Source organism: Streptomyces sp. NPDC037421, from assembly GCF_055602105.1.
The window spans coordinates 62,531-177,633 of the sequence record NZ_JBVJWV010000001.1 but is presented as its reverse complement, the minus strand read 5'-3'; the positions used below and the strand labels follow the sequence as shown (position 1 = coordinate 177,633).

General features: G+C 74.8%; 94 protein-coding genes and 2 pseudogenes (1 of these 96 cut by a window edge). 39 read left to right on the top strand and 57 right to left on the bottom strand.

All coding sequences use genetic code 11. The annotated features are described in order from the left end of the window. The 3 genes from ACZ7IF_RS00765 to ACZ7IF_RS00755 form a co-directional block, all read right to left on the bottom strand. A protein-coding gene (locus tag ACZ7IF_RS00765; RefSeq protein WP_470960988.1) for an alpha/beta hydrolase crosses the window boundary here: on the bottom strand, positions 1-276 show its 5' end (the start). 1,344 nt of this gene lie to the left of the window's left edge; 276 of the gene's 1,620 nt are visible here — the first part of the coding sequence; it begins with the start codon at positions 274-276; its stop codon lies beyond the left edge, outside the window. A 114-nt stretch (positions 277-390) separates the two neighbouring features. Beyond that, positions 391-945 carry a heme-binding beta-barrel domain-containing protein gene (locus ACZ7IF_RS00760; RefSeq protein WP_470962262.1) on the bottom strand — a complete coding sequence of 185 codons (555 nt, stop codon included), beginning with the start codon at positions 943-945 and terminating at the stop codon, positions 391-393. 102 nt (positions 946-1,047) lie between these two features. Then, entirely contained in the window at positions 1,048-1,719 is a 672-nt protein-coding gene (locus ACZ7IF_RS00755; protein WP_470960986.1) for a hypothetical protein, read from the bottom strand. Between the two features lie 193 nt (positions 1,720-1,912). On the opposite strand from ACZ7IF_RS00755, the gene ACZ7IF_RS00750 reads away from it, so the two are divergent. The 3 genes from ACZ7IF_RS00750 to ACZ7IF_RS00740 all read left to right on the top strand — a co-directional run bounded on the left by ACZ7IF_RS00750 (position 1,913) and on the right by ACZ7IF_RS00740 (position 4,069). After that, positions 1,913-2,464 (top strand): hypothetical protein, encoded by a 552-nt coding sequence (locus ACZ7IF_RS00750; RefSeq protein WP_470960984.1) that lies wholly within the window; start codon positions 1,913-1,915, stop codon positions 2,462-2,464. A gap of 82 nt (positions 2,465-2,546) precedes the next feature. Then, positions 2,547-3,161, top strand: coding sequence for a TetR/AcrR family transcriptional regulator (locus ACZ7IF_RS00745; protein WP_470960983.1), 615 nt, complete (start codon positions 2,547-2,549; stop codon positions 3,159-3,161). Beyond that, positions 3,158-4,069 (top strand): SDR family oxidoreductase, encoded by a 912-nt coding sequence (locus ACZ7IF_RS00740; RefSeq protein WP_470960981.1) that lies wholly within the window; start codon positions 3,158-3,160, stop codon positions 4,067-4,069. The genes ACZ7IF_RS00745 and ACZ7IF_RS00740 overlap by 4 nt, the downstream gene beginning before the upstream one ends. Before the next feature lie 22 nt (positions 4,070-4,091). Here ACZ7IF_RS00740 and ACZ7IF_RS00735 read toward each other — a convergent pair whose 3' ends face one another. After that, positions 4,092-4,658 (bottom strand): YbaK/EbsC family protein, encoded by a 567-nt coding sequence (locus ACZ7IF_RS00735; protein WP_470960979.1) that lies wholly within the window; start codon positions 4,656-4,658, stop codon positions 4,092-4,094. 103 nt (positions 4,659-4,761) lie between these two features. On the opposite strand from ACZ7IF_RS00735, the gene ACZ7IF_RS00730 reads away from it, so the two are divergent. Then, positions 4,762-5,811: a cation diffusion facilitator family transporter gene (locus tag ACZ7IF_RS00730; RefSeq protein ID WP_470960978.1), complete on the top strand. Its 1,050-nt coding sequence runs from the start codon at positions 4,762-4,764 to the stop codon at positions 5,809-5,811. A gap of 101 nt (positions 5,812-5,912) precedes the next feature. Here the strand turns inward: ACZ7IF_RS00730 and ACZ7IF_RS00725 are convergent, their stop codons facing one another. After that, on the bottom strand, positions 5,913-6,815 hold the full coding sequence (locus ACZ7IF_RS00725; protein WP_470960976.1) for an alpha/beta fold hydrolase: 903 nt from the start codon (positions 6,813-6,815) through the stop codon (positions 5,913-5,915). A 99-nt stretch (positions 6,816-6,914) separates the two neighbouring features. On the opposite strand from ACZ7IF_RS00725, the pseudogene ACZ7IF_RS00720 reads away from it, so the two are divergent. Together ACZ7IF_RS00720 and ACZ7IF_RS00715 are read left to right on the top strand one after the other, a co-directional pair. Further along, positions 6,915-7,367 (top strand): annotated as a pseudogene (locus ACZ7IF_RS00720) (MFS transporter); the annotation flags it as partial. After that, positions 7,319-7,468: an MFS transporter small subunit gene (locus tag ACZ7IF_RS00715; RefSeq protein ID WP_470960974.1), complete on the top strand. Its 150-nt coding sequence runs from the start codon at positions 7,319-7,321 to the stop codon at positions 7,466-7,468. The pseudogene ACZ7IF_RS00720 and the gene ACZ7IF_RS00715, both read left to right, overlap by 49 nt. Before the next feature lie 19 nt (positions 7,469-7,487). Here the strand turns inward: ACZ7IF_RS00715 and ACZ7IF_RS00710 are convergent, their stop codons facing one another. Further along, positions 7,488-8,354: an ArsR/SmtB family transcription factor gene (locus ACZ7IF_RS00710; RefSeq protein ID WP_470960972.1), complete on the bottom strand. Its 867-nt coding sequence runs from the start codon at positions 8,352-8,354 to the stop codon at positions 7,488-7,490. 82 nt (positions 8,355-8,436) lie between these two features. Here ACZ7IF_RS00710 and ACZ7IF_RS00705 point away from each other — a divergent pair, with 82 nt between their 5' ends. Genes ACZ7IF_RS00705 through ACZ7IF_RS00695 form a run of 3 tightly spaced genes read left to right on the top strand, consistent with a single transcriptional unit; the run spans position 8,437 to position 11,128 of the window. Beyond that, entirely contained in the window at positions 8,437-9,681 is a 1,245-nt protein-coding gene (locus ACZ7IF_RS00705; protein ID WP_470960970.1) for an MFS transporter, read from the top strand. 10 nt (positions 9,682-9,691) lie between these two features. Beyond that, positions 9,692-10,564 carry a PhzF family phenazine biosynthesis protein gene (locus tag ACZ7IF_RS00700; RefSeq protein ID WP_470960968.1) on the top strand — a complete coding sequence of 291 codons (873 nt, stop codon included), beginning with the start codon at positions 9,692-9,694 and terminating at the stop codon, positions 10,562-10,564. A gap of 39 nt (positions 10,565-10,603) precedes the next feature. Continuing rightward, on the top strand, positions 10,604-11,128 hold the full coding sequence (locus tag ACZ7IF_RS00695; protein ID WP_470960966.1) for a hypothetical protein: 525 nt from the start codon (positions 10,604-10,606) through the stop codon (positions 11,126-11,128). 18 nt (positions 11,129-11,146) lie between these two features. Here the strand turns inward: ACZ7IF_RS00695 and ACZ7IF_RS00690 are convergent, their stop codons facing one another. Further along, entirely contained in the window at positions 11,147-11,599 is a 453-nt protein-coding gene (locus tag ACZ7IF_RS00690) for a MarR family winged helix-turn-helix transcriptional regulator (protein ID WP_470960964.1), read from the bottom strand. Positions 11,600-11,686: 87 nt separating this feature from the next. Between ACZ7IF_RS00690 and ACZ7IF_RS00685 the strand changes: the two genes are divergently transcribed. Further along, positions 11,687-12,541: an SDR family NAD(P)-dependent oxidoreductase gene (locus ACZ7IF_RS00685; RefSeq protein WP_470960962.1), complete on the top strand. Its 855-nt coding sequence runs from the start codon at positions 11,687-11,689 to the stop codon at positions 12,539-12,541. A gap of 20 nt (positions 12,542-12,561) precedes the next feature. Here ACZ7IF_RS00685 and ACZ7IF_RS00680 read toward each other — a convergent pair whose 3' ends face one another. Further along, positions 12,562-13,671 carry a mechanosensitive ion channel family protein gene (locus ACZ7IF_RS00680; protein ID WP_470960960.1) on the bottom strand — a complete coding sequence of 370 codons (1,110 nt, stop codon included), beginning with the start codon at positions 13,669-13,671 and terminating at the stop codon, positions 12,562-12,564. 420 nt (positions 13,672-14,091) lie between these two features. On the opposite strand from ACZ7IF_RS00680, the gene ACZ7IF_RS00675 reads away from it, so the two are divergent. Beyond that, positions 14,092-14,967: a hypothetical protein gene (locus ACZ7IF_RS00675; RefSeq protein WP_470960958.1), complete on the top strand. Its 876-nt coding sequence runs from the start codon at positions 14,092-14,094 to the stop codon at positions 14,965-14,967. A gap of 84 nt (positions 14,968-15,051) precedes the next feature. Here ACZ7IF_RS00675 and ACZ7IF_RS00670 read toward each other — a convergent pair whose 3' ends face one another. Next, the gene (locus ACZ7IF_RS00670; RefSeq protein WP_470960956.1) at positions 15,052-15,795 is read right to left on the bottom strand and encodes a polysaccharide deacetylase family protein; all 744 of its coding nucleotides are present in this window, start codon (positions 15,793-15,795) and stop codon (positions 15,052-15,054) included. 308 nt (positions 15,796-16,103) lie between these two features. Between ACZ7IF_RS00670 and ACZ7IF_RS00665 the strand changes: the two genes are divergently transcribed. Beyond that, positions 16,104-16,736 (top strand): NADPH-dependent FMN reductase, encoded by a 633-nt coding sequence (locus ACZ7IF_RS00665; RefSeq protein ID WP_470962259.1) that lies wholly within the window; start codon positions 16,104-16,106, stop codon positions 16,734-16,736. A 36-nt stretch (positions 16,737-16,772) separates the two neighbouring features. On the opposite strand, the gene ACZ7IF_RS00660 is transcribed toward ACZ7IF_RS00665, so the two are convergent. Next, positions 16,773-17,204 (bottom strand): VOC family protein, encoded by a 432-nt coding sequence (locus ACZ7IF_RS00660; protein ID WP_470960954.1) that lies wholly within the window; start codon positions 17,202-17,204, stop codon positions 16,773-16,775. A 437-nt stretch (positions 17,205-17,641) separates the two neighbouring features. Here ACZ7IF_RS00660 and ACZ7IF_RS00655 point away from each other — a divergent pair, with 437 nt between their 5' ends. Continuing rightward, positions 17,642-18,220, top strand: a complete 579-nt coding sequence (locus ACZ7IF_RS00655; RefSeq protein WP_241253482.1) for an RNA polymerase sigma factor — start codon at positions 17,642-17,644, stop codon at positions 18,218-18,220. A gap of 869 nt (positions 18,221-19,089) precedes the next feature. Continuing rightward, positions 19,090-19,857: pseudogene (locus ACZ7IF_RS00650) on the top strand (IclR family transcriptional regulator); the annotation flags it as partial. 235 nt (positions 19,858-20,092) lie between these two features. On the opposite strand, the gene ACZ7IF_RS00645 reads toward ACZ7IF_RS00650, so the two are convergent. Next, entirely contained in the window at positions 20,093-21,511 is a 1,419-nt protein-coding gene (locus ACZ7IF_RS00645; RefSeq protein ID WP_470960952.1) for an MFS transporter, read from the bottom strand. Between the two features lie 141 nt (positions 21,512-21,652). Between ACZ7IF_RS00645 and ACZ7IF_RS00640 the strand changes: the two genes are divergently transcribed. Further along, positions 21,653-22,474: a helix-turn-helix transcriptional regulator gene (locus ACZ7IF_RS00640; RefSeq protein WP_470962256.1), complete on the top strand. Its 822-nt coding sequence runs from the start codon at positions 21,653-21,655 to the stop codon at positions 22,472-22,474. 5 nt (positions 22,475-22,479) lie between these two features. Here the strand turns inward: ACZ7IF_RS00640 and ACZ7IF_RS00635 are convergent, their stop codons facing one another. After that, positions 22,480-23,436 carry a nucleoside hydrolase gene (locus tag ACZ7IF_RS00635; RefSeq protein WP_470960950.1) on the bottom strand — a complete coding sequence of 319 codons (957 nt, stop codon included), beginning with the start codon at positions 23,434-23,436 and terminating at the stop codon, positions 22,480-22,482. A gap of 259 nt (positions 23,437-23,695) precedes the next feature. Between ACZ7IF_RS00635 and ACZ7IF_RS00630 the strand changes: the two genes are divergently transcribed. From ACZ7IF_RS00630 to ACZ7IF_RS00620, 3 genes are all read left to right on the top strand, one after another. Continuing rightward, positions 23,696-24,394 (top strand): DUF4360 domain-containing protein, encoded by a 699-nt coding sequence (locus ACZ7IF_RS00630; protein ID WP_470960948.1) that lies wholly within the window; start codon positions 23,696-23,698, stop codon positions 24,392-24,394. 184 nt (positions 24,395-24,578) lie between these two features. After that, on the top strand, positions 24,579-24,776 hold the full coding sequence (locus ACZ7IF_RS00625; protein WP_470960946.1) for a hypothetical protein: 198 nt from the start codon (positions 24,579-24,581) through the stop codon (positions 24,774-24,776). A gap of 284 nt (positions 24,777-25,060) precedes the next feature. Beyond that, complete coding sequence (locus ACZ7IF_RS00620) at positions 25,061-26,497, top strand: nucleobase:cation symporter-2 family protein (RefSeq protein WP_470960944.1); 1,437 nt, start codon at positions 25,061-25,063, stop codon at positions 26,495-26,497. Between the two features lie 68 nt (positions 26,498-26,565). Here the strand turns inward: ACZ7IF_RS00620 and ACZ7IF_RS00615 are convergent, their stop codons facing one another. The 4 genes from ACZ7IF_RS00615 to ACZ7IF_RS00600 all read right to left on the bottom strand — a co-directional run bounded on the left by ACZ7IF_RS00615 (position 26,566) and on the right by ACZ7IF_RS00600 (position 30,782). Further along, positions 26,566-27,237, bottom strand: a complete 672-nt coding sequence (locus ACZ7IF_RS00615; RefSeq protein ID WP_470960942.1) for a transcriptional regulator — start codon at positions 27,235-27,237, stop codon at positions 26,566-26,568. Positions 27,238-27,418: 181 nt separating this feature from the next. Continuing rightward, positions 27,419-28,615 (bottom strand): MFS transporter, encoded by a 1,197-nt coding sequence (locus ACZ7IF_RS00610; protein WP_470960940.1) that lies wholly within the window; start codon positions 28,613-28,615, stop codon positions 27,419-27,421. Continuing rightward, entirely contained in the window at positions 28,612-29,367 is a 756-nt protein-coding gene (locus ACZ7IF_RS00605; protein ID WP_470960938.1) for a PIG-L deacetylase family protein, read from the bottom strand. The genes ACZ7IF_RS00610 and ACZ7IF_RS00605 overlap by 4 nt, the downstream gene beginning before the upstream one ends. Before the next feature lie 11 nt (positions 29,368-29,378). Then, positions 29,379-30,782 carry a glycosyltransferase gene (locus tag ACZ7IF_RS00600; protein WP_470960936.1) on the bottom strand — a complete coding sequence of 468 codons (1,404 nt, stop codon included), beginning with the start codon at positions 30,780-30,782 and terminating at the stop codon, positions 29,379-29,381. 803 nt (positions 30,783-31,585) lie between these two features. Here ACZ7IF_RS00600 and ACZ7IF_RS00595 point away from each other — a divergent pair. The 3 genes from ACZ7IF_RS00595 to ACZ7IF_RS00585 are packed head-to-tail and all read left to right on the top strand — an operon-like array spanning position 31,586 to position 33,979. After that, positions 31,586-32,353, top strand: a complete 768-nt coding sequence (locus ACZ7IF_RS00595) for an ABC transporter substrate-binding protein (RefSeq protein WP_470962253.1) — start codon at positions 31,586-31,588, stop codon at positions 32,351-32,353. Next, positions 32,350-33,150: an amino acid ABC transporter permease gene (locus tag ACZ7IF_RS00590; RefSeq protein ID WP_470960934.1), complete on the top strand. Its 801-nt coding sequence runs from the start codon at positions 32,350-32,352 to the stop codon at positions 33,148-33,150. Before ACZ7IF_RS00595 ends, ACZ7IF_RS00590 begins: the two co-directional genes overlap by 4 nt. Before the next feature lie 37 nt (positions 33,151-33,187). Further along, entirely contained in the window at positions 33,188-33,979 is a 792-nt protein-coding gene (locus tag ACZ7IF_RS00585) for an amino acid ABC transporter ATP-binding protein (protein WP_470962250.1), read from the top strand. An 18-nt stretch (positions 33,980-33,997) separates the two neighbouring features. Here ACZ7IF_RS00585 and ACZ7IF_RS00580 read toward each other — a convergent pair whose 3' ends face one another. The 4 genes from ACZ7IF_RS00580 to ACZ7IF_RS00565 form a co-directional block, all read right to left on the bottom strand. Then, positions 33,998-35,179, bottom strand: a complete 1,182-nt coding sequence (locus ACZ7IF_RS00580) for an MFS transporter (protein WP_470960932.1) — start codon at positions 35,177-35,179, stop codon at positions 33,998-34,000. Positions 35,180-35,311: 132 nt separating this feature from the next. Continuing rightward, positions 35,312-35,992, bottom strand: coding sequence for a response regulator transcription factor (locus tag ACZ7IF_RS00575; RefSeq protein ID WP_470960930.1), 681 nt, complete (start codon positions 35,990-35,992; stop codon positions 35,312-35,314). A 70-nt stretch (positions 35,993-36,062) separates the two neighbouring features. After that, entirely contained in the window at positions 36,063-37,046 is a 984-nt protein-coding gene (locus tag ACZ7IF_RS00570) for a CU044_5270 family protein (protein ID WP_470960928.1), read from the bottom strand. After that, positions 37,043-37,609 (bottom strand): RNA polymerase sigma factor, encoded by a 567-nt coding sequence (locus ACZ7IF_RS00565; RefSeq protein ID WP_470960926.1) that lies wholly within the window; start codon positions 37,607-37,609, stop codon positions 37,043-37,045. The genes ACZ7IF_RS00570 and ACZ7IF_RS00565 overlap by 4 nt, the downstream gene beginning before the upstream one ends. A 340-nt stretch (positions 37,610-37,949) precedes the next feature. On the opposite strand from ACZ7IF_RS00565, the gene ACZ7IF_RS00560 reads away from it, so the two are divergent. Both ACZ7IF_RS00560 and ACZ7IF_RS00555 read left to right on the top strand, forming a co-directional pair. Next, the gene (locus tag ACZ7IF_RS00560) at positions 37,950-38,660 is read left to right on the top strand and encodes a cyclodityrosine synthase (protein ID WP_401238606.1); all 711 of its coding nucleotides are present in this window, start codon (positions 37,950-37,952) and stop codon (positions 38,658-38,660) included. Continuing rightward, on the top strand, positions 38,657-39,838 hold the full coding sequence (locus ACZ7IF_RS00555; RefSeq protein ID WP_470960924.1) for a cytochrome P450: 1,182 nt from the start codon (positions 38,657-38,659) through the stop codon (positions 39,836-39,838). Before ACZ7IF_RS00560 ends, ACZ7IF_RS00555 begins: the two co-directional genes overlap by 4 nt. A 59-nt stretch (positions 39,839-39,897) precedes the next feature. Here the strand turns inward: ACZ7IF_RS00555 and ACZ7IF_RS00550 are convergent, their stop codons facing one another. The 4 genes from ACZ7IF_RS00550 to ACZ7IF_RS00535 all read right to left on the bottom strand — a co-directional run bounded on the left by ACZ7IF_RS00550 (position 39,898) and on the right by ACZ7IF_RS00535 (position 44,318). Then, complete coding sequence (locus tag ACZ7IF_RS00550) at positions 39,898-40,644, bottom strand: MOSC domain-containing protein (protein WP_470960922.1); 747 nt, start codon at positions 40,642-40,644, stop codon at positions 39,898-39,900. Positions 40,645-40,760: 116 nt separating this feature from the next. Further along, a complete protein-coding gene (locus tag ACZ7IF_RS00545) occupies positions 40,761-41,324 on the bottom strand; it encodes a hypothetical protein (RefSeq protein WP_470960920.1) in 564 nt (187 codons plus the stop codon). A gap of 110 nt (positions 41,325-41,434) precedes the next feature. Beyond that, the gene (locus ACZ7IF_RS00540) at positions 41,435-42,034 is read right to left on the bottom strand and encodes a CAP domain-containing protein (RefSeq protein ID WP_470960918.1); all 600 of its coding nucleotides are present in this window, start codon (positions 42,032-42,034) and stop codon (positions 41,435-41,437) included. Positions 42,035-42,188: 154 nt separating this feature from the next. Continuing rightward, the gene (locus ACZ7IF_RS00535) at positions 42,189-44,318 is read right to left on the bottom strand and encodes an FUSC family protein (RefSeq protein WP_470960916.1); all 2,130 of its coding nucleotides are present in this window, start codon (positions 44,316-44,318) and stop codon (positions 42,189-42,191) included. Positions 44,319-44,612: 294 nt separating this feature from the next. On the opposite strand from ACZ7IF_RS00535, the gene ACZ7IF_RS00530 reads away from it, so the two are divergent. From ACZ7IF_RS00530 to ACZ7IF_RS00500, 7 genes are all read left to right on the top strand, one after another. Beyond that, complete coding sequence (locus ACZ7IF_RS00530) at positions 44,613-45,194, top strand: NADPH-dependent FMN reductase (RefSeq protein ID WP_470960914.1); 582 nt, start codon at positions 44,613-44,615, stop codon at positions 45,192-45,194. After that, on the top strand, positions 45,194-45,805 hold the full coding sequence (gene epsC / locus ACZ7IF_RS00525; protein WP_470960912.1) for a serine O-acetyltransferase EpsC: 612 nt from the start codon (positions 45,194-45,196) through the stop codon (positions 45,803-45,805). The genes ACZ7IF_RS00530 and epsC overlap by 1 nt, the downstream gene beginning before the upstream one ends. 161 nt (positions 45,806-45,966) lie before the next feature. Then, positions 45,967-47,022 carry a PLP-dependent cysteine synthase family protein gene (locus tag ACZ7IF_RS00520; RefSeq protein WP_470960910.1) on the top strand — a complete coding sequence of 352 codons (1,056 nt, stop codon included), beginning with the start codon at positions 45,967-45,969 and terminating at the stop codon, positions 47,020-47,022. A 57-nt stretch (positions 47,023-47,079) separates the two neighbouring features. After that, positions 47,080-48,396: an MFS transporter gene (locus ACZ7IF_RS00515; RefSeq protein WP_470960908.1), complete on the top strand. Its 1,317-nt coding sequence runs from the start codon at positions 47,080-47,082 to the stop codon at positions 48,394-48,396. Next, the gene (locus tag ACZ7IF_RS00510) at positions 48,393-49,631 is read left to right on the top strand and encodes an ATP-grasp domain-containing protein (protein ID WP_470960906.1); all 1,239 of its coding nucleotides are present in this window, start codon (positions 48,393-48,395) and stop codon (positions 49,629-49,631) included. The genes ACZ7IF_RS00515 and ACZ7IF_RS00510 overlap by 4 nt, the downstream gene beginning before the upstream one ends. After that, positions 49,628-50,920 (top strand): ATP-grasp domain-containing protein, encoded by a 1,293-nt coding sequence (locus ACZ7IF_RS00505; RefSeq protein ID WP_470960904.1) that lies wholly within the window; start codon positions 49,628-49,630, stop codon positions 50,918-50,920. Before ACZ7IF_RS00510 ends, ACZ7IF_RS00505 begins: the two co-directional genes overlap by 4 nt. After that, the gene (locus ACZ7IF_RS00500; protein ID WP_470960902.1) at positions 50,917-52,170 is read left to right on the top strand and encodes an ATP-binding protein; all 1,254 of its coding nucleotides are present in this window, start codon (positions 50,917-50,919) and stop codon (positions 52,168-52,170) included. Before ACZ7IF_RS00505 ends, ACZ7IF_RS00500 begins: the two co-directional genes overlap by 4 nt. 91 nt (positions 52,171-52,261) lie before the next feature. Here ACZ7IF_RS00500 and ACZ7IF_RS00495 read toward each other — a convergent pair whose 3' ends face one another. The 3 genes from ACZ7IF_RS00495 to ACZ7IF_RS00485 all read right to left on the bottom strand — a co-directional run bounded on the left by ACZ7IF_RS00495 (position 52,262) and on the right by ACZ7IF_RS00485 (position 57,306). Beyond that, the gene (locus ACZ7IF_RS00495; RefSeq protein WP_470960900.1) at positions 52,262-52,984 is read right to left on the bottom strand and encodes a hypothetical protein; all 723 of its coding nucleotides are present in this window, start codon (positions 52,982-52,984) and stop codon (positions 52,262-52,264) included. Positions 52,985-53,353: 369 nt separating this feature from the next. After that, a complete protein-coding gene (locus tag ACZ7IF_RS00490) occupies positions 53,354-56,722 on the bottom strand; it encodes a DUF4132 domain-containing protein (RefSeq protein WP_470960898.1) in 3,369 nt (1,122 codons plus the stop codon). A gap of 170 nt (positions 56,723-56,892) precedes the next feature. Next, on the bottom strand, positions 56,893-57,306 hold the full coding sequence (locus ACZ7IF_RS00485; RefSeq protein WP_470960896.1) for a rodlin: 414 nt from the start codon (positions 57,304-57,306) through the stop codon (positions 56,893-56,895). 253 nt (positions 57,307-57,559) lie between these two features. Here ACZ7IF_RS00485 and ACZ7IF_RS00480 point away from each other — a divergent pair, with 253 nt between their 5' ends. Together ACZ7IF_RS00480 and ACZ7IF_RS00475 are read left to right on the top strand one after the other, a co-directional pair. Next, positions 57,560-59,185: a hypothetical protein gene (locus ACZ7IF_RS00480; protein WP_470960894.1), complete on the top strand. Its 1,626-nt coding sequence runs from the start codon at positions 57,560-57,562 to the stop codon at positions 59,183-59,185. Continuing rightward, entirely contained in the window at positions 59,173-61,305 is a 2,133-nt protein-coding gene (locus ACZ7IF_RS00475) for an MMPL family transporter (protein WP_470960892.1), read from the top strand. Before ACZ7IF_RS00480 ends, ACZ7IF_RS00475 begins: the two co-directional genes overlap by 13 nt. On the opposite strand, the gene ACZ7IF_RS00470 is transcribed toward ACZ7IF_RS00475, so the two are convergent. From ACZ7IF_RS00470 to ACZ7IF_RS00430, 9 genes are read right to left on the bottom strand one after another with little or no spacing between them, the layout of a single operon-like run. Next, positions 61,271-62,596: an MFS transporter gene (locus tag ACZ7IF_RS00470; RefSeq protein WP_470960890.1), complete on the bottom strand. Its 1,326-nt coding sequence runs from the start codon at positions 62,594-62,596 to the stop codon at positions 61,271-61,273. The two genes, ACZ7IF_RS00475 and ACZ7IF_RS00470, sit on opposite strands and share 35 nt — an antisense overlap. 11 nt (positions 62,597-62,607) lie before the next feature. Further along, positions 62,608-63,849 carry an alkaline phosphatase family protein gene (locus tag ACZ7IF_RS00465; RefSeq protein ID WP_470960888.1) on the bottom strand — a complete coding sequence of 414 codons (1,242 nt, stop codon included), beginning with the start codon at positions 63,847-63,849 and terminating at the stop codon, positions 62,608-62,610. Between the two features lie 40 nt (positions 63,850-63,889). After that, entirely contained in the window at positions 63,890-64,816 is a 927-nt protein-coding gene (locus ACZ7IF_RS00460) for a galactokinase (RefSeq protein ID WP_470960886.1), read from the bottom strand. Continuing rightward, positions 64,813-66,675, bottom strand: coding sequence for a class I SAM-dependent methyltransferase (locus tag ACZ7IF_RS00455; RefSeq protein WP_470960885.1), 1,863 nt, complete (start codon positions 66,673-66,675; stop codon positions 64,813-64,815). Before ACZ7IF_RS00455 ends, ACZ7IF_RS00460 begins: the two co-directional genes overlap by 4 nt. Beyond that, positions 66,672-67,847, bottom strand: a complete 1,176-nt coding sequence (locus ACZ7IF_RS00450; protein ID WP_470962247.1) for a glycosyltransferase — start codon at positions 67,845-67,847, stop codon at positions 66,672-66,674. Before ACZ7IF_RS00450 ends, ACZ7IF_RS00455 begins: the two co-directional genes overlap by 4 nt. Positions 67,848-67,849: 2 nt before the next feature. Continuing rightward, positions 67,850-68,692, bottom strand: coding sequence for an alpha/beta fold hydrolase (locus ACZ7IF_RS00445; protein WP_470960883.1), 843 nt, complete (start codon positions 68,690-68,692; stop codon positions 67,850-67,852). Positions 68,693-68,699: 7 nt separating this feature from the next. Continuing rightward, a complete protein-coding gene (locus tag ACZ7IF_RS00440) occupies positions 68,700-69,029 on the bottom strand; it encodes an acyl carrier protein (RefSeq protein ID WP_470960881.1) in 330 nt (109 codons plus the stop codon). Beyond that, entirely contained in the window at positions 69,019-73,884 is a 4,866-nt protein-coding gene (locus ACZ7IF_RS00435) for a type I polyketide synthase (RefSeq protein WP_470960879.1), read from the bottom strand. The genes ACZ7IF_RS00440 and ACZ7IF_RS00435 overlap by 11 nt, the downstream gene beginning before the upstream one ends. Continuing rightward, positions 73,877-80,635 carry an SDR family NAD(P)-dependent oxidoreductase gene (locus ACZ7IF_RS00430; RefSeq protein WP_470960877.1) on the bottom strand — a complete coding sequence of 2,253 codons (6,759 nt, stop codon included), beginning with the start codon at positions 80,633-80,635 and terminating at the stop codon, positions 73,877-73,879. Before ACZ7IF_RS00430 ends, ACZ7IF_RS00435 begins: the two co-directional genes overlap by 8 nt. Positions 80,636-81,113: 478 nt before the next feature. Here ACZ7IF_RS00430 and ACZ7IF_RS00425 point away from each other — a divergent pair, with 478 nt between their 5' ends. Continuing rightward, entirely contained in the window at positions 81,114-82,007 is an 894-nt protein-coding gene (locus ACZ7IF_RS00425; protein ID WP_470960875.1) for a LysR family transcriptional regulator, read from the top strand. A 110-nt stretch (positions 82,008-82,117) separates the two neighbouring features. Further along, positions 82,118-83,362, top strand: a complete 1,245-nt coding sequence (locus tag ACZ7IF_RS00420; protein ID WP_470960873.1) for a putative Ig domain-containing protein — start codon at positions 82,118-82,120, stop codon at positions 83,360-83,362. A 7-nt stretch (positions 83,363-83,369) separates the two neighbouring features. Here the strand turns inward: ACZ7IF_RS00420 and ACZ7IF_RS00415 are convergent, their stop codons facing one another. The 6 genes from ACZ7IF_RS00415 to ACZ7IF_RS00390 all read right to left on the bottom strand — a co-directional run bounded on the left by ACZ7IF_RS00415 (position 83,370) and on the right by ACZ7IF_RS00390 (position 88,734). After that, positions 83,370-84,080 (bottom strand): hypothetical protein, encoded by a 711-nt coding sequence (locus ACZ7IF_RS00415; RefSeq protein WP_470960871.1) that lies wholly within the window; start codon positions 84,078-84,080, stop codon positions 83,370-83,372. Between the two features lie 306 nt (positions 84,081-84,386). After that, a complete protein-coding gene (locus tag ACZ7IF_RS00410) occupies positions 84,387-84,761 on the bottom strand; it encodes a VOC family protein (protein ID WP_470960869.1) in 375 nt (124 codons plus the stop codon). Positions 84,762-84,878: 117 nt separating this feature from the next. Next, positions 84,879-85,613 (bottom strand): class I SAM-dependent methyltransferase, encoded by a 735-nt coding sequence (locus ACZ7IF_RS00405; RefSeq protein WP_470960867.1) that lies wholly within the window; start codon positions 85,611-85,613, stop codon positions 84,879-84,881. Between the two features lie 46 nt (positions 85,614-85,659). Next, on the bottom strand, positions 85,660-85,983 hold the full coding sequence (locus ACZ7IF_RS00400) for a putative quinol monooxygenase (RefSeq protein WP_470960865.1): 324 nt from the start codon (positions 85,981-85,983) through the stop codon (positions 85,660-85,662). 46 nt (positions 85,984-86,029) lie between these two features. Further along, a complete protein-coding gene (gene dacB, locus ACZ7IF_RS00395) occupies positions 86,030-87,643 on the bottom strand; it encodes a D-alanyl-D-alanine carboxypeptidase/D-alanyl-D-alanine endopeptidase (RefSeq protein ID WP_470960863.1) in 1,614 nt (537 codons plus the stop codon). Positions 87,644-87,795: 152 nt separating this feature from the next. Then, positions 87,796-88,734, bottom strand: coding sequence for a helix-turn-helix domain-containing protein (locus tag ACZ7IF_RS00390; RefSeq protein ID WP_470962244.1), 939 nt, complete (start codon positions 88,732-88,734; stop codon positions 87,796-87,798). 148 nt (positions 88,735-88,882) lie between these two features. Here ACZ7IF_RS00390 and ACZ7IF_RS00385 point away from each other — a divergent pair, with 148 nt between their 5' ends. Then, positions 88,883-89,278, top strand: a complete 396-nt coding sequence (locus ACZ7IF_RS00385; protein WP_470960861.1) for a cupin domain-containing protein — start codon at positions 88,883-88,885, stop codon at positions 89,276-89,278. 143 nt (positions 89,279-89,421) lie between these two features. Further along, a complete protein-coding gene (locus tag ACZ7IF_RS00380) occupies positions 89,422-90,366 on the top strand; it encodes an alpha/beta hydrolase fold domain-containing protein (RefSeq protein WP_470960859.1) in 945 nt (314 codons plus the stop codon). A 54-nt stretch (positions 90,367-90,420) separates the two neighbouring features. Here the strand turns inward: ACZ7IF_RS00380 and ACZ7IF_RS00375 are convergent, their stop codons facing one another. Beyond that, a complete protein-coding gene (locus tag ACZ7IF_RS00375) occupies positions 90,421-91,428 on the bottom strand; it encodes a LacI family DNA-binding transcriptional regulator (RefSeq protein WP_470960857.1) in 1,008 nt (335 codons plus the stop codon). Between the two features lie 406 nt (positions 91,429-91,834). Further along, positions 91,835-92,560, bottom strand: a complete 726-nt coding sequence (locus tag ACZ7IF_RS00370; protein ID WP_470960855.1) for a TetR/AcrR family transcriptional regulator — start codon at positions 92,558-92,560, stop codon at positions 91,835-91,837. A gap of 123 nt (positions 92,561-92,683) precedes the next feature. On the opposite strand from ACZ7IF_RS00370, the gene ACZ7IF_RS00365 reads away from it, so the two are divergent. From ACZ7IF_RS00365 to ACZ7IF_RS00355, 3 genes are all read left to right on the top strand, one after another. Next, positions 92,684-93,385 (top strand): NAD(P)-dependent oxidoreductase, encoded by a 702-nt coding sequence (locus ACZ7IF_RS00365; protein WP_470960853.1) that lies wholly within the window; start codon positions 92,684-92,686, stop codon positions 93,383-93,385. 67 nt (positions 93,386-93,452) lie between these two features. Then, on the top strand, positions 93,453-94,148 hold the full coding sequence (locus ACZ7IF_RS00360; protein WP_470960851.1) for a hypothetical protein: 696 nt from the start codon (positions 93,453-93,455) through the stop codon (positions 94,146-94,148). A 229-nt stretch (positions 94,149-94,377) separates the two neighbouring features. Beyond that, a complete protein-coding gene (locus ACZ7IF_RS00355) occupies positions 94,378-95,682 on the top strand; it encodes a hypothetical protein (RefSeq protein ID WP_470960849.1) in 1,305 nt (434 codons plus the stop codon). 10 nt (positions 95,683-95,692) lie between these two features. On the opposite strand, the gene ACZ7IF_RS00350 is transcribed toward ACZ7IF_RS00355, so the two are convergent. From ACZ7IF_RS00350 to ACZ7IF_RS00290, 13 genes are all read right to left on the bottom strand, one after another. Further along, a complete protein-coding gene (locus tag ACZ7IF_RS00350) occupies positions 95,693-96,658 on the bottom strand; it encodes a glycosyltransferase family 2 protein (protein ID WP_470960847.1) in 966 nt (321 codons plus the stop codon). 83 nt (positions 96,659-96,741) lie between these two features. Next, complete coding sequence (locus tag ACZ7IF_RS00345; protein ID WP_470960845.1) at positions 96,742-98,091, bottom strand: AMP-binding protein; 1,350 nt, start codon at positions 98,089-98,091, stop codon at positions 96,742-96,744. A 203-nt stretch (positions 98,092-98,294) separates the two neighbouring features. Then, positions 98,295-100,850, bottom strand: a complete 2,556-nt coding sequence (locus ACZ7IF_RS00340; RefSeq protein ID WP_470960843.1) for an ABC transporter permease — start codon at positions 100,848-100,850, stop codon at positions 98,295-98,297. A 52-nt stretch (positions 100,851-100,902) separates the two neighbouring features. Further along, positions 100,903-101,694 carry an ABC transporter ATP-binding protein gene (locus ACZ7IF_RS00335; RefSeq protein ID WP_470960841.1) on the bottom strand — a complete coding sequence of 264 codons (792 nt, stop codon included), beginning with the start codon at positions 101,692-101,694 and terminating at the stop codon, positions 100,903-100,905. A 202-nt stretch (positions 101,695-101,896) separates the two neighbouring features. Beyond that, positions 101,897-102,574: a response regulator gene (locus ACZ7IF_RS00330; RefSeq protein WP_470960839.1), complete on the bottom strand. Its 678-nt coding sequence runs from the start codon at positions 102,572-102,574 to the stop codon at positions 101,897-101,899. Beyond that, on the bottom strand, positions 102,571-104,283 hold the full coding sequence (locus ACZ7IF_RS00325; protein ID WP_470960837.1) for a sensor histidine kinase: 1,713 nt from the start codon (positions 104,281-104,283) through the stop codon (positions 102,571-102,573). The genes ACZ7IF_RS00330 and ACZ7IF_RS00325 overlap by 4 nt, the downstream gene beginning before the upstream one ends. 56 nt (positions 104,284-104,339) lie before the next feature. Continuing rightward, positions 104,340-105,485: a galactokinase gene (gene galK / locus ACZ7IF_RS00320; RefSeq protein WP_470960835.1), complete on the bottom strand. Its 1,146-nt coding sequence runs from the start codon at positions 105,483-105,485 to the stop codon at positions 104,340-104,342. Then, positions 105,482-106,510: a galactose-1-phosphate uridylyltransferase gene (galT, locus tag ACZ7IF_RS00315; protein WP_470960833.1), complete on the bottom strand. Its 1,029-nt coding sequence runs from the start codon at positions 106,508-106,510 to the stop codon at positions 105,482-105,484. The genes galK and galT overlap by 4 nt, the downstream gene beginning before the upstream one ends. A gap of 45 nt (positions 106,511-106,555) precedes the next feature. Beyond that, positions 106,556-106,792: a LacI family DNA-binding transcriptional regulator gene (locus ACZ7IF_RS00310; RefSeq protein ID WP_470960832.1), complete on the bottom strand. Its 237-nt coding sequence runs from the start codon at positions 106,790-106,792 to the stop codon at positions 106,556-106,558. A 183-nt stretch (positions 106,793-106,975) separates the two neighbouring features. Next, positions 106,976-109,342: an Orn/Lys/Arg family decarboxylase gene (locus ACZ7IF_RS00305; RefSeq protein WP_470960830.1), complete on the bottom strand. Its 2,367-nt coding sequence runs from the start codon at positions 109,340-109,342 to the stop codon at positions 106,976-106,978. A 179-nt stretch (positions 109,343-109,521) separates the two neighbouring features. After that, a complete protein-coding gene (locus ACZ7IF_RS00300) occupies positions 109,522-110,214 on the bottom strand; it encodes a M15 family metallopeptidase (RefSeq protein ID WP_470960828.1) in 693 nt (230 codons plus the stop codon). 9 nt (positions 110,215-110,223) lie between these two features. After that, positions 110,224-112,896 carry a SpoIIE family protein phosphatase gene (locus tag ACZ7IF_RS00295; RefSeq protein ID WP_470960826.1) on the bottom strand — a complete coding sequence of 891 codons (2,673 nt, stop codon included), beginning with the start codon at positions 112,894-112,896 and terminating at the stop codon, positions 110,224-110,226. Positions 112,897-113,021: 125 nt separating this feature from the next. After that, a complete protein-coding gene (locus tag ACZ7IF_RS00290; protein ID WP_470960825.1) occupies positions 113,022-114,818 on the bottom strand; it encodes a VanW family protein in 1,797 nt (598 codons plus the stop codon). Positions 114,819-115,103 lie beyond the last annotated feature (285 nt).

The following is a 115,103-nucleotide window of genomic DNA, read 5'->3' as shown; positions in this document are numbered from 1 at the left end:
GGCCGGGTCCGTGGAGCGGTGCCGGGACACGGCCACCGTGAGGTCCGGCCCCCGGCCCGGGTGGTACCAGTCGCGCGGTACCGCCATCGAGGCGCACTCCAGCGGGCCCGAGTCGCAGGGCCGCCAGTCGAGGCGCTGGTTCGCGTACCGGGCGGGTATCGCGTGCGTCCCGGCCCCCGCCGCGGCGTTGGCCGGGGCGGCGGGCAGCGCCGCCACGGCGAGCAGCCCGCAGGCGGCGGCCGCGGCCCGGCGCGCGGTCTTCTTCAACAGGTCCATCTGGGTGGTCTCTCCCCCGTCGCGGTGATCGGTCGTGACGATCCTCCGCGAATCCGGGGCCCGGGACGACCTCCCCACCACCCGTATCCGGGGTGGTGCTGGTGCCACCCCCCGTCAGGGGCGGCGGAGCAGACGCGTCGTCAGGTGGTGCTGGAGCGGCTGGCCCACGGCCGCCATGTCGTGCACGACCGTCAGGCCGTCGCCGTCGAGGGTGTAGTGGCGACGGGTGCCGGTGACCTCCTTGGCCAGCGGAGTCAGCGACACTTCCCCGGTCTCGATCTCGATCTCCAGCCCGGCCGCGGCCGGGGCGGACACCCGCCCGGTGTACGTCTCGACGATGCCGGTCGGGTGGGCGAGCACCACCTCCAGCGACGCGTCGGGCGTCACCCGCCACCACCCGGCCTCCCGGCCCGCGGGCCGCACCGGGGCGCCGGCCCCGTCGACCAGCCACGCGCGTGCCTCGTAGCGCAGGAAGGGCCGGCCGTCGTGGCTGAAGGTGATCTCCTGCTCGTACCGGAAGTCCTGCTCCAGCGTCGGGTACTCGCCCCGCCCCCGCCCGTGCCAGCGGCCCAGCAGGGGGAGCACCGGCGCCAGCAGCGGATGCGGCTCGGGCCCCTCCCCGAGGACGTGGCTGTCGGGGTAGGGATTCTCCTGCGCCGGCTCGAACATGTTCACCTTGCCCGTTCTGTGGTCGTCCCCCGCGAGCGTGCAGCGTAGCCTGCGGCGCCGAGCCGCTCCGGGACGGTCCGCAGGCCGGACACGACGAGGGCCCTACGCGACGAACTCCTCGTCCCCGTAACGCACCTCGGCGGACTTCCAGTCGACGCCGAGCTCGGCCGTGAACTTCCGGGCGAGCGGCAGGTCCGAGAGCGGCGCGATGAGGATCAGCCGCCCGTCGAGGGCGACCGAGCCGCCGCCGAGCCGCTCCCGTGCCACGGGGTCGGCGAGCAGCGCGTCGCGCAGCCGGGTGGCGCTGACGCCCTCGGCCTGGATCTCGACGGCGTCGGTCTCCGGCGAGGTGCGCGGCAGGCAGCGGAACGTCAGCACCGACTCCTGGCGGTACTGCTTGCGGATGACGTCGGCGATGTGGTGCAGCCCGTTCGCGTCGACCCGGGCGACGTCGAACTCGCGCGAACGCTCGTAGGTGGCCTGCTGTTCGTCCTCGGACCAGAACACCCCGTCGAGCAGGGTCGAGGACTCGGTGCGCGCCCCGTGGGAGCGGATGATCTCCCGGACCTCGCGGTCGAAGCGGTGCAGCCGCGTGCGGAGCCGGGCGTCGGCCGGGTCCGTGATGACGGCGGTGTTGTCGGTGGCGAAGATCTCCGCGGCCGGACAGCCGCCCGTGCCGGAGGCGGGGGAGGGGGCGTCGGCCTGGGCCGTGCCCGCCCCCGCCGATGCCAGTACCAGGACCCCGACCGCCACCAGTGTGTGCAACCGCTTCATTCGTCAACTCCCTGCCTGTGGACCCGTGCTGCGGCGCTCCCGGGCCGCAGCGGGCCTCATCCTAGGAGCCGCGAGGTACCCCGCGGGGGCGTCGGCACCCCATATGGCGGATGGCGGACGGTGGCTACTTGGGCACGTCCCGCGTTAGGCAGCCGCCGTCACGGGTATGGCCCAGCGGGGGAGGGGGTGCGGGGTGCGGGATGGTGCACGCGGGGCGGCCCGGGGCGCGGCGGCGCTCGGATCGGTGGCGACCCTCGTCCTCGCCGCCTGGCTGGTCTGGCTCCTGCCCGGCCCGCAGCTGGCCGCCGTACTCGGCTTCGGTCCCGTGGACGGGGTCGTGACGATCGCCGAGTGCTACGAGGCCGCCGACGTGGAGGGCTACGCGGCCGGCACGCAGTGCAAGGGCCGCTACACCCCGGTCCGCGGCGGAGGGGGACCGCAGGAGGAGATCCTGCTGGAGACGGCCGCGGAGGAGCACCGGCCCGGCTCCGAGGTGGAGGTCCGCACCGCGCGCGGGAAGGCGTACGAGCTGTCGGGCTTCGCCGTCGGCAACCTGGGCGTCGCGACCGGACTGCTCCTCGTCCCCTTCCTCGCCCTGGCGGCCTGGCTGGCGGCCCGCGCCCGCCGCGACGAGCCCGTGGACGGGGGCGGGTTCGTACTCGCGGCGCTGGCCGCGATGGTGGCCGTGATCGTGCTCGGCCTGGCGGCCGGCCTCCTCGTCGGGCTCCTCACGGCCTTCTTCTGAGCCCGCCGTACTTGCCGGGACGGGGATCGGACGCTTTAATGAATGAACAGGCATTTATTAACTGACGGATGGAGATGTGCCGGTGGCCCGTCCCCGAGGGGTGGAAGACGCCGTGATCCTGCGGGCCGCGGCCCGGGTCATGGGCCGCGTGGGACCCGCCGGGCTCACGCTCGCCGCCGTGGCCCGCGAGGTGGAGCTGGTGCCGGGCACCCTGGTGCAGCGGTTCGGGTCCAAGCGCGGCCTGCTGCTGGCCCTCGCCGACCAGTCCGCCAGGGAGGCCGGCGAGCTGGCCGGGCGGGTACGCCTGGGCCACGACTCCGCGCTCGGCGCCCTGACCGCGCTGACGGTGGAGACGGTGTCCGAGATGGCCACCCCGGAGAGCTTCGCCCACCACCTGGCGTTCCTGTGCGCGGACCTCACCGATCCGGAGCTCTACGAGCGCGCCCTCGCCGTACACCGGGTCCAGACGGGGGTCATCGCGGAGCTGCTGGCGGAAGCGGCCGCCACGGGCGAGCTCCGCGCCGGAACCGACGTCGCGGCGCTGGCCCGCACCGTCCGGGCGGTCACCGCCGGAACGGGCCTGACCTGGGCGCTCGAACGCGAAGGCAGCCTGCGGCAGCGGCTGCGGCACGAGCTCGGCGTCGCACTGTCCCCGCACGTCCCGTCCCACCACGCCCATGACCAGGAGGAAGCATGACGAAGGACGTACGCCCACTGGCCGCGAAGGTGGCGCTGGTCGCCGGCGGCACCCGCGGCGGCGGCCGGGGCATCGCGGTCGAACTCGGGGCCGCCGGCGCGACGGTCTACGTCACCGGCCGCAGCAGCACCGGCGGACGCTCCGCGCTGGACCGCCCGGAAACGATCGAGGAGACCGCCGGGCGGGTCACCGCGGCCGGCGGCCTCGGCATCCCCGTGCGCACCGACCACGGCAACCCCGAGGAGGTCCGGGCGCTCGTCGACAGGATCGCCGACGAACAGGACGGACGGCTCGACGTCCTCGTCAACTCCGTCTGGGGCGGGGACCCGCTCACCGACTGGGAACACCCCCTGTGGGAACAGGACCTCGACACCGGGCTCCGGCTGCTGCGGCAGGCGGTGGAGACCCACATCATCACCAGCCGCTACGCCCTCCCCCTGATGGTCGCGCGGAAGAGCGGCCTGGTCGTGGAGGTCACCGACGGCAACACCGCCCGCTACCGCGGCACCTTCTTCTACGACCTGGCCAAGTCCGCGGTCATCCGCCTCGCCGTGGCCCAGGCCGCCGAACTGCGGCCCCACGGCGTCGCGGCCGTGGCCATCACCCCGGGCTTCCTGCGCTCGGAGGCCCTGCTGGAGCACTTCGGCGTCACCGAGGACAACTGGCGCGACGGCGCCGCCAAGGACCCGAACTTCGCCCACTCCGAAACCCCGGCCTACCTCGGCCGGGCCGTCGCCGCGCTGGCCGCCGACCCCGGCGTCATGGCCAAGTCCGGCCGGGCCCTGGCCACCTGGGGTCTCTACCGGGAGTACGGCTTCACGGACGCCGACGGCAGCCGGCCGGACTTCGCGGCGCACTGGGCCGAGAACCTGGAAGAGGAGTACGGGCCCCTCGGCGACCCCCTCTGACGGACGGCGCCGCGCGCCGCAGCTACGGCGTGACGGCGAGGCCCTCGATCAGCTCCGCACCCGGGAGCCGGGCGAACAGCCCGCCCGGGGCGATCAGCTTGCCGCGCCGGCGGCCGCTGCCGACCAGGACGTAGGGCATGTCGCCGACCGCCGCGTCCACCAGCAGCGGCCAGTCGGCCGGCAGGCCCAGCGGGGTGATCCCGCCGTACTCCATGCCGGTCAGCTCCACGGCCGTGGCCATCGGCGCGAAGGACACCTTGCGGGCCCCCAGGTGCCTCCGGACGACCCCGTTCACATCGGCCCGCGCCGCCGACGGCACCAGGCAGGCGGCCAGGGTGGTCCCGCCGCCCCGCTTGGCGGCGACCACCACGCAGTTCGCGGACCGGCCCAGCAGCTCCCGGCCGTAGTGCCCGACGAAGGCGGCCGTGTCCGCGATCGCCGGGTCGGTGTCCACGTAGACGATCTGCCGGGCCGCGGCCGGGTCCTCGCGGTGCCGGCCGCGCACGGCCTCGGCGACCGGGGCGACGAGCTCGGCCAGGCAGTCGGGGGCGGGGCGGGCGTCTTCGAAGGGTCCGATGGGGGCGCGCATGCCCGCACGTTAACAGGGTGCGCAGGTGCGAGGCCGTCGCACCTGGTCACGGCGGGTACGACGGCTGTAGCCGCAATGGGCTCCCTGTGCCAACGTAGGCCCCATGGACGGCAATCGGAGCAGCGGCCGGAGCACCTCCACGCACCAGCACCGGCACGATCACCACCATCACGATCATCACGATCACGATCACCAGCACGGCCGGCGGTGCGGGCTGCGGCACCTGCTCACCCCGCACCGCCACGACGCCGGCGACAAGGTCGACGCTGCCATGGAGGCCTCCCGCGACGGCATGCGCACGCTGTGGATCTCCCTCGTGGTGCTCGGGGCGACCGCCGCCGCCCAGGCCGTGACCGTCGCCCTGTCCGGGTCGGTCGCGCTGCTCGGCGACACGGTCCACAACACCGCCGACGCGCTGACCGCCGTACCGCTGGGCATCGCCTTCGTCCTCGGCCGACGCGCGGCCAACCGCCGCTACACCTACGGCTACGGCCGCGCCGAGGACCTGGCGGGCGTGCTCATCGTGCTGGCCATCGCCGCGTCCGCCGCCCTCACCGCCTGGACGGCCGTCGACCGGCTCCTGCACCCCCGGGAGGTCACCCACCTGTGGGCGGTCTGCGCGGCCGCGCTGACCGGCTTCGCCGGCAACGAATGGGTGGCCCGCCTGCGCATCCGCACCGGCCGGCGGATCGGGTCCGCCGCCCTGGTCGCCGACGGCCTGCACGCCCGCACCGACGGGTTCACCTCACTGGCCGTCCTGCTGGGGGCCGCGGGCTCCGCGGCCGGCCTGCGGGCCGCCGACCCCCTCGTCGGCCTGCTGATCACCCTCGCCATCCTGCTGGTCCTGAAGGACGCCGCCCGCGAGGTCTGGCGGCGGCTGATGGACTGCGTCGACCCCGCCCTCGTGGACACCGCCGAGCACGCCCTGCGGGACGTGCCCGGGGTGCTCGGCGTCGGACAGCTGCGCATGCGGTGGATCGGCCACACCCTGCGCGCCGAGGCCGACATCGTGGTCGGCGCCCACCTGACCGTCGTCCAGGCGCACGAACTCGCGCTCGCCGCCGAGCACGCCCTGATCCGGGCGGTCCCCAGGATGGCGGCCGCGACCGTCCACACCGACCACACACCCGCCGTCGGCCACCTCGCTGCCTAAGGGCTTGCAGGGAATCAAGGTGTCGCTTCCCTGCAAGCCCTTGGGCCCAGTCCGGGCGGTCTTCGCGGGCCACGAAGACCGCCCGGACAGGACCCAGAGGATCAGCGGCCCGCCTCGGTGCGGTGGACGTGGTCCGTGATCAGTGCGGCGATCTCGGGCCACAGCGGACGCGGCAGGTCGTGGCCCATGCCGGCGAAGACCGCCAGCCCGGCGCCCGGTACGGCCCCGGCGGTGGCCCGGCCGCCGCTGACGTCGCACATCGGGTCGTCGGCGCCGTGGATCACCAGCGTGGGCAGCCGCAGCGACCGCAGCCGCGCCGTACGGTCGCCGGACGCCACCGAGGCCACGGCCTGGCGGGCGATGCCGAGCGGGTCGTACGACCGGTCGAAGGCGCGGGCGGTGCGCTCGCGCACCGCCGCCTCGTCGAAGGCGAACCCCGGTGAGCCCAGTACCCGCACGGCGTTGACCGTCCGGTCGACCGCCTCCTCGCGGCTCTTCGGCGCCGGCCCCGCGAGCGCGCCCAGCGCCCCGGGGTCCGGCTGCCCCACCGCCGGGTCGCCCGTCGTGGACATCAGGGAGGTCAACGAGCGCACCCGGCCCGGGTGTTCGATCGCCATCGTCTGGGCGATCGCCCCTCCCAGCGACAGGCCGACCACGTGGGCGCTGTCCAGCCCCAGCGCGTCCAGCAGGCCCACCGCGTCGCCGGCCATGTCGGACAGGGAGTACGAGGCGGACGACAGGTCGCCCGCGAGTGCCGCCGGCACGTCGGGCACCGGCGCGTCGGGGAAATGGGTGGACAGGCCGGCGTCGCGGTTGTCGAACCGGATCAGCTGCACGCCGCGCCCCGTCAGCTCCGCGCAGAAGCCGTCGGGCCACCCGTGCATCTGGAGGGCGATGCCCATGACCAGCAGCACCGGCGGGGCCTGCGCGTCCCCCCACCGCTCGTACGCCACCTCGATGCCCGCCGGCCCCACGCCCACGGCCTTCTCCTCGCTCACCGTCACGCCGTCTCCTCACAGGATGGGAAGACGCCGAACATACCGCCGGGGAACGGCCCGGGAGGCCCTCACGCGGCCGCTCGCCCGTGCGGTACGGTCCGCGGCATGCTCGCCGGACCGGGTACGCCCGCCCCACCGGGCTGGAGCCGCTGGCTCGTTCCGCCCGCCGCGCTCTCCGTCCACCTCGCCATCGGCCAGGCCTACGCCTGGAACGTCTTCAAACCGCCGCTGGAGACCTCCCTCGGCCCCTCCGGAACCGCGTCGGCCCTGCCGTTCCGGCTCGCGATCGTGATGCTCGGGCTCTCCGCCGCCTTCGGCGGCACCCTGGTCGAGCGGCACGGCCCGCGCCGGGCCATGACCGTGTCCGCCGTCTGCTTCACCTCCGGGTTCCTCGTCGCCTCCCTCGGCGCCGCCACCCGCCAGTACTGGATCGTGGTGCTCGGCTACGGCTGCGCCGGCGGGGTCGGCCTCGGCATCGGCTACATCTCGCCGGTCTCCACCCTCATCAGGTGGTTCCCCGACCGGCCCGGCATGGCCACCGGCATCGCCATCATGGGCACCGCGTGCCGTTCGCCGTCGCGTGGCTCTGGGCCGGGCTGCCCTTCGGCTACGGGAGGTACGAACTCGCCCTGAAAATACGCCAGTTGTTCACGGGATGAGCGGAGTGCGCGAGGGCCGTCAGGTCCGGTCCAGCAGGGCGGTGCCGAGTTCGCTCGCCGTGTAGTGCACCTCGCGCCGGTAGCGGTGGCTCGTGACGAGGCCCGCGTCGCGCAGCACCGAGAGGTGCTGGGAGACCGCGCCCAGACTGAGCCCGCTGAGGGCCGCCAGCTGCGTCGTCGTGCTGGGCGAGCCGGTGAGGGCGAGGAGCCGGGCCCGGCTGCGGCCCAGCAGCCGGGCCAGCCCGTCCGCGCAGGTGCTCCGCCGCTCCCACAGGCCGCCGACCGCCCGCGAGGGGTAGACGAGGGCCGGCGGCGTGGTGCCGGCGCCGGCCAGCAGGTGGCAGCGCGCCGCGAAGGCGCTGGGGGCCAGGGTGATGCCCCTGCCGCCGAGGCCGAGCCCGGCCGGGGGCAGTTCCGCGGACACCAGCCGGTCGCCGGTCCAGCGCAGCGCCGGGTGGAGGCGGGCGAACACCTCCTGGATGCCGTCCTCGGCGAGCTGGCGCGTCCGGTACGCGATGTCCGCCTCCAGCACCGCCCGGATCCGCGGCCAGTACGGCCGGACCGCCGCCTCCCACCAGGCCCGCAGGGCCTCGCCCAGCTCCGGCGCGGCCCCCGTCAGGGCGAGTTCCTCCTCGAACTCGGCCAGCGGGCAGCGCGGCGGCGGGGTGGTGAACCCCGGGGAGGCGGCCGCGGCGCGCAGCGGCGCGATCCGCCCGGCGAGGGAGCGGTCCTCGCGCAGCGCCAACGCCTGCTTGATCCACGGCAGATGGACAGCGTGCCGGCCCGGATCCGCGGTGGCCCGGAAGCCGGCGACGGTCTCCCACAGCGGCGAGACCGCGAACCTGATGCCCGCGATGTCGTGCACCCCGAACCGCACTTCACCCACGTACCCACCCCCACCAGCAGGACCTTTTCGCACAGCCTAAAACATTGGCCCCACCACCCCCGCGGCCGACATCTTCGCGGACATGAAGAACCACCACCCCCTCGCCGACTTCCGCCGGCTCTGGACCGCCGACACCGTGAGCCAGGCCGGCTCCGCCGTGACCCTCCTCGCGCTGCCGCTCGTGGCCATCGGCGCTCTCGACGCCACCGCGTTCGAGGCCGGACTGCTCGTGATGTCCGAGTACCTGGCCTTCCTGCTGATCGGCCTGCCCGCCGGCGCCTGGGTGGACCGGCTGCGCCACCGCCCCGTGATGATCGCGGGCGATCTGGGCCGCGCCGCCCTGCTCCTGTCCGTTCCCGCGGCCGCCTGGCTGGACGTGCTGTCGCTCCCCCAGCTGTACGCCGTGGCCTTCGGGATGTCGGTGTGCACGGTCTTCTTCGACGTGGCCGCGCAGAGCGCGCTCCCGCGCCTGGTCGACGCGGACCGCCTGGCCGACGCCAACGTCAGGCTGGAAGCCACCCGCAACATCACCCAGGTCGGCGGGCCGGGCCTGGCCGGAGTCCTGGTCGGCGCGCTGACCGCGCCCGTGGCCCTCGCCGTCGACGCCGCCAGCTACCTCCTCTCGGCGTTCTTCGTCTCGCGCGTCCGCCGCCCCGAGCCGCGTCCCGCCGCCCGGAGCGGCACGAGCCTGCGCGCCGAGATCGCCGAGGGGCTGCGCTTCGTCCTCGGCGACCGGACCCTGCGCGCGATCACCCTCGCCTCCGCCGTCTCCAACCTGTTCGGCACCGTCGGCGCCGCCATGCTGATGGTGCTGCTCGCGGGAGAGCTCGGCCTGTCCCCGCTGCTCTGCGCGGCCGTGTTCACCGCCGAGGCCCTGGGCGGCCTCCTCGGCAGCCTGCTCACCCTGCGCGTCGCCGCTGCGTTCGGCCAGGGCCGGGCGATGTGCGCGTCCGTGATCACCAGCGGGGTGCTGTGGCTGTCGGCCGTACCCCTCTACCAGGACGACTGGCGGTTGGCTGCCGCCGTCGCCCTCCAGGGACTGGGCTGGACCGCCTTCATGACCTTCAAGATCACCTCGGTAGCGTACCGGCAGCGGATCTGCCCCGAGCCCCTGCTGGGCCGGACGGCCGCCACGTTCCGCTTCGTGGTGTGGGGCGCCATGCCGGTCGGCGCGCTCCTCGGCGGACTGCTGGGGCAGTGGCTCGGGGCCCGGCCGGCGATGTGGATCGGCGCCCTGGGAGAGCTCCTCGCGGTCCTTCCCCTGCTCCTCTCCCCGCTGCGGACGTCCGGCGAACTGCCCGCCGCGCGACCCCTCGTACGGTCGTAGGGGGTTCCCGGTGCGCTACCACCACGTCGACGTCTTCGCCCCCCGCCCCTACAGCGGCAACAGCCTCGCGGTGTTCCCCGAGGCCGAAGCGCTGAGCCCCGCTCAGATGCTGGCCGTCACCAGGGAACTGCGCCACTTCGAATCGGTCTTCCTGGTACGGGACCCCGCCCGCCCGCGCACCTGCCGGGCACGGGTCTTCGACCTCACCGGGGAACTCGGCTTCGCCGGCCACCCCGTCATCGGCGCCGCGAGCGTGCTGCACGCCCTGTACGCCCCCGGGACCGGTGCCGCCACCTGGACCCTGCGCCTGAGCGCCCGCACCGTGCGGGTGGCCACCCGCCGGCACGGGCCGCGCCGGTACGCGGCGACGCTCGACCAGGGGCCCGCGGTGTTCCTCGGCCGCCCCGCGGCCGCGGAGGCCGCGGGGCTCGCCGCCCGCTTCTGCCTGGACGCCCGGGACCTGGACCCCGAGCTGCCCCCGGAGACCGTGTCGACCGGACTGCCCTACCTGCTCCTCCCCGTACGCGGTGACTCGCTGGCCCGCGCCCGGATCACCGCACCGCTGGACGCGCCGCTCGCCCGCCTCGGCGCCGGCTACGCCTACCTCCTCGACGCCGACGCGCGCGAGGGGCGGCACTGGACCAACGACGGCCTCCTGGAGGACGTGGCCACCGGCAGCGGCGCCGGCTGCGCGGCCGCGTACCTGCGCCGCCACGGCCGCATCGGCGACGGAGAGCCCGTGGTGCTGCGCCAGGGCCGGTTCACCGGACGCCCCAGCGAGATGACCATCGCCGCGCACGGGAGCGGAACGGACGTCCGCGGCGTCCAGGTGGGCGGCCCCGTCGTGCTGCTCGGCGAGGGGACCCTCGCGGAACTGCCCTGACCGCCGGCGCCGTTCCGCGGGATGCGAGACTGCTCGACCGTGAACGGAACGGGAAGGGCGGGCGGGATCGTGCGATGGGGACGGCGGCTGGGGCTGGTGGCGCTGGTCATGCTGACGGGCGGGGCCTGCGCGCACCCGCTCCAGGACCTGGGGCCGCTGCCGCCGCGCTTCTCCGGGCCGCCGCTGCCGCCCGACGCGGTGGTGGCGGACCTGACGTCGGCGATGGCGGAGCAGGGGGTCGAGCTGAGGCGGAACCCGCCGGAGCTCCAGATGCAGGCGATCGAGTGCCACGAGATGCTGACCGGCCGGCCGCCCACGGCGAAGGCGGACGCGGCCCTGAAGGCCGCCTTCGACCGGGCCCGTTCCGCCTACGGCTGGCAGCCGGGGCCGGACATGGGGCCGCGGGTCCTCAGCGTCCGCAAGGGCAACTGGACGGCGACCGCCTCCCTCACGGGCGGCACCCAGTCGTCACAGGAGCCCACGACCCACGTCCTGATCACGCTCCTCTGCTACGGGGGACACTCCGAGCCCCAGCCCTCCGTCCCGGCTCCGACCCGGTCCTGAGCGGTCGCGGGGGCGGGATCAGCGGCGCTTGAGCTTCGCCCACACGGTCCCCAGCGCCTGGATGTCCGCGTCGTCGAGGCGGTCGTCGAAGACCTCCCGCAGGGCTTCCCGGCGGGTCGCGTCCGCCTCGGCGAAGGCGCGGCGGCCCTCGGCCGTGAGGCGTACGCACACGGAGCGGGCGTCCGTGGGGGAGGGGACCCGGTCGACCAGGCCCCGGGCCTGGAGCTGGTCGAGGACCCGGGACACCTGACTGCGGCTGAGGAGGGTCTTGGCCCCCAGGGCGGAGGCGGCGACCGGCTCGCTCTGGCTGTTCAGCCACAGCATCACCTCGAACCAGGACAGCGGCAGGCCGTGGGCCCGCGTGAGCTCCTGGTCGATGCGGGCGGAGAGGGTGGTGCCCGCCCAGATCAGGCCGTAGAAGGCGTGGTCGCGGGCGGTGAGGTCACCCGGGGTGAGGTCTATGCGCGCCATACCGGCAGCCTATCCGCTTGCGTGTGCGCGCACATAAATATATTGTGTGTGCACACACTGATTTCTTTCCCCATCCCGGAGCCCCTCATGAGCGCGAGCGGAACCCCGAACACCGTCCTGATCACCGGCACCTCCTCCGGCATCGGCCTCGCGGCCGCCGTCTCCGCCGCCCAGGCCGGCTGGCAGGTCGTCGCCACCATGCGCGACACCGCGAAGGCGGAACCGCTGCGCCGGGCCGCGGCCGAGGCGGGGGTCGAGGACCTGGTCCAGGTCAAGCGGCTCGACGTGGTCGACCCCGCGTCCATCGACGCCTGCCTGGAGGAGGTGCTCGCCGAGCACGGACGGCTCGACGCGGTGGTCAACAACGCCGGCGCCGGCCGGGTCGGGACGATCGAACAGGACACGGTCGAGGACGTCCGCGCCACGATGGAGGTCAACTTCTTCGGAGTCGTCCAGGTCACCCGCGCCGCCATGCCGCACCTGCGCGCCTCGCGCGGCCGCCTGATCACGGTCACCAGCGTCGGCGGCGTGATCGGCCAGCCCTTCAACGAGGCCTACTGCGCCGCCAAGTTCGCCGTCGAGGGCTTCATGGAGTCCCTCGCCCCCGTCGCCGCGACCGCCGGCGTCGCCGTCACCCTCGTCGAGCCGGGCGCGGTGGCGAGCGAGTTCGTCAACACCATCGGAGTGGACGTGCCCGCCATGCTCACCGCGGCGGGCCCCTACGCCCCGGCGCTGCGGACGTACGTCGAGCGTACGGTCAAGTCGTTCGCCGGGGCCCAGACCCCGGCCGAGGCGGCCGCGCCGATCACCGAGGCCCTGACCGCCGAGGAGCCCGCCTTCCGGATCCAGACCTCCGACTGGGCCCGCGACTTCGTCGGCCTCAAGCTCGCCGACCTGGACGGCTCGGCCGTCCAGGCCATGACGGGAGCCTGGGTGGGCTGACGCCCGGGGGCCCGGAACGCCTACCGCCGCCGGTCCGCCAGCACCTCGGACGACGCGTCCCGCTGATGCGGCAACGGCGGGACGGACAGCGGCGCGCCCGCCTCGTCCTGCCGGAGCGAGACCGTGCGCGCGGGCGCCGGGATCGAGATGCCCTCGGCCCGGTACCGCTGGTGCAGGCGCTTGATGAACTCGTGCTTGATCCGGTACTGGTCGCTGAACTCGCCCACCCCCAGGATCACCGTGAAGTTGATCCTGGAGTCCCCGAAGGTGTGGAAGCGGACCGCGGCCTCGTGGTCCGGGACCCCGCCGGTGATGTCGGCCATCACGCTGTCGACCACGTCGAGGGTCACCCGCTCCACGTGCTCCAGGTCGCTCTCGTAGCCGACCCCGGCCTGGACCAGGATCGACAGCTTCTGCTCGGGCTGGCTGTAGTTGGTCATGTTCGTCCGCGCGAGGCGGCCGTTGGGGATGATCACCAGGTTGTTCGACAGGTTGCGCACCACGCTGTTGCGCCAGTTGATGTCGACGACGTACCCCTCCTCGCCGCTGGTCAGACGGATGTAGTCACCCGGCTGGACGGTCTTCGAGGCGAGGATGTGCACCCCCGCGAAGAGGTTGGCGAGGGTGTCCTGCAAGGCCAGCGCGACCGCCAGACCGCCCACCCCGAGAGCGGTGACCAGCGGGGCGATGGACACCCCGAGGGTCTCCAGGGCCACGAGGACGCCCATCGTCAGCACCACGATCCTCGTGATGTTGACGAAGATCGTCGCGGAAGCCGCGACGCCCGTACGGGACGCCGCCACCGACTGCACCAGACCCGCCACCACCCGGGCCGCGCTGAGGGTGGCGATGACGATGAGCACCGCCGTCAGCGACTGGTTGACCACGCCCCCGACCCGCGCGGTGAGCGGCAGCGCCGAAGCGGCCACCGCGACCCCGGCGATCACGGCTGCCCAGGGGACGATGGTCCGCAGCGCGTCGACGATGACGTCGTCCCCGCTCCACTTGGTCCGGCTCGCGTGCTTGGCCAGCCACTTCATCAGCGCCCGCAGCACCAGACCGGCCACGCCACCGGTGGCCAGCGCGATGCCGGCCACCACCCAGTCGTGCAGGACGAGGTCCCGGGTCACCGGCCGGCCCCCGCACCGTGGAGGGCGAGGGAACGGGCCGCCGCCGGCCGCCGTATGTGCTGTGTCGTCACCTTGTCACCTGTCAGGTCGTGTTGTGCGCAGCCACGTTGGAGCGGATGTACGCATTCCGAACGGAACTGTCATCCTGCCCCATGCCCCGGCCGCCCCCGCACCCCGACCCCGCCGTTCCACCCGCACCGGACCGCTCCCCACGGGGGAGGGCGGGGTTGCTCCGTGTTGACGAACCGCTCACCTGACCGGCCCACACCCGCGGCCTGTCGGGCCGGCCCGGGTGGCGGGGAGCGGTGATATGTGCAGCGCGTGGAGAGGCACCCGGCCCGGCCAACGGGCCACGGGGGCCCACGCAACCGTTCCCTCGCGCTCCCGCGGCGCTTCTCGGCGTCGGCGGGGAAGGAAGCCATGAACCTGAACGCTCACAAGGTGTCCCAACGGTCCCGGACCCGGTCGCGGGTGCTGCTCGCCTCCATCGCCGCCGCGACCGCCCTCAGCGCCCAGCTGGTGGCGATCGCCCCGGCGGCCTCCGCCGACGGCCCCAAGCCGTCGGGCCACAACGCGCCGTCGGTCCAGGACAAGCAGAGGAACCCGGACAAGGGCAGGGACGACCACAAGAAGAAGCCCTCGCAGTTCCCGCACGGTCTGCGGCAGTTCACCTCCGACAACACCTTCACCGTCCCGGCGGGCGTCACCACCGTGTTCGTCCAGGCCTGGGGCGCCGGCGGCGGCGGTGGCGGCGGCGGTGGCGCCTCCGCCACCAGCCCGGGCGGCGCGGGCGGTGGCGGTGGCGCCGGCGGCTTCACCTGGTGCACCCTCAACGTCCGCCCGCTGGCCGACTACGGCGTGGACGTCGGCGACGGCGGGTCCGGTGGCGACGGCGGGGCCGGCGGCACCACCGGCACCGCGGGCGACTCCGGTGACCAGGGCGGCAACACGACCGTCGTCGCGGCGGCGACCAACACCACCCTCGCCACCGCCACCGGTGGCGGTGGCGGCGGTGGTGGCGGCGGCGGCACCACCACCCCGGGTGCCGGCGGCGCCGGTGGAGCGGGAGGCAACGGCTCCTGCACCACGGGCGGCGTGAACCGCGGTGGCGGTGCCGGTTCGCCCGGTGGCGCGGGTACGGCGGTCGGCCTGGGCGGAGCCCCCGCCGACGGCATCGTCGCCCTTCCCCCGGGCGGCGCCGAGGGCGGCGACGGCGGGGCGGGAGGCGGCACTCCCAGCCTCGGCGGAAGCGGCGGACAGCCCGGCGGCGACGGCTACGTCGTCATCTGGTGGTAGCTCCGGCGCCCTGACCGCACGGACGTGACACTCCGACCGCCCGCTCCCACGGCCCCCGCGGCCGAGGGGGCGGGCGGTCGCCCGTCACGGCGCGGCCGTGAGGAACTCGCGCAGGTCGACGACCGCGTACTCCTCCTCCAGCGCCGCGTCGATGATCCGCGGCAGGGCCTGCGCGTCGAGGACGACCCCGTCGCCCGCGCTGCTGCCCACGTGCATCTGGAGGATCGCCCCGGGGCCCAGGGAACCGACCGCCCTGCGGACCGCCTTGTCCACCGTCATCCCGCCGGCCGGACCCAGGTAGCCGTTCGTGTCGTTGGTGAACTCGATCGCCGCGTACCCGAGGTCGTTGACGTCCTCCACCGCGTCCTCTGTGGTCGAGCTGTACGGGAACCGGAAGAACGGCAGCGGCTCGGCCCCGGACGCCGTACGGATCGCCGCGTCGGCGGTCCGCACCTCCCGCACCCGCTCCGCCGTGTCGAGGCCGTTGAAGTAGGGGTGGCTGTGGGAGTGGTTGCCCAGCCCGTGCCCGGCGGCTGCCATCGCCCGCACGGCCGCGGGACGGGCCTTCGCGAACAGGCCGGTGGGGAAGAAGGTGGCGGCCGCCTTCCGCCGCCGCAGCTCCGTCAGGACGGTGTCGAGGCCGCTCTCGTCCCACGCGGCGTTGAAGGTGAGCGCCACCACCCTGCGCGAGGTGGGCAGCCGCCGGATCTCCTGCCCGAGCAGCGACGCCGGCGGCCGCGGCCCCGCCGCGGCGGCGAGCGCACTCGGGGCCGGCACCAGACCCGCGGCCAGCAGCGCCGCCATCGCGGCACGTCGTCCCACATCCACCACAGTCGCTCCCTCGGCCACCGCACCGCCCCGCGCGGTGCTGCCACGAGTGTGCGAGAGCCCCGGGCGGGGCGCCGCGCAGCCGTGCCGGGCACCCGGGTGATCTCCGTCGGCCGCGCCGCCGGGACACGGTGCGCCCGGCCCCGGTCCCGGCGGGCGGCACCGTACAGTCCGCTTCGGGCACCCCCGCCTCCGTCACCGCAGGCCGCGTACCGGCAAGGGAGACAGCCGTGAACACCACCGACCAGGACCGCTTCCCGTCGGACCCGGCCCGCCCGCAGGACGGGGAACTCACCGGCAGGGCCTCGCTGCACGTGCTCGTGCTCTCGGGCTCCTCCCGGACCGGCTCGGTCAACGCGCGCCTGGCCGCCCTGGTCGCGAGCCTGGTGGTACGGGCCGGCGCCACCGCCGAACCCGCCATGCTCGGCGACTTCCCGATGCCGCTGTACGACGGCGACCTGGAGGCCGACGAGGGCGTGCCGCCGGGGGCGCTGGCCCTGCGCGAGCGGATCGAGGCGGCGCAGGCCCTGGTCATCGCCTCGCCCGAGTACAACGCCTCCGTCCCGGGCGTGCTCAAGAACGCCGTCGACTGGGTCTCCCGCGTCCGGCCGCAGCCCTTCAAGGACAAGCAGGTCCTGCTGGTGTCGGCCTCGCCCTCGATGGTGGGCGGCAACCGGGGCCTGTGGGCGCTGCGCGTCCCGCTGGAACACCTCGGGGCGCGGGTCTACCCCGACATGTTCAGCCTGGCGATGGCCCATCAGGAGTTCACCGAGGACGGGGCGCTGGGCGACCGGGGGCTCGGCGAGCGCCTCACGGCGACCGTCGGCTCCTTCCTCGACCTCGCCGAGGCCGACACCCGCTACCTGTGCCTCCAGCGCCGCTGGTACGAGTTCCTCGGCGACCGCACCGACGCGCCGGTCACCGCCCGCGCCCAGGACTGAGCCGCGGCGCCCGGGACGCGCCCGGGCCGGCCCCGCTCAGCGCTGCGACAGCTCCGAGGGCGCCTCCTGGACCACCCAGCCGTTGCCGTCCGGGTCGCGGAAGGTCAGGAACGAGTTCCACGTGTCGCCCTTCCCGTCCTCCCAGCCCGCCGCCCCGAGGCGGCGCACCGGGGAGACGTCCACGCCCCGCGCCACCAGTTCCGCGCGTGCCGCCTCGATGTCGGTGACGCAGAGCTGGAGGCCGTGCAGCGTGCCCGGCGCCATCACCGCCGTACCGGGCGCGGGCGGCATCCCCTGGAGGAGCGCCACCGAACACCGCGACCCGGGCGGGGTCAGCTGGATGATGCGCACACCGGGGGCGACCTCGTCGTCGAGGTCCACCCCGAAGCCGACCGCGTCGGCGTAGAACTCCTTGGCCCGGTCCATGTCGGTGACGGGGACCGGGACCACTTCGAGCGTCCAGTTCACGCGGAACCTCCTCGGGAGCGCCGGCGGACCCGGCGCGGCACTGGGTCCGAGTCTCCCGCAGGAAGGGGCGCGGCGCCCGCAGGCGCAGCCACGGCCCGGTGCGGGGCGCGTACCCGTACACGGGGGCGCGCGCTGGTGCGCAGGGGGCGTGCGGGACGGCGGATGCCACTCTTCCGGAAGAATTCCGGGACCGGCTTGCACGATCGGGCGTGATTTCCGATGGGGTGGTGATGGGGGGCGCTTGCCGCTCCACGGCTGCCGCACACGGGGGCGATCAGCCGAACACCCCACACACCACTTGGAAGGTTCCGCGCCGCAGTGAATGTTGCCGAGATTGTCGCCCTCGCGCTGATAGTCACCACCACGGTCCGTGTTTTCTCGAGCGATGTGACACCCACCGCCCTGGAGGGCGGCGACGAGCAACGGTGGGGGAGTGCATGAGCGAAGGCGAGTTCGACCCAGCGGGGGACCAGACGGTCTCCAGTGAACTGGCGGGCGTCCTGCCCGTCGAGTTCACCGCTTTCCACTCCCAACAGCACCGCGCGTACCTGCGCTACGCCCACCTCCAGCTGGGCAACGCCAAGGACGCGCAGGAAGTCGTCGACGACGTGTTCACCTTCCTCCTGAAGGTGTGGCGCCAGGCCCTCAAGGAGGCGAGCCTGCACGGCTTCGCCTGGGCGGTGCTGCGCGAACACGTCGAACGCCGGCTGGCGGCCCTCGGCCGCCAGGTGGCTATGGTGGAGACGGCGTGGTTCTCGGCCCTGCGCCGCTCGTCGCGGGAACGGCTCGAGCTGCTGGAGTCCAAGCTCGGCCTGTACGCGGCCATCGCGGAGCTGTCCGAGCGGCAGTACGACGTGGTGCTGCTGGCGTTCCTGCTGGGCAACGACTCCGACACGGTCGCCCGGATGATGGGGATCTCCCCCGCGACGGTCCGTTCGCACGTACGCGGCGCACGCCGAACCCTGTCCCGCAAGCTCGGGGTGGACTGGATCCCCGGAGAGGAGAAGGACCAGTGAGCGACATGCCCGCTGACCGTGACATGCCGCTGTGCGAACTGGACGCGGCCCTGAAGAACGCCGCGGTGCTCGCGGAGGAGTACGCGGGCTACGACGAGGGCGCCGCCCGGCGCCGGATCGCCCGCCGGATCGTGGCCGACCGGGCCCGCTCCGCGATCGGCGGCGCCACCGGCCCGGACCTGCCCGCCCGCGGGCAGACCGCCCCCGCCGAGCACGACGACCTGGTCCTCGACGCCGCCTGCCACGTGCGGGCGGCCCGCGTCCTGGACGACGTCACCTGGTCCCTCGTGGAGAGCCGGGACTTCGCGGAACTCGCCCTGCACGCCGAATCCTGGCCCCACGGAGTGGACTCGGCCCTGCTGTTCGGCTGTCTGCTCCACCTGACGGAGCGGACGGAGGGCGCGCGGTTCTGGTTCCAGTACGCGGCCGGGGCGGGCTCCCGGACCGCGGCGCAGTGCCTCTACCTCCACCACCTCTCCCGCGCGGAGGTCCGTACCGCCCGGCACTGGAAGCAGCAGGCCCGGACCCTGCCCGCCGAGGAACACCTGCCGCACCTGCCGCAGATCCCCGAGGACCTCGAAGCGGCCCTGGCCGCCTCCGTGATCTGGACCTCCCCGCCCATCACCACCCAGGACCTCAGCTCCCTCACCAGCGGACCCGGCCGGGCCGCGCGGCCGCCCTACCGGCTGCCCGCACGGCTGCGCCAGGCGGTCGCGGCCCGCCCCAACCACGAACACCCCGACCTGGGGGACGTGTTCACCCCCAGCCCGCCGGTCGCCGTGGCCGTGGCACACCACGCACGCCTCAACCCCCTGCACCTGACGGGCGAGGCGAACGCGTGGGCGCTCGAAGCGCTCAAACAGCCGCACCTGACGCACGCCGCCCGCAAGAGTCCCGAAGGACAGCCCGCGCCCGCCGCGCTGGAATCCGTACACCAGGCGCTGCGCGTCCTGGAGGTGGTCAACCGGTACTCGGGCGGCGTCAGCCTCACCCAGGTCGCCCGCGAGACGAAACTGCCGCAACTGGTGATCGCCCGGGCCGTGGAACAGCTCGTCCGCGCCGGCCTGGCCGCGCCGACCGGGCCCGACGCCTACATCGCAGGCAACGCCCTGCTGCTGACCGACGCGGCCGGAGGCGAGGGGCGCGGCCACCTCAAGGAGACACTCGCCTGGGTCCGCGACGCCGTCGGCGCCGCCGTCTACGTGGCCCGCTACACCGACGGCGAGGTCTCCATCACCCAGTACGCCGACGGCCCCGGCACACCCGTGGTCGAGGAATGGGTCGACTTCAGGTCCGCCGCCCACGCCTCCGCCGTCGGCAAGGCCCTGCTCACCCAGCTCGACTACGACGACAGGAAGGACCACCTGGACCGCCACCGGATGTCCAAGTTCACCCCGCACACCATCGGCAGCGAAAAGGCCCTCTTCCACCAGCTCGACACGCGCAGGCCCAATGCCCCGCTGCTCGACCTCCAGGAGTACGCCCTCGGCACGGTGTGCGCGGCCGTCCCCATCACCTCGGGCCCGAACCCCGAATGCGTGGCCCTGTCCATCCCCGTCCCCGATCCCGGCCGGCTGAGGCAGGCCGCCCGGATCCTGCAGAGCGAGGCCGCCGCGGTGTTACTCGCCCTCATCGTGGCCGGCAGCGCGCAGCCCGCCCCGGCACCGGTCGTCAGCGCACCCCCCGCCCCGGGACCCCAGTGGTTCCGGGCCGCGGCGGCCGGCGAGGCCGCTCCGGCCGGACTGCACAGCCCCTTCCTCTCCACCACCGTCTAGCGACCTGGCCGGCCCCGCACCCGGGGCCGGCCCTCCGGCACCGACGACGCGCCGGAGCGGGCCGGGGCATCCGCGCCCCGGCCCGCTCCGCCGCGCGTCAAGCCTTCCGCCGGCCGAGACCGGCCACGACCAGCAGGGCCGCGGCGATCACGATGGCCGCGTCGATCGCCAGGACCAGCCGCACCCCGTCGAACAGGGCGTCCTGCGTGGTGGCCAGGACACCGAGCAGCGGGATGCCGACGGTCAGGCCGACCTGCTGGGTGGTGGTCACCAGACCGGTGGCGAGCCCCTGCTCCTCGTCCGGCACACCGCTCGTCACGATCACCCCGTACGAGATGATCGAGCCGAGGTGGCCCATGCTGGCCACCGACACGGCCAGGGCCGCGAGCAGGGCCCCCGAGTCCGTGCCCATGCCGAGCAGCGCGGCGGTGAAGGCACCCTGGGCGAGCAGGGAACCGATCAGGACGCGGCGGGCCCCGAAGCGGCCGATGAACCGGGGGGCGTACGCGCCGGCGAGGGCGGAGGTGACGCCCTGCACGCCGAAGACCAGCCCGGTCAGGAAGGAGGACAGGCGCAGCGTCTCCTGGAGGTAGAGGGTCAGCACGAAGACGACCGTGGACATCATCGCGAAGGTCACCAGGCCACCGATGTTGCCCCACGCCACCGTGCGCCGCCGCAGCATCGGCAGCGACACCAGCGGGGCGGGGGACTTCGACTCCACCACCACGAACGCGGCGAGCAGTACGAGCCCGGCCGCGAGAGTGGCGCGGACGTCGGCGCCGCCGAAGCCGCGCTCGGCCGCCGTCGACAGGGCGTAGATCAGGGCGAGGAGACCGCCGGTGACGGTGACGGCGCCCGGCACGTCGAGGCGCGGCCGCTCCGGGGTGCGCGACTCGGACAGCAGACCCGGCGCGAGGAACAGGACGAGCAGCCCGGCGACCGCGAGCAGGCCCATGGTGGAACGCCAGCCGAGGGTGTCGGTCATGACACCGCCGAGCACCATGCCGACGGTGAAGCCCAGGGACAGCAGGGTGCCGGAGATGCCGAGCGCCTTGTCGCGCAGCGGGCCCTCGGGGAACGTCGTGGTCAGCAGCGACATGCCGGTCGGCACGATGACGGCCGCTCCCAGGCCCTGCAGGGCGCGCCCGGCCAGGAAGGAGGCGGGGTCCCAGGCGAAGGTGGCGAGCAGGGAGGCCGCGGTGAAGGCCGCGAGGCCGGCCAGGAACAGCTTCTTGCGGCCGTACAGGTCGCCGATCCGGCTGAACAGCAGCAGGAAGCCGCCGGAGGGCAGGGTGAACGCGGTCACCGCCCACTGGAGGCCGGACTGGCTCAGGCCCAGGTCCTTGCCCAGCGCGGGCAGCGCCACGTTCAGGACGGAGAAGTCGAGCGCCACCATGAACTGGGCGGCGCAGAGCACGAAGAGGACCAGCTTGGCCCGGCCGGTGAGCCGGGGTGTGTTCTCGGGTGCCGCCGTGTGCGGCCCGCTGACCGCGGGGGTCCGTGTGTCTGTCGTCATGGGCACCACCCTCGCGGCGCGGGAATGCCCGTGAAGAGTGGGAACTTATCCTGTTGGTGGCACCACCAGGGAGCCGAACAGGGGGAATTCGTGGCAACGCCGATCGACCAGCACCGCCGGGCGGAGCTGCGGGAGTTCCTGATGAGCCGGCGCGCGAGGATCTCGCCGGCCGAGGCCGGGCTGCCGGACGGCGGGGCCCGCCGCCGCACGCCGGGGCTGCGCCGGGAGGAGGTCGCCGTGCTGGCGGGGGTCGGTGTGTCCTGGTACCAGTGGCTGGAACAGGGCCGCGACATCACCGTCTCCGGACAGGTGCTGGACTCCGTGAGCCGGGTGCTGAAGCTGACCAGCGCCGAGCGGCGGCACCTGTACGTCCTCGCGGGGCTCAACCCGCCGGCGCTTCAAGTGGCCCCGGGGGACCGGGACATGTGCGACGGCCTGCGGCGGCTGATCGAGGCCTGGATGCCCTTTCCCGCGCACATCATGGACACCTACTGGAACACCGTGATGTACAACGACGCGGCCGCGCTGGTCTTCGGGATGAGCCCGGAGACCGTGCAGAACTGCCTGATCGCCTTCTTCACCGACCCGATCTACAAGGACCGTTCCCCGCAGTGGGACCGGGTCGCGTGCGATGTCGTGGCCCAGTTCCGGGCGGCCTGTTCGGAGCATCCCGGGGACGACGGGTTCCGGGCGGTGGTCGCCGAGGTGCTCGAACTCAGTCCGGAGTTCGCCGCGTTGTGGAGGCGCCGGGACATCCGCCCCGGCGGCCAGCTGCAGAAGCGGATGCGGCACCCGGTCGTCGGAGCGCTGCACGTGGAGTCGACCCAGCTGCGGGTCCCGGCGCGGCCCGACCTGTCGATCGTGCTGCACACCCCGCTGCCGGGCACGGACACCGCGGAGAAGCTGGAGTGGCTGACCTCGCCCGAGGGGCGGCGCGGGCTGATGTACCCGGTGGCGGGCTGAGCGGCTCAAGCGCCGGGGGAGGAGCCGCGGGAGCCGAGGGCGGCCACCGCGCCGACCATGCGGTCCCAGAAGAGCTCCGTGTCCAGGGTCGTGCCGACCCGCGCGTTGACCGGCCGGCCCACGTAGTCGTGGAGGTCCACGACGGTGGCGCCGCGGGTGTAGCGGCCCTGGAGCTCGACCACGACGTTGGCGTCCGCGCAGCCCACGATCGCCGGGTCGATCACCCGGGCCACCGCCACCGGGTCGTGCAGCGGCGGATGGGGCATGCCCCACAGCCGGCGGTACGCGGAGGCGAAGTAGGTGAGCAGTTCCACGCAGACGGAGCCGATCTCGGTGCCGAGGGCCTCGAAACGGGCCAGTACCTCGGGCGTGGCGAGGGCCTGGTGGGTCACGTCGAGCCCGCACATGGTCACCGGTACGCCGCTGCCGAACACGACGGCGGCGGCCTCCGGGTCGGTGTAGACGTTGAACTCGGCCGCCGGCGTGCGGTTGCCCGGCCCCACCGAACCTCCCATCAGCACGATCTCGCGGATGCGGGCGGCGCTGCCGGGGTGGCGGGTCAGCAGCAGGGCGATGTTGGTCAGCGGGGCGGTGGGGACCAGGGTGACCGGTTCGGGGTGCTCCATGAGGATCCGGTGGATGAGGTCCACCGCGTGCTCGGGCGCCAGGTCCACCGTCGGCGGCGGGAACCGCGGTCCGTCCAGCCCCGATTCGCCGTGCACGTCCGCGGCGACGGCCAGCGGCTGGAGCAGCGGCCGGTCGCAGCCCGCGGCGACGGGCACGTCCGTGACGCCGGCGAGGGTCAGGACCCGGCGGGCGTTGAGGGTGGTCTTCTCCAGCGTCTGGTTCCCGGCGACGGTGGTGACGGCGAGGAGGTCGACGCCGGGATCCCCCGCCGCCAGCATGATCGCCAAGGCGTCGTCGTGTCCGGGGTCGCAGTCGATGATGATCGGAACGGGCACGCGCTGGACCTCCTCGTGGGCCTGGGCGGCCCAGTCTGCCGCCGGACGGCCGCGCGGGCCGCCCCTTACGAGCCAAAACACGGCCGGGGCGTGGCGGACATCGCCCCCCGGCGCGCGATGTGATGGTCGGATGACTGCCCCGGACGGGGGTCGCGTACGGGGTGGCGGGGGTCGTGGCTGCCGCGCCTGCGCCGATGGCCGCGGGGAGTGTGGAACGGTTCGTGCCGATCACGCACAGCAGCGATCGGAAGGACTCCCCATGCTCAGAACGGTGTTCACTGCCGGCGCGGCCGCCGCGCTCGCCGCTGCCGCCCTCGCGCCCTCCGCGGGCGCCGCGCCCGTCGGCCCGGTCCCCGCCCCCGCCGGCAAGATCGCCACCGTCCCGGCCCCCGCACCCCCCGGCCAGATCACCATCGACGTGGTCCAGGTCAACGGTTCCGGCTGTCGCCCCGGCACCGCCAACGTCGCGGTGTCCCCGGACAACACGGCGTTCACGGTGACGTACAGCGAGTACCTCGCCCAGGTCGGCAAGGACGCCAAGGCGACCGACTTCCGCAAGAACTGCCAGCTCGGCCTCAGCGTGAACGTGCCCCAGGGCTACACCTACGCGATCGCCAAGGCCGACTACCGCGGTTTCGTCAGCCTCGCGCCCGGCGCGAGCGCCACACAGAACGCCACCTACTACTTCCAGGGCATGAGCCAGTCCGCCTACCGCAGCCACTCCCTGATCGGCCCCTCCGAGGGCAACTGGCAGGTGTCGGACGCGGTGCCCGTGGAGGCCCTGGTCTTCCACCCCTGCGGGGCCAAGAGGAACCTGAACATCAACACCGAGCTGCGTGCCCAGGTCGGCTCCTCCGACGCGGCGAACACCACCAGCTTCGTCGCGATGGACTCCACCGACGGCAGCTTCAACACCGTGTACCACTTCTCCTGGAAGACGTGCCCGCAGCGGCGCTGACACCGGCCGGACCGCGAGGGGCCGCACCCGGGATCTTCCCGGGTGCGGCCCCTCGCGCATGCCGGGAGCTGGTGTGAAGAGATGTCATTGGGGACGTTCGGGTGGGAATGTCCCGCCCCGGCAACCGGATGCGGAGAGTGATCAGTCATGACGTTCAGTGATGACTCCACTACCGGGAGGTCCGATGAGCACCGTGAACACCGCACCGACGTACGGACTTTCCTCCGGGACGCCGCAGTGGGCGCTCGACCCCTACCGTTTCCCGGGCCTTCAGGACCTGGACGAGCCCGAGGTCCCCGCGGAGTCCGCGGAGTCCGCGGAGTCCGCGGACCCCGCGGGGGAGTCCGCCGAAGGCCCCCACCCGGCCTTGCGCCGGCCCTGATCGGGAAGCGGAAGCTCCGGTTACTCGCGAGGAAACCCGCCCTTTGGCTATGGTGAGCGCCCTCCGGTCAAAGGCCCCTTCGGATCCCATGCCCAGTCAGGGATCCGGGTGGCGATCGAAGGATGTCCCGCCAATCCGGGACGTAATCTGCATCCAGAGCGACGTGCTGTCGGCAACACCGCCCGACGTCGGCTCAATGCGAGCCGGCCTGCGTTCGTCCCGCCACCCCGGGGCTGGAGCGCGGCGGTCCTCTCATTCACCTACCTCGCGAAGGCAAGGCAGAGATGGCAAGAGCCACCAGACAGTCCTCCCGGCAGTCCGCACGACAGGGCGTGCACCCCGTCGACGAACTCCTCCCGTTCCCCAAGCTCGCCCTGTACGGCTTCCAGCACGTGCTCGCGTTCTACGCGGCGGCGGTCATCGTCCCCGTCCTCCTCGGCAACGCGCTCGGACTCAGCCGACAGGAGCTGGTCCACCTCATCAACGCGGACCTCCTCACCTGCGGCATAGCCTCGATCATCCAGGCCCTCGGCGTCTGGAAGGCCGGTGCCCGGCTCCCCCTCGTCCAGGGGGTCACCTTCACCGCGGTCTCACCCATGATCGCCATCGGCCTTGGCGCCGGCGGCGGCACCGCCGGCCTGCTCGTCGTCTACGGCGCGGTGATCACGGCCGGCATCGCCACCTTCGCCTTCGCCCCGCTCTTCAGCAGGCTGGTGAAGTACTTCCCGCCGGTCGTCATCGGCACGATCCTCACCGTCATCGGCATCACCCTCATCCCCGTGGCCCTGCAGGACGCGGCGGGCGGGGCCCACCTCATCGGCACGTCCGCGTACGGGTCGGCGAAGAACCTCGCGTACGCGCTGGGCACCCTGCTCTTCATCCTGGCCCTGGTCCGCGTCGGCCGGCCCTTCCTCAGCAGCCTCGCCGTCCTCCTCGGACTCGTCGCCGGAACGGCCGTCGCCTGGCTCTTCGGGGACGTGGACTTCGGCGCCGTGGCGCAGGCCGACTGGATCGGGGTCACCACCCCCTTCCACTACGGAATGCCGCGCTTCGAACTGCTCCCGATCGCCGCGATGCTCGTGGTCATGCTGATCACCATGGTGGAGACCACCGGCGACGTCTACGCCATCGGGGAGATCACCCGCAAGAAGGTCGACGCCGACACGGTCGCGCGCGCCCTGCGCGCCGACGGCGTGGCGACGGTCCTCGGCGGCGTCCTGAACTCCTTCCCCTACGTGGCCTTCGCCGAGAACATCGGCATCGTCCGGATGTCGAAGGTCATGAGCCGCTACGTCGTCGTCGCGGCCGGCGTGTTCATGGTCGCGCTCGGCCTGCTGCCGAAGGCGGGCAGCCTGGTCGCCTCCGTCCCGCACCCCGTGCTGGGCGGGGCGGCGGTGTCCATGTTCGGCATCGTCGCGGCCGTCGGCATCCAGATCCTGGCCAAGGCCGACCTGCGCGAGGAGCGCAACACCCTGATCCTCGCGGTCAGTCTCGGTGCGGCGCTGCTGCCCACGACGGTCAAGCCCTTCTTCGAGCGCATGCCCGACGACGTCCGGGCCGTGCTCGACAGCGGGATCACGCTCGGCGCCCTCACCGCCATCCTGCTGAACCTGCTCTTCAACGTCTTCACGAGCCGCAGCACGATGGAGATCGACTGGGACGACGTCGACATCGAGGAGGACGGCCCGCCCGGGCGGGCGGTCGCGGCACCGGCCCGTTGACCGGCCGGCGGGCCGGGAGGGGAGTCCGTACCCCTCCCGGCCCGCCCGGGTGCGTCCGCCGGCCCGCGTCAGCCGCCCGCCGGGTGGCGGGGCGCGGCTTCGCCCTGCTCGCCTACCAGTTCCCAGAAGTGGTCGGCCAGGCGGCGCAGGTAGGCGGACCGCTCCGCGGCCGTCTCCTTCAGCCTGGCGTCGTCGTTGCGGGCGACCAGGTGCCCCATGTACCGCTCGGAGAAGGCGGAGAGCTCCGCGTGCATCGTCCGCAGCGCGTCGCCCACGCTCGTCGCGTCCACGGAGACGATCTCCACCACGGGATCGACGTGCGCCTTCCAGCGTCCGGCCACCGCCGCCCGCAGGTGCTCCTCCAGCTCCTGCGCGCGGCCCGTGACCGTGGTCAGCGCGCGCAGGGACAGCCCCAGGGCCTCCACCAGCACCCGGGTCTGCCAGGAGTCCCCGTGCCACTGCCCCGACGCCTCCGCGGCGCGGTACTCCGACGGGTCCATGCCCAGCCGGTACGCCAGCCGCTCCACGCTCAGCCGGCGGGCCAGCCGGAACTCGGCGAGCGTCCTCGGCGCGGTTCCCATCAGGGTGGCCGCGTCGCACCACAGCACATCGGCCAGGGCGAAGAGGTGCTGGTCGGAAGGGACGTGGGAGCCCTGCTCCCATGCCGCGACCATGGCGGGATGGACCGGGCTCCCGCAGGCCGCCATGGCCTCGGCCACCTGAACGGTGCTCAAACCCATGCGGGCGCGCGCGGATCTGGCCCCGGCAGGGGAAAACGGAGTGCTGTACACGTACACGCCACCTCTGGGAAACGGAATGCTGAACGAACACCAGGCGCGGGCACAGTAACAGATGTTCAGAAGGTTGTAACCGTTAATTACCCTTTATTTCAAAGGCCTTGATGGGTGATCTCTCGAATGATCAGCGACCAGTCGGAGACTCTTCCAGTGGAAGCGGAATCTTCTTTCCAGGCTCTTCCGAAGCCAGCGAGGAGGCGAGCGCGGCGGCCGCCAGGGCGAGCGCCGGCACCAGGAACAGCGCGGTCCGCAAGCTGCTGTGGGAGGCGAGGAAGCCGATCAGCGGCGGTCCGGCGAGGAAGGCGAAGTAGCCGGTGGTGGACACCGTCGCCACGGCGGTCCCCGCCGGGGCGGCGGGGATCCGGCTCGCCCCGCCGACCACCAGCGGGAAGGACGCGGAGATCCCGAGTCCGACCGCGCAGAACGCCACCGCCGCGGCCGCCGGATGTCCGGACAGCAGCACCGCCAGGGCCCCCGCCGCGCTCAGCAGGGCCCCGCAGCGCACGACGCGCACGGGACCGAACCGCCCGGCCGCCCGGTCGCCGCCGAACCGCCCGGCCGTCATGGCCAGCGCGAAGGCCGCGTATCCGGCGCCCGCCGGACCGGGCCCCGCGCCCAGCGAGTCGGCCAGGTACACGCTGCCCCAGTCGGTCATCACCCCCTCGACCAGCAGCACGCACAGGCCCAGCGCACTGAGCGGCAGCAACCGGGCCGCACCCCCGCCACCGCCCCCGCGCCGGGGTGGTGGCGCCGGCGGGGGCGACGCCGCCGGGTGCAGGGCGGCCACCGCCAGCCCGGCGGCGGCCACCCCCACGACCGCGGACACCGTGAACTGCGTACGCGCGGCCACGCCCCCGGCGGCCGCGGCGGTGCCGAGCAGCGCGCCCGCCAGCGCCCCGGCGCTGAACAGGCCGTGGAAGGACGAGAGCCTCGCCCGGCCCGTGCGCCGCTCCAGATCCACCGCGTGGGCGTTCATGGCGACGTCCAGCGCCCCGACCGACGCCCCCAGGACGACCAGGCCCAGCAGCAGCCCGGTCAGCGAGCCGGCCAGCCCGGGCAGCGCGATGGCGGGGGCGTAGACGAGGGCGGCGCACCGGGCGACGGGCCTGCTGCCGAAACGGTTCACCAGCAGGCCGGCGGCGGGCATGGCCGGTACGGACCCCAGCGCCACCCCGAGCAGGGCCGTGCCGAGCTGACCGTCCGACAGCCCGAGCTGCTCCTTGACCTGCGGGATGCGCGGGGCCCAGCTCGCCAGGACGATCCCGTTCAGGAAGAAGACCGCGTACAGGGCGGCCGTGCCCCTGCCCCTCGCGCCGCTCACCGCAGGGCGGGCAGCACCGGGAGGCGGATGCCCGTACCCTCCGGGACCAGATCGTGCACCGAGGCGGCGGGATGGGAGGGCGCGCAGGTGAAGGCCTCCGCGTACCGGACGCCCGCCTCCAGGCCGCGGCGCGCCGCCTGCTGCCTGGTCAGGTCCAGGAAGTCGGCGCCCTTGCGCTCCTTGCGGGCGCTGTTCTGGCTGGTGTGCTCGGCCAGCATCGCCTCCTTCACCGCCATGGTCTGCGTGATGTCCACCCACAGGTCCGGGGTGCCCGCGTTCGTCCCCAGCAGGGTGTCCATGTGGAAGAGGGGAGGGACCCGCTCGGTGGCGGGGCTCCCGGTGGAGAGGGCGGGCTCGCGGGCCAGCAGCCGTGCCGCGCCGACGAGCCGGCTCACGGCGCGGTGGTCGGGGTGGTAGTCGTCGGGGTGGTGGGCGAGGACGACGTCCGGCCGGACCCGGCGCAGCACCTCGACGACCTGGCGGCGGGTGTCCGCCGTGTCGAAGAGGAAGCCGTCCGGCTGTCCCAGCCAGAGCAGTTCCGCGCCGAGCACGCCGACGGCCCGCCGCGCCTCCTCCTCGCGGACCGCGGCCGTCTGCGCGGGGGAGAGGGTGCGGGAGCCGAGTTCGCCGTTGGTCGCGATGGCGACGGTGACCTCGGCCCCCTGCCGGGCGTAGTGGGCGAGCGTCCCCGCGCAGAAGAGCTCGACGTCGTCGGGATGGGCCCCGAAGGCCAGGATGCGTACTGCTGTCACGCTCGGCTCCTCTACCGGTAGCGCTGGGCGGCGTCCGAGAGGACCCGCGCGAATCCGAGGACGCTGCTGTCGGTGAGGAAGCGCCGCAGCACGCGCTGGTGGCCGTTCCTGCCGAGCTCCTGCGCGTAACCGCGGTCCGAGAGCAGCCGGTTGACCGCCTCCCCGAGCCCCCGCAGGTCGCGGGGGTCCGAGAGCAGCAGTCCCGTGGCGCCGTGCTCGACCTGCTCCCGGATGCCCCCGACGGGGGCGGCGACCACGGGCCGCCCCTTCCACGCGGCCTCGGACACGGTCAGGCCGAAGCCCTCGGCCAGGCTCTTCTGGATCACCACGGCCGAGTGGCGCTGGATGGCGTTGACGGTCAGCGCGTGCTCCGACGGGTTGCCGGTCGGCACCTGGACGAGGTGTACGCGCCGCCCCCGCCGGCCGAGGCCGGCCCACACCTGGCGGCACTCGGCGAAGACCCGCTCGGCCTGCCGGTCGCCCCTGGTCTCCGGGCCGACCAGCAGCAGGTGGGCGCCGAAGGCCGGATCGACGTACTCGGCGAAGGCCCGGATCACGCCGGGGATGTCCTTGACCCGGTCCCAGCGGCTGACCTGGGTGACCAGGGGCGCGCCCGCGGGGGCCGGACCGCCGCCCCGCACCACGCGCGCGGGATGGCGTACCAGGAGGTCGGTCAGGGCGTGCCGCCCGGGAGGGGCCCCGCCGGCCTCCTCGATCAGCCCGGCGGCGGCCAGCAGACGGGACGGATCGGTGCCGGGGTGCAGCGGGATGTTCTTGGGGGACAGCGGATCGATGGACGGCTGCAGCACGCGGCGGTCCACCGCCGGAAATCCGGCGGGCAGGACTCCCGCATAGGAGGTGATGTGGCAGTGCGCGGAGGAAATGTAGCGGTGCAGGAAATCCCATCCGTGCGCGGCGAGGTCCTCCCGCAGCGCCGTTCCGATATGGGCCCGCCACAGCACCGTGCAGCCCGCCGCGCGCAGATGGGGAATGAGCCCGGCGGTCTGGTGGTCGTGGACGACGACGATGGCACGCCGGCCGATGGCCGGGGCGAGCCGCGCCGCGTATTCCGCGCACGTCCGCTCGTACATCCGGCGGCCCCGCTCCAGGTCCGCGGCATCGGCCTCCGGCGCCACGCCGCACAGCCGGTAGTACAGGGACTTGGTGAACGCGCGGAATTCGGGCGGACCGTCGAGGGTGGTCCAGCGGGTGGAAATGCCCTCGCCCGCCAGGTAGGGGAGATTGGCCCGCAGGAGTTCGGCGACACCGCCGCGGGCCGGGTTGTCGCTGATGTGCCATACGGTGCGCCCGTCGAGCAGGTCGCGCACTCCGTGCAGGGTGCCCCGTACGGTCTCCGTGCGCTCGGTCCCCACGAACGGCTCGATCCAGTCCAGCGGCGTGCGGGGCAGCTCCACCTCGGGTGCGGCCGGTGTCCTGGCGGGGGAGGGAAGCGGCCGGGAGCCCGGTAATCGCCTCCCGTGGGCCTGCTGGGCCCTTCCCGGCGGGCGGGACCCCAGCTGGACCGACAGTTTGTGCAGCAGCCTGTTTCCATGGCGCAGACGTGTCACGGTATTCGCCTTCCCGGGAGGGTCGGGGTGGACGGTGAGGGGAAAGCCGCTCGACCCGTGGTCGAATTCCGGCCGCTCCGGCCTGTTGTGGCCGTGGGGAAATCCCCGAGCGGAAAAACGGTCGCGGGCGGCGGGGAAGTGAGGATGTGTCGGCATATGGAGGAATCCGCGTCGCCCCGCCCCGATCCTGACACGGGGTCCACAGTCGCGACATGTGTTCCCGCACACGCGGTGAACGCACGAACGGGCCCCCGGGGTCGCCCGTCCGGTGTACGGGAGGGCTCCCATCAGGGAATTCTCCGCGAGCGTGGCGGGCCGCCCGGCGGGCAGCCGGGAATGCCGTTGACGAAGTATTAGCGAGAACGCACCGAGAAGGCCGGGCGCCCTTTGTCCGCGGTACTCCTCCCCGCCCCCGGCGCCTGGTGACGGGACGCTTCGCGCCGCATCGCGCATGGTCCCTCGCCGGTGCGCCGCAGGGGCTTACGATCTCGACGGACGGTCCCCTCCCGCGACCGCCGCTCCCCCCGCACCCGTGGAGGTCAACCGTGTTCCGGACGGCCGAAGGACACCGCAGTCACCGAGACGGCGGCCACCGCCACCCCTCCCGCAGGCGCCTGCGAGCCCTGGCCGGCGCTGCCGCCGCCGCGGGCATGTTCCTCGCCGTGGGCTGTTCGTCGGGTGACGGCGGACCGGGGGAGGCGGCAGGGGGTGTGAGCGTCGTGGAGAAGGGCAAGCTGACCACCTGCACGCACCTGCCCTACCCGCCGTTCCAGTTCGAGCGGAACGGCAAGGTCGTCGGCTTCGACGTCGCCCTGATCGACCTGGTCGCGAAGAAGCTCGAAGTCGAACAGAAGATCCTCGACACGCCGTTCGAGAACTTCAAGACGGGCGCCTTCCTCAACTCCGGCCAGTGCGACCTCGCCGCGGCCGGCATGACCATCACCGACGAGCGCAAGAAGAACGTCGACTTCTCCGTCCCCTACTTCGACGCGACCCAGGCCCTGCTGGCGACGAAGAAGAGCGGCATCACCTCCCTCGCCGACCTCAAGGCCAAGGGGAAGAAGCTGGGCGCGCAGGCGGAGACCACCGGCGAGAGCCACGCCAAGGCCCAGGGCTTCAACCCCGTCGCCTTCGAGAGCTCGGACGCGGTGCTCAACGGCCTGCGCACCGGCCAGGTCGACGCGGTCGTCATCGACTACCCGGTCGTCCAGGGCTGGCTCAAGGACCCGGCGAACGCCGCCGAGTTCGTCCTCGGACAGAACATCGAGACCGGCGAGAAGTACGGCTTCTCGGTGAAGAAGGGCAACACCGCCCTCCTCGCCGCGATCGACAAGGCGGTCACCGACGCCAAGGCCGACGGCACCTACAAGAAGATCTACGAAGAGTGGATCGGCCCGCTGCCCCAGGCGACGTCGTGACCTCACGGCTCACCCGGCGGCAGCGGCGCCGCGTCTGGCAGGGCGTCCAGTACGCGGTGTTCGCGGCCGTGCTGGTCCTGGTCGGCGTACTCGCCGACTGGGGCCGGCTGCAGAACCAGTTCGCACAGACGGACCTGGCCCTCCGGCTCTTCCCGAAGATCATCACCGTCGCCCTGCGGAACACGGTGGTGTACACCCTCTCCGGGTTCCTGTTCGGGCTGGTGCTCGGCCTGGTCATCGCCATGATGAGGCTGTCCTCGGTGGCCCCGTACCGCTGGGTCGCGAGCGTCTACATCGAGCTGTTCCGGGGCCTGCCCGCCCTGCTGATCTTCATCTTCGTCGGCGTGGCGGTCCCCCTGGCCTTCCCCGGCACCGCCATCCCCGGCGGTACGTACGGGAAGGTCGCACTCGGCCTCGGCCTGGTCGCCGCCGCCTACATGGCGGAGACGATCCGCGCGGGCATCCAGGCCGTGCCCAAGGGGCAGATGGAAGCGGCCCGCTCGCTGGGCTTCTCGCACGGCCGGGCCATGGTGTCGGTGATCATCCCCCAGGCGTTCCGCATCGTCATCCCCCCGCTCACCAACGAACTGGTCCTCCTCTTCAAGGACTCCTCACTGGTGCTCTTCCTCGGCGTGACGCTGGAGGAGCGGGAACTGACCAAGTTCGGCCGGGACCTCGCCAGCGAGACCGCGAACTCCACCCCCATCCTCGTCGCGGGCCTGTGCTACCTCCTGGTGACCGTGCCGCTGAGCTTCGTGGTGCGCCGGCTAGAGGCCCGTGCCGACAAGGCCACGTGAGGAACCGATGCCACAGACGACGGGAACGGGCGACACGATGGGCAGCGACCGCCCGGAGATCGAGATCCGGGGACTGCACAAGTCCTTCGGCGACAACCACGTCCTGCGGGGCATCGACCTCGACATCGGCCGTGGCGAGGTGGTGTGCGTCATCGGGCCCTCCGGCTCGGGCAAATCCACCCTGCTGCGCTGCGTGAACCTGCTGGAGGAGCCGACTCGCGGACAGGTCTTCGTCGGCGGTACGGAACTCACCGACCCCGACGTGGACATCGACGCCGCGCGCCGCCGCATCGGCATGGTCTTCCAGCAGTTCAACCTCTTCCCGCACATCAGCGTCACCGCCAACCTCACCCTCCCGCAGCGCAGGGTCCTGGGCACCGGCAAGGAGGAGGCCGCGGCCGTCGCCCGCGAGAACCTGGAGCGCGTCGGCCTCGCGGGCAAGGCGGACGCCTACCCGGCCCAGCTCTCCGGCGGCCAGCAGCAGCGCGTCGCGATCGCCCGCGCCCTGTCCATGGGGCCCGAGGTGATGCTCTTCGACGAGCCGACCTCGGCGCTCGACCCGGAACTCGTCGGCGAGGTGCTGTCGGTCATGCGCGTCCTGGCGGGGGAGGGGATGACCATGATGGTCGTCACCCACGAGATGAGCTTCGCCCGGGAGGTCGCGGACCGGGTCGTGTTCATGGACGGCGGCGTGATCGTCGAACAGGGGCCCGCGGAACAGGTCGTCACCCGTCCGCGGCACGAACGCACCCGCGACTTCCTCGACCGCGTCCTCGACCCGGCGGCGGCCGAGGCACCGGCCGGCGATGAAGCCCCGCCGGAGGACTGAGGCTGCGGAGGCCCGCGGCTACTTGGCCGAACGCCGCAGCAGATAGGCCCCGGCGGCCGAGACCAGGACCGCCATACAGGCGATGAACACCAGCCCCGCGCCCTCCAGCCCGATCGGCTCCACCAGCACGCCCACCCCGATCACCGGCACCGAGATGCCCGCGTACGCCACCACGAACAGCGTCGAGATCACCGCGGCGCGCCGGTCGGCCGGCGAGGCCCGCGCCACCACGGACAGCGCCCCGCGGAACGCCAGCCCCTGACCGGCCCCGCCGACCAGCGCGCTCAGCACCACCAGCGCCAGCAGGTCCCAGTACAGCGCGCCCGCGAGCAGCGCGAGCCCGGCGAGGAGCCCCGCGCAGCCCAGCGGCAGCGACCGCCGCGCACCGACCCGGCCCACGGCCAGCTGCCCCGCCGTCGACGCGAAGAAGGCCAGCGCGACGACCAGCCCGCTCACGGCGCGGTTGTGCACCCCCAGGGACTGCGCGAGGAAGGCAGGGCTGACCGAGGTGAACACACCGAACAGCGCGAACCCGACGAACGAGGCGATCGCCGCCGGCCCGAACACCGGCCGCACCGGCGGGGGCAGCCCCGGCCGCTGCGGCCGTACGGTGGCCAGCGCCCGCCGCTGCCGTACGGTCTCCCCGAGCCCCAGCAGGACCGCGACCGACACCGCCACCAGCACGAGGTGCACGGTGAACGGCAGGTACAGCGGCTGCGGCGCGTACTGCGAGAGCAGCCCCGCCAGCAGCGGACCGCAGCCCAGGCCGCCCATGTTCGCGGCCGTCGCCACGAACGTGGCCCGGGCGCCGCCGCCCGGCGGGGCCGACTCGATCACGTAGGCCGTGGCGGCCCCGGTGAACAGCCCGGCGGACAGCCCCGACAACAGCCGCCCCGCGTACAGCCAGCCCAGCCCGGTGGCCAGCAGGAAGCACCCGGCGCTCGCCGCCGCGAACCCCAGCCCCGCCAGCAGCACCGGCCGCCTGCCCACGGCGTCGGAGGCGTTGCCGGCCAGCAGCAGCACCCCGATGACCCCGAAGGCGTACACGGCGTACACCACGGTGACGGTCAGCTCGGAGAAGCCGAACTTCTCCTGGTAGAGGCCGTAGAGCGGGGTCGGCAGCGTGGTGCCCGCCATGCACACGGCGAACACCGCCCCGCCGAGCACACACTGCCGCCAGCCCCGGCGCATCCGGTCCATGCCGCCGAAGGTAACCCCGCGCCCCACCCCGGCCCCGCCCCGCGCGCCCGAATCGCCGGGACGTCGCCCACCCGCCACGCCACCGGCCGCCGAACTGCGGGACACCCCGCTGAGCTGCCCTGACGGCCGGACTCAGTCCCCGCCCGGTGCGTCACCCGCGCCGAGACCACCGTCCCGGGCGCGGACGACGGCCTCCGCCCGGGTGGTGACGCCGAGCTTCTCGAAGATGCGGGTGACGTGGTTGCGCACCGTCTTCTCCGCCAGGAACAGCTCGCGGGACACGCGCCGGTTGTCGTAGCCGCGCGCGACCAGGTCGAGCACCTCGACCTCGCGCGCGGTCAGGGCGGGGAAGGGCCGTTCGGCCTCGCGCGGGCCGCCCCCGGTGGCGAGTACGGCGATCCGCGCGGCCACGTCCGGCCCGAACACCGCGCCCCCGGCGGCCACCGTGCGCACCGCGTGCAGCACCTCCTGCCGCCCGGCGCCCTTGAGCAGGTAGCCCCGGGCGCCGGCCTGCAGGGCGGCGAGGAGGGCGCCGTCGTCGTCGGCCATCGTCAGCACCAGCACCGACAGCCCGGGGTGCTCCTCGCTCAGGCGCCGGGTGGCATCCAGGCCCGACCCGTCGGGCAGCGACAGGTCCATCACCACCACCTGCGGCAGCCACGCCCCGACCGCGCCCGCCAGCTCGGCGAGCGTCTCGGCCTCGCCCACCACCTCGATGTCCTCGGCGCTCTCCAGCGCCGACCTCAGCCCCTTGCGGAACAGCGGGTGGTCCTCCACGAGCACCACGCGGACCGGGGTCTTCTCGGACTGCATGGCCCCCACTATGGGCGAGGGACGCGCGCGGGGAACCGCAACCCGGCCCGCTCGGCGCGGCTCCCGCCCGCTACCGGGGCCGCACCTGCACCGGCGTCTCACCGGCCCGGTCGCTGACCCCCCGGCCGATGACGGCCACGGAGGTCACCGCCGAGCCGGCCTTCCCCCAGGAGCCGTCCTCCAGGAGCACGGTCCGCTCGCCCAGCAGGCGCAGGCTGTCCCTGTCGAAGATCCACTCCGTCCGCTCGCCGTCGTGGACCCGGGCGACGGCCACACCCGTACGCCCCGCCGCGTCGGTCGCCTCGGGAACCAGCACGACCCCGGGAATGCGGGCCGCCGCGCGGTACAGGGCGGCGCTCACCCCGGGCGGGGCCTCGAACTGGCGCAGCAGGTCGCCGATGGCGACGAAGGCCTGCTGGTCGGGGCCGGTGGTGGAGCCCGATCCGGGGCCGTGGTTGAGCCGGGTGTCGGCGTAGATCAGCTCCAGGAGCCTGCCGGGGTCCGTGGGGAGGGATTCGAGGAAGCGGTAGGTGGGGCTGTTGAAGCCGGCCACGTTCCCGCTGTCCGAGTGCTGCGTCCAGGTGCCCCTGGCGGTCCGTACGACGGGGTCGGCCGAGCCGTCGACGGACAGCCAGCGCTCCGCGGACTCGTCCGTGCGCGAGGCCTCCATAGCCCCGCCCGGCACCTCGGAGAGCGCCGTGGAGTGCCCGGTCGTGCGCGTGTACAGGAACTGGCCGTCCCGGACGGCCGGGGCGGGGGCCTCCTGGGCGGTCAACGCCACCCGGTCCAGCAGCCGCACGGCCGCCGGATCGGGCGGCGCGGCGGCGGGCGGCCCGCCGCGGCCGCTCACCCCGAGGGTGACGGCCAGGATGACGGCGCAGGTCGCCGCGCCCGCCGCGAGGAACAGCGCCGCACGCCGCCGGGACCGCGCGGGGACGGGCGCGGCATGCGCCTCCCGTAGGAGGTGCTCCCTCAGGCGGGCCCGTCCGTGGAAGGGCAGTTCGGCGTCGGACAGGCCGGGCAGCTGCCCGGGGGGTTCGTCGGCGGGGTTCACAGGTTTCCCTCCCGGGCGGGTCGGGGCGCGGGGAGGTGCCCGCGGGACGGGGACTGGGCGAGGTGGGCGGCGACGAGTACGCGCAGCCGCGCGCGGGCGCGGGAGAGGCGCGAGCGGGCGGTGCCGGCGGGCACGCCGCACGCCCGGGCCACCTCCTCGTGGCTGAGGCCGGACCACACGTGCAGCAGCAGCACCTCGCGGTCGGCGCGGCGCAGCCGGCCGAGGACGGCGAGGGCGGCGGCGGCCTCCGCCGAGTCGTCGAGCCGCGATGCGACGGCATCCGCCAGGTCGGGCGCCGACTCGGGTGGCGGCAGCCGGGTCATCGCCTCGCGGTGGCGGCGCGCCGCCCGGCGGGTGTTGCGGATGACGTTCGTGGCGACACCGAAGAGCCAGGCCCGCCGGCCGGCGACACCCTCGAGCGTGTCGCGCAGCCGCCAGGCCTCCAGGAAGGTCAGGGAGACGATGTCCTCGGCTCCGGCGCGGTCGCCGGTCATGCGGACGGCGTGCGCGAACACCGCGTGGGCGTGTTCGTCGTAGATGTCCGCGAACAGTTGGGGGTTCACGCTGGGAAGTGTCCGCGGATCCCGATCCGTTGCATGTGACTCCGGTCACGCGGCACGCCCGCGAGTGCAACGGAAGCCCTGATACCGCTCAAAACGGAATCTTGCCTTCGAAAGGTCCGACGCGCCAGCGGATATGGCGGAACGTTACTTTACCGTCCGGATCAACGTGCTTACAGCCCGTGGCAGTTGACTGGGGCAACATACGGTTTCAGTAACCGAGACGAACTCCACGGTAATCGTCCCTGGCCTCGAGTGTTCGTATAGCTTCAGCTCGTCGCCGCCGCACCCGGGACACGGGGTCCGCGCGGGGAATCGCGGCGACAGGGATGCGACCACTCCCATGACAACAGCCACTCGCACCAGTGCCTTCCGTGTCGATGCGTACACACCGCACTGCCAGGTCATCGCCGACGAGGGCGGCCACGCCGTCATCGGCATCTCCCCCGGCAACTCCTACTTCTCCGCCCAGCGCGTGCACGCCCTCGCCGAGTGGGCGCTCGACAACTTCGAGCAGGCCGACCTGATCTACACCGACCTGCACGTGGCCGAGATGTACGAGGCCATGGGCTATCCCCCCGACGAGGCCCGCCGCAAGACCGTCAAGAACCTGCGCGGCGTGCGCGCCAAGGTGACCAACGCCGTCGCCGACATCGACCCGTCGGGCACCCGACTGCGCGGCAGGCCGATGTCCTCGCTGCGCGGAATACCCGCCTACGACGCCATGCACGCCGACCTGCTGGAGCGGCTGCACACCGACCCGGCGTTCGCCGAGACCTGCAACGAACTCGTCGACATCTTCCTGTCGTCGAAGGTCCTCGGGGGCCAGCAGCCCACCGCGCACCAGCGGGCGGTCTGCCTGGACTACGTGTGCGCCGAGGCGCCGCTCTTCCTCGACACCCCCGCGATACTCGGCGTCCCCTCGTCGCTGAACTGCTACCACCAGGCGCTGCCGATGGCGGACCTGCTCTACTCGCGCGGCGCCGGACTGCGGGCCTCCCGCAACCAGGGCCACGCCATCGTCACCCCCGCCACCGAAGGAGACCAGCTGTGAGCACCCACGCGGAGCCGATCCTCGAATTCCCCTTCACGTGGGACGGAACGCACCTGCCGACCCAGGTCGACGAACTGCCCCCGGTGGTGAAGGTCCGCACCATCGCCGGAGCCGAGGCCTGGCTCGTCTCCTCGTACGAGCTCGTCAAGCAGGTCCTCGAGGACGACCGCTTCAGCCTCAAGAACACCTCCGACCCCGGTGTGCCCCGCCAGTACGCGCTGACGATCCCCCCGGAGGTCGTCAACAACATGGGCAACATCACCGGCGCCGGCCTGCGCAAGGCCGTCATGAAGGCCATCAACCCCAAGTCCCCGGGCCTGCAGCAGTGGATGGACGAGCACGCCGCCGAACTGGTCGAGCGGATGCTCCGGCACGGCGCCCCCGTCGACGTCCGCACCATGTTCACCGACCCGTTCTCCGAGGCGATGCACTGCCAGATCCTCGGCATCCCGCACGACGCGGCCCCGCTCCTCGCGGAGTCGCTGCCGATCGCCTTCATGAACAGCGCCACCGAGATCCCCGCCGCGCGTCTGAACTGGGACCGCGACATCGCCTACATGAAGGCGCGCCTCGACGACACCGAGCAGGGCCTCATCGGCGACCTCGCCAAGCTGCGCGGCACCGAGGGGTACGAGCACGTCACCGACGAGATGTTCGCGACGGTCGGCGTCACCCTCTTCGGCGCGGGCGTCATCTCCACCGCCGGGTTCCTCGCCATGGCGCTGGTCACCCTGCTCACCCACCCGGAGGAGGCCGACTACCTGGCCGACCACCCGGAGCTCATGCCCCAGGCCGTGGACGAGCTGCTACGGATCAACCTGTCCATCGGCGACGGCCTGCCGCGCCTGGTCATGGAGGACATGACCCTGGGCGACGTCCAGGTCAAGGCGGGCGAGCTGGTGCTCGTCCTGCCCGAGGGCGCCAACTTCGACCCCTCCGTCTTCCCGGACCCGCACCGCCTCGACTTCACCCGCGCCAACTCCTCCGCCCACTTCTCCTTCGGCGGAGGCTCGCACTACTGCCCCGCCACCGCCCTCGGCAAGAAGCACGCCGAGACCGCGCTGCTCGCCCTCCTCAAGGCCATGCCCCGCATACGTCTGGCCGTGCCGGTCGAGCAGCTCGTGTGGCGCACGGGCTTCATGAAGCGCCTGCCCGAGCGTCTGCCGGTGATGTGGTGACCACCGTCTGACCGGCCCCCGCGCCGTAGGCCCGGCCCCCGCCCCCCAGCCCGCAGGGCTCACGGGAGCGGGGGCCCGGCCCGTTCCACCCGGACCCGGTCCCCGACCCGGACCCGGCCCGGGCGGGCGACCGCCGCCAGCGCGTCCAGCCGCATGCCGTGTCCCCGCGCGACGGCGCGCAGCACCAGCGGCGAGTGCGGCAGGTCCTGCTGGGCCTCGTTGATCATCACGCACCGCTCGCTGGAGCGCTCGAACCGTACGCGCAGCGAGCCGCCGCCGATCCGGGCGGTGGCGCCGAACCAGAGGTCCTCCGCGAACGGCGGCGTGCCCGGAGGCGTCCGCACCAGCAGGTTCGGCCGGAACCGGCGCTCGTCCACGGGCACCCCGGGAACAGCCGCGCGGACCCAGTCCAGGGTGGCGGTGGTCAGCACGCTCAGCGGCAACTGGTCGAAGTGGGAGACCTCCCCCTCGCGGGCCACCTCCACGTCGTCCCGGCCCAGATGGCGCCGTACGCAGGCGGTCGCGTCCGGCGCCGGCACACCGTCCGCGTCCAGCAGCTCGGGAACCCCCGCCACCACCCCGCCCGGATAGCGGGACCGCAGCCGCAGCAGCCCCGGCATGCGCCGGAACCGCCGCGTGCTCTTCCCCGAGCCCAGCTTGCCCTCGGAGTCCCGTACCGCGTAGAGGCGGTCACCGGCGAGCCCCCGGACGTCCACCCCGGCCTCGTCGAGCAGCTCCCCGCCCGTGGACTTGACGGGATACCGCCAGATCCGCTCGACCGTGCCGAGCACCGTACCGTCGTCCATGTCCCGCCCGTTCCGCGCGTCTTGCCCGGCCTGGCCCCGAGTCCCCCGTCGGCCGGGGCCGTCGGGGGACAGTCTGGTACGGAACGATCACGCCGGGGGTGTGACGGTCGTCATGGTCATACGGGGCAGGGCCGGTACTCCAGGCTGAGTTCGCGATCCACCGCGTAACTGGTGCGCATGGACGCCTCGGTGACCTTCTGCCAGGAGCCGTACTTGGCGTAGAGCTGGTCGGCGGTCGGTCCGAGCGGGTTGCCGTACTTGGCCTGGTTGCGCTCCTCCAGGACGCGGACCTCCTCCGGGGTCATGCCCGCGCGGGTGATCTCCTTGGCCTGGTTGCGCATGTCGACCATCTCCCGGGCGATCTCCTCGTCGGAGGCCCCGGATTCGCGCATCGCCGCCTCGGTGCGGTGCATGTCCTCCAGGAGGCCGTGGTAGCGCATCCGGGTCCGCTGGGCCTCGACCTTCTCGTCCATCGGCAGGACACGGATGCGGCACACCACGGGATCGGCACTGGGACACGGGTCGTCGGCGGCCGCCGGCCGGGCCAGGGGAGCGGTGATGACCGAGCCGCACGCCTCGGCGGCGACGGAGGCGGCGGCCGGGGTGAGCAGGGCGGCCGAAGCGAGGAACGGTACGAGGGCGCGGCGCAGGAGCGCGGAGGAAGGACGCATGCGCGCCATCCTGGGCGGGCGCGCCGCACCGGTTCACGCAGGCGCACCGCCGGCGGCTGCCGATCACTCCTACGGGCAGACGCCCCCGGCATCCCCGTCCGTGTCCGTCCCTGTACGCGTCACCGCTGGCAGCGGCCGAAGTCCACGACGTACGTCCCGGCTCCGGTCGCGCCCGCCCCGGCCGGATCGGCCGCGCCGGGCTGCGCCCAGCCGCCGAACTCTCGCAGCGAGGAGTCCAGGATGATCGCGCGGTGACCCGGGCTGTTCATCCACCACTTGACGGCGGAGTTCGGGGTGCCCGAGCCGCCCCAGCCGTTGTAGGTGATCTCGGAGACGCCCCAGGACCGGGGGTTGGGGCAGTAGCCGGCGCCCATGATGCGGCTCTGCGGGGTGGAGCCGGTCCGCGGGTTGGTGTGCGAATCCTTCCAGGGCCCCCACCACTTCAGCTGCACGGCCGCGGCGGCGTGCTGCCGGGCCGCCTCGGTCAGGGACGCGTTCACCGTCAGGGCGGGCAGCCCGCGCTGGGTGCGCTGGGCGTTGACGAGGCACAGGACGGCGTCCCGCTCCTGGACGCCCCCGCCCGGGGGCCGGGCCGCCGCCGCGGTGTCGCAGCCGACGGCCGTCGCGGACGGCGCGGCCACCGGCACGAGCAGGGCGGACAGGACGGCGGCCACGGCCAGGGAGACCGTGGTACGGGTACGTGAACTGCGGCTGCTCACGGGCTTCCACCTCCTGCGGACTCGGAACAGGGGTTGCGAGCGGTGTGGAGGAGCCCAGCGCTGTGGCTGCTCCCTTCAGCCTGGCACCCGGCCCAGCTGATCGCCATCCGGCCCGTGGAGCGCGGCGAGTTGCGGGACGGCCGGGCGGCACCCCTCAGCCCGCCGACGACGGCTCCTCGGCCTCCCCGGTGATCCGCTCCAGGTCGGTCATCAGCGAATCCAGCCACAGCACCGCCGCGTAGTACCGCCTCGGCGCGCCCGGCGGCTCGGCCGTGAACCCGTCGAAGGCCGGGTCCCGCAGCGCGACCGGCGTCCGCGGGGTGTCGCCGCCCGGGTCCAGCCACGCCGACACCAGCAGCATCCGCCCGGCCACCCGGTCCCCGAGCCCCGTCACCGCCGCCGCCGGCTCCCGCTCCAGCGGCGGTACGAGGACCCGCGCGGGCACCGCCAGCAGCCGGTCCGCGCCCCACAGCGTGTGGTGGCCGGCCAGCAGCGCGGCCTGCCAGTCCTGCCCCGATGCCGGCACCGGCCCGTGCGGCTCGCTCTGGTACTGCGCGTACGCCGACTCGGCCAGGACCAGCGAGTGCATCAGCGACCGGTGCCCCGGCGCGCTGACCACCGGCTCCCGGACCCCGCCCGCCGCGAGCCGGGCGGCCGTCGCCACCACGATCTCCGCGGCGCCCCGCAACAGCACCGCCGCCGACCGCCGCAGCTCGTCCTGCGCACCCCGGGGCCAGGCCAGCAGCCCGAACACCGCGCCGATCGCGCTGCCGGTCAGCACGTCCAGCAGCCGGAACTCGGCGAGCTGCCAGGTCGCGGGCGCCAGCTGGGCGAACACCAGGGCGATGACCACCGTGAACAACGCCTGTGCCCACCCCACCCCCTTGACCGGCCCCAGCGTGAACGCGGCCAGCATCAACGGCGGCAGCGCCGCCGCGTACACGGCGGTGTCCGACCCCGCGAGCGCCAGCAGCCCCGCTGCGGCCAGCGCCCCGACCAGGGTCCCCGTCAGCGCGATCCGTACGGTCGAACGGGTCTCGCGCACCGTCGTACGGGTCAGCGTCAGCGTCGCCAGCAGCACCCAGAACCCGTGCGGCAGGCTGTCCTCGCCGGCGATCACCCGCGCCGACGCCAGTGCCAGGCTCAGCCGCACCGCGTTCTGGAAGAACACCGACCGCCGCCCGGCGTGCCCCGCCAGCCGGTGCCACCACAGCCGCACCGCGCCCATCCGCGCGTACCAGAACCGGCCCGGCGCCGCCCGCTCCGCACCCGCCCGCCCCCGTACCGCGATCCCGGCCGCCGTCGACATCGCCAGCGCGGCGTCCGCCACCTCCAGCACCGCCGCGTGCCGCCGCAGCACCGCCGGCCCCTCCCCGCCCTCCGGGCACGCCGCCAGGGCCGCACGGGCCCGCAGCAGCTCCGCGTGCGCGTCCCCGGCCGGCTCCCGGCCCCGCAGCAGGCCGGCCGTCTCCCGCGCGGTGTCCCGTACCGCGCCCAGCACCTCCGGGCCCGCCGCCCCCGGGGCCCCCGCCACCGGCGGCAGCCCCGCCAGCCGGACCAGCAGGGTGCGGGCCGCCAGCCCGGTGTGGGTCAGCGCCCGGTCCCGCAGCCCCGGCCCCGCCGGCCGCTCCGCCTCCGGCACCCGCGAGGGCCGCAGCGCCGGACCGGCCTCCGCCGCCCGCAGCTCCGCCGCCGCGGACAGCGCGTACGGCGGCCCCGCCAGCTCGGCCGCGCACCCCCGCGCGCACTCGGCGGCCCGCGCGGCCAGCTCCCGGTACGGCACGGTCGGCGGGTCGGGCAGCAGGAACGCCTCCGCCAGCACCAGCAGCGCGAGACCCACCGTCGCACCGGCCAGCCGCTCCCCGAGCGAGCCCGGATCATAGGGCGGGAACGACGGCAGGATGTACATCAGCTGGAGCCCGGGCCCCGCCCCCGCCGCCTTCGGCCCGCCCACCGCCACGAACGCCAGCACGAAGCCGGCCACCAGCATCCCCAGGACCGCGCTCCAGGTCCGCACCGACAGGAACGTGCCGATCGTGATCAGCACCCAGCAGGCCGGCAGCAGCCACAGCACCACCGCGGCACGCTGCCGGCCGGTACCGGGGATGTGCGACAGGCCCGCCAGCGCCACCGCGGCGAACAGCGCGTAGGTCGCCGCGACGGTCGAGCCGAAGCCGTACAGGAACAGGTAGAACCCCGCGCCGCCGGCCAGCGTGACCCGCACCGCGCGCCGCCCCGCCGCCGCCCAGACGGCCGGCGGCCGCATCCCGGGAACGCCACCCATGCCACCAGCATCACCCGCGACCACCCGCCCGGCACGCCGCGGCCGCCCCTGGAGCCGCTCTCCGCCGGGGCGCGAGTCGCGGTCCAGCACCGCATCGGTTCGAGCTGACACGGTTACGACCAGGACGCGGGCCGGACCGTCCCGCCAGAGCATCCCGGTGCCCGGCCGACGCGCCGACGCGCCTCGGAGCCCGCACGGCGGAGCGGCAGGGGCCGGGAGCCCCGGAACGCAGGCGTGAGTCTCGACCAGTCGAAGGCCTGCCGACCGGAAGGCTGAGGAGAAGGAGTTCCACCAGTGAAAATCGTTCTGATATCCGGCAGCACCCGGGGCGACTCGGTGAACAGCGCCGTACTCGCCACCGTGCGCCACATCCTCGGGAACCTGCCCGGCGAGCACGAGAGCGTGCTGCTCCCCGTCGGCGAACTTCCCTTCTACGAGGCCGAACTGGAGCGCACCGACGGCTCGGCCGCCGTCCGCGCGGCCAAGGAGCTGGTCACCGCCGCCGACGCGCTGTTCATCAGCACCCCCTCCTACAACGGCGAGATGCCCGGCGCGCTGAAGAACGCCCTGGACTGGCTGTCCCGGGCCCAGGGCGAGAGCCCGAGCCCGCTGACCGGCAAGGTGGCCGCGGTGACCAGCGCCTCTCCCGGAGCGCGCGGCGGCCTCGACGCGCAGACCGGCCTGACCGGCCTGCTCGCCCGCTGCGGGGCACGGGTCGTCGAGCACGAGCCGGTCGCCGTCGCCCGCACGGGCAGGCTCGCCACCGAGGACGGCCGCTACACCGACGAGGAGACCGTGGCCCGGCTGGAGAGCCTGACCCGGGCCCTGATCGCCGAGCTCGCCGTGGCGGGCGACCGCGTGGAGGTGCTCGTCTGATGGCGACCTCGACCCCCGGCCTGTTCCGGATCATGAAGGAGGACCTGGAGGTGGTCGTCGCCCGCGACCCCTCCATGCGCAACCGCCGGGAGGCACTGCTGCACGCGGCCCTTCCCGCCCTGTGGGCCCACCGGATCGCGCACCGGCTGCACGAGCGCGGACACCGGATGACCGCGCGGATCATCGCCTGGAAGGCCCGCCGCAGCACCTCCGTGGAGATCCACCCCGGCGCCGTGCTCGGCCGCCGGGTGTTCATCGACCACGGCGCCGCCGTGGTGATCGGCGAAACCGCCGTCGTCGGGGACGACGTGACCATCTACCACCAGGTGACGCTGGGAGCGGTCGGCTGGTGGAGCGACAACAACCGGCCCGAGGGCGACCGCAGGCACCCGGTGGTGGGCGCCCACGTCGTACTCGGCACCAACGCGACCGTGCTGGGGCCGGTCACCATCGGCGCGCACGCCGTCATCGGAGCCCAGGCACTGGTGAACAAGGACGTGCCCGCGGGCGCCCGGGTGCTCGCCGCCACCGCGGTGATCAAGCCCGTCGGCCAGCGGCCGCAGCCCATGGAGGACCTGTACGCGATGACGGCCTCGGCCGGCTCCTGGTAGCCGGCCCCGGCCTCGCGGCACCGCACCGGCCCCGGCCCGCCCGCCGCGATCCCGCTCCACCCTGCCGAACATCCCCCCACGAAGGCCGCACCGGGGCCGCGGCGGACCACCTCCGCCCGCACGGCACGCGGCCGCACGAACCGACTTGTGAGGAACCACACGTGGAAAGCCGTGAGACGCGCCGCATAGCAGACAGCATCGCGGACCTGGTCGGCTCGACCCCGCTGATCCGCCTGCGCTTCGAGGACTCGGCCCCGGGCGCCGAGGTGCTGGCCAAGCTGGAGTCCGCCAACCCGATGTCCACCAGCAAGGACCGGGCGGCCCTCTACATGCTGCGCGCCGCCGAGGAACGCGGCGACCTGATGCCGGGCAACGGAACCGTCATCGAGGCCACTTCCGGCAACACCGGCATCTCCCTGGCCGCCCTCTCCGCGGCCCGCGGGTACCGCTGCGTCATCGTGCTGCCCGACAGTGCCACCGCCGAACGGGTCGCCCTGCTCAAGGCGCTGGGCGCCGAGGTCGTGCAGACCCCCCGCGACGCCGGCTACGCCGGCGCGATCGCCAAGGCGGAGGAGCTGCACGCGGCGACCCCCGGGTCCTGGTTCGCCTGCCAGCACGAGAACGCCGACAACGTCCGCGCCCACTACGAGACCACCGGTCCCGAGATCTGGGCCGACACGGCGGGCCGGATCGACGTACTGGTCTGCGGCGTCGGCACCGGAGGCACCCTCAGCGGCATCGCGAAGTACCTCAAGGAACAGAACCCGGGGATCCGCGTCGTCGCGGTCGAGCCGGAGAACTCCCCGGTGCTCTCGCAGGGCGAGGGCGGCCTGCACCGGATCCCGGGCCTCAACGGCGGCTTCGTCGCCCCCACCACCGACGTCTCGCTGATCGACAACGTGGTGACCGTCTCGGACGAGGACGCCATGGCCGGCGCCCGCTCGCTCGCCCGCGAGCAGGGCATCTTCGTCGGCGTCTCCTCCGGCGCCGTCGCCCACGCCTGCGCCCGGCTGGCCGCGCACCCGGACTACATCGGCGCCTCGATCGTCACGATCCTGCCCGACACCGGCGAGCGCTACCTGAGCCTGTGGAGCGAGGCAGCCGCGCCCGCCGCCGGGGCCGCCCGGCAGCCGGCCCCGGCCCCCGCTCCGGCCCCCGCTCCGGCTCCGGCGACGGCCGCCACGGCTCCGGCCCAGGTCCTGACCACGAAGTCCTGACGCCTCCCGCCCGGGCGTTCCCGCCCTTCCCCCACTCCTCCCTCGAAGGAACCCGGCGTGAATTTCCGTCAGCTCCATCCGAACATCAAGCTGAGGCTCGGCATCGGATTCGTCCAGCGGATGCTCGGCATCATGCTGATGCCGCTGATGGTCATCCACCTCGCGACGCTGTACGGAGCGGCCGCGGCCGGCGTGCTGACCATGGCCGTGGCCGCCGCGGGCATCGCCAGCAACTTCGTCGGGGGCCACCTCGCCGACGTCCACGGCCGCAAGCCGCTGATGGTCGCCGGCGAGGCGGGGGCGGCGCTCACCTTCGCACTGCTCGCCCTGGCCAACTCGCCCTGGTGGCAGTCCGGAGCGGCCACCTTCGTGCTCTTCCTGATCAACACCTGTCTCGCCAGCGCGGCCACCCCCGCCGCCGAGGCGATGATGATCGACGTCTCCACCCCCGAGAACCGGCAGCTCGTCTACACGGTCAACTACTGGTCGATCAACATGGCGTTCACCGTCGGTGCCCTGATCGGCGGCTTCTTCTACGGGGACCACTTCGCCCTCCTGCTGGCCGGCGCGGCCGTACTGTCCCTGGCCACCGCGCTGGTCACCTGGTGGCGGATCGCCGAGAGCGCCCCGGAATCCGCCAAGGGCCGGGCTTCCGGCGTCCCCGCCATGCTCCGCGGCTACCTGGCCGTCTCCCGGGACCGGGTGTTCCTCAGGCTGGTGGGCGCCGCGATCCTCACCCGCGCCATCGAGGTCCAGATCGGCTACTACATCGCCGTCCGCCTCGCCGACGACTTCCCCGAGCAGGCACTGGCCGGCCTGGAACGCTGGTTCCCCTCCGTGGACGGGGTCGCCATGCTCGGCATCCTGCGGGCCGTCAACACCGTCCTGGTCGTCGGCTTCGCCCTCTTCACCGGCAGCATGTTCCGCCGGCTGTCCGACCGGGCCCGCCTCTACGCGGGCATCGCCGTCTTCACCGCCGGCCACATGGTCCTGGCCGTCAGCAACAGCGGCTGGATCCTGATCGCCGCCGCCGTCGTGTTCACCCTCGGGGAGATCGCGAACGTACCGGTCAAGCAGGCCATCCTGGCCGACCTGGTGGATCCGGCCGCCCGCACCAAGTACCTCGCCGCCTACGGCCTGGTACCCCGCATCGGCCTGCTCATCGGCTCGGTGTGCGTGACCGTCGGCGCCTTCCTCTCCCCGGCCGGCATGAGCGTCCTCTACGGCGCCTTCGGCCTCGGCGCCATCCTCGTCTACCGCTCCCTGCTGCCGCTGCGCGAATCCCGCCGCACCGCCGCCGAGCACGAACCCGCGGCCGCGCCGCCGGCCACCGCGCCGGCGACCGCGCCGGCCCAGAACGGAGCCACGTCATGACCCAGCCCCGAGAGCCCGGCCGCATCCTGATGGTGATGCCGTACGAGCAGCTCGTACGCAAGGCCGTCGACGCCGGCTTCCAGGTCTGGTCGATCTGGGACCCCGCGCTGCGGACACCCGAATACCTCGACAAGGTCGCCGCGCACTCGCGGGAACTGGCCCTGGTCGACTTCGGGGACGAGGCGGCCCTGCGCGCCCTCGTCGCCGAGCTGGCCCGCAAGCACGACGTCCAGTACGTCCTGCACCTGGGCAGCGAAGCCACCATGGCCCCCGTGCTCGCCGAAGCCGAGGCCCTCGGCCTGTCACCGAACACCGCCGAGTCCGTACGGCTGCTCAACGACAAGCACGCGATGCGCGGCCTGCTCAACGCCCGCGGGGTCTCCGCCGTCCGAGCCCGCCGGGCCGAGACCCTCGGCGAAGTCGGGCCGCTGCTCGCCGAGTTCGGACTGCCCGCCGTCGTCAAGCCCACCAACACGGCCGGCAGCCGCGGCATCGCCCTGGTCCGCACCGCCGCCGACCTCGACGAATGGACCGAGCGGGTCAAGGCGGGCGGCTTCGAGGGCCCCTTCATCATCGAGGACTACCTCGAAGGCCCGGAGTTCAGCGTCGAGACCCTCACCGCCGGCGGCACCCACCACGTCGTCGGGATCACCGCCAAGCAGACCACCGGAGCCCCCGGATTCGTCGAGACCGGGCACATCCACCCGGCTCCCCTCGACCCCGCCGACGCCGCCGCGGTCCGCGACACCGTCACCGCCCTCCTCGACCTCGCCGGCTACGCCTTCGGCCCCGCCCACACCGAGGTCATCCTCACCCCTGCCGGGCCGCGCATCGTCGAGTCCCAGGCACGCCTCGGCGGCGACCGGATCCCGCTGCTCGTGGAGGTGGCCACCGGCTACGACATCGAGGCCGCCGTCTTCCGGGGCCTGGCCGGCGAGGACGTCACCGCCCCCGCACCCCACCGGTACGCCGCCATCGGCTTCTTCCAGCTCCCCGCCGGACGCCTGGAGTCCGTCGAGGGCCTCGAAGAACTGCGCGCCCAGGACCAGGTGCACGGCGTGCACTTCCCCTACGGCCCGGGCGACGTCCTGCCCCGCACCACTGACTCCGGCACCCGCCACGGCTACGCCGTCGTCGACGCACCGACCCCCGCCGAGGCCGCCGAGCGGATCGCCGCGGCCCACGCCGCCCTGCGCACCACGACCACCGAGACCCCGAAGGAAGCACTGCGATGACCGCCCCGACCGCGCGCGCCGCGGACCGTACCCTGCTGCTCGTCGGCGCCACGGACCAGCACCTCGAACGAGCCAAGGCGCTGGGCGTCCGCGTGGTGCTCCTCCAGCACCCCGACAAGATCAACGCCTACCAGACCGGGCTGGCCGACGTCCTGCTGATGGTCGACTACACCGACTGGGACACCGTACGGCCGCTCGCCGAGGCCTCCCGCGAGGTGTGGGGCTTCGACACGATCGCCTCCCTCACCGAGGCCGGACTGGAGATGGCCGCCCGCCTCAACGCCCACTTCGGCTTCCCGGGCACCGGCCCCGAGGCAAGCCGCCGCATGCGCAACAAGTTCCTGATGCGGCAGCACCTCACGGAGAGGGGCAAGCTGTCGATCCACTGGGACCGGGTCACCGACCGGGCCTCCCTCGACGCCTTCGCCGCCCTCGCGGGCTACCCCTTCATCATCAAGCCCACCGACGCCACCGCGAGCTTCGGCCTGATCCGCGTCACCGGTGACGGGGAACTGGACGCCACCTGGGAGCGGATCGAGGAGCTGCGCGGCCGGCGCACCGACCGCGGATCGACCCTCTACACCCTCAGCGAGTTCCTGATGGAGTCCTACCTCGACGGGCCCGAGTTCAGCGTGGAGGCCTTCAGCTTCGCCGGCCGCCACGTGGTGATCGCCGTGACCGAGAAGCTCGTCGACGACACCCACTTCGCGGAACTCGGCCACGCCCTGCCCGCCCGCCTGGCACCGGAAGCGCACGCCCGGGTCACGGCCGCCGTCGAGGACTTCCTCGACACGATGGGCGTCACCGACGGACCCAGCCACACCGAGCTGCGCCTCGGCTCCCGGGGCCCCGTCGTCATCGAGTCCCACAACCGGGTCGGCGGCGGCCACATCAACGAACTGGTCGAGGCCGCCTACGGCATCGACCTCCTCGGTTACGGCGTCGCCTGGCCGCTGGGCCTGGTCGAGGCGCTCCCGGAGCCCCCGCAGGCCCGGGCCGGCGCCTGCACCCGCTTCGTGCTCCGCGACCCCGGCACCGTCACGGCCGTCTCCGGAGTGGAAGAGGTCGCCGCCCGCCCCGACGTGCTCGCCGTGGAGGTCTCCGTGGCGCCCGGCGACCCGGTGCGCCCGCTGCGGGACAACTGGGACCGGCTCGGCTTCGCCGCCGTGACGGCGGCCGACACCGACGCCGCGATCGCCCTGTGCGAGCGGCTGACCGGGCAGATCCGCATCGACGTGACCCCGGCCGGGACGCCGGCGGACGCCCGGGACCTGGAGGTCGCCGCGTGACCGCGCTCGTACTGCACCGGTTCCCGCTCGGCCCCTTCCCGTACGACCGCTGGCTCGCGGAACTCGGCGGCGGTGTGGTGGTGATCGCCGCCCGCGACCGGATCGAGGGCGCCCGCGAGCAGGTCCCGGACGGCGACGGCGGCTACCGCCGGCTGGTGGTGCTCGACGACTTCGAGGACGAGGAACTCCTCGACCGCACCGCCCTCGAACTGGCCGAGGAGCACCGGGTCACCCACGTCATCGCCCCCCACGAGGCGGACCTGATGCGGGCGGCCCGTCTGCGGGAGAAGCTCGGCCTGCCCGGACAGCTGCCCGACGAGGTGCTGCCCTTCCGGGACAAGGCCCTGATGAAGCGGCGGCTGGAGGCGGCCGGCATCGAGGTCGCCCCGCACGCCCTGCCCGCCACGGCCGACGACGCGCGGGACTTCGCGGACGACCACGGCCTGCCGGTGGTGTTCAAAGCCCGCGACGGCTTCGGCTCCATCGGGCTGAGGGTCGTGACGACGGCCGACGGGCTGGAGGGGTACCTGGCCGAGGCCTTCCCGCCCGGCGCGGCGCCCCGCGAGGACCTGCTGGCCGAGGCGTACGTCCCGGGCCGGATGTGCCACGTGGACGGAGTCGTCGTGGGCGGCCGCCCGGTGATGGCCTGGCCGTCCCAGTACCAGTACGACCTCTCCTCCTTCCAGGAGGACCCCGGCGCCCGGGTGGACCTGACCCTGGACCCCTCGGACCCGCTGACCCCGCGTCTGCTGGAGCTGGCCGACGCCGCGCTCGCGGCCCTCGGCGGCCCGGCGGACCACGCCTTCCACGCCGAGGTCTTCCACACCCCCGACGACCGCCTCGTCGTCTGCGAGGTGGCCTCCCGCCCGGCCGGCGCGCGGATCCGCGAGGTACTGGACGCCGTGTTCGGGGTGCACCCGGTGGAGCTGGCGACGCGGGCCCAGACGGGACTGCGGCTGCCCGCCCTGGCCAGGCTCGCGGACGGCGCCCGGCTGGAGCCGGTCCGCATGGCCGGCCAGGTCCTGATGATGAAGCGGCCCGGCACCGTGCGCGGCATCCCGGTCACCCCGGAGGAGCCCTGGGTGCAGTACTACGGGGTCTACGCCGAACCGGGCGAGGTCCTCGCGGAGGCGGCCCTCTCCTCGGACTTCCTCGCGGCGGCGGTGCTGTCGGCGCCGACCCGTGAGGAGTGCGAGCGGCGGCTGCGCACCCTCGGCGCCCGGTTCGAGGCGGAGATCGTGATCGACTGACACCCCCGGGGCACGGCCTGAGGGCTGACCCGTAATCCCCGGTGGATCAGCACACGGCCTCGTGTGCCCGCCGGGGATTGTGGGACAGCCCTCAGGTCCCGGACCCCGAGAGGAAGCTCCGCAGCCGGCGGTGCTGCCCCACCGGGACGGCGGCCGGGACCGCGCCGTAGTACGTGGCGATCACCCCGCCGGTACGGACGACCGTGACGGGCACCGTCTGCTGCATCGCGATGCCCGGTACGGTCCAGCCGAAGGCGACCGCCTCGTCCCCGGCGGTCGGCGCGCGCCGCTGGTCGACCACGATGCGGGCGTCCTGGTCGCCGTAGGCCAGGGTGTACGCGAGGAACCCGCGGCACCGGGGCAGGGCCTTCCTGAGGGAATCCAGCACCGCCGAAGCCTCCTCGACGGTGTGGCTCGACAGCGCCACGGAGTGCAGCTTCGAGAAGTCGACGTTCCCGTGCTCGTCCGCGGCGCCGCCGCGGGCAGACACCTCGGCCACGACCCTGGCCGCCGGCCTGTGCTGCCCCCCGTGGTTGAGCTCGAAGTCGACCAGGGGGCGGCACTCCTCGGGCTCCCCGGGGGCGAGTCGGCTGGCCAGGGCGGAGGAGGAGGGCGCGGGGGCCGGCCCGCGGGCCGTGGCGACGTAGCCCGGAAGGTCCCTCCCGGAGGGCAGCACGGACATCAGCTCGGCCTCGGTCAGCGGCTGCGCGCGGGGCGGGCCCGACCGGGCCACGGGCCCGCAAGCGGTGCTGACGGTCCCACAGGCCAGCAGGGCGGCGAACACCGCCGCGACGCGCGTGAGGCGCGGCACCATCGGAAACCTCCTTCATCGGCGACCACGCCATTCTCGACCAGCGGGCGTGTGCGCTGACCTGCGGGTCTGCGCTATAGTCGATCTCGTACCCGCCGCCGCGGCACGCGGGGGACGGTACATGCGTTGGTGGTCCAAGGAAAGACACCCCACTTCCCGTGGGGGAATGCAGGTGCAAGGCCTGCCCAGCGCTCGGTCAAGGCCCCGGCCTCCTCACGGAGACCGGGGCCTTCTGTCATGCGCTCGCGGGGGGAGCGGCCCCCACGGGGAAGGGCAGCGCCCCCCCCCCCCCCCCCCCCCTCCGCTCCCCCCCCCCCCCCCCCCCCCCCCCCCCCCCCCCCCCCCCCCCCCCCCCCCCCCCCCCCCCGCCGCTCACACGGTCAGCTCCGTCAGGTCGGCCAGCACCTCGGAGAGCAGCACCGGGTCGACGTCGGCGAACTTCAGCGGGTACGTACGGGACCGCCAGTAGTCGCAGGGCGTGGTGTCGAGCCAGACGGTCTCCAGCGTCTGGTCCGGGAACTCGCCGATCAGCCCGACCGCGACGCCCTCTTCGAGGCCGATCACCAGATGGCGCTCCGGGCCCAGCCGGCGGGAGAACCAGCGCTCCACGCCCCCGTCCTGGGGCTCGCCCCGCTCCCATCCGCGCTTCTGCAGGGCGAGCAGCCTGCTCACCGGCACCGTGACGCCCTCGAAGCGGGTGAGCCGCTCGCTGCCCGCCTCCTCCTCCGTCACGGCCATCACCGGCCGGCCGAGCTGCGGGAACGGCTGGACGATCCCCAGGCCGGCGAACAGCCCGGACCAGGCCGCCAGTCCGCCCGCGAGGTGCAGCGGATGGGGCAGGGTGACGACCGCCCCGTCCGCGACCTCCACGACCCCGCCCGACACGTCCGCGTACGCACGGTCCCCGGTGACGCGGAACGCGGTCACCGACTCCCCGTCCCGCGCCAGCCAGACCAGCCGCCGCACCAGGTGCCCCACCAGCGGGTGGGCGACGAACAGCTGCCGGAACTCGGCGCCCGTCCAGGACCGGCCGTCCACCATCGCGGCCTCCAGCCGCCGCACCTGGTCCGGGACGACCGCCCGTACGTCCCTCTTCAGCGCGGCGAACCGCTTGTGCTCGGCGGGCGCCAGCTCCGCGTCGTCACGGACACCGGGCTTGGGCAGGTCCTTCAGCCGCCGGCCGCCCTCGTCCAGCACGTACGGCTTGAGCTGCTCGTCGAAGCCGACCGTGAACCGGCGCGGACCGTAGTCGAGCACCGTGCCGCCGTCCGCGTCCAGCCCGAGGTCCGGCACCAGACGGTCCGACAGCTCCTCCGCCGTCAGCCCCAGTTCCGCCGCGACCGCGGTGATCTTCTCCTGGGCACGCAGCTTCAGCGCCTTGAACTTCACCCGCTGCGCGATCCCGTGCAGGCTCAGCAGGGCCAGGTCGCTGCCGATGGACGCGAGGACCTCCAGGCCGTCGACCGCGCGCTGGTGCGCGCCCTCGCCCGGCCAGGCCCGGATCACCGGGGTCAGCGCGCGCACGGTCGCGTCGTCCCCGAACCGGCCCAGCGCGTGCAGGGCCCAGGTCTCCTTGGGCGGCATGCCCGCGAGGTGCCACTGCGTGAACAGCTCCCACACGAAGGCGGTCAGGGACTCCCGCGTGCACAGCTCCCGCACCTGCTCCAGCCCCGGGTACTCCGAGGAGGGCGTGGTCAGCGCGAGCATGGTGATGACGTGCTCCACGGCGGAGACGGGCAGCGCCCCGCCCGACTTCAGCAGGATCTGCGGGAGCGCCGGCACGGTGGCCCAGGCCGCCGCCCTGGGAATCCTCGCCGGGAGCGCGGCGACCAGCGGGTCGACGCCCAGCAGCGCTTCAAGGGCCCCGGCCGCCTCCGGCCCGTACGCCGCCGCGGCCTCCCGTACCGTGTCCGCGCCGTGCGCCGACGCGATCACCGACAGGGCCCGTTCGGCGGCGGTCCGCTCCGGCCCGAGCGGTCCCAGCGCCTCGGGGACCAGCAGCCGGGCGGCGCCGGCTCCGTGCCGGACGAACCAGGTCCGGGCCGTCTCGCCCGCCGCCTTGAGCCGCACCAGCCAGTCCGCCATCAGCCGGGCCACGTCCGCGTCGAGGAAGGGCCGCAGGATCGGCGCCATCGTCGCCGGGTTGGCGCCCGCCATGCGCAGGGCGACCGGGAGCGCCGCCTCCTCGTGCCGGGCCACGAGCGGCTTGAACACCGCCAGCCCCTCCTGCGAGTAGGAGGGCCCGTGCCATCCCGCGAGCAGCGGCCGGACCTCGTCGAGCGGGCCGTGGACGAACACCCCGACCGCGTTCCAGGCGGGCAACCGCCCGGCCCGGAGTCGCTCGACGAGCTGCTCCATCGGAGCGTAGGGCTGCCATCCCGTCAGCCAGGACTCGGCCGCCGCCCAGGACTCCCGCTCGCCCGGCCGCCAGACCACGGCCGTGACCGGTTCGGCCGCCAGCCCGGCGACCACGCGCGGCTTCACGGCCTTGCGCCTGCCCGTCCAGGGCGGGCTGGTCAGCAGCGGCGGCAGCGACCCGGCGGGGACCTCCGCGACCAGTTCCCGGTGCACGAGCGGCTCGACGGCACCGGCGAGCGGTTCCGGCAGGTCCGCCAGCGCGGCGAGCGCCAGCTCACGGTGCGCGGCCACGTGGGCCTTCAGCAGCAGCCCGGCCGTCGTCGCCGCCCGGCCCGGCCCGAGCGAGGCCCCGGCCAGCATGCGCAGCGCGCGCAGCGGGTAGCGCTGCGCCGCGGCGACCAGGGCGGCGCGGACGTACTTGTTCCCGACGCGGTCGAGGAGCAGACCGAAGGCCTCGTCCGTGGGCAGCTCGCAGAGGGCGCCGGCCAGTTTCCTGATGTCGTCGGTGTCGGCGTTCTCCCGGTCGAGGTCGGCGGCCAGCCAGGGGGCCACGGCCACCCCGACGCCCTCGGCCACGGTGGCGATGACGGCCGGGGTCCAGCCGTACCAGCTCAGGTCCACCCGGTCGCCGAACAGGGCGGCCTGACGCGCGGATCCCAGGGAGCACACCAGCAGCTCCCGTACGGGGCGCTCGTGGTGCTCGCGCGTGGCGGGGTCCGCGCAGCACTCGTCCACCCACTCCTGCTCCGTGGGGACGAGGAAGGCGGCCGCCACCCGCCGGCGGGGGCTGTGCCGGTGGCGGCCCAGCGCCTGGACGGCCGCCCGGTAGGTCTCCTCGTCGGCCGCGGCGAGCAGGGCGCGCACCCTGCGCAGGGCGGGGACGGCGCCGTGCCGCATCCGGACGCCGTCGTCGTCCTCGGGACGGAACTCGATGCCGTCCACGACGCTCCGGCTCTCCCGCACGATCCACCCGGTGCGCAGCTCCAGCGCCTCGACGGCGGCGCGGGCCGCGAACGGCAGGCCGTACGCTCCGGCCCAGGCGTCCGCGACCGTCTCGGCTCCGCCCGCCCGCGGCGGCAGCGCCTCCGCCAGCACGGCGGCCCCCAAGGGGCTCGGGCTCCCCGCCTGATGCGCGCGGGCCGCTCGTACCAGCTCGGGCTCGCTCTTCGGCGCGTCGAGCGCCCGCTCGACCGTCTCGGCGTCGGCTTCGAGCCACTCGCGCAGCTTCCGCGGTGCCTCACCGTCGGCCGGCGGGACGTCCGCGAGGGCCCCGCCGCGTCTCGGGTACAGATTCCGCTTCCAGGCCTCGGGCAGGACGAAGAGGTCCTCACCCCCTGGAACGGCGGCCGCCCCGGGCCCGTCGACGTGCTCCCCGCGCCGCATGACGCCCTCCTCTTGTCCAACTGACCGGTTGGTCGAACAGTAGACGGCGCCACTGACAACCGGCCGGGGAGGACCGCCGGGGGGAGCCGGCCGCGCGCACGCGGACGGGCCGGCCGTGGGCGCTCGTGCGGACGCCCACGGCCGGCCCGCTCAGCAGCGGCGGCCGGTGGTCAGCTGCCCGCGGAAAGGTTGCCGGAGAGGACCGGGATGTTGCTCAGGATGTGGGAGAGCGGCTCGTCGCCCTTGGCCTGGGTGGAGTTCTCGGTGCACTGCTGGTTCTGCGGGTTGGACAGGACGTTGATGTCCTGGACGCCGATGTTCGCGATCAGGGCGAACAGCGACTGCGCGTTGACCTTGACCGGCAGGCCGATGCAGGGCTTGTTGAGGGTGCCCTGGATCACGCCGAGCTGGGGGCTCATGTCGCCGGTGGTCTTCTGGTTGCCGTAGATCTGCTGGGCACCGTTGCCGTTGACGGTGTTGATCCCGTTGTCGTTGCCGATGGCCATGGCCGGAGCGGCGACGGCGGCACCCGCGCCGACGGCGGCGGCGGTGGCTGCTGCGGTGACCATCATCTTCTTCAGCATTCGAGAACTTTCCTTCGCTGTAGCCGAAACGAGCCCCGGATCGGGGAGTTCGTGCTGGTAACGGGAGCGCGGCCGGGGACGTGGCGGTGCGTCACCCGAATGGCAGAGCGCCGGCCCACGGGCCCACCCCGGCCCAGGCCGCCGACCGGGTGCCCGGTGCCGGCAACACCGCCACACCGGCCGTCGGCCGTCGTTGGAAGGTGCGGCCCCCGCCCCCCGCCACCCCGACGCGCAGCCACGACCGGAGCCGCCCATGACCTCTGTCGCCCTGACCCGGCGGGCCCCGGCCGTCGTACCCCGCACCCTCCGGGCCGCCTCCGCCGCGACCGGCTGCGCACTGCCGCTGTACGCCCTCTGGGCGGCCGTCCTCGCCACCGGCGGAGGGGACCTCGCGGCCCAGACGGCATGGGCGGACTTCGCCGCCCGCCACCCCGGCTCCGCCTACGACCTCGCCTGGCACGGCGGGCTGCACACCGCCTCCTACAGCCTCGTGTCCCCCTACGCCATGGCCGTCTTCGGCGTGGTCCCCGTCACCGTGGCGGCCGGCCTGACCGCCACCTGGCTCGCCGGGCTGCTCTGCGCGCGCGGCGGGGTCCCGGCGCCCGAACGGCCCGCGCTGGCGGCGGCCCTCGCCGTGTGGTGCCAGGTGGCCTCCGGGCGCACGACCTTCGTCCTGGGCGTGGCGTTCGCACTCGCGGCGCTGCTGGGCGCCCTGCCCCGGGAGCCCGGCGCCCGGGGCGGGCGACTCGCCGCCACCGCGCTCTGCGCGGCCCTCTCGGCCATGGCCAGCCCCGTCGCCGGCCTCTTCCTCGCCCTGACCGGCACGGCACTCCTGCCCGCCCCCCGGCGCCGGGCCGCCGAGGCCGCCGCCCTGCTCGTACCGCCCTGCGCCGTCCTCGCCCTGACGGCCCGGCTCTTCCCCTTCCTGGGCGAACAGCCCATGCCCCCGGAGCGGATCTGGCCCCCGCTGCTGATGTCGCTGGCCGTCCTCGCGGCGGCGCCGCCCGCCTGGCGGTGGGTCAGACGCGCCGCCGCCCTGTACGCGGCGGCCGTCGTACTCGCCTACGCCGTCCCCTCCCCGATGGGCACCAACGTCGAGCGGCTCGCCGACCTCGCCGCGCCCGCCCTCCTGCTCGCCGCCGCCGCGACGGCGACCGGCCCCGCACGCCGCGCCCCGGCCGTCGCCGGCCTCGCCCTCTGTCTGCTCTGGGTGGGCGGGAACACGGCCGCCCACCTCGGCGACACCGTCCGGGTCCCCGCCTGGGCCGCCGAGACGGACGGGGTCCTCGCGGAACTCGGCCGCCTCGGAGCCGGCCGCACCCGGGTGGAGGCCGTCATGGCGCGCAGCCACCGCGAGGCCGCCGTCCTCGCCCCGTACGTCACCCTGGCGCGCGGCTGGAACCGGCAGGCGGACGTGGAACGCGGCCGCCTCTTCTACGGGGACGGCGGCCTCACCCCCGCCGCCTACCGCGCCTGGCTCGACCGGTGGGCCGTGGGCCTCGTCGTCGTGCACGACGGCCCGCCCGACGCCGCCTCCGAGGCCGAACGCGCCCTCGTCGCCGGCGGACCCGCGTACCTGCAACCGGTGTGGCACGACCGGAACTGGCGGATCTACCGCGTCCGGGACGCCGTTCCCCTCGTCGACCCGCCGGCCGCCGTACGGAGCTCCGACGCGGCCGAGATCACCGTCCGGATGCCCCGCCCCGGCACGGTGACCGTGCGGATCGTCGACTCGCCCTGGCTGACCGCGGACACCGGATGCCTCGAACCGATGCGCGGCACCCGCGGCGACGGCTTCGTCCGGCTGACCGTACGGCGGCCGGGCGACGTCACCATCGGCTCCGCCTACCTCTCCCAAGGCCGCCGATGCGCACCCTGAACGCGCTGCCCGCCCGCCTCGCCCTTTTCTGCGTACGCCGGCACCTCCTCGTCCTGCTGCTGTGGCTGCTGCTCCTCGCCGCCGGAGCGGCCGCCGCCGGACCGGTGATGGACTCCCTGGACCGGCGGCCCTGGAGCGTGGCCGCGCACGAGTCGGTTCGGGGCAACCGGCTGCTGGACGGCGTCCGCGCGTACGGGGGCCAGATCGACGCCGTGGTGTCCGGCGCGCCGGTGACCGACCCCGCCCTGCGGCGGGAACTGGACGCCGCGCGCCGGGACCTGGCCGCCGTCCCCGGCGTACACGGCGTCACCCCCCTCACCGAAGGGGCCTACGCGGCCGACCGCCGGGCGGCCCTGCTCTCCGTACGGCTGGAGCGGACCCTGGCCGGGGAGGACCGGCGGCGCTGCGAGCGGGCCGTGGCAGCCCGGCTGCGCGCGGTCCGCCTGGCCCTGCCAGGCGTCGCGGTGACCCTCGGCGGCAGCGACCGGGCCCGCGCCGAGGTGGCGGAGCGGACCCTGGCCGACACCCGGCGCGCCGAGCTGATCACCCTGCCCGTCACCCTGGTGGTGGTGTACCTCCTCTTCGGCGGCCTCGTGGCGGCCGCCGTGCCGCTGGTCGCGGCCGTCGGCACGGTCGGCACCGGGATGCTCTGGCTCCTGCTGCTGTCGCGCTGGTACGACCTCACCTCCCCGGTGCTGTCCACGACCACGATGCTCGGCCTGGGCCTGGCCGTGGACTACTCCCTGCTCACCGTCGGGCGGTTCCGGGAGGAACTCGCCGCCGGGCACGACGTCCCGGAAGCGGTGGTGCGGACCATGGGCAGCGCGGGCCGCTCGGTCCTGTTCGCCGCGCTGGTCGTCGCCGCTGCCCTCAGCGGGCTGGCCGCCTTCCCGAGCGACTTCTACGCCTCCGTCGGCCTGGCCTCGGCGGGCACCGTCCTGCTGTCGCTCGCCGCCGCGGTCACCCTGACCCCGGCCCTGCTCGTGGCGTGCGGCAAGCGGATCGGGGCCCGCGCCTGCCGGGAGGCCGACGAGGGCGCGTTCGCCGCGCTGGCGCGCTGGACCCGCCGCCGGGCCCCGGCCGTCGCGGTGGGAGTCGGGGTCCTGCTGCTGGCCGCCGCCGCGCCCTTCCTGCGGGTCCACCTCGTCAGCCCGGTCGGCGAACTGCAGCTGCCGCCGGGTACCGAGGCCCGGCGCTTCGCCGACCTGGTCACCGAGCGGTTCCCCCAGCACCGGCCCGACGCCGTCGTGGTCGTGGCCCGCACCGACCCGTCCCGGCTGACGGCATGGGCGGGGCGCTTCGCGGACGCCCCCCAAGTCCAGCGGACCGAACCCGCCACCGCCGCGGGCCCGGCGGTCTCCGTCGTCCGCCTCGTACCGGTGCCCGACGAGGACGCGGCCACCGCCACCCGCCTCGTGGAACGGCTCCGCGCGGACCGGCCGGCGGACTTCCCCGTCTGGGTGACCGGACGGGCCGCGCTCGACGCCGACTTCAGGGCCGAGGTCGTCGAACACGCGCCCCGCGCCGCCGCCCTGATCGCCCTGACCAGCTACGTCCTGCTGCTGGCGATGACCGGCTCGGTGCTGCTGCCGCTCAAGGCGATCGTGATGAACACCCTCTCCCTCGGCGCCTCGTTCGGCGCGCTCGTCCTGGTCTTCCAGGACGGCTGGGGCTCCGGGGCGCTGGGCGTGCACACCCTGGGCGGCCTGGGCTACTGGCTGCCGGTGGTCGTGTTCGCCCTGGCCTTCGGGCTGTCCATGGACTACGAGGTGTTCCTGCTCTCCCGCATCCAGGAGGCCTACCGCGCCGGAGCCGGCAACGACCTCGCCGTGGAGGCGGGCGTGCAGCGCTCCGCGCGGATCATCAGCTCCTCGGCGCTGCTGATGTGCATCGTCTTCACGGGCTTCGCGACGGGGGAGGTGCTGGTGATGAAACAGCTCGCGACCGCGCTGACCCTGGTCGTCGTGGTCGACGCCACCCTCGTCCGCTGCCTCCTGGTCCCCGCGACCATGACCCTCCTCGGCCGCGCCAACTGGTGGCGCCCCCGCCTCCCGCGCCGCCCCCGCCCGGCGGAGGGGAGCGCGCTCACGGCGCCGGGAGAGGAGGCGGCGGTTCGCTGAGGACGGGGCCCAGCTGACGGGCCGGGCCGGTCCTGTCGGGACCGGGGCCGCCCCACCGTGCGAGCAGCGCCAGGGACAGCAGCAGTCCGGTGGCCGCCGCCGCCAGGGCCGGGGCCGGGCCCCACAGGGTCCAGGCCGCCCCGAACAGCAGCGAGCCCGCCAGCCGGGCCAGGGCCTGGGCGGTCTGGAGCGCCGCGAGGCCCGTGGTGCGCAGACCGGGCGGCAGCAGCGGGCCGGCCGCGGCCATCAGGACGCCGTCGGTGGCCGCGTAGAACAGGCCCAGCGCCACGAGGACCCCCGCCACCAACGGCCAGGGCGGCAGCGGAGCGAGCAGCAGCAGGCACGCCCCGGCCAGCGGCAGATGCCCGCAGAGGAACACCCGCCGTCGGCCCAGCCGGTCGGCGAACCGGCCCGCCGGCAGCGCCGCCAGCAGGAACACCGCCGCCGTCCCCACCGGCAGCAGCGGGAAGTACGCCGCCGACAGCCCCGTCCGGCGCTGGAGCAGCAGGTAGCAGAAGCCGTCGCCGACGGTGAACAGCCCCAGCACGGCGGCCGTCGCGCACAGCCGCGGCAGACCGGGGACCCGTACGAGGGAACGCAGCGGCGGTGCCGGCCCGCGGGCGGCGGCCGGCACCGGGGCCTCCCGTACGAACAGCACCAGCAGCACCACCCCCAGCGCCGCGACGCAGGCGCTCACGGTGAACACCGCCTCGTACCCGTCCACCGCCACCCACAGCACCCCGAACGCGGCCACCGGCCCCAGCAGCGCGCCCGCCGTGTCCAGGGCCCGGTGCACCCCGAAGGCACGGCCCTGCTCGCCGGGCGGACAGGACAGCGAGATCAGCGCGTCGCGCGGGGCGGTGCGCAGGCCCTTCCCGGTCCGGTCGGCGGCGAGCACAGCCGCCACCGACCAGGGCGTGGTGACGGCGAGCAGCGCCGCCTTGCACCCGGCCGAGAGCGCGTAGCCGACGCCCGCCACCAGCTTGCGGCGGCGGGTGCGGTCGGCGATCCGGCCGCCGGCCAGGCGCAGCAGCGCGGTGGCGCCCTGGTGGAGCCCGTCCAGGGCGCCGAAGGCGAGCGGGGACATCCCGAGCCCGGCCACCAGGTACAGCGGCAGGACGGCGGTGACCATCTCCGCCGAGACGTCCGTGACCAGGCTGACCAGGCCGAGCGCGAACACCGTGCCGGGTACGGTCCTCAGCGGGCCCTTGCGGAGCGGGCCCTTGCGGAGCGGGCCGGCGGCCGGGGTGTCCCCGGCCCTGTCCGCGGCGCGGCCGGCCGACAGGTACACGGACGCCCCCCTCAGAACCAGTTGACGGTGAGCGGGAACGCGGTGGTGACGGTGGCGCCCGTGGCGTCGGTCGCGGTCGCGGTGACCTGGACCGTGCCGCTGCCCCACGGCTTCCCGCTGATCCGCCCGGTGCCCGCGTCGACGCCGAGCCCCCACGGCAGGCCGGTGGCCGCGTACCGGACCGGGGCCTTGCCGCCGGTGGCGGTGAGCTGGACGGTGCAGGACTGGTTGAACTTGCAGGTCTGCGGGCCCGGGTTGGCCAGCTTCAGATCACCCTGGGGAGGAGTGGGGGTCGGGGTGGGTGTCGGCGTCGGGGTCGGCGTGGGGGTGGGGGTCGTGGAGGCGGTGAACACCTCCGTGATCGGCTGGACGTTGGCGGCGTTGCCCGCGTGCGTGGCCGTGCCGAAGAGGTCCTCGAAGGTCCGCAGCAGATGGTGGTGGTTGAACGCCGTCGCGTACGTGCCCGTCTTCACGTTCGCCCCGTAGAAGACGGTCGCGATCTGGTTCGACCCCAGGTAGTTGTCCTCGTCCCAGGTCAGCACCAGCAGACTGTTGTTGGCCTTCGCCCACTGCGCGTAGGCGTCGATGTTGTTCTTCGTCCAGGTGTCGCCCGTGCCCACCGAGCACGAGTGCATGTCGTTGCACTGGTTGGGGACGACGAAGGACAGGTCCGGCAGGGCCGAGAAGTCGTTCCGCGGGAACTGCGCCCAGGTCTTCCCGGTGTTCAGCGGCACGTTCTTGAAGGCGAACCACGGATTGTGCTTCTGCGCGTACTGGCCGTTGGTGCAGGCCGTGGACCCCTCCGACGGCAGGTCCTCGTTGTACGTGGCGAAGGTCTTGCCGGCCGCGATCAGCTCCTGGCCGAGGTTCGCGGCCGTCATCGACTGCGGCGTGTAGCAGCCGTCCCCGGTGATGCCCTGGGTGGAGCCGGAGAAGAGGTTGAAGTAGTTCGGCTGGCTCGGGTGGGTCAGCGCCTTCATCCCGGTCAGGCTCGCACCGCCGGAGGCCAGCTGGTTGATGTACGGGGCGTTGCCGCTCCCGATGATCTCCCCGAACTGCTTGTTCTCGTACACGACGACCACCACGTGGTCGTACGACGGCAGCCCGGCGGCCGCCGCCGCCCGCGGCGTGGGACCGCTCTCGGCCGCCTGGGAGCTGGCGACGGTGACGGCGCCCAGCAGGCCGAGCGCGCTGAACGCGGCCAGCGCGGCCACGGTGACGGGACGCCTGGATCCCGGTGAGGGAAGGGGCATGGGGTGTTCCTCCTCGTTCACGGATGAAGGGCCGGACGGGTCAGTGCTCACGCCGGGCGGCCCCGGCCACGGCGATGTTCAGGAACCGCGGTACGGGCCGTCCCCGGTCGCGGAAGTCCTCCGCGACCGCCGCCCGCACCGCCGCCGCCCGGGCCTCGGGCAGCAGGAGCAGTACGCTCCGCTCCGGCCGAGCGCCGGGCGGCCAGGCGCTCAGGGCCCCCGCCCGGCGGGCGAGGGCGACGGTCCGGGCCAGCTCCGCCGGCCGGTCCGCGGGTTCACCGCGTACGGCGGCCAGCACCAGGCGCGCCCGCGAGCCGGCCGGGTCGAAGCCGACGTACCGCCGCCCCGCCCGGGCGCCGAGCAGCAGGGCCTCGCCGGGCCGGGCGAAGAGCACCGCCCGGCGCAGGGCGTCGTCCCCGTCCGGCAGCGCCCCGGCCAGCAGCCGGGCCAGCCGCTCCCGGTCGGGCTCCCCGCCCGGCGGGCCGTGTACGCCGGCCACGGCGAGCGCCACCGCGCAGTCGGCCGGCTCCGCCGTGGACAGTCCGGCGGCGGCCGTCAGCGAGCCCTGCACGTGCAGGTCCGTCCCGCCGCGGCCGTAGCCCGCCCGGGCCAGCGCCCGCAGCACGGCGTACGGCCGCACCGCCCAGGCGGGCGCGGCCGGCGGCGGGCCGGACAGGGTCAGCGGCAGGTCGCAGCCGTCGGCGGGGTGCCCGAGGGAGCTGAGCCGGACCAGCCCGTCGCCACGCGGGGCCGCCGCCGCGGCGGCGGGCCAGCCGGCCGCCGCCACCAGCCCGGGGGAGCCCAGGTGGAAGGCGTGGGGCGCGCTCCACACGGCCGCCGGGGGCCGGCCGTGCGCGGCTTCGAGGGCGTAGGCGACGAGCCGGAACAGCGGGTCGGCGGTGGCCCGCCGGGCCAGGCCGCCCAGCGCGGACGCGGCCGGCCCGCCGGGGCCGGCGGCCGCCGTCACGGCACGTCCTTGCGGGCCAGCATCCGGTACGCGTTACCGCCGTCGGTGTACCGGGCCGCCGCCGTGCGCAGCGCGTCGAGCACCGCCGCCGCCGCGAAGCACGGCACGGACGCCACCCGTACGGCACCCGCCAGCGCCCGCGCGCCCGCCGTGGGAGGCGGCCCCCACGGCCGGTCCGGGTCCGGGGCCAGCCGCGCCGCGGTCAGGGCCACCGCCCCGAAGAAGTCGTTGCCCTGGTGGGCCGGGCCGTGCTCCTCCGCGAGCACCGTGAACCCCCGGTCGGCCAGCGCCTCCCGCAGGTTCGCGGCCGGGATCAGGTGCTGGTGCTGCGGCTGGAACCACGGCAGCCACGCCGGACCGAGCAGCCGGGCCATCCGTGACTCGGGGTCGGGCAGTTCGACCGCCAGGTACCCGCCGCACGGCAGGACGGCCGCCGCCGCGTCGAGCTCCGCCAGCGGATCCCGGGTGTGCTCCAGGTAGTGGTACATGCTGACCACCTCGTACCGGCCGGCCAGCTTCGGGGCGAACTCCGGGAACTGGCCCTGGTAGCCCGTCTCCACCCAGCCGCGCCGCTCCGCCCCGCAGACCCCGTCGCCCATGTCCAGCCCGTCGAAGCGGGTCCGGGGCCAGATCTCCCGCGCCGCGTTGCAGAAGTGGCCGTGCCCGGTGCCGACGTCGAGCCAGGACGCCGGGACCGCGTGGGGCAGCAGCATCTCGGCCCGGCGCCGGTAGGAGGCGCCCAGCCGGCCGAAGACCGTGCCGGCCCCCTCGCCGCCGCGCCCCTCGTAGAAGTCGCGGTAGTAGAACTCCAGCCCCTCCGGGGTGAGCCGGGGATTCTGGAAGACGTGCCCGCAGGCCCGGCACCGCTCCAGCGTGAACCGGCCCGGCTTGCCCTGGAGCAGGTCGGGCACCCGCACCCGGACCGACAGCGGCCCGGAGCCGCACCACGGGCAGTCGGGGCGCCGCTCCTCGAAGAACCGCCCCGTCCCCCCGGCCAGCTCGGCCCGGTACGCCGCGGCCGCCCCCGGGCTCCGGGCCGCGTCCCGGGAGCCGCCCGCCGCCACGGCGGTGCGCAGGGCCGCGCCGAGGGAGCGCACCGGCCGGGCGGCGGTGGCCCGGCCCAGATCGGCGGGGCGCAGCGGGGAGCCGGGCCCGCCCAGGACCAGGTACGGCTGGAGCCAGTACAGCCCGGCCGCCGCCGCCCCCCACCGGCCCTGGCGCAGGGCGACGGCGGCGAGCAGCGCCAGCCCGGACAGCTGGGCGGCGGCCAGCGCCCCGGCGGGCAGCCCCTGCGCCCGCAGCTCGGCGGCCCGCCCGGCGCTCCCGGCCCGGGGACCGCAGCTCAGACCCGGGGCGATGGCCAGCCCCGTCGCCCCGGCGGCGTACTCCTTCAAACGCCGGGTGAGCGCGAGGAGTTCCGCCGGGCCCGCGTCCGGACCCGGCCCGCCCGGACCCGCCGCCCCGGCCCGCTCCAGCACTTCCTCGGCGACCAGCACCGCGAACCCGGCCCCCCGCCCCTCCCCGAGCCGGTCCCCCCGGTACCGGGCCGGGTCCACCAGCCGCAGCAGCCCGAGGACCCGTTCGGCCGGCAGGTCCCCGGGCAGCAGGTCCAGCACCCGCAGCCCCTCCCGGCCGGCGTACGCGCAGGCCGCGAGGAAGACGGCCGCGTCGGGCTCCACCCCCCGGGCGGTGAGCAGCCGCCACCCGGCGGCCCCCGGCACCCCGGCCGACACGGGCGGGGCGGCCGGCAGCACCGGGACCGCCCGCAGCCGGCGGCCGGCCCGTACGGTGCCCGCACCGAGGGCGGCCAGCAGCACCGCGGAGGTCCAGCGGACGCGGGGGAGCGCGAGCGGCGTCATATCAGCTTCTCCAACCGGTCGGCCGCGGCGGCCGCCCCGCCCGCCGCGGCGAATGAGGCCTGGATCCGCCGGGCGGCCCGGCGGGGGCCGGGATCGTCCAGCACGGCCGTGATCGCGTCCCGCAGTTCCTCGGCCCCGGTCCGGCCGAACCGCACCCGGACCCCGGCCCCGGCGTCGGCGACCTGCCGGGCCACGATCGGCTGGTCGTCGCGGATCGGGGCGACCACCAGCGGAAGCCCGTACGCGAGGGCCTCGCAGACCGTGTTGTGGCCGCCGTGGCAGACCACCGCGTCCAGGTGCGGCAGCAGTTCCAGCTGAGGGACGCTCGGCCGGAGCAGTACGTGACCGGGCACCTCCCCGACCAGCGCGGCGGGCGCCGCCAGCACCAGCTGCACCTCCGGTGCGAGCCGCTCGGCCGCGCCGAGCACCGCCCGGTAGAAGCGGGAGCCCGCCTCCTGGTTGAGGGTGCCCAGGGACACCAGCACCCGGCGCCGCCGCGGATCCAGCCGCCGCCAGGGGAACCCGGGCGCGGCCGGCCGGGCCCCGAAGGCCGGGCCGACGTAGGCGTGGTGCGGAGCGCGGGCGGCGCCGGGCCCCAGCAGCTCCGGCGTCGAGAAGACCAGCACCAGCAGCTCGGAGAAGCGCGGGTCCCACCCGACGCCGTCCCTGCCGTCCCCGCCGCCCTCCCCGAACTCCGCGAGCAGCCCCGCGATCTGACCCGCCACCCACTCCCCGACCCTGGGGAAGCCGGCGAAGGGGCCGGTGAGTTCGGCCGAGGTGCTGGCCGAGGTCACCCACGGCACCCCGAGCCGGCGGGCGGCCAGCGGCCCGGCCAGGGCCTGCTGGTCGCAGACCACCACGTCCGGCGCGAAGGCCCGCACCGCCCGGGTCACCCCGGGCACCATCGCCCGGGCCAGCGGGATCAGCGCCTCCTCCCACAGGAACCGCAGCGCGCCGACCCCGCGCAGATCGCGCCACCGCTCGTGCAGCGCGGCGTAGCCGCCGTCGGCGTCCTCCCCGGCCGGCAGGATCCGCGCCGACGGGGGCAGCAGCCGGGCCAGCGCGGAGGCGGGCCCGGTCCAGGCGACCTCATGGCCCCGCGACGCAAGTTCGGCCCCGACGGCCACGGTCGGATTGACGTGCCCCGCCAGCGGCGGCACCGCGAACAGCACCCTCACCGGACCAGAGCTCCCGCCCGCGGCCGGGCCGCGGCCGCCGTGGACACGGCCGTCGCCGTCGCGTCGAGATGGGCCAGAACGCGATCCCGCAGCCCCCCGCTGCTCTCCTTGAGCACGTCGTGCCCCAGGCCCGGCAGGATCCGCAGCTCCGCCCCCGGCGCGTGGCGTGCCAGTTCCCGGGCCCCCGGCACCAGTTCGGAGTGCTCGCCGCAGACGATCAGCGCCGGGCAGCGCAGCCGGGCGTAGTCGGCCGGGGTGAAGGTGCGGCTCCCGGCGATGTCGTCGATCAGGGAGGTGCGGTTGAGCAGGTCGTCGGCGATGGCGGTCAGGTGCGCCGCCTTGCGCAGGCGCAGGCCGAGCAGCTCCGCCGGTACCGGGCTGTCCTCCAGGCTCAGCGCGGCCGCCGACAGGGTGTCCACCATGTTCTCCACCCACGCCCCGCTGAGCGGCGGTTCGAGGAGGGTGAGCCCGGTGACCAGGTCGGGCCGGGCCAGTGCGGCGTGCAGGGCCAGGGTGGCGCCGTAGCTGTTGCCGACCAGGTGCACGGGACGCCGGCCGAGGCCCAGCGAGCCGAGCAGCCCGAACAGGTCCCGTACGGCGGTGCGGCTGTCGTAGCCGTCGGCCGGGCGCTCGGTGCGGCCGTGGCCGCGCAGGTCGTAGAGCAGCACCTCGTGCCCGGCCCGGGCGGCCGGCAGGGCCACCGGGCAGTAGAAGGAGGACAGGTTGTCGACGACCAGGCCGTGCAGGAACACCACCAGGGGCCGGCCGGTACCGGCGGCCGGGGCGGCCGGGAGCCGCTGGACGTGGAAGCGCAGGCAGCCCGCGCGGACGAAGGCCATGGCGGGCTCAGCCGGCCACGGCGGCGGAGGAGACGGAATTCCCCGACGCGCCGCGGGCGAGGGAGGCGTGCGTGATCCGCCCGATGTGGGTGACGAGCTCACCGACGGACATGGCGAGGATGGCGTCCATGTCCTTCTCCGCGAGGAAGCCCATCAGGTCCACCCCGGCCCCGTAGCGGTGGTGCAGGGCCTCGGCGAGGGCGACGAACTCGATGCTCTCCAGGGCGAGGTCCTCGTTGAACGTCGTCTTCATCGTGACCTCGTCCGCGAGCAGGTACTCGTCGCCGACGATCTCCACCAGCATGCCGGTGATCTCGGCGAGGATGTCATTTCCCATGGCGTGTCTCCGTGAGGTGGAAGGGGGCGGTGGGCGGTGTGCCGTCGCAGGTCCAGGCGACGACGTGGCCGGGCGGCGGGGAACCGAGCAGGGTGGTGCGTACCGGGTACGGGCGGCCGTCCGGGGACCGCACGATCAGGGAGCCGTCCCCGGAGAACGGGTCACCGTCCGGGTCCGCGGACACCCGCCACTCCCTCGGCCGGCCGCCGAGCCCGCCGCCGTCCGCTTTGGCGGCGGCCTCCTTGGCGCACCACAGGGCGGTCAGCGCGGCCGGCAGGCCGCCGCCTCCCCGGGCGCCCGCCCAGGTGCCGGACAGTGCCTCGGCGAGGGCGAGCTCCCCGGGCCCGAGCGCGACGCGGACCAGGGCGTCCGGGTCGGCGGCCACCGGCTCCACGTCGATCCCCACCGCCCGGCCGGGACGGGCGAGGGCGACGGCGATCCGGTCCTTGTGGGCGATCGTCAGCCGGAACCCGGCGGCGAGCGGCCCCAGCGCCAGCGGGCGGCCCGCCGGATCGTTGCCGACCGGCACCTCCGCCGGGAACACCGGTCCGGCGCCGCCGTCCCACAGCAGCTGCCGCAGCGCGTCCTTGGCCGCGATCCGGCCGAGCAGCCAGGGCCCCCGGGCCCGCGGCGACAGCCGCTCGTACGCCGCCCGCTCGGCGGCGTCCAGGTACCGGCGCATCACCAGCTCCTGCGAGGCGGGGTCGCTCCAGCGCCTGCGGGCCAGGCACCAGCCACCGGACTGCGGTTCGCCGATGCCGCACACCTCGGGGGTGAACTTCATCGGCCAGACGCGTTCGTCGGCCCCGAACCGGCGGTAGGTCCACCCCTCGATCCGGGCCCACACCCCGCCGTCCGCCCGGCGCAGCTCGACGTCCCCGCGCACGGTGACGTCCTGGACCTCGCGGACCCGGGCCGTGGCCCGGACGAGCCCGTCCGCGGCCGGCGGCGGCCCGTAGAAGCGGACGCGGTCCACGGTGGCGGGGAACACCAGCCGGTCCACGGGCAGGCTCAGCTGCATCCAGTGCCCGAACAGCTGGCCCGCCGCGTCGAGCAGGGCCCCCGGGTCGGGGAGCGCCTTCAGCACCCCCTCGATCCCGTCCGAGCCGACGCTCCGCACCTCGTGCACGCCGGCGAAGCGCGGGCCGTGGAACATCCACCGGTCCCGGTAGAGGGCGGCGGCGCTGACCGGAGCGGGCCGCGGGTCGCGCAGGGGCGTCGTGTCGGGGCCGGGCGGCGCCCCGTACCGCTCGCCGAGCAGCACGACCGCCGAGGCGTACTCCCCGATCGTCACCCGGAACCGGCCGGGGCCCTCGCCGCGGACGAGGACCTCGACGTCCAGGGCCGGTTCGACGGGCAGCCACCGCAGGGCGCGTACGTCCTCGTAGCCGGTCACCGCCAGACGGGCGGGCGCGTACCGCCGGGCGGCGTCGGCCGCCAGTTCCAGCATGGTGGTCATCGGCACGACCGGGAACCGGTCGGAGTCCTCGGGCCAGCCGTCGGGCTGGAGGTACACGCAGTGGTCCCGTACGCCGGGCAGCGCGGCGAGCGAGAGCCGCAGGGTGTACTTCCCCGTGGCCCTCCCCGCGCCGTGGACGCCGGGTCCCGTGCCGGGTCCCGTGCCGGGCGCTGCGGCGGACCGCCTGCCGGGCTCGGTGCCGGGCCTCGTACCCGGGCCCGCGCCGGGGTGCGTGCCCGGCTCCGCGCCGTGGTCCGTGCCCGGGCCCGCACCCGCACCGAACCGGGGGCCCGGTCCGGACGGTTCCGGCGGGCGGGCGGCCGTCCACGCCTCGGCGACGCTGCGCGCGGCGGAACGGGTGTCGTCGAGTACCGCGTCGAGGGCTGACAGCAGGACCGGCCGGACCTGCGGCAGGGCGGCAGCCGGACCGTGGCCGGGGGCCGTGGCCGGGGTGAGGAGTCCGCCCAGGGACGCCCGGGCCGCATCGCCGAGCCGGACCAGCGGCGACCCGAGGTCAAGGCGCATCCCGCCCGCCCCCGGCCCGGCAGGCGCGGACCGCGCCCGGCGGGGTCCGGCGGGGGCGGCCTCCGCCGCCTCGGCCTCGGCCTGCGCTGCCGCCGTATCGAGCCCGGCCCGAGCCGCCGGTGTCCCGGCCCCGGCCCGCGCCGTCGGCGTACCGGCCCCGGCCCGTGGTGCTTCGGCCTCGGCCCGCGCCGGTGGCGCCTCGGCCCCGGCCCGCGCCGCCGGTGTCCCGGCCCCGCCCTGCGCCAGGAGTTCCCAGCGCGGCGCGTGTCCCTCCGCCCAGAGCGCGGCGCAGGTACGGGTCAGCGAGGCCAGGCCCGACAGGCGGGCGGAGGAGGTGGAGACCGCCAGGTGGGGCCGGTCGCGGAGGGTGTCCTCGACGAAGCCCGGCAGACTGCCGGGGCCCAGGGTCACGAAGCTGCGGACGCCCTGCTCCTCGTACAGGCGCAGCGTCAGCTCGCGGAAGCGCACCGGCTCCAGCAGGTGGCGCACCACCAGCTCCCGTACGTCCCCCGGGGCGGCGGGGAACGGTGCGCAGGTGGTGGCCGACCACACCGGGACGGATCCCGGCTCCAGCGGCAGCCGGCCGAACGCGGCCCGGACCTGGCCGAGGTAGGGCTCCCACATCGGGGTGTGGAAGCCGGAACGGAACGGCAGCTCCTGCCCCAGGACCCCTTCGCCGCGCAGCCGGGCGGCCGCGGCCGCGACCTGCTCCGGGTCGCCGCAGATCACCGACTGGTGCGGACAGTTGTCATGGCTGACCACCACCGCGTCCAGCCCGTGCAGCGCCGCCCGCGCCCGCCCGGCACCGCAGCCCAGCGCCGCGTACACGAGGTCCGGGACCTTGAGGGAGCCGGGACGCAGCGAGTCGAGGAAGGCGTCGGCCGCGTCCTCGGGGTACATGCCGGCGGCGACCATGGCCGCCCACTCGCCCAGGCTGTGGCCCGCCAGCACGTCGGCCCCGATCCCGAGGGCGGGCAGCACCCGGGCGTGGAAGCGGCCCGTCGCGATGGCGTCCAGGGCCCGCTCGATCAGCGAGCCGCCCCGGGTCAGGCGCGGCCGCTCCATGCCCAGCCGGTCCGCGACGTCGTCCAGCACCGGGGCGAACTCCGGCTCCAGGCCCGGGAACAGGAACGCCACCCGGCCACCCAGCGGCTCCGGGCTGAACCACACGTCCCCCCGCCCCCGCCAGGGCCGGCCCCGGGCCACCGCCTTCGCGGCCAGCGCGAGCCGCTGCGGCGTCGGCCCGGCCACCGCGACCCGGCAGGGCCCGTCCCCGCCGGACTCCGGCGAGGGCCCGGCCAGCAGGGCCGACAGTTCCGCCGGGGTGTCCGCCGCCAGCAGCAGTACGCCGCCCCGCGCGCCCGCCCCCACGGGCGCGGCCCCGCCGCCCAGCGCCAAGAACCGGCGCACCGGGGGAGCCGCCCGCCCGGTGGCCGGAGCCTCCTCCAGCACCACGTGCGCGTTGATCCCGCCGAAGCCGAAGGCGTTGACCCCGGCCCGGCGCGGTGCCGGACCGCGCTCCCACGGCTCGGCGGCCGTCACCGGCCGCATCCGGGTCCGGGCCAGTTCCGGGTGGGGGTCCTCCAGGTGCAGCGTCGGCGGCAGCACCCCCTCGTGCACCGCCAGCGCGGCCTTGATCAGCCCGGCCATACCGGAGGCCTGCATGGTGTGCCCGAGCGCCGACTTGACCGACCCGAAGCCGATCCCCGGCCCCGCCGCCGCCCCGGGCGGCCCGAACACCCGGGCCAGCGTGTCCAGTTCGGCGGCGTCCCCGACCGGGGTCCCCGTGCCGTGCGCCTCCAGCAGCCCCAGCGCCCCCGGCGCCCGCGGATCCAGCCCGGCCTCCCGCCAGGCCCGCTCCAGCGCCCGTACCTGGCCCGCGACGAGGGGGCTCATCAGGCTCGCCGCCCGGCCGTCCCCGGCCACCCCCGTTCCGCGGACCACCGCGTACACCCGGTCGCCGTCCCGCTGCGCGTCCGCCAGCCGCTTCAGCAGCACCACCCCGGTGCCCTCGGACAGCAGCGTCCCGTCGGCCGCGCGGTCGAACGGCCGGATCCGCTCGCTCGGACTGAGCGCCCGCAGCTGAGTGAACACGCTCCACAGCGTGGCGATGTGGCAGTGGTGCACCGCCCCCGCGACCACCGCGTCGCACCGTCCGGACGCCAGCAGCCCGACCGCCTGGTCCACGGCCAGCAGCGAGGAGGCACAGGCCGCGTCCAGGGTGTAGGCGGGGCCCCGGAAGTCCAGCCGGTTCGCGGTCCGGGCGGCGGTGAAGCTCGGCACCAGACCGATCGAGGCGTCCGGCCGCTCCGGGCCCAGCGCCTCCTGGAAGGCCGACCGCACCTCCGCGATCCGCCGCTCACCCAGCTCGGGCGCCAGCTCCCGCAGGGTCTGCGCCAACTGGTGTGCCGTACGCACCCGTTGGTCCAGCCGGGCCGTGGCCACCCCCATGAACCCGCCGCGCCCCAGCACCACCCCGATCCGCGACCGGTCGGCCGGCAGCCGCTCCTCGCCGCCCGCGTCCGCGATCGCCTCGGCCGTCGCCCGCAGGGCCAGCATCTGGTCCGGCTCGGCCCCCTCCACGGCCGCCGGCATGATCCCGAACCGGGTCGGGTCGAACCCGGCCAGGCCGTCGACGAAGCCGCCGCGCCGGCAGTAGAACCGGTCGCCGGCCGCCGGACCGGAGGCGGCGTCCGGGTCGTAGTACACCTGCGGGTCCCACCGCTCCGGCGGCACCTCGCCGATGCAGTCCGTACCCGCGAGGAGGTTGCGCCGGTACGCCGCCAGATCGCCGGCGCCGGGGAACACCGCGCCCATCCCGACGACCGCCGCGTCGGTCGGACGCGGGCCGCGCCCCAGCCGCTCACTCATCGCCCCGCCCCTCCTGTGAGGCGGCCGCCAGGACCACCTGTACGTCGTCCCCGTGCGCGAGTTCGGCGAGGAACGCGGCGGCCCCGGCCTCCGGCGCGATCAGCGGGATCCCCCGCCGGGCGTACGCCCGCTCCAGCTCCGGGGTGACCATGCCGCCCGCCTCCGCCGCCCAGGGCCCCCAGTCCACGGACAGCACCCGGCCGGGGAAGGACTCCGCCCAGGTGTGCGCGAGCGCGTCGAGGGCGTCGTTGGCGGCGGCGTAGTCGCTCTGGCCCCGGTTGCCGTACACACCGGCGACACTGCCGAACAGGGCCAGGAACCGGGGCGCGGGCCCCTCCCCGTGCTCGGCGGCCGCGGCCGCCAGGTGCCGGGCGCCGGCCACCTTCGTGGTGAACACCTCCGCGAAGTCCGCCGCCCGCTTCTCGCGCAGAAGCCCGTCCCGCAGCACCCCCGCACCGTGCACGATCCCGTCGAGCCGCCCGTGCCGGGCGCGGACGTCCGCCACGACGGCCCGTACGGCCGCCCCGTCCGTGACGTCCGCGCAGTGGTAGCGGACGGAGGCCGCCGCCCCGGCGAGTCCGTCCAGAGCGGCCCGCACCTCCCGCGCGGCGAGGATCCGCGAGGCGGCCGCCTCGATCTCGGCCGGGGTGCGCAGCCCCGAGGCGATCAGCGCGGCCCGCAGCGCCACCCGGTCCCGCGCCTGCCCGAACGCGTCCTCCCCGGGCGGTGGTTCGGGCGTACGGCCGAGCAGCTCGACGTGGCACCCGGTGGCGCGGGCCAGCGCGAGGGCGGTGCGGGCGGTGATCCCGCGGGCCCCGCCGGTGAGCAGCACCACCGCGTCCGGGCCGAGCGGCAGGTCCTGCCCGGACGCCTCCAGTGCGGCGGGCACCGCCCGGCGGGCGAAGCGGGTGCCGTCCGTGGCGTACCCGACGGAGGCGCCACCCCCGTCGGAGGCCCCACAGGCCAGCTCGGCCAGGAGCAGCCGGGCGGTCCGCTCGGGGTCCTCCTTGGGGTGGACCTCCACGGCGCGGACCAGTGTGCCGGGGAACTCCAGCGCCGCGCTGCGGGCGAACCCGTGCAGACCGGCCCCCGCCGTCCCGGGCGCGGGCGCGGTGACCAGCAGCAGCCGCCCCGCCCCGCCGGCCAGGGCCTGCCGCAGCCCCTCGAAGGCCCCGGGCAGCACCGGCTCGGCCCCGGCCCGCAGCGCGGACAGGTCGACGATCCCGTCGAACCCGGCCTCCGCCCCGGCGAGGAGCCGCACCTCGGCACCCAGCTCCCGCAGCGCCCCGCCGAGGGCGGGCGCGAGACCCTGTCCGTCCTCGACGACCCCGATCCGCAGGCCCCGCAGGGCCTCCGGGTCCCCGGCGGCCGCGGCCACCGGCACCGCCTCGACCCGCAGCCGCGCGAGCGGTGCCGGTGCCGGCGCCGCCACGGGCTCCGGCCCCGGGGCAGTGGCGGAGCCGGCGGCCGCGCGGGAGACGATCCAGTCCACGATCCCGCGCAGGGTCTTGATCCGGGACAGCTCCTCGACGGCGGAGCCGGTGGAGCCGCCCGGCTCCTGCGGGAGTCCGATGCGGTCGGCCAGGGCCCCGATGATCTCCACCCGCTTGATGGAGTCGACGGACAGGTCCGCTTCCAGGTCGAGTTCCGGGTCGAGCATGTCCCGGGGGTATCCGGTCCGGGCGTGGACGATCTCCAGGACCGCGTCCATCACCTCCTCGGCCGTACGCGGCGCGGGGGCCTCGGCCACGACGGGCACGGGCACCGGCACCGGCGCAGGAGCGGCGGCGGCGCCGGCGTACGGCTCGCGCGGCCCGGCCCCCGCCGGACCCGCCCCGGGACGCGCGGGGGCCGACGCGTCCAGGTACCCCAGCAGCACGGCCCGCTGTGCCTCGACCAGTTCGCGCGTCCCGCGCAGGTACTCCAGTACCGCCTCCTCGCGGCGGTCCCCGCCCGACGGCGCGGCGTCCGCCCCGGCCGGCAGTGCCACCCGCCGGGCCGGCCGCAGCCCCCCGGCGACCGGCACCCCGTCGGCCGTACGCACCAGGTGCCCGTCCACCAGCCAGCCCGGCCTGCCCGGCGCCCGCTCCGGCAGCCGCCGGGTCCGGCCCCGGAACAGCTCCTCCGGCTCCACCGGAACCCCGGCCGCGGCCAGTTCGGCCAGCGCCGTGACCAGCCGGGTCAGGCCGTGCTCGCCCGGCACGTCCAGCGGGACCACCGTGTGCGGCCGGTCCCCGAGGATCCGGCCGACCAGCCCCGACAGCACCCGCCCGGGCCCGGCCTCCACGAAGGTCCGCACCCCGGCCGCGTACATGGCCTCCACCTGCTCCGTGAACCGGACCGGCTCCGCCACCTGCCGGGCCAGGAGCTCCCGTACGGCATCGGCGCCCGCCGGGTACGGGCCGGCCGTGGTGTTCGACCAGACCGGTACGGCGGCCCCGGCCATCTCCGTGGCGGCCAGCTCGGCGGCCAGCGCCCCGGACGCCCCCGCGACCACCCCGCTGTGGAACGCGCAGGCCACCGGGATCGGCTCCGCCGCCAGTCCCGCCTCCCGCAGGGCGTCCACCGCCGCGGCGACCGCCGCCGTCGGACCCGAGACGACGCACTGCCGGGGCGCGTTGTGGTTCGCCACCACGCACCCGGCGCGTTCGACGGTCTCCCGCACCTCCTCCGGGGCCGCCGGCACCGCCGCCATCGCCCCCGGATCCGCCCCGGCGGCGGCCAGGATCGCCTCGGCGCGCCGCGTGCTCAGCCGCAGCAGGTCCGGCGTGCCGTACACCCCGGCCGCCCACAGCGCGGTGAGCTCCCCGTACGAGTGCCCGGCCACGCAGTCCGGCCGTACGCCGAGCCGCCCGAGCAGCAGGTGCGCCGCCGCCCCCGCCAGCCCCAGGGCCGGCTGGGCCACCCGGGTGTCGGTGACCGCCGCCCGCTGCGCCGCCCGCCCCCCGGCGCCGAAGGCCGCTGGCGGGAACATCGCCGACACCACCGTCCCCGGCGCCCCGTCCAACAGCCCGCGCAGCGCGGGGAACGCCGTGAACAGCTCGCCCAGCATGCCCGGGCGCTGGCTGCCCTGCCCGGGGAACAGGAACGCCAGCAGACCCGGACCGGCCGTCTCCTCCCGTACGTGGACCCCCGCGCCCGGCTCGAACGCCCGGGCCCGCTCCAGCCGGGCGGCCAGCTCGTCCACGTCGGAGGCCACCACCGCGACCCGTACCGGTCCCGGCCCCGACGCGGCGGCCTCCGCCGCCAGGTCCCGCAGGCTCCACGGCCGTCCGGCCGCGTCGTTCTCCTCCAGCCGGGCCGCGAGCCGCGCCATCGCCCGGCCGGCGGCCCGCCGGTCCTCGCCGCGGAAGCAGAACAGTTCGGCCGGCCACTCCTCCAGCCCGTGCCCCGGCTCGGCGGCCCCGGCGTAACCGGCCAGCACGGCGTGGTAGTTGGTGCCGCCGAAGCCGAACGCGCTGACCCCCGCGATCCGCCGCCGCGCCGGCAGGGCCCAGGGGCGGGCCCGCTCGTCGAAGAAGAACGGGCTGGTCCCTTCCTCCCAGGCCGGGTTGGGCGTGTCGATGTGCAGGGTGGGCGGCCGCACGCCCGCGTGCACCGCCCGGGCCGCCTTGATCAGCCCGGCCAGTCCGGCCGCGCACTTGGTGTGCCCGAGCTGCGACTTGACCGAGCCCAGCGCGCATGACCCCGGCACCGCACCGGATGCGGTGAACACCTCGGTCAGCACGGCCAGTTCGGTGCTGTCACCGACCACGGTGCCGGTGCCGTGGGCCTCGACCAGGCCCACCTCGGCCGGGGAGACCCCGGCCCGGGCGTAGGCCCGCTCCAGTGCCCGGCGCTGGCCTTCGGGCCGGGGCGCGGTCAGGCCGAGCGACCGGCCGTCGCTGGCGGCGCCGACCGCCTTGACGACCGCGTACACCCGGTCGCCGTCCCGCTCCGCGTCCGCGAGCCGCTTGAGCACCAGCACGCCCACGCCCTCGCCGAGCGCGATCCCGTCGGCGGCCGAGTCGAAGGGCCGGCAGCGTCCGCCGGGGGACAGGGCGCGGACCGAGGAGAACATCAGGTAGTCGTTGATCCCGTTGTGCAGGTCCGCCCCGCCGCACAGCACCATGTCGCTGTCCCCGTCGCGCAGTTGGCGGCAGGCCAGGTCCAGCGCGGCGAGGGAGGAGGCGCAGGCGGCGTCGACGGTGCAGTTCGCGCCGCCCAGGTCGAGCCGGTTGGCCACCCGCCCCGCGATGACGTTGGCGAGCACCCCGGGGAAGGAGTCCTCGGTCAGCCGCGGCAGCTGCTCGTCCAGGCCTTCGGGGACCGAGCCCAGGTAGCCGGGCAGCAGCGACCGCAGCCCGTAGGCGCCCGCCAGCTCGGTACCGGCCTCCGCCCCGAAGACCACCGAGGTCCGCGAGCGGTCGAACTCCCGCTCCCGGCCGTAGCCGGCGTCCCCGAGCGCCCGCGCCGAGATCTCCAGGGCGAGCAGCTGGACCGGCTCGATCCCGGCCAGCGACGCGGGCGGGATCCCGTGGGCGAGGGCGTCGAAGGGCACCGGGCCGAGGAAGCCGCCCCAGCGGGAGGGGGTGCGCTCGCCCGCGCGGGCCGGGTCGGCGTCGTAGTACAGCGTCGGGTCCCAGCGCTCGGCCGGCACCTCCGTCACGGCGTCCGTGCCGTCCAGGATCCGCGCCCAGTAGCCGGCCAGGTCGGGGGAGCCCGGGTAGGCGCAGGCCATCCCCACGATGGCGACGTCGAGCGGGTCCGGCGCGGCCTCCGCCTCCGCCGGCGGCGAGAGCTCGGCGGCCCGCCGCTCCAGGAACCGGGTCGCCCCCTCGGTCACCTGCGCGTGCAGCGCGGCCACCGTCGTGGCCCCGGAGCGCAGGGTGGCGGCCTGCCCGAGCATGAACAGCCCCTCCGCGTACTGCTGTTCCTCGCCGACCGGCTCGAGGGCGCGCCCGTCGCAGGCGCCCGGGGTACGGCGCAGGCCCTTGCTGGCGATCCGCAGCCGGCCCAGGTTCAGCCGCTCCAGCTCCTCCCACACCTCGCGCTGCGGGGTGCCGTCCCGCTCCAGCCGCCGCCGCGCGGCTTCGAAGGCCTCGGCGTAGGGTGTCGCCGCGCAACGGGTGGCGTGCCCGGGAGCGGTGTGCAGCAGCACGGTGTCCGCGCATTCCACGGCCGTCCGCTGGAACACCGGCTGCACCGCCCCGCAGGCCACGGCCTCCTCGGTGAACAGGTAGGCGGTGCCCATCAGTACGCCGGTCCGCGCGCCCCGTCCGGCCAGCTGAGCGGCGGCCGCCACCACCATGGCGGCGGAGCGCTCGTCGTGGATGCCGCCCGCGAACAGCACGTCCAGGGCCTGTGGTTCGGGGCAGGCCAGCAGCCGCTCGATCTGCTCCTCCCAGAGCGGGAACGAGGCGCGCGGCCCCACGTGCCCGCCGCACTCCATCCCCTCGAACACGAACCGCCGCGCCCCCTCGGCGAGATACCGTTCCAGCAGTCCGGGCGACGGCACGTGCAGGTGCGTCCGGATCCCGGCCGCCTCCAGCGGGGCCGCCTGCGCGGGGGTGCCGCCGGCGATGACCGCCCACGGCGGGCGGGCCCCGGCCACGGCCGCCAGCTGCTCCCGCCGCAGCTCCTCCGGGGCGAAGCCCAGCAGGCCCACGCCCCAGGGGCGGTCCCCGAGCCGTTCGGCGGTCTCGGCCAGGAGCCGGCGTACGTCCGGGCCCTCCATCACCGCGAGCGCGAGGTACGGGACCCCGCCCCCGGCGGCCACCGCCTCCGCGAAGCGGGCCTGATCGCTCACCCGGGTCATCGGCCCCTGCGCGACGGACAGGGCGCGCTCCGGCGGCCGGGCCCGTACGGCGGCCTCCAGGTGCCCGGTGACGGCCGCCCGCACGGCCCGGACCACCCCGCCCGTGGTGCGGTGACGGGCCGCCAGCCGGGCAGCCGAAGCCCCGTCCTGGCCGACGGGCAGCAGCTGCGCCCGCAGGCCGCGGGCGCCCAGCAGGGCGGACACCGGCCCGGCGGGGGGTGCGGGCAGGCCGGGGCGGGTGAACACCCGGTGCCCGTCCAGCAGCCGGGTCTCCGAGCCGTCCATGGCCCGCAGCGCCGCGGCCACTTCGGCGGGCAGCGCCTCCTCTCCCTCGGCGGTCAGGGCGAGTTGTACGTCGAGCACCACCCCGGCGGCGCCGCCCGCCACGGCCGCGGCCGCCGTGTGCGGCCCGATCCCGCCCAGGGCCAGCACGGGCACCCCGGGCCCGGAGCCCGCCAGGAGCTGCTGGAGCAGCACGAAGGTGGTGGCCCCGCCGACCCGGCCCCCTGCCTCGTGGCCCTTGGCGACCAGCGTGGACACCCCGGCGGAGACGGCCGCCGCGGCCTCGGTCCGGCTGGTTGCCTCCGCCCAGACGCGGGGCCGGCCGGGCGCCGCGGCCCAGGCGGCCACCTGCTCCCGGGTGTGGGCGGCCGGGTCGGCGAGCAGCACGGTGTCGACCTCGGGCGGCAGTTCGCCGGGGCCGGTGGGGCACCCCGGGGGGACCCGCACCCCGTACCGGCCGCCGCCGCCTCCCGCGCCGCTCCCGCCCCCCAGCCGGCGGGCCAGTTCGGCGAAGGCGCGCCGTGCGGCGTCCGGGTCCCGGCCGAGGTCGAGCAGGCCGAGGGAGCCGGCGCGTTCGGCCGCGGTCACGATCGCCGGGTTCGGCTCCTCGAACGGACTGACCGCGACGACCAGTTCACGGGCGGCGGCGGACTGCGGGTGCGGGAGGGTCACGAGCGCTCCTCTTCCAGTGCTGTGTGACATGGCGCAGTACAGGGCGGAAGAACGGGGGAGAGCGATGAGGAAAGGGCGGTGCCGGTCGTGCGGGTGGCGCCGGGCGCGGCCCCGGCCGGGCGGCGCGACCGGCTTGAACCATGGTCAAACGCCCGGACGCCGCGATGCATCGTGCGGGGGGCACCGCACACTGTCAACAGCCATACGGAATACGCTGCTTCGCCCCGCCCGGACCTCCGGCGCACCCGGCCGCCGCCCCGGCCGGGCCTGCCGCGGGCCCCCGCCCCGCCGCTGGCCTGCGCCTTTCCCGGCCGGGCGGACGGGCCCCGCGCACGGGTCGGCGTAGGGCTTCCGGCCGGGCTCATGCCGCCCCGGCATGTCTTGCCGCCGAGCCGGTATGGAGCCGACCCCGGACCCGGCGGCAGTTGTTCACCCACCGGCCCTTACAGGTCCATGCTCACGCCGTTACCGTCCGCACATGACCCCCACCCTCGCGCAACTCCGCTACCTCGTCGCCGTAGCCGACTGCCGGTCCATCACCGGCGCGGCCGCCTCGGTCTTCGTCGCGCAGTCGGCCCTGTCCCGGGCGGTCCAGGCCATGGAACGCGACCTCGGAGTCGAACTGCTGGCCCGCCGGGGAAGGGGGGTGGACCTCACACCGGAGGGGGCCCGGGTCGTCCGGCTGGCCCGTACCGTGCTCAACGCGGTCGAAGCCATCGACGACATCGGGACCCCGCACGGCAAGGACTCACGGGCCGCGTTCACCCTCGTCACCACCCCCACCCTCGCGCTCGACCTGGCCACCGACCTGATCACCGGCTTCACCGGGCGCCACCCCGGAGTGGACATCCGGCTCCAGAAGCACGACAGCCGCGAAGCCCTCGTCGAGGAACTCACCCGGGGACGGGCCGAACTGGCCCTGGTCGACCTGCCCGTCGACAAGGAACTGTCCACGCACTTCATCCAGGAGCGCGAGGTGGTGCTGATCTCGCCGATCGGCACCCGGCTGCCGCACCCCGTCCCCCTGCGCATGCTCGACGGGCTCCCCATGGTGCTGCCCACCCCCGGAACCGGCCGCCGCACCGAGATGGAGGCCATGTTCAGCTGCATGGGCGTCCGCCCCGTGCCCTCCCTCGAAGTCGACGAACGCCTCGCCTGGGTGACGGGCGTGACCGACGGCCGCGGCTCCCTCATCTGGTACCGGGACGTGGTGGCCAGAGCCTTCGGCAGCAGGGCGGAGATCCGCTCCTTCACCCCGGCGCTGCTTCGCCCGGTGGGCATCGCACACGCCCGCCGCCCGCTGAGCCGGGCGGCCCGCGCGTTCATCGCCCACGCCGGCCACAAGGCACCCGTGCGGGAACCGGAGCGCTGAGCCGTGGGCGCGGCAGGCGCCGTGCCCATGCCGGGGCGGCATTGAACGATGCTCGAACGGGAGGTGTCCGAGGCTGGTGTTGCCCGGCGCCGCCGCCTCACATGGTCCGCATGACCGGACTCCTGACACCCCCGAGGGCCGCCGCCCTCGCGACCGCCGCCCTCGCCACGCTCCTGCCGGCGGTGGCATGGATGGCGGACGCCACCGCCTCCCCGGCGCCGTCCGCCACCCGGGCCGCCGCCCTCGCCCCCGAGAAGAAGTGCACCCTGCCCGGGGGCATGACCGAGATCAGCGGCCTCGCGATGAGCCGCAGGCACCCCGGCGTCTTCTACGCCGTCAACGACAGCGGCAACACCAACCAGGTCTTCGCCATCGACTGCACCGGCGCCACCGGGGTGCTCAAGGCCACCCTCACCGTCTCGGGCGTCGGCAACACCGACTGGGAGGGGCTGGCGATCGGCAAGGACGCCGCGGGCGGCCCGGCCGTCCTGGTCGGCGACATCGGGGACAACTTCGGCAGCCGCGCGGAGATCGCCGTGCACAGCTTCCCCGAGCCGGAGCGGCTCGCCGACGCCACCGTCACCCCGGTGACGTACCGGTTCGCCTACGCCGACGGCAAGCACGACGCCGAATCCCTGCTCACCGACCCGGCCACCGGCCGGATCCTCGTGGCCAGCAAGCTGATCGGTGCCGCCGGCCAGCTCTACCAGGCCCCGCTCCCGCCGGTCACCGGCCAGGTCAACACCCTCACCGCCGTCCGGCCCGGCCCGGTCTTCGCCACGGACGGCGCCTTCTCCCCGACGGGCGCCTCGTACACGCTGCGCAGCGGAGGCCCGCTGGGCGCCAACACGGCCTCGGTCTACGACACATCGGGCACCAGACTCGCGGAGGTGCCCCTCCCGGCCCAGTCCCAGGGCGAGACGGTGACGTACGCGGACTGCGCGCACCTCCTGGTCGGCTCGGAGAACGACCCCCAGATCTGGCAGGTCACCCTCCCCCCGGAAGCCACCCCGGGCTGCGGCACCACCCCCACCCCGACACCCACTCCGACCCCGACGCCCACCCCCACGCCCACTCCGACACCCACCCCGGGGGACCTGAAGCTGGCCAACCCCGGGCCCCGGACGTGCAGGTTCAACCAGCCCTGCACCGTCCAGCTCGCCGCCACGGGCGGAAAGCAGCCCCTCCGCTTCGCCGCCGCCGGCCTGCCCTGGGGCCTGAACCTGGACAGCGCCTCCGGCCGCATCACCGGCAAGCCCTGGAGCACCGGCACGGCCCAGGTCACCGTCACCGCGACCGATTCCGCCGGCGCGAGCGCGGGCACGTCCTTCGCCCTCACCGTCAACTGGTTCTGAGCACGGACTACAGGTACGTCTTCCAGGGCATCGGCCCCTCCCCGTGGTAGTGCCCGTACCCGAGCTCCTCCATCGGGTACGACCGGAACCCGTCCGCCGTCCGGGGATCGCCGGCCAGGAAGGACCGTACGATCCGGTCGGCCTGGCGGGCGGGGTCCTCGTCGGTGACCGCCGTCTTCATGCCGAACTCCTCGGCGTGCCGGTACCCGCCGTCCGGGTCCCGCTCGGCGCGGAAGAAGTAGACCAGCACCTGCCCCGGGTGCTCCGGGCCCGTCCACACGTGGCCGAGCTCGCACGACCAGTGCTCCAGCCACCGCCTCTCGCCGCGCAGCCCGTCGAGCACCAGGCGCGAGACCGTCTGCGCCGGCCACTCCCAGCCGCCGTCCCGGCGGGCGCGCTCCAGCTCGGCGTCGTAGCGGGCAGCGTCGAAGCGGTACTCGGGCAGTTCGGGAACCCCCTCTTCGGCCGTCTTCCAGCTCCACACGACCGTGTCGCCGTCGCGCCGCAGCGTGAGGTACAGCAAGTCGTGGCAACCGCACCACCGCTCGGCGAAATCCACCCGGTGCGGCCTGTCGCCCACCGACAACGGCCCGCCGGGGAGGAGCCAGTCCCTGGGATTGCCGCACCGGACGCCGTAATCCTCGCTTTCGAACGCCTCCTCGATCACGTCCACCCCGTCGATCAGCGGGCGGATCTCAAGGTCCTCGTAGGGGGTCATTGAGGGGTCGTTCCTGACGCAGAGGCGCAGGACGTTTAAGGATTCAAAGGATTCATCGGTCATCGGGCCAGGCTGACCTCCGCCGGCCCCCGGTGTCACTCGGTTTCGCCGGCCCCTCGCGTGCCGTATAGTTGATCTCGACCTCGCCGCCGCGGAACGCGGTGGACGGGACGCGCGTTGGTGGTCCAAGGAAAGACACCCCACTTCCCGTGGGGGAATGCAGGTGCAAGGCCTGCCCAGCGCTCGACCGAAGGCCCCGGTCTCCTCGCGGAGACCGGGGTCTTCCGCTTTCGGCGGGGCCCGGTGCTACGGCTCCTGGAGCACGGAGAAGACGTTGCCGGCCGGGTCCGTGAACCAGGCGATCTGCGGGCCGCCCGACTCGCGGACGATCCCCTTGTCGTCGTGGGTGAACCCGGGGTACCGCTCGAAGCTGACACCGCGGCGGGTCAGTTCCTCGACCGCCGCGTCGATGTCGTCGACCGGGAAGTTCAGCACGGTGAAGCCCGCCGGGGTGTGGTCGGCCTTCGGGTAGACGAGGATCTCGGTGCCGCCCGCGATGTGCAGGGCGAGCATGCCGTTCTGCTCGGTGACCCGCAGGCCGAGGGTCTCGCCGTAGAACTCCCTCGCCTGCTGGAGGTCGTTCACGGCGAATCCGCTGAATGCCTTGGTGTTGGTGAACACGTGCCGTCCTCTCCCGTGCCCCCGGATCAGGGCGCTACGAGTGTTCACCAGCACCGCCCCGGACACCGCCGCGAACCGGCCCGGCGGCCCGGAATACCCCCGATGGGAGCAGGGCCGCTACGGGCGTACCGCCAGGCCGAGCCTGACCGTGTAGTGCTCGCGGAGCCGGCCGTCCGGGAAGAGGGCGAGCAGGCGGGCGCGTTCGGCGGAGAGGAAGGCGTCCGTGCCCGGCTCGCCCACCAGGAAGAGCGAGTGCGTGGACAGCTTGCCCAAGTGGGCCTCGACGGAGATCCGGCGTGACCAGTTCAGCCGCCGGGCGGTGAAGCGGAGGCCGGGCAGCGACCGGGCCGGCTCGTTGACGTACCAGCCGGGGCCGAAGTGCTTCTCGATGCGCGCCTGCTGCCCGGCGATCCACTCCACGTCCGTGTCGGGGTCGTTGGACCAGACGGCCAGCGCGCCCCCGGGCCGCAGGACGCGCAGGGCCTCGGGGCCGGAGAGGGCGGGGTCCGTCCAGTGCCAGGACTGCGCGTAGGTCAGCAGGTCGGTGCCCGCCGTGGCCAGCGGCAGCCGGTCGCCGTCCCCGCGCACCAGCGGGATCCCCGGGTTGCGGCGGCGGAACTCGGCGGCCATGCCCTCCCCGGGTTCCACCGCCACCACCCGGGCCCCGCGGGCGTGCAGGAGCGCGCTCGCGATCCCCGTCCCCGCGCCGACGTCGGCCACGCGGGCGCCGGACAGCGGGAAGCCGGCCAGCTCCTCGACGGCGTCGAAGAGCGCGGCCGGATAGGAGGGCCGGTGTTCGGCGTAGCGCGCCGCCGCGGAACCGAAGGAACGAGCACGGGATCCGGTCGTCATACCGTCCATCATGGACCGCCGGTCAAGAGGCCCCGGGCGGCGCGGCTCAGTCGACCTGGAGCTCGCCCATCCGGCTCCAGCCGGTGGCGCCCTCGATGGTGGTGCTGACGATGTCGGGCGTACGGGTCACCAGCGGGCGCATGGTCTCCAGCGCCTTGGCGAAGTGCTCGGAGGTGACGTGCGCTTCGGCCGCGCCGTCCTGGAACGCCTCGACCAGGACGTAGGTGTCCGGCTCCTCCAGGCTGCGGGACCACTCGAACCACAGGTTGCCCGGTTCGGCGCGGGTGGCGCGGGTGAACTCCGCGACCTTCTCCGGCCACTGGTCCACGTATTCGGGCTTGACGGCGAATTTCACCACAATGAAGATCATTCAGCCATTGTAGGCACGGGCCCGGTGGCGGACGGCCGCCACCCGGTCAGGGCGACTCCTGGAGGTGGGCGGCGATCAGGGCCAGGTCGTTGGCGATGCCCACCACCTCCTCGGGGTCGGCGGTCGCGGTCATCGCGCCCGTGACGCCCGCGTAGAAGGTGTCGAAGCGCCCGCCGCCCTTGTCCAGGTAGCCGGCGATCGTGATGGCGCCCACCGAGAGCCGGTCGTTGAGGAGGTCGCCGCCGACGGCCGCGCCGGTCTTCGCGAACACCTTGCCGCGCGCCGGACAGTCGCGGCAGTTCTCCGCGAGCAGCCCGTCGACCCCGAGGACGGGCAGCGCCTCCCGGAACCGCCGCGCGTCCGGCGTGCCCTGCCAGTACGCCAGCATCCGCACCAGCGCCCGGGGCGTGACCCGGTCGGCGGGGTTGCCGCCCCGGCCGTCCATCAGCGCCACCTGCTCGCGGTCCACGCCCACCCGGTCCAGGAAGCCGGCGAGCACCGGGAAGCCGTCGGCGCACTGGCGGCTGCCGGTGGTGACGGCCAGCAGGCAGACGGCGAGGTTGGCGCCGAGGTTGTGGCTGACCTTCAGGATCAGCTTCGCGTACTGCTCGTACGGGGGTGAGGTGTACGCGGCCACGCGCGGCCGGCCCGCGTAGTCGCGCGGCAGCCGGGCGACCGGATTGGGCCCCGTCGCGGCGGCGGTGACCTCCACCCCGGCCCGGCCGAGCGCCTGGATCAGCGCCGTCCGGCCGAACGCGGCCGGGTCCGTGACCGGGGAGGTGCGCAGCAGCGGCCGGGCGTCCGCGGCGATGGTGCCGGACAGCCGGATGCGGGTGCCGGAGCCGTCGGCCGTCACCGTGATGTCCGTCGGCTTCCCGGCCGCGACGGTCTTCACGGTCGAGGTGACCTCGTACGGGGCGACCTCGGGCCGCCAGTCCAGCCGGGCGTCCGCGCCCGCCCGGTCCCCGGGGGTGGTCAGCAGGTCGATGAGGTTGTCGTTGACGATGAGCGGCGTCGGTACGGGATCGAGCTCCGGGTCGGGGGCGAAGAGCCGGCTGTCGACGACCACGTCGCCCTCGACGCGGGTGATGCCCGCCTCGCGGACCTGCCGGGCGAGCTGGTCGATCCCGGCGAGCGGGTTCTCCGGGGTGAGGGTGGCGCCGGGGAAGTCGTTGGCGTAGGTGTGGTCGAGGTCCGTGTACGCGACCGTCCCGTCGGGCCGGGTCCGGCCGCCGAGGGTGAGGTCGCCCTGGGCGACGAGGTCGAGGTCGCCGGTCAGGGTGGCCCCGGCGCGCTGCCCGACCGCGTAGAGGGGGGTCACGAAGCGGTGGTCCCGGCCGAGGGTCTGCCAGGTGGCGGAGACGGGGAACAGCTTCGCGGTGGAGCCGGGTATGAAGAACTGCCCGGGGAACAGGCTGTGCAGCACCCGGCCGTCACCCGGCCCGGTCTGCAGGAGCCCCCACTGGGCGTGGCGGTACTCGGGTTTGCGCATGATCTCCGTGATGCGGGGGTCGAGACCGCCCTCGGAGGGCGACGGCGCGGGCGACGGCGAGGGGGCCGCGCGGGCGCCCGTCCCCGGGGTGAGGGCCATCAGCAGCAGGGCTGCGCAGCAGCCGGCCACCCGGCGCCGCAGCGCCACGGGCAGGATCGGACTTCCCACGGCGCGCTCCGTTCGTCGCGGCTGCCTTCCGCAGCGGCCCGGGCCCCGTCAACAGCGTGCCACGCCCCCCTGCGGCCCGCATGTCACCCGGTTGCCGTAGCGGACCCGGCCGGCCGGACCGGCCGCGTACCGCCTGCGGGGATGCCCCCTGCTCAGCCGGCCGCCGGCCCGAACCGCCGCTTGTACGCCGACGGGGTGATGCCCGTCCCGCGCCGCATCAGCGCGCGCAGGTTGGCGGCGGTGCCGAGCCCGCTGTGCCGGGCGACCAGTTCCATGCGGGACTCGCCCCGTTCGATCAGCCGGCAGGCCAGGGCGAGCCGTTCCCCCGTGAGCCAGGCCAGCGGCGTCGTTCCCAGCTGCGCCCGGAAGCGGCGGTGCAGCGTCGCCGGGCTGACCGCCGCGCGCGCGGCGAGGGCGGCGACCGTGAGCGGCGAGTCCAGCCGCTCCTGGGCCCAGGCCAGGACGGGCGCCAGGGACTCGTCGGGCAGGTCGGGGACGGGGCGCTCCACGAACTGCCGCTGGCCGCCGTCCCGGTGGGCCGCGAAGACCAGCCGCCGGCTCACGGAGTTGGCGACCTCCGCTCCGTGGTCGCGGCGGACCACGTGCAGCCCGAGATCGAGCGCGGCCGCGCTCCCCGCGGCGGTGAGGATGTCGCCGTCGTCCACGAACAGCACGTCCGGCTCCAGGCGGACGGAGGGGAACCGGGCCCGGAAGGAGTCCGCCCACTGCCAGTGCGCGGTGGCCCGGCGGCCGTCGAGCACTCCGGCCTCGGCCAGTGTGAAGGCGCCGCTGCAGAAGCCGACCAGGCGCGCGCCCCGCGCGTGCGCCCGCCGTACGGCGTCGAGCACGGCCGGGCGGCGGGGCACCTCGGTGTCGGGGCGGTTGGGGACGATGAGGGTGTCCGCCGCATCGGCCGCTTCCAGCCCGGCCACCCCCGTGAGCGTGAAGAACCCGTCGCGCATCAGCGTGCGGGGCACGGGGGAGCAGAGCGTGAAGTCGTAGAGGTCACGGCCGGTCTCCGGCCTGCGCAGGCCGAAGACCTCGGTCGCGCAGCCGAGTTCGAAGGGGTTCGAGTTCTCGTCGACGATCACGACGACCCGGTGCGCGCCGCCCGTCGGGCGCGGTGCGGGCGGGGCGGTGTGCGCGGCGGCGTGCGAGGAAGCAGCGTGCGAGGATTCTTTCGGCATATGCGATTCCTAGCACTCACCCCTGCCGTGCGGAACGGCGCAGCATGAGTCCATGAGCAACCAACCCGTCTCCCTGGCCAAGGCCCTTGCCTCCTTCGACGCCCTGTGGAGCCCCCGCATCGTCACGCGCGTCAACGACTACGACGTCCGCATCGCGAAGGTCGAGGGCGAACACATCTGGCACGCCCACGACGACACCGACGAGTTCTTCCTGGTGCTCGACGGAGAGCTGCACATCTCCCTGCGCGAGTCCGGCGGGGAGCGCACGGTCCTGCTTCCGCGCGGGGCGGCCTTCACCGTTCCCCGGGGCACGGAGCACAAGCCGTCAGCGCCGTCGGGGGCCGCCATCCTCATGTTCGAACCCGCCGGGACACCGACCGTGGGCGACCGCCACGACGAGGTCCCGGACCATGTGGACGCCACGACCGGGCACCCCCTCGACGGCTGAGGCCTGGTGCCCGTGTAAGCGCACGGGAGCGGGAACCCGCCCGTAGGGGCCGTCTTGTGGCCCTGGTCGCGGCTGGCTACAGTCCGGTGTTACACGTGTAACACCGGACTGGACGGCGAGCAGCTTCGCGTGAAAGGGCCGCAATGACGCAATCGCTCCCGGCCGAGCCCGACATGGCCTGGCCGCCCCCTCCCTTCCGGGTGCCCGTGCCGCCCGTGGTCGCCGAGGACGGCCTACGCCGCTTCGACGGGGTCACCTACGCCACCCGGCCGGGCTACCGGCCGCGGCTGCTGGACGTCCTGGTGCCCGCCACCGCGCGGGGCCCCGTCCCGGCCGTGGTCTGGATCCACGGCGGCGGCTGGCTGGAGGGCGACCGGCGCTACCCGCCGCCGACCGTCCCCGCCGGACTGCTGCACGGCACGGTGCTGGCGGCCGGGCTGGCGCTGGTCTCCATCGACTACCGGCACAGCCTCGAAGCCCCCTTCCCGGCGCAGCTGCACGACGTGAAGGCCGCCATCCGCTACGTCCGGAAGTTCGCCGGCGTCTTCGGCGTCGACCCGGACCGGATGGCGGTCTGGGGGGAGTCCGCGGGCGGCCACCTCGCCGCCCTCGCCGGCCTGACCGGCCCGCACACCCCCGGCGCCGCCGCCCTGGAGGGCACCGAGGGCGTCGGCGGCGGCGACACCTCGGTGCGGGCCGTCGTCGACTGGTACGGGGTGTCCGACCTGGTCGCCCTGCGCGGGCACCCCCTGCCGCCGATGCCGCCGGGCGGGGAGTTCCCCGACCCCACCGACGCGCTGCTGGGCGGCACCGAGGAGGAGCGGCCGGCGCTGGCCCGCGCGGCGAGCCCGGTGACGTACGCCGCCGGCGGATCCGGCGCGCCGCCGTTCCTGCTGATCCACGGCACGCGGGACGGCCTGGTCCCCTACGGCCAGAGCGAGGCGCTCGACGCGGCGCTGCGCGCGGCCGGCGGGGAATGCGTACTGGAGCCGGTGGAGGGCGCCGACCACATCTTCCTCGGCATCCCGGACGTCGCCCCGATCGTGACCCGCAGCGTGGCCTTCCTCGCCCGCCACCTGGGCGCCTGAGCCGCGCCCCTGAGCGAGAGGCCTGTTCCCGCGTGCCGTAGCCCGGCCGCCGCCTCAGGAGGACTGGCGGTGCACCAGGACCGGTTCGATGCCCGGGACCGGCGGTGCCGTGCCCTGCGCGACCAGCGCGTGCAGGGCGTCCGCCACGGAAGCGGCGGAGGGCAGCTCCAGCGCGACGCTGGTGAGCGCGGGCCGCTGGAGCGCCGACAGCACCAGGTCGTCACAGCCCACCACGGCCACCTCGTCCGGTACGGAGATCCCCTCGGCCATCAGCGCGTGGATCAGCAGGGCGGCGTACTCGTCGTTGTACGCGAAGACGCCGTCCAGGCCGAGCTCCCTCCACCGGCGGGCCAGCGCCGTCGCGGACTCCCGGGTGTAGGCCAGCTCGACGGGCGTGACGGTCACCGGGTGCCGCGCGGCGACCTGTTCGGCGCCGGCCAGCCGCGGCCGGGCGAGGGTGCCGAGGCCGCGCTCGCGCGGGATGACCACGCCGATCCGGGTCCGGCCCCGGGCGATGAGGTGCTCGGTCGCGGTCGCGCCGACGGAGGTGTGGTCGAAGGCGATGGTGTGGACCCCGTCCACCGGGTGCGAGGCGAAGGCGAGCATCCCGCGCACCCCGGCGCGGCGCAGCACCTCGGCCGTCCGCGCGGTGAGGCGGTCGCCGTCGAGGGAGAGCACCGCGGCCGGCCGCAACTCGGCCCAGGCGCGGGCGGCTTCGAGCGGACCTTCGAAACGGCCGGCGTGCATGACGGTGGTGTAGCCGTGCCGCTCCAGCTCGCTGACCAGATCGTCCACCCACTCGCTCACCAGGCGCCCGACCGCCGAGACGGAGGCGGGCATCAGGACCAGGTTGCTGCGGCCCGCGCGCAGGGACCGGGCGGCCGCGTTCGGCACGTAGCCGAGCTGCGCGGCGGCGGCCAGCACCCGCGCCCGGGTGCCCTCGCTGACCCGGTGGCCCTGGGTGTCGTTGAGCACGAAGGAGACCGTGGCGCGTGACACCCCGGCCAGCCGGGCGACGTCCGCGCTGGTGGCCGACGCGGGAGCCGATGCCTCTGTGGCCATGGCGCGCTTCATCGCTCTCTGTAGCCCGGTGCTGCCCTCCCGTTCAGGTTACACGCGTCAAGGCCGAAAGCCCGGGACGCCCGGACCGCCGCGGGCCTGCGCCCGGAGTTCCTGCACGCGCACGAGCACGGCCGCGGCCGCTTCCGCCTCCCGGCCGGGCCGTACGTCCCGCACGTCTGCGCGCTCCGCGCGGTGAAGGTGCGGTAGCGGAGCTTCCTGTTTCGTGGGCTATAGTTGATCTCGAGCTCGCCGCCGTAAGACACGGTGACGGGACCGGCGTTGGTGGTCCAAGGAAAGACACCCCACTTCCCGTGGGGGAATGCAGGTGCAAGGCCTGCCCAGCGCTCGATCAAGGCCCCGGCCTCCTCGCGGAGACCGGGGCCTTCTTGCTGCCCCCGCCCGGCCTTCATCCGTTCCGCTTATGCCCGTCGGCCGGGATGCCCAGGGAGCGGACGAGGTCGTCCAGTTCCGCGCGGAAGAGCTTGTCCGGGCTGGGGGTCTGGGTGCGCAGGTGCCCGTAGACCTCCAGGGTCACCAGGCCGTGCAGCCGGCCCCAGAGGCGCATGGCCAGGGCCACGGCGGCCGGGGGCAGGCCGGGGAACGCCGGGCGGACCTTGTCGAGGAGCGGGGCCTCGAAATCGGACCACTGGAAGTCGCCGCCCGAGTGCAGGGGTTCGGCGTACGGCCAGGCGGCGGCCGCGAGGGCGGTGAGTCCGAGGCAGACGCGGCGGGCGGCGTCGGGGGCGGCACCGTTCGGCGGGGCCTGGTAGCCGGGCACGGGGTCGCCGTACACGAGGCGGAAGCCCTCGGGGCTGGCCAGGGCCCAGTTCCGCAAGGCGTGTGCCCAGGCCCGGATCCGGGCGGCCGGGTCCGCGGCGGGGGCCGCGTCCCAGGCGGCGTCCACGGCATCGGCCAGCGACGTGTACACATCGCTGATCAGCGTGGTCACCAGGTCGTCGCGCGTGGCGAAGTAGCCGTAGATGGCGTTGGCGGTCATGCCCATCTCGCGCGCGATGGCGCGCAGGGTGATCGCGTCGGGCCCGCCCGAGGCCATCAACTCCAGTGCGACCTTCTTGATTTCGGCCGTCGTCTCGGCCCGCAGCCGCTCGCGGCGCCCCTTGGTGCTTCCCACGACGGCCACTCTACAGAGTCACTTTCCCGAGTGCCGTATCTTTACTTCACGCCGTATAGTTTTTGCACGGTGTGCATCCATGAGGCGATCGCGCCTCGTCGACGACTGACACAGGGGAGAGCCATGCAGATCGGAGTCATCGGGGCCACGGGCGGGATCGGCAGCCGCGTCGTCACCGAAGCCCTCGGCCGGGGGCACCACGTCACCGCGTTCAGTAGGGACGTCACAGGGATCCGGGAGGACCGGGAGAACGTCACCTGGAAGAACGTCGACGTCCTCGACGCCGGCAGCATCGCCGCCGTCCTGCCCGGACTGGACGTGCTGATCAGCGGGTTCCAGCCCGGCAACGCCGCCAGGGACTTCACGGACACCGTGCGGCGGTCGATAGCCGATCCCACCGTGTACGCCACCGCCGCCAGGGCGCTGCTGAAGGCGCTGGAGAGCCACCCCCGGACCCGGCTGATCGTGATCGGCGGCGCCGGCAGCCTGGAGGTCGAACCGGGCCTGGTCATGGCGGACTCCGAGGAACACCTGTTCAACACCCTGGACCCGCTCGGGCTGCCGAGGGAGTACGCGGCCGCCGTGCGCGGCGCCCGGGACGCCCTGGACGTGCTGCGCACCTCCAACCGGCTCTGGACCTACCTCAGTCCGGCCATGGACATCGCGCCCGGGGAGCGCACGGGCCGCTTCCGGACCGGCGGCGACCAGCCGGTCCTCGACGCGGACGGCCGCAGCAGGATCTCCATGGAGGACGCGGCCGTGGCGCTCGTCGACGAGGCGGAGCTGCCCCGCTTCGTCCAGCGCCGCTTCACGATCGGCTACTGACGCGGGGTGGCCGCCGGACCGGGGCCGGCCGCCGGACGGGCGGGGCGGCCCTGGAAGAATGCGGCCCGTGAACAAGCGCCCTTCCGACGACCTGCCCGCCGCCTTCGCCCGCCTCGGCGGTGAGGAGGACCAGCAGGTCTGGAGCGAGCTGTGGGACGACCTGTGCCACCAGGGCTGCGTCTACGAGGACAGCTTCCAGGCCCTTCCGTTCCTGGCGGCGACGGCCAACGGCCGGGCGCCCGGGGAACCGCGGGACGCCGTCCTGATGGCCGGCCTCATCGCCTCGGCGGCGGACGAGGAGCACGGCGCGCGGTACGGGGAGGAGATCGCCGCCCTCCTTCCCGTGGCGCGGCGCCTGCTCGGCGCGGCGACGGACGACCCGGTGTCCTTCGTCGGACTCCTCCAGTGCGTCCTTGCCTTCGAGGGCGAGCGGGTGTGGAGCGCCGGGCGGCTGGACGGTCTCTTCATCGGGGAGTACGAGATCGACTGCCCCTCGTGTGCGTCCGGCCTCTTCATCGCGTTCGGCGAGTACGGCACCTTCGCCTCGGCGGGTGACTACGTGACCGGGGACCCGGCCAGGACCGGGCTGCTGCCCGCCGACCCGGCCGCCCTCGCCCCGCTGCCCGCCCGCCTGCACCGCACGGCGGCCGGGGCCGGTCACGAGGCGGTCGCGCGCGGGCTCACGTACCTCTTCGGCCGGGCGGTCTGCGCGGACTGCGAAGCCGAGTTCGCGGTCTCGGAGCAGGTCGAGGCGCAGCACTGACGGGCCGGGCAGGGCCGTCCCGTGATCCCCGGCGGGCGCACGACGGCGGCCACGGCGCCTCGCCGCGTTGCCGGAACGCCCGGACACGTCCAGTAGGAGGACGCTCCTCCGCCTCGCGGTGCACCGCATCTGACGCCGCGCGCTGATCCGCCGGGGATTGCGGGACGGCCCTTGGGCCCGGCCGATGGAGGAGTACCTCCGGATGCGGCTCCGGGAGGCGTTCGCCACAATGACCGTGAAGCACGGCACTCCACCGGGCCCTGCGCCCGGCCCGGCCGTGCGGCGGACCGCCGACGAGACGATCGCGGGGCTGGAGATGGCGGAAGCGACCCGGCCGGCGGGCCGCGACCGGCGCCACGCCCTGCTGCCCCCGGTCGTCGCGTGGCTGATCGCGAACCTCCTCACCTGGGCCGTCGCCAAGGCCTCCGTCGCCGGCGACGGCTCCCCGGTGGAGTACTGGTCCACCGGCGGCCGGAGCCGCTGGGATTCCGCCCACTACCTGTCCATCGCCGAAACCGGCTACGAGATGTTCCGGTGCCGGGAGCGCTATCCGGACTTCCGCGACGTCATCTGCGGGAACGTCGCCTGGTTCCCCGGCTACCCCATGTCGGTCCGGGCGGTCTCCGCCACCGGGCTCTCCTACGAGCTGTCCGCCGCCGCCGTCACCGAGATCTGCCTGCTGGGCATGTTCGCGCTGCTGTGGTGGCTGCTCGGCGCCCGGCTCACCCGGGCCACCGGCCTCGCCCTCGCCGTAGGTACGGTGTTCCCGGGCGGCGTCTACTTCCACGCCCTGTTCCCGGTCTCCACCGCCACCCTGGCCCTGCTGGTCTGCGTCGCCGGGGTGAAGCGCGGCTCGTGGGCGGTCGCCGCCGCCGGCGGCTTCGCGGCGGCCGCCTGCCATCCCGTCGGGGCCGTCGCCGTCGGCATGCTGCTCCTGAGCGCCCTCTTCGCGTGGCGCGGGAACACGTGGCCGGTCCGGTGCGCGAAGGCAGGCGCGGCGGCGGCCCTTTCCGGCTGCGGCGTGCTCTGGGCCAAGTGGCTGATGTGGCAGGCGACCGGCCATTGGGACGCGTACGAGACCATCCAGGAATCCAGCTACGGACAAGGCGGCGTGCACCAGCCGTTCGAGGAGATGGCCAGGGCCTACCGGTTCCCGTTCAAGGACTGGTACATGCCCGGGGGACACCTGCCCTGGCTGGTGGAACACGGGCTTGACGCGCACCGGACGCAGCTCTGGCTCGACACCGCCTTCGTGCTCCTCGTACTGGCCACGGCCGTCGCCCTGCTCGTCCGCGACCGCGACCGAGGGCTCGACGCCGGGGAGTGGGCCGCGGCCGTCCTGACGCCTGCGGTCTTCCTCGTGCCGTTCCTCGCCGGCGCGGAGATGTCCTGGTACCGCAATCACGCGCAGATGTTCGTCGGGCTCGTCCTGGTCGCGCGCATGCCGCGATGGGTCCAGGTGCCGCTGCTGGCCTGCTGCACGGCCCAGTACGCCCTGCTCGGGGCGATGTTCTTCTCCGGAGTGCTTGTCTGACCGGCCCGGCCTACCGCTGTTCCCCGTCCGTGTCCCGGGCCACGAAGTAGGCGGGCCGGGCCTGCACGGCCGTGTAGATGCGGGCCACGTACTCGCCGAGCATCCCCACGCAGAAGAGCTGGACGGCGCCGAAGAAGAGGACCGTGGTGATCAGGGAGGTCCAGCCGGGCAGGGTGTTCCCCGTGGCGTGGGCGACGAGGGTCCAGACGAGGAACCCGAGGCACACCGCGAGGCTGCCGGCGCCGATCGCCGTGGCCAGGCGCAGGGGGACCGCCGAGAAGCTGGTGACGCTGTCCAGGGCCAGCAGGACCATCTTGTGCAAGGGGTACTTGGTGGTGCCCGCCACCCGCTCCCCGCGCTGGTAGGTGATCCGGCCGCCGGGGAAGCCCAGCCACGGAATGAGCAGGCGGTGGATCTGCTGCTGCTCGGGCAGGGACTTGAGGGTCTCCACCACCTGGCGGGACAGCAGCCGGAAGTCGCCGGCCTGGGCGGGTACGTAGGAGCCCGCCAGACGGCGCATCAGCCAGTAGTAGCCGGCCGCCGTCCGGCGTTTGAAGCCGGAGTCGGTGGAGCGGTCCGTCCGGATGCCGTACACGACGTCCAGCCCGTCCGCCCGGGCCAGGTCCAGCATGTCCGGGATGACCTCCGGCGGGTCCTGGAGGTCCGCGTCCATGCTGATCACATAGGCGCCGCGGGCACGGTGAAGTCCGGCCGTCAGGGCCGCCTGGTGGCCGCTGTTGCGCCGGAGGGTCACGACGCGGAGCTCGGGCCAGGCGCTGCGCAGGTCCTCCAGCACGCGGGGCGTCCTGTCGGTCGAACCGTCGTCGACGGCGAGGACCTCGTACGGTTCCTCGCGCCCGTCCAGGACGGGCCGCAGCCGCGCCGCCAGAACGGGCAGGGACTCCTCCTCGTTGAAGACGGGAACCACGATCGACAGGAAGACCGGTCCGCCGGGTGGGTCGCACACAGCACTCATGATGCGGGAGCCGGCCGGACCCGGCATGCGGAGCCGCCGCGGCCGTCAGCCCGGCGGGGGACCCCCGGACCGTGTCTTGCGGATCAGGCCCGGCCGGTCACCACCAGGTTGCCGTCCGCCGTACGCCGGGCGAGGGCGCCGGTGCGGAACCATCCGTCGGGGGTGTAGGAGCGGGCGTCGTCCACGGGAGCCCGGTAGTGGCCCCGCGGGGTGTACGGGCCACGCGCCAGGAGCTCGCCGGGCTCCCCGTCCGGCACGTTCCGGCCGTCGGCGCCGACGAGGCGGACCTCGTCGTCGGGCGAGAGCGGGCGGCCCTGCGTGGTGAGCACGGTCTCGTCCGGATCGGAGGGCCGGGTGAGAACGACCGGCCCCTCGGCCAGGGCGAAGACCTGCTGCGCACGCGCTCCCAGCTCGGTTCCGAGCCGCTCGGCGGCCGCCCGGGGCAGGGGCGCGCCGCCGGTCTGCACCAGACGCAGACTGCTCACGTCGGCCCGGACCGAGGGCAGCGCGTCGAGCCAGGCCGCGGCGGCGTCGGCCGGCAGCGAGGTGACGGTGACCCGCTCCCGCTCGACGAGCGGCAGGCACTCGGCGGGATCCGGCCCGTCGGCCAGGACCACGGTCCCGCCGGCGGTGAACGTGCCGATGACGCCGGGGCAGCCGAGGGCGAAGACGGACGCGGCGGGCAGCGCGGCGAGGTACACGTCGTCCTCGGTGAGCGACACCAGCTCGGCGGCGGCCCGCGCCTGGTAGGCGTAGTCGTTGTGGGTGCGCGGAGCGAGCACCGGCGCACCGGTGCCGCCGTCTCCGTCGCCGAGCAGCAGGAACGCCACCTGCCCGGCGTCCGGCGGGAGCGCCGGCTCGGGTGCGGCGTCGATGGAACCCAGCGGAGCGTACTGGCAGTTCGACGGGTCGGTCGTCATACCGCCGTACGGGGACTCGGTGCCCGGCGCCTCATAGGTGAACACCCGCCGCAGGAAGGGCCAGCGGGCGGCGATGTCCGCGGCCATCGCGGTGTGGTCGAAGCCCCGGTAGGCCGCCGGGCCGACGTATCCGACGGCCTGGGTGACCCGGACGAGCTCCGGCACCTCGGACGCGGGGTACGAGACCGGGCACAGGACGGGGACCACACCGGCGCGCATCAGCGCGAACACGCTGACGGCGAACTCCGGCACGTTCGGCAGCTGGACGACGACCCGCATCCCGGGCCGCAGGCCGCGCAGCCGGAACCCGGCGGCCATGCGGTCCACGCGCCGGTTCAGGTTCGCGTACGTGACGCGGGTCCCGCCGTGCACGAGCGCGGTCCGCGGCCCGTACTGCAGGGCCCACCCGCGCAGCAGGTTGTCCAGCGTGGTGCCGCCCCAGTGGCCCGCGGCCCAGTACCGGTCGACGAACTCCTCCGGCCAGGGGGTGCAGCCGTCGAGCATGGATGCCATTGGATTCCTTCCGTGCCGGCTTCCGGACCGGAAGCCGTGCGGGTCGTGTCTCGCGGTGACGGGCCCTGATCTCGGCATTCCAGTCCGTCAACACCCCTGTGCGCAATGCGCCTTCCCGACCATCGGCGCCGGACCCCGTCAGCGGAAGGTCCAAAACGTCACGGCCCGGCCGGAAGGCCGGGCCGTGACGCGGTGGCCACCCCCTAAGCGTCGGCCACCGCGTGGAGCGGGGTGAGCGACGCGGCCCGGCGGGCGGGGAGGACGGCCGCAGACACGCCGACGGCGAGGGAGAGGAGGACGACCAGGGCGAGGGTGCCCCAGGGGAGCGAGAAGGAGTACTGCGGGATGGCTCCGTTGGCCAGACCGCTGACCTTCCAGGCCCCGAACAGGCCGCCCGCGAGCCCGAGCAGGGTGCCGTACGCGGCGACCGTGAGGGATTCGAGGCGGATCATGCGGCGGACGCCGGTGCGGTCCATGCCGATGGCGCGCAGGACGCCGATCTCGCGGGTGCGTTCGGCGACCGACATGGCGAGCGTGTTGACCATGCCGAGCGCGGAGATGACCACGCCGATGGCGAGCAGCCCGAACACCATGGTGATCAGGTCGCCGGCGACCCCCGCCTGCTCCCGCACCAGCTGCGCACGGCTCTGGACCTTCAGCAGCGGGCTGTTGTCGACGGCCGCGCGCAGCTGCCCGCCGAGGCCGGCGGAGCCGGCCACGAGGACCCGCTGGACGGAGTCGCGCAGGTAGCCGTGCTGCTGGACCTCGCCGCGGTCGGCGAGCACGTCCTGCGCGGTGGGGTTGTCCTGGTAGACGCCGACGACGGTGTAGGGCCGGTCGCGGTCTTCCCCGGCACCGGGGCCGATGGCCGCCCGGACCTGGTCGCCGGTGCCGATCCGGTTGTCGCGGGCGAAGCCGGCGGAGACCGCGATCCGGCCCGGCCCGATGTCCTTGGCGGAGCCGCTGGTGAAGCGGAGCTTCATGACGGCTTCCACGCTCTTCGGGTCGACGCCCGAGACCTGCCCCGCCTTGGCGCCGACGGAGATGGTGGAGTCCGCGACGGCGGAGGCGGCCCGGACGCCGGGGACGGCGGCGATCCGCCGGACGGCGGCCGCGTCGATGGCGGTGGTGGTGTTGCGCGTGCCGATGACGTGGTCGGCGCTCAGGCCGGCGGCCGCCTGGGAGTCCAGGGCCCGGCTGGAGGAGTGCTCGATGACGGCGAGCCCGGTCACCAGCGCCGTGCTGATCATCAGGGCGACGGCGGTGGCGGCGGTACGCCGCGGGTCGCGCAGGGCGTTGTCCCTGGCGAGGCCGCCCGCCACGCCGAACCGGCCGGTGACCCGGCCGATGAGCCGGACCACCGGGCCCGCCAGCAGCGGCGCCAGCACGATCAGACCGGTCACGAGGACGCCGCAGCCGAACATCGCGGTCCGCAGGTTCTCGTCCGAGGCGTCCTTCGCGCCGCCCAGGGAGAGCAGCAGACCAGCGCCCAGCAGGACCACGGCCGCGCCGATCGCGCCCCGGATCCGGGACAGCGTCGCGGAAGGCGGCTGCTCCGCGGTGCGCATCGCCTCGACGGGGGCGATCCGGGCGGCGCGGCGGGACGGCAGCCAGGCGGCGAGGACCGTGACGCCGACACCCACGACGAGCGAGGCGGCTACGGGGGCCGGGCCGATCACCAACGGGCCGCTGGGCAGCAGGTCTTCCCCCGTGCCGAGCAGGCCGGGCAGCGCGGTGGCGACGCCGAGGCCCAGACCGAACCCGATCGCGGAGGCGACCAGCCCCACCAGGGCCGCCTCCACGAGCACGGACCGGACCACCTGGCGCCGGGTGGCGCCGATCGCGCGGAGCAGTGCGATCTCCCGCGTCCGCCGCGTGATGAGCATGGTGAAGGTGTTGATGATGAGGAACGAGCCGATGAAGAGCGACACCACGGCGAAGACCAGGGGCAGCCGGGAGTAGCTGCGGGTCTTGGTGCCGATGAAGACGGACTGCTGACTGGCCTTGGCGGTCGCGGTGGTGGCTTCCGCCCGGTCGGCGGGCAGCAGCGCGCCGACCCGCCGGGCCAGGTCGGACTGGTCGGTGCCGGGCTCGGCCGACAGGTCGATCCCGGTGTAGCGGCCGGGCGCGGCGAAGAGCTCCTGGGCGGTGGCCCTGTCGAACACCGCGAGGGTGCCGCCGGACGTGACCCGGGTGTCGCCGGTGGACACGATGCCCACCAGCCGCAGCTTCAGCACGGGGCCGTCGGAGGCCAGGCTGACGGTGTCGCCGAGGGAGTACCCGCCGGCCTTGGCGGTGCCCCGGTCCAGGGCCACTTCGCCGCCGTCGCGCGGGGCGCGGCCGGCCGTCAGAGGGTAGCGGGCGTCCTTGCCGCCGGGTCCGGGTACGTAGCCGGCGGCGAGCTTGCCCATCGCGTTGTCGGCCCGCATCGGCGAGCCGTCCTTCGCGGCCAGGGTCACCGACCCGTCGACGGCCGGACGGGCCGCGGCGACCCCGGGTACGGCGGCCAGCCTGGCCACGAGCGCGTCGTCGAGGACGCTCGCGCGTTCGCCGGAGGGGGCGCCGACAGGGTACTTGGGGTCGACCGTGACCGCGATGCCCGCGTAGTCGCGCGCCATGGAGGCGCGGTAGGCGGCCGTGGTGGAGTCGGCGAAGACGAGCGACCCGGAGATGAAGGCGACCCCGAGACAGACCGCGAGGACGGTCATGATCAGGCGCGCCTTGTGGGCGAGGACGTTGCGCAGGGCTGTTCGGAGCATGTCGGTCTTTCGGAAGGCTCGGCGGGCGGGACGGGGTGGGGGAGGAGCGCCGTCAGCGGGCGCGGCCCTGGGCTTCGAAGGCGAGCATCCGGTCCAGCACGGCGCCGGCGGTCGGCTCGCGCAGCTCGTCCACGAGGCGGCCGTCGGCGAGGAACACCACCCGGTCGGCATGGGCGGCGGCGACGGGATCGTGGGTGACCATCACCACCGTCTGTCCCAGCTCCCGGACCGAGTCGCGCAGGAAACCGAGTACCTCCGCGCCGGAACGGGAGTCGAGGTTGCCGGTCGGCTCGTCGGCGAACACGATCTCCGGACGCGAGACCAGCGCGCGGGCCACGGCGACGCGCTGCTGCTGGCCCCCGGACAGCTCGGCCGGCCGGTGCGCGAGCCGGCCGGCGAGCCCGACGGTGGAGACGACGGTGTCCGTCCACGCGGCGTCGGGCTGCCGCCCGGCGAGCCTCAGCGGCAGGGTGATGTTCTCCAGCGCCGTGAGGGTGGGCAGCAGGTTGAAGCCCTGGAAGACGAAGCCGACCTTCTCCCGGCGCAGCCGCGTCAGCTGCCGGTCGTTCAGGTCCGACAGCTCCACCCCGCCGATCCGCGCCGAACCGGACGTCACCGGGTCCAGACCGGCCATGCAGTGCATCAGCGTGGACTTGCCGGAGCCGGACGGCCCCATGACCGCCGTGAACCGGCCCCGCGCGAACTCCACCGACACCGCGTCCAGCGCGGTGACCCGCGTCCCGCCCTTCCCGTACGTCTTGGTCAGCCCCGTCGCGCGGGCCGCCGGCTCGACGGGGGCCGGGGGCGAGGAGGGCGCGGGGGACGAGGGAAACGCGTGCGACATGGATGCTCCGCCTGAAGTGCGACGGCCCGCGAAGCATGCCGCGAGCCGGGGGGACACATCCATCCTCACCGCCCTGACCTGCGCGGACATCGGCCTCAAGGTGCGAGTCGGCCTCTGCCGAAAGAGCGGCCCGGCCCGGCTCCCCTCTGCCGGAGGACAGAGGCCGAAGCCGCCGCTCTCCGCCCCTGGGCAGAGCCGGGTCTCAGGAGGCCAGCCCGGTCCGGTGCGCCAGCAGCGCCGCCTGGACCCGGCTCGTCGAACCGGTCTTGTCCAGGATCGCCCCCACATGGGTCTTCACCGTGCCGGTCCCGATGCCGAGCCGCGCCGCGATCTCCTGGTTCGACAGCCCCGCGCCGAGCGCCGCGAGGACGTCCCGCTCGCGGCCCGTCAGCCGGGCGATCCGCTCGTCCGCGGCCGCGCCTCCCGCTCCGGCCGGCTCCCCGGCTCCCAGCATCCGGGAGATCACCGCCCCGGTGACGCCCGGGGAGAGCACGGCGTCGCCCGCCGCGGCGGCCCGTACCGCGCTGATCAGCTCCTGTGGGCCCTCGTCCTTCAGCAGGAACCCGGCGGCGCCCTCCCGCAGCGCCCGGACGACGTTGTCGTCGTCGCCGAAGGTCGTCAGCATCACCACGCGCGGCGCCGGATCGAGCGCGAGCAGCGGCGCGATCGCCGCCAGTCCGTCGCACACCGGCATGCGGATGTCGACCAGCGCGACGTCCGGGTGGTGGACGGCGGCCAGCTCGACGGCCTGCCGCCCGTCCGCCGCCTCCGCGACGACCTCGATCCCTTCGGCATGCCGCAGGATCAGGCGTACGCCGTGCCGGATCATCGTCTCGTCGTCGGCGAGCAGGACACGGATCGGCCCATCGGGCTCGGTCACGGGGTCTCCCAGGGTGAGGCGTCCCGAACCGACGGGACGGTGAAACGGTCGATGGCGATCAGACGCTGTCCGGCGTCGAAGCAGTAGCGGGCCACCAGCAGGCCGCCCGGACGGATCTCGGTCGCGCCGTTGAACGGGTACGCGCAGCCGGCCGCACCGGCGGGGCGCGGCGGCTCGTGCCCCGTGGCCGCGGCCCGGACCGCCTTGTTGTCCACGACGCCGAGTCCCACCACGTCGCCGTACGTCATCCCGATCCGCGGCAGCGGGCGCGGCCCGGCGTCCGGCCGGGGCGCGCTGCCGTACACGAAGGCGGTCGCCAGGGCCATCAGCACGCACAGCGCCCCCAGACCCAGGGCGAGCGTCAGCGCGTTCGCGGCCCCGCCCTCGGCGCCGCCGCCTTCCGCACCGGAAGCGCTCTGCGCCACCCGCGGCCCGGCGGTGTGCGGGACGACGGCGTCACCGGGCTCCGCCGGCAGGGCCGCGTCCACCAGGAACCCGCCGGACGGCAGCGGCGCGGCGTCGAAGGCCCCGCCGAGCAGCTCCACGCGCTCCCGGAGCCCCGTGAGCCCGCGCCCGGTACCCAGGCTGCCGGCCGGGACCGGCGGCCCGGACGGCGCGCCGTTGCGCACGGTGATCCGCACGGCCGCCCCGTCGTGCGCGACGCCCACGGTGACGTGCGCGGAGGGGGCGTACCGGTGGACGTTGGTCAGGGCCTCGCGCACCACCCGGTGCGCCGCCCTGCGCACCGCCGCCGGGCGGCCGTCCAGGTCCGGTCCCGTCCAGTCGAGCCGTACGGCGACCCCGCCGCCCCGGGACTCCGCGACCAGTGCCTCGATGTCGGCGCGGGTGCCCGTCGCGTCCGTGAGGACGCCGGGTCCGGCGTCCCGGCCCAGCGGCCCGAGCACACCGAGGACCTGCCGCAGCTCGCGCATCGCGTCGCGGGTCGTCCGGCGTACCAGGACGGCCTCCTCGCGCAGCTCCGGAGCGGCCCGGCCGAGGGCCAGCTCCAGCCCGCCCGCGTGCAGCGAGATCAGGCTGAGCCGGTGCCCGAGCAGGTCGTGCATCTCGGCGGCGATACGGGAGCGCTCGTGGGTGCGGGCCTCGCTGTCGGCCGCCAGGCGCGCCCGCTCCGCCGCGTCCCCGCGTTCGCGCAGGGCCCGGACCAGACGCCGCTGCTGCCCCTGCGCCGTACCCACCAGACCCGGGACGATCACCGCCGTCGGGGCCAGGGCGAGCCCGAGCGCCAGACCGTACGGCACGCGCCCCGGACCCACCACGGGCGCGGCCGCCGTCGCGGCCGCCACCAGCAGGACCGCCGCCGCGGCCAGCAGCCGGGCACGCTGCCGCGCCCGGACCGTCCGCCGCGCCAGCCCGTACGCGGCCACCGCCGCGAGCGGACCGGCGCCGCTCGCCAGCCCGGTCAGCACGGCCAGCGCGAGCAGTACCGCCCCGGGGAACCGGCCGCGCAGCGGGAAGAGCAGGGCACCGGCGGCGATCACCAGCACCTGGAACGACGGGTGGCGCGCGAGCCCGACCCCCGCGACGGCCGCGAACACGCCCAGGCCCAGCAGGGTCACCCCGGCGGTCCCGGCCGCCGTGCGCGCGCGCCCGGAAGGCAGGGCCCCGCGCGGCAGGCCGGGGGCAGGACGAGGGATCAGGGGAGTGCGCACCACGCTGACCAGTATTGATGCCGGAGGCGGCAGCGGCATGAGCCTCGCGGGGGATCCGGTCCTCTGCCGAAAGACAGAGACGGCAGGGGGCCGGGTCAGGCGGTCCGGCGGGCCCCGGCCGACGGCACGGCGTCCAGCACCGCCGGGCGCGCGAACCCGGCCGCCGCGAAGGCGTCCGCCACGGCCCGGCCCACCGACCCGGCCAGCCCGGCCGGGACCAGGGCGATCACGCAGCCGCCGAACCCGCCGCCGGTCATCCGGGCACCCAGCGCACCCGCGGCGACGGCGGCGTCCACCGCGAGGTCGGTCTCGGGGCAGGAGACCCGGTAGTCGTCCCGCAGGGAGGCGTGCCCGGCGGTCAGCAGCGGGCCCAGGGCCTCCGGCTCGCCGGCCGTCAGCCGCTCGACGGCCCGGCCGACCCGGGCGTTCTCGGTGACCACGTGCCGTACCAGCGGGACGAGCTCGCCGGGGAGCTCCGCCAGCGCCCCCGCCAGCCCCTCCTCGGCCAGGTCCCGCAGGGCGGGCAGCCCCAGCAGCTCCGCCGCCCGCTCGCACCCCGCCCGCCGGGCGGCGTACGCCCCGTCGGCGAGGTCGTGCTTGACCCGGGTGTCCAGCACCAGCAGCGACAGCCCGTGCCCCGTGAGGTCGAAGGGGACCTGCCGGACCGACGGACCCCGGCTGTCCAGGTACAGGGCGCTGCCCTCGGCGCAGCACAGCGCGGCCATCTGGTCCATGACCCCGCACGGCACGCCGGCGAAGGCGTTCTCCGCGTACTGCGCCACCCGCGCCAGCTCCGGCCGCTCCAGCCGCAGCCCGTACAGCTCGTCGTAGGCGAGGGCCACCGCGCATTCCAGGGCCGCGGACGAGGACAGCCCGGCACCCGTGGGCACGGTGCTGTCCACGTGCAGGTCGGCCCCGCCGACGGGCAGGCCCCGCTCGCGCAGTGCCCAGACCACCCCGGCGGGATAGCGGGCCCAGCCGCCGGCCGCGCCGGGGGCGAGGTCCGCCACCGCGAACTCGGCGACCCGGCCGTCGCCCTGGGCGCTGTGCACCCGCAGCAGGCCGTCTCCGCGGCGGCGGGCGGCGAGAAGGGTGGTCCGCGGCAGGGCCATGGGCAGGGCGAAGCCGTCGTTGTAGTCGGTGTGTTCGCCGATCAGGTTGACCCGGCCCGGGGCGGCCCAGACCCCCTCCGGGGCGTGGCCGTGGATCCGCTCGAACTCCTCGCGCACCCGCGCCGTCACCGCGCCTCCCGCAGTCGCCGGGCCGCCGCCTCGGGGGCCACGTCGTTCATGAACGCGTCCATCCCGGACTCCGTCCCGGCCAGGTACTTCAGCTTGTCGGCGGTCCGCCGGACGGTGAACAGCTCCAGGTGGAGGGCGAGTTCCCCGCCGCCGACGAGCGGGGCCTGGTGCCAGGCCGAGATGTACGGGGTGGGCTCGGCCAGCCCGAAGAGCCGGTCGAAGCGCCGCAGCAGGTCCAGGTACAGCCCGGGGAACTCGGCCCGCTCCGCCTCGGTGAGGCCGGTCAGGTCGGCCACCCTGCGGTGCGGGTAGAGGTGGACCTCGTACGGCCAGCGGGCGGCGTACGGGACGAAGGCCGTCCAGTGCTCCCCGGCGAGGACCACCCGCTCCGTGGCCGCCCGGGCCTCGGAGAGCAGGTCCTCGAAGAGGTTCCGCCCGGTGGCGGCCCGGTGGGCGGCCGCCGCGGCGAGGTGCTTGGCGGTGCGCGGGGTGGGCGTGGAGAAGGCGTAGATCTGGCCGTGCGGGTGGGGGAGGGTGACGCCGATCTCGGTTCCCCGGTTCTCGAAGCAGTACACCTGGTGGGTGCCGGGGCGGGCCGACAGGTCGGCGGTGCGGTCGGTCCAGGCGTCCAGTACCAGCCGGGCCCGCGCGGGGGTGAGGGCGGCGAAGCCGGAGTCGTGCTCCGGGGTGAAGCACACCACCTCGCACCGGCCGGCCCCGCCGGACAGGGAGGGGAAGCGGTTCTCGAAGACGGCCACCTCGTAGTCGTCGGCCGGGATCTCGCTCGGCCGCCCATCCCGGGACGGACACAGCGGGCAGGCGTCGGCGGGCGGCCGGAAGGTACGGGACTGCCGGTGGGCGGCGATCGTGACCCAGTCTCCGGTGGCCGGGTCCCGGCGCAGTTCGGGGTCGCTCCCGACCGGGCCGAGCGGCCGGAGGTCCTTGGCGCCGCGGTCCCGGCCGGGGGTGCTGTCGTAGTAGATGAGCTCGCGGCCGTCCGCGAGTTCGGTGACGGTCCTGTGCACGTGCACGTCCTCGCCTCTGGGGGTCGTGGAGTTCGCGGGCGGCGGTCAGGGGGCCGGGGCGGCGGAGGCCCGGATGACCAGCTCGGGGTCGAAGAGCACGTGGTCGGTGATCACGGCCACCAACCGGCCCTGGGTGCTGCGTTCGTCGCCGAGCTCGGCCATCGCCTGCTCGACGGCGTCCCGGGTCTTGCGCGACACGCCCCGACGGCGGTTGATCACACGGCTGACGGTCGCCTCGCTGACCTGCGCGCGGGCCGCGACGTCGGTGATTCCGACCTTCATCGCCGTCCTTCCGTGATCGTGAGCGACGCCAGACCACCGCGGGGGACGGCCGGGGTGCGCGGCCCCTTCCCCGTACCGGGCCGACGTGGACCCGATGATACGGCCGTCCGGAGCGCGGATCACCCGTGCGATATCGGCCGCACCGCCCGGCATTACCGGGGCGGTGCGGCTGCGGCGGAACCGTCACGGTGCGGGTGGGCGGACCACCCCCGCGAGGGCGTCCGCGCGGACGCATTCGATCAGGTAGTCGCCGTTCCCGGGATCCACCGTCACCCCGTGGGCCTCGCTGTGGAAGCCGGGGAAGACCCGGTCGAAGGCCTCCAGGGCCCGCAGGTAGCGCAGCAGCGGCCCGTCGGCGGCGCCGACGGACTCCCCGGGCATCAGGACGGGGATCCCCGGCGGGGTCACCGTGACCATCGCCGCGGCCACGCGCCCGGCGGCCTCGGCCAGCCGTACCCGCTCGGTGCCGCCCCGGATCAGCCGCTGGTAGCAGTGGCGCGGCGGGGCCACCGGCTCGGGGAGGTCATGGAAGGCCGCGTCGAGGGCGGAGATCAGGTCGGCGCGCGTGAGGTGCTCGTGCATCTGCCGGCAGAGGCCGCCGAGGGTGGCGCCCCCGTAGCGCAGCGGGAACTGCTCGACCAGTCCGGGAAGGACCCGCTCCAGCGGGGCGTCCGTGTCGTACAGGGCCTTGAAGTCCATCAGGGCGTCCATCAGGGTGCCCCACTTGCCCTTCGTGATGCCCATCGAGAAGAGGACCAGCGTGGTGTAGCTGTCGGTCTTCTCCACCACGATCCCGCGCGTCGCCAGGTAGGCGGTGAGGATCCGTGCGGGGACGCCCCAGTCGCCGGTCTCACCGGTGGCCGTCACGCCGGGGCAGGTCAGGGTGACCTTGACCGGGTCCAGCAGGCAGTAACCCTCGGTCAGACCGGCGAAGCCGTGCCAGTCGGCCCCGGGCTCCAGGTGCCAGCAGGACGGCTCACGACTCAGCAGGGACGGCGGCGCGTCCGCGAACGCGACGCTCGCCCCCGTCGCCGGGTCGGTGACCGTCTCCGGCTGCCACACCCCGAAGAACCAGTCGGGCCGGTCCCCGGCGGCGGCGATGCGGCGCCCGGTGCGGACCACCGCCTGGCGGAACCGGATGGCCTCCGTCACCGCCTCGTCGATCAGCCACTGGCCCTGCGGGCCGTCCATCATGGCGCTCGCCACGTCCAGGGAGGCGATCGCCGGATACAGCGGCGAGGTGGTGCCGTGCATCATGAACGCCTCGTTGAACCGCTCGTGTTCGACCGGAGCCCGCGGCGCCGACTTCACGTGCACCATCGCGCACTGGGAGAGGGCGGCCAGCAGCTTGTGGGTGGACTGGGTGGCGAACACCGTGGGCCGCCCGGGCCCGGAACCGGTGTCCGGGAAGGTGTCGGGCCCGACGGCCATCCCGTACCGGCCGGCGTACAGCGGGTGGAAACGGGCGTACGCGAACCAGGCCTCGTCGAAGTGCAGGCGCGGCGTACTCGGCGCGAAGGCGCGGGCGGCCGCCACCGTGTCGTAACACAGCCCGTCGTACGTCGAGTTGGTCACCACCGCGTACTGGGCCTCGGTGGAGGGGGCGCCGGCCGACAGGGGGTTCGCGGCGATCCTCGCGGCCACCGCCGCCGGTTCGGTCACGGCGGGCGGCAGGGGGCCGGCGAGCCCGTAGCCGTTGCGGGTGGGCACCAGGTAGACCGGCCGCGCCCCGGAGATCACCAGCCCGTGCAGCACCGACTTGTGGCAGTTGCGGTCCACGAGCGCGATCTCGTCGGTCGTGACGCTGTAGTGGCCCACCATGCGGTCCGCGGTGGAGTCGCCGTGCAGGACGAAGTACGTACGGTCCGAGCCGAAGACGCGGGCGGCGTTGCGCTCGGCCTCGCCGATCGGGCCGTTGTGCTCGAAGAGGGACCCGAGCTCCCCCACCGAGACCGACAGGTCGGTGCGGAAGAGCCGTTCGCCGTAGTAGTCGAAGAACGCCCGGCCCACCGGGGACTTGAGGAAGGCGACCCCGCCGGAGTGGGCGGGAGTGTGCCAGGAGTACTCGTGGGAGTCGTCGAACCGGCGCAGCGCCCTGAAGAACGGCGGCAGGAGGCCGCGGTGGTAGCCGCGGGCCGCCGTCGCGACCCGGCCGGCGATGAACGACGGCGTGTCCTCCAGCGGCCAGATGTAGCCGACCACCGCCTCCGAGACCCACAGCGGAAGCCGCTCCAGGTCCTGGTCGCCATCGTCCGCCATCACCAGGAACACCGGCAGGTCCTTGAAGCGGCGCCCGATGTGCCGCAGTACCTCGGCGCCGCCCTCCTCGACGGCGCCCCCCGAGGCCCGCGGCAGCTCCCAGGAGACCACGGCCGCCGCGAGCCCGGCCTCGGTGTGCAGCGCGGCGCGCGCGTCCCGCGCACTCGGCGCCCAGCGCAGCTCCAGCCCCTGGTTCTCCAGCTCCTTGCCGATGCGCCGCAGCTGCTCGGCGCTGACACCCCCGCCCAACGGGTTCTCCCGCAGGGCCAGCAGGACCGTACCGTTCGTCATCTCGTGCGCTCCGCGTGCTCAGGGGTGCAGCCGCCTGCACCCGGGCCCAGTCTTCCGGTGCCCGTCGGGCTCGGCGGGATTACGGAACGGCTTCACCCGCACGTGGACGTGGCGGTGCGCGACCGTGACGCCGCGGTCCGGGCCTGATCCGAAGGACACGCGTCAGGACGGCCGGCCGGCTACCCGCCGTCGTCCGAGAAGTGCTGGTAGTCCGGCCTCGACCACCATTCGCCGCCCCAGTGCCAGCCGACGTGGCGGAACGCCCTGGCCAGCACGCCGTCCTCGGTGATCATCCCGGGGCGGGGCGGGTCCCGCCGCAGGTGGGCCCGGCCCGCCGGCGGATGCACCGTCCCGTGCCGGTCGACGTACGGGTTCTCGACCGGGTTGACGTCCACGGCCAGCCCCCACGAATGCCGCGACGGCTTCCCGGGGTCTCCGGTCACCGGCCGGCAGTTGAAGGCGGAGGTGTTGTCGTCGGCCATGGCCGCGAGGTCGTCGCCGCCGTAGTCGGCGGCCACCCGCATCCGGCGGATCGGGAAGCGGGCCTCCAGGGCCCGGCCGAAGACGTACAGCAGCGGCTCGACCGCGTCCCGGTGGACGACCAGCTCGCCCCGGTGGACCTTCCCGTCGAAGCCCCAGTGGTTCATCCGGATCAGCCGCAGCCGCTCCGCGGGCACCGGGCACCCGTCCCGCAGGCTCGCCCCCAGCTTCTCCGCCGGCACGTCCGTCACCTCCGCCGCGAGCGTCGGCGCGGAGGCCCGTACCGGTACCCCGGACCGCTCCCGCCCGGAGGGCGCGCAGCCGGGCGCCGCGCTCGCGCACAGCACGGCGACCGCGGTCAGGCAGGCGGACACGGGGCGCGTCGGGCGCACCCCTCCACGCTACGGTTCGAGGTCCCCGAAGACATCCGGGGATACGCCGTCCGAGGGACCCTGGAGGGACTGCTCCGACCAGATGACCTTGCCCTCCGGGGTGTACCGGGTGCCCCAGTGCTCGCTGAGCTGCGCCACGAGGAACAGCCCGCGCCCGCCCTCGTCCGTGGTGGCCGCGTACCGCAGGTGCGGGGCGGTGCTGCTGCCGTCCCACACCTCGCAGGTCAGCGCGTGGTCGTGGAGCAGCCGGACCCGCACCGGCGGGACGCCGTGCCGCAGGGCGTTGGTGATCAGCTCGCTGAGGATGAGCTCCGTGGCGAAGGCGAGCTCCTCCATCCCCCACTCCTCCAGCTTGGCGACCGCCAGGTTCCGCACGACGCCGACCCCGCTCGCCCGCGGCGGTACGTCCCACTGGGCGACCCGGTCCGGCCCCAGCGTCCGGGTCCTGGCGATGAGCAGCGCCACGTCGTCGGTCGGCCGGGCCGGCAGCATGGCGTCGAGGACGGCGAGGCAGCTCTCCTGCGGGTCCCGGTCCGGGTGGCTCAGCGCCTCCCGCAGCAGCTCCAGCCCCTCCTCGATGTCCCGGGTCCGCTGCTCCACCAGCCCGTCCGTGTACAGCACGAGCTGGCTGCCCTCGGCCAGGCGCAGCTCGCTCGTCTCGAACGGCATGCCGCCCAGCCCGAGCGGGGGCCCGGCCGGCAGGTCGACGATCTCCGTGGTGCCGTCCGGGGCGACCACCAGCGGCGGCAGGTGCCCGGCCCGGGACATGGCGCAGACGCGGGACACCGGGTCGTACACGGCGTACAGGCAGGTCGCGCCGAGCACCCCGCCGGCCCCGTCGGTGTCGTCCTCGTCTATGCGCTGCACGAGGTCGTCGAGACGGGCCAGGAGCTCGTCGGGCGGCAGGTCGAGGGAGGTGAAGTTGTGCACCGCCGTACGCAGCCGCCCCATCGTGGCCGCGGCGTGCAGGCCGTGCCCGACGACGTCCCCGACGACCAGGGCGACCCGGCCGCCCGGCAGCGGGATCACGTCGAACCAGTCCCCGCCCACCCCCGACTGCGCGGGCAGGTAGCAGTGCGCGGCGTCCACGGCGCTCTGCTCGGGCAGGGCCCGGGGCAGCAGGCTGCGCTGCAGGGTGACGGCGAGCGTGTGCTCACGGGTGTAGCGGCGGGCGTTGTCCATGGCGACGGCGGCCCGGGCGACCAGCTCCTCGGCGAGCGACACGTCGTCCTCGTCGAAGGGCTCGGGCTTCCTGGCCCGCCAGAAGTTCACCACGCCGAGCACCACGCCCCTGGCCTTGAGCGGCGCCGCGATCAGGGAGTGGATCCCGTACTCGATGATGGCCTTGGCCCGGCGGGGGTCCTGGACGCGCCAGCCCGGTGCGTCGGCCAGGTCGGTCACCAGCTCCGTCTTCCCGGTGTCGTAGCCGCGCGCCTGGGGGGTGGTGGGCTTGAACTCGATCAGCCGGCCGAGCGGGTACAGGGGGTGGTCCCCGCGGATGCCGCTGACCGCGGTGCGCCGCATGTCGGAGCCGGGGCCGGGCTCCTCGCCGTCGAGCACCGGGCCGGCCAGGTCGACGGTGACGTAGTCGGCGAACCGGGGCACGGCGACGTCGGCGAGCTCCTTGGCGGTCCGCTCCACGTCGAGCGTGGTCCCGATGTCACCGGTGGCGTCGTACAGCAGCCTGAGGCGTTTGCGGGCCGCCTCGGCGCGGCCGGTGAGGACCTGCATGTCGGTGGAGTCGCGGATGGTGACGGCGGCACCTTCCGCCCGGCCGCGCGGATGGGTGGGCCGCTGGTTGACGACGAGCAGCCGGTCACCGGTCTCCAGCACCTCGTCGGTGGCCACCCGGCCCGAGAGCAGCAGGTCGGCCATCCGGCGGTCCAGGCCCGCAACCTCGTCGATGCGGCGGCCCTCGACCCCCTCGGGCAGCCCGAGCAGCCGCTTGGCCTCGTCGTTCGCGAGGACGATCCGCCCGTCGCCGTCCGTGATCAGCACCCCTTCGCGGACGGAGTGGAGCACCGCGTCGTGGTGCTCGTACATCCGGGTCATCTCCTGGGGGCCCAGCCCGTGGGTCTGCCTCCGCAGCCTGCGGCTGGTCAGGGCGGTGCCGGCCGTGGCCAGGACCAGGCCGGTGGCCATCGCCAGCAGGATGACCGGGAGCTGGCGGTCGAAGGCGCCGCTGACGTTCTCCACGGTCAGGCCCGCGGACACCAGCGCCACGACCCGGCCGTCCGGCGCGGTGACCGGCACCACCGCCTGGATCTCCTTGCCGAGCGGCCCCTGCACGCTCTCGGTGTGGACCCGGCCGGCGAGGGAGGGCTCGATGGTGCCCACGAAGCGCTTGCCGATGCGGTCCGGCTGGGGATGGCTGTAGCGGATCCCGTTGGTGTCCATGACGACGATGAAGTCGACCCCGGCGGCCTTGCGGGTCACCTCGGCGAGGGGTTGCAGGGTGGCGGACGGGTCCGGTGTCCGCAGCGCTTCCTGGAGGTCGGGGGAGTGCGCGAAGGTCTCCGCGACGGCGATCGACCGGTTGCGCGCCTCACGGTCGACGTCGTGGCGGGACTGCAGGAGCAGCGCCAGGAGGGCACCGGCGGCGAGCAACACCACGATCGCCACCTGAAGGACGAACACCTGTCCGGCGACGCTCTTGAATCCCTTGCTCAGGGGTGACCGCACCGAATTGCCCGGTACGACTGGCGAGGAAGGGTCACGTCCCCAGTTGTAGCACCTGGGGACCCTCCGGCGCCCGGCGGAGCGCGCCGCGCGCGCCGCCGGTCACCTCGGGTGAGGGTTCTTTCCCCCTACCGGCCCTGTGCCGCGGCCGCCTGGGCGGCCTGCGCGGGGGCGCCGCTCGGCGCCGTGCCGGGTGCGGTCTCCGGCTCGCAGGTGACCTCGTCGCGCGGGGTGTAGTGCGTGGTGTGCTCCTCGCGCCTGACCTCCTGGCCGTTCTTGACGAACACCCGGCCGACGGTCACGTCGAAGCCCTCCAGGGGCGTCTGGACCTCGCACGTCGGGCCGGCGGCCTTGACCTCGGCGGGCGGCTTGACGTTGGTGCGGGGGCCCTTGGTCGCGCGGATCTCGTCGTACTTCTTCGTGCCGAGCAGGGTGATCGTCAGCGAGGTGTCCGTCGAGGTGGCCTTGACGTAGACCGGGTGGCCGGAGTCGTTGAGCCAGCGCAGGTCGAGGCTGCCCCAGGCGACGGTGGCCTCGCGGCCCTCGGGGTAGCGCTCGATGTAGAAGGAGTGCGCCCCGTGTTCGAGGGGCTTGAGGCCGGCGAAGAACATGGCGTTGTACATCGTGGTGGCGACCGCGGAGACGCCGCCGCCGGACGACTTCACGTACCGGCCGTCGTTGATCATGATCCCGTCGACGAAGCCGTTCTCCTCGGTGCGCTCGCCGACCGTGCGGTTGAAGCTCCACTCCTTGCCGGGCATGACCACGGAGCCGTTGATCAGCTCCACGGCGCGCCCGATGTTCGTGGTCCGGTACGGGGCGGCCGGGAACTCCACGGTGAAGGAGGACATCTTCTCCTTGATGCCGAGGCGCTGCACCTCGGCATCGCTGAGCTCCGGCTCGACGGCCTTGGTGGCCACCTCGGCGCTCCGGCCGGCACCCGAGCGGGTCAGCGCGGGCAGCACGGCCCGGCCGAGGGCCTCCCCGGTGACCTGCCGCCCGGCGCGGCTGCGCTCCGTGACCACCACGCGGCCGTCCGCGTCCACGTCGAGCGCGGCGTCGCGCGGCGCCCCGGCGGCCCCCGCGACGGGGCCGGCCACGGCCGGGTCGGCGAGCAGGCCCTCGGAGTCCAGGGCCGGCACCAGGCGGCCGCCGGCGTCGGCGTTCATCTTCAGGTGCTCGCCCAGGACCACCGGGCTCACGGGGATCCGCGTACCGGCCACGCTGAGGGTGACCGGCCCGGACACGGCGGGTCCGGCGAATTCGCGCAGGGCCCGTCCGGTCTCGTCCGCGTCCACGCGCGGCTCGGTGCGGGTGACGGGCAGGACGACGGGGGTGCCGTCCGGGCGCGGCCGCAGGTAGGCGGCCCGGAGGGTGTCGAGGGCCTGGTCCCGGACCAGGGTGACACCGGTCCGCGCGGGGACGACCTCGGGCTTCCCGGCGTCGAAGGCTATGGAGCCGTCGCGGACCGCCTGTGCGGTGCTCGCCACGAGCCGGTCGACGCCGGCGCGGGCCGCCTGCTCGTCGGTGCGGATCACGGGCTCGACGTCCGGGTCGCCGGAGGCGAAGAGCCTGCCGATGACGCCGACCGGCCCGTAGCCCGTACGGGAGGCGCGCTCGGCGGTCGCGGCGGCGTCGAGGGACAGTCCGACGGACGCGGGGGCGACCTGCTCGACACGGTCCCCGATGCCCGCCGGGATCGGGGCGCCGGCCCGCGGGCCGAGCTCCCGGACCAGCGTGCTCTGCGCCGCCGCACGGCTCATGCCGCCGATCTCGACGCCCCGGACGCGGGTGCCGTCGGCGATGTCGTCGCCCACGGCGAGCCCGGCGGCGTAGAGGCCGCCGAACCCCAGCACGAGGGCGCCTCCCGCCACCGGCAACGCGATCCGCCAGTTCTTCCCCGTCCAGCTGCCCGCAGGTCGCACGGTTCTCCCTAGTGGCGCCGATCGGCCGCCGACGGCTCTCGGGCCGTGGCAGGGGGGCGCTTAGACGACAGTTCCGGTCAACCATGATGAACCCGGAAGTGCGCCGTTCGGGTGGGAAGGTAACCGTTCTCACAAAACGGGCAAAGGCCTCGCCGTGGTGCGGGCGCGGCGCGCCCGCAGGGCGGCGAGGACGAGCCCACCCGCCGCCGCCCCCACGGTGTCCCAAAGCCGATCGGGTTCTTTGCAGGTTTACCCGAATCCCGCCCCGGCCCCCATTCTTCGCCC

What these genes read in the sequence shown, in the direction of transcription:
- ACZ7IF_RS00640 (WP_470962256.1), top strand. Translation starts at nt 21,653, where the DNA reads ATGAGCCGGCGCGCGAGGATCTCGCCGGCCGAGGCCGGGCTGCCGGAC.
- ACZ7IF_RS00425 (WP_470960875.1), top strand. Translation starts at nt 81,114, where the DNA reads ATGACCCCCACCCTCGCGCAACTCCGCTACCTCGTCGCCGTAGCCGAC.
- ACZ7IF_RS00340 (WP_470960843.1), bottom strand. Translation starts at nt 100,850, where the DNA reads ATGCTCCGAACAGCCCTGCGCAACGTCCTCGCCCACAAGGCGCGCCTG.
- ACZ7IF_RS00735 (WP_470960979.1), bottom strand. Translation starts at nt 4,658, where the DNA reads ATGCGCGCCCCCATCGGACCCTTCGAAGACGCCCGCCCCGCCCCCGAC.
- ACZ7IF_RS00585 (WP_470962250.1), top strand. Translation starts at nt 33,188, where the DNA reads ATGGGCAGCGACCGCCCGGAGATCGAGATCCGGGGACTGCACAAGTCC.
- ACZ7IF_RS00740 (WP_470960981.1), top strand. Translation starts at nt 3,158, where the DNA reads ATGACGAAGGACGTACGCCCACTGGCCGCGAAGGTGGCGCTGGTCGCC.
- ACZ7IF_RS00455 (WP_470960885.1), bottom strand. Translation starts at nt 66,675, where the DNA reads ATGACGCCGCTCGCGCTCCCCCGCGTCCGCTGGACCTCCGCGGTGCTG.
- ACZ7IF_RS00420 (WP_470960873.1), top strand. Translation starts at nt 82,118, where the DNA reads ATGACCGGACTCCTGACACCCCCGAGGGCCGCCGCCCTCGCGACCGCC.
- ACZ7IF_RS00505 (WP_470960904.1), top strand. Translation starts at nt 49,628, where the DNA reads ATGACCGCCCCGACCGCGCGCGCCGCGGACCGTACCCTGCTGCTCGTC.
- ACZ7IF_RS00755 (WP_470960986.1), bottom strand. Translation starts at nt 1,719, where the DNA reads ATGAAGCGGTTGCACACACTGGTGGCGGTCGGGGTCCTGGTACTGGCA.
- ACZ7IF_RS00350 (WP_470960847.1), bottom strand. Translation starts at nt 96,658, where the DNA reads ATGAGTGCTGTGTGCGACCCACCCGGCGGACCGGTCTTCCTGTCGATC.
- ACZ7IF_RS00495 (WP_470960900.1), bottom strand. Translation starts at nt 52,984, where the DNA reads ATGGTGCCGCGCCTCACGCGCGTCGCGGCGGTGTTCGCCGCCCTGCTG.
- ACZ7IF_RS00550 (WP_470960922.1), bottom strand. Translation starts at nt 40,644, where the DNA reads ATGGACGACGGTACGGTGCTCGGCACGGTCGAGCGGATCTGGCGGTAT.
- ACZ7IF_RS00475 (WP_470960892.1), top strand. Translation starts at nt 59,173, where the DNA reads ATGCGCACCCTGAACGCGCTGCCCGCCCGCCTCGCCCTTTTCTGCGTA.
- ACZ7IF_RS00615 (WP_470960942.1), bottom strand. Translation starts at nt 27,237, where the DNA reads ATGGGTTTGAGCACCGTTCAGGTGGCCGAGGCCATGGCGGCCTGCGGG.
- ACZ7IF_RS00685 (WP_470960962.1), top strand. Translation starts at nt 11,687, where the DNA reads ATGAGCGCGAGCGGAACCCCGAACACCGTCCTGATCACCGGCACCTCC.
- ACZ7IF_RS00335 (WP_470960841.1), bottom strand. Translation starts at nt 101,694, where the DNA reads ATGTCGCACGCGTTTCCCTCGTCCCCCGCGCCCTCCTCGCCCCCGGCC.
- ACZ7IF_RS00490 (WP_470960898.1), bottom strand. Translation starts at nt 56,722, where the DNA reads ATGCGGCGCGGGGAGCACGTCGACGGGCCCGGGGCGGCCGCCGTTCCA.
- ACZ7IF_RS00405 (WP_470960867.1), bottom strand. Translation starts at nt 85,613, where the DNA reads ATGACGACCGGATCCCGTGCTCGTTCCTTCGGTTCCGCGGCGGCGCGC.
- ACZ7IF_RS00575 (WP_470960930.1), bottom strand. Translation starts at nt 35,992, where the DNA reads ATGCAGTCCGAGAAGACCCCGGTCCGCGTGGTGCTCGTGGAGGACCAC.
- ACZ7IF_RS00375 (WP_470960857.1), bottom strand. Translation starts at nt 91,428, where the DNA reads ATGGCCACAGAGGCATCGGCTCCCGCGTCGGCCACCAGCGCGGACGTC.
- ACZ7IF_RS00690 (WP_470960964.1), bottom strand. Translation starts at nt 11,599, where the DNA reads ATGGCGCGCATAGACCTCACCCCGGGTGACCTCACCGCCCGCGACCAC.
- ACZ7IF_RS00440 (WP_470960881.1), bottom strand. Translation starts at nt 69,029, where the DNA reads ATGGGAAATGACATCCTCGCCGAGATCACCGGCATGCTGGTGGAGATC.
- ACZ7IF_RS00415 (WP_470960871.1), bottom strand. Translation starts at nt 84,080, where the DNA reads ATGACCCCCTACGAGGACCTTGAGATCCGCCCGCTGATCGACGGGGTG.
- ACZ7IF_RS00305 (WP_470960830.1), bottom strand. Translation starts at nt 109,342, where the DNA reads ATGACGAACGGTACGGTCCTGCTGGCCCTGCGGGAGAACCCGTTGGGC.
- ACZ7IF_RS00380 (WP_470960859.1), top strand. Translation starts at nt 89,422, where the DNA reads ATGACGCAATCGCTCCCGGCCGAGCCCGACATGGCCTGGCCGCCCCCT.
- ACZ7IF_RS00730 (WP_470960978.1), top strand. Translation starts at nt 4,762, where the DNA reads ATGGACGGCAATCGGAGCAGCGGCCGGAGCACCTCCACGCACCAGCAC.
- ACZ7IF_RS00595 (WP_470962253.1), top strand. Translation starts at nt 31,586, where the DNA reads ATGTTCCTCGCCGTGGGCTGTTCGTCGGGTGACGGCGGACCGGGGGAG.
- ACZ7IF_RS00345 (WP_470960845.1), bottom strand. Translation starts at nt 98,091, where the DNA reads ATGGCATCCATGCTCGACGGCTGCACCCCCTGGCCGGAGGAGTTCGTC.
- ACZ7IF_RS00325 (WP_470960837.1), bottom strand. Translation starts at nt 104,283, where the DNA reads ATGCCGCTGCCGCCTCCGGCATCAATACTGGTCAGCGTGGTGCGCACT.
- ACZ7IF_RS00760 (WP_470962262.1), bottom strand. Translation starts at nt 945, where the DNA reads ATGTTCGAGCCGGCGCAGGAGAATCCCTACCCCGACAGCCACGTCCTC.
- ACZ7IF_RS00620 (WP_470960944.1), top strand. Translation starts at nt 25,061, where the DNA reads ATGGCAAGAGCCACCAGACAGTCCTCCCGGCAGTCCGCACGACAGGGC.
- ACZ7IF_RS00630 (WP_470960948.1), top strand. Translation starts at nt 23,696, where the DNA reads ATGCTCAGAACGGTGTTCACTGCCGGCGCGGCCGCCGCGCTCGCCGCT.
- ACZ7IF_RS00655 (WP_241253482.1), top strand. Translation starts at nt 17,642, where the DNA reads ATGAGCGAAGGCGAGTTCGACCCAGCGGGGGACCAGACGGTCTCCAGT.
- ACZ7IF_RS00580 (WP_470960932.1), bottom strand. Translation starts at nt 35,179, where the DNA reads ATGGACCGGATGCGCCGGGGCTGGCGGCAGTGTGTGCTCGGCGGGGCG.
- ACZ7IF_RS00645 (WP_470960952.1), bottom strand. Translation starts at nt 21,511, where the DNA reads ATGACGACAGACACACGGACCCCCGCGGTCAGCGGGCCGCACACGGCG.
- ACZ7IF_RS00510 (WP_470960906.1), top strand. Translation starts at nt 48,393, where the DNA reads ATGACCCAGCCCCGAGAGCCCGGCCGCATCCTGATGGTGATGCCGTAC.
- ACZ7IF_RS00385 (WP_470960861.1), top strand. Translation starts at nt 88,883, where the DNA reads ATGAGCAACCAACCCGTCTCCCTGGCCAAGGCCCTTGCCTCCTTCGAC.
- ACZ7IF_RS00480 (WP_470960894.1), top strand. Translation starts at nt 57,560, where the DNA reads ATGACCTCTGTCGCCCTGACCCGGCGGGCCCCGGCCGTCGTACCCCGC.
- ACZ7IF_RS00400 (WP_470960865.1), bottom strand. Translation starts at nt 85,983, where the DNA reads ATGATCTTCATTGTGGTGAAATTCGCCGTCAAGCCCGAATACGTGGAC.
- ACZ7IF_RS00310 (WP_470960832.1), bottom strand. Translation starts at nt 106,792, where the DNA reads ATGAAGGTCGGAATCACCGACGTCGCGGCCCGCGCGCAGGTCAGCGAG.
- ACZ7IF_RS00675 (WP_470960958.1), top strand. Translation starts at nt 14,092, where the DNA reads ATGAACCTGAACGCTCACAAGGTGTCCCAACGGTCCCGGACCCGGTCG.
- ACZ7IF_RS00465 (WP_470960888.1), bottom strand. Translation starts at nt 63,849, where the DNA reads ATGCCCCTTCCCTCACCGGGATCCAGGCGTCCCGTCACCGTGGCCGCG.
- ACZ7IF_RS00535 (WP_470960916.1), bottom strand. Translation starts at nt 44,318, where the DNA reads ATGGGTGGCGTTCCCGGGATGCGGCCGCCGGCCGTCTGGGCGGCGGCG.
- ACZ7IF_RS00355 (WP_470960849.1), top strand. Translation starts at nt 94,378, where the DNA reads ATGACCGTGAAGCACGGCACTCCACCGGGCCCTGCGCCCGGCCCGGCC.
- ACZ7IF_RS00485 (WP_470960896.1), bottom strand. Translation starts at nt 57,306, where the DNA reads ATGCTGAAGAAGATGATGGTCACCGCAGCAGCCACCGCCGCCGCCGTC.
- epsC (WP_470960912.1), top strand. Translation starts at nt 45,194, where the DNA reads ATGGCGACCTCGACCCCCGGCCTGTTCCGGATCATGAAGGAGGACCTG.
- ACZ7IF_RS00545 (WP_470960920.1), bottom strand. Translation starts at nt 41,324, where the DNA reads ATGGCGCGCATGCGTCCTTCCTCCGCGCTCCTGCGCCGCGCCCTCGTA.
- ACZ7IF_RS00435 (WP_470960879.1), bottom strand. Translation starts at nt 73,884, where the DNA reads ATGAGTGAGCGGCTGGGGCGCGGCCCGCGTCCGACCGACGCGGCGGTC.
- ACZ7IF_RS00365 (WP_470960853.1), top strand. Translation starts at nt 92,684, where the DNA reads ATGCAGATCGGAGTCATCGGGGCCACGGGCGGGATCGGCAGCCGCGTC.
- ACZ7IF_RS00445 (WP_470960883.1), bottom strand. Translation starts at nt 68,692, where the DNA reads ATGGCCTTCGTCCGCGCGGGCTGCCTGCGCTTCCACGTCCAGCGGCTC.
- ACZ7IF_RS00705 (WP_470960970.1), top strand. Translation starts at nt 8,437, where the DNA reads ATGAAGAACCACCACCCCCTCGCCGACTTCCGCCGGCTCTGGACCGCC.
- ACZ7IF_RS00625 (WP_470960946.1), top strand. Translation starts at nt 24,579, where the DNA reads ATGAGCACCGTGAACACCGCACCGACGTACGGACTTTCCTCCGGGACG.
- ACZ7IF_RS00560 (WP_401238606.1), top strand. Translation starts at nt 37,950, where the DNA reads ATGACAACAGCCACTCGCACCAGTGCCTTCCGTGTCGATGCGTACACA.